This window comes from Sphingobacterium sp. Ag1 (genome assembly GCF_000988325.1).
GTDB lineage: Bacteria > Bacteroidota > Bacteroidia > Sphingobacteriales > Sphingobacteriaceae > Sphingobacterium.
Genome location: NZ_LBGU01000030.1, coordinates 1 through 115,343 on the forward strand (window position 1 = coordinate 1; position 115,343 = coordinate 115,343).

Annotated in this window: 100 protein-coding genes, 1 tRNA gene and 1 pseudogene (1 of these 102 running past the window's edge); 55 read left to right on the forward strand and 47 right to left on the reverse strand. The window is 39.9% G+C overall.

From position 1 onward, the window contains the following. Window positions 1-56 precede the first annotated feature (56 nt). On the reverse strand, window positions 57-1,397 hold the full coding sequence (locus tag AAW12_RS06595; protein ID WP_046672822.1) for a M60 family metallopeptidase: 1,341 nt from the start codon (window positions 1,395-1,397) through the stop codon (window positions 57-59). 924 nt (window positions 1,398-2,321) lie between these two features. On the opposite strand from AAW12_RS06595, the gene AAW12_RS06600 reads away from it, so the two are divergent. Next, window positions 2,322-2,723, forward strand: coding sequence for a helix-turn-helix domain-containing protein (locus tag AAW12_RS06600; protein WP_046672823.1), 402 nt, complete (start codon window positions 2,322-2,324; stop codon window positions 2,721-2,723). Window positions 2,724-2,875: 152 nt separating this feature from the next. Here the strand turns inward: AAW12_RS06600 and AAW12_RS06605 are convergent, their stop codons facing one another. The 3 genes from AAW12_RS06605 to AAW12_RS06615 form a co-directional block, all read right to left on the reverse strand. Next, window positions 2,876-4,174: a hypothetical protein gene (locus AAW12_RS06605; protein WP_046672824.1), complete on the reverse strand. Its 1,299-nt coding sequence runs from the start codon at window positions 4,172-4,174 to the stop codon at window positions 2,876-2,878. A 211-nt stretch (window positions 4,175-4,385) separates the two neighbouring features. Next, on the reverse strand, window positions 4,386-4,901 hold the full coding sequence (locus AAW12_RS06610; protein WP_046672825.1) for an N-acetyltransferase: 516 nt from the start codon (window positions 4,899-4,901) through the stop codon (window positions 4,386-4,388). A gap of 85 nt (window positions 4,902-4,986) precedes the next feature. Next, window positions 4,987-6,402, reverse strand: a complete 1,416-nt coding sequence (locus AAW12_RS06615; RefSeq protein ID WP_046672826.1) for a PLP-dependent aminotransferase family protein — start codon at window positions 6,400-6,402, stop codon at window positions 4,987-4,989. 73 nt (window positions 6,403-6,475) lie between these two features. Here AAW12_RS06615 and dxs point away from each other — a divergent pair, with 73 nt between their 5' ends. The 3 genes and pseudogenes from dxs (at window position 6,476) to msrB (ending at window position 9,827) form a co-directional block, all read left to right on the forward strand. Continuing rightward, complete coding sequence (gene dxs / locus AAW12_RS06620; protein ID WP_046672827.1) at window positions 6,476-8,422, forward strand: 1-deoxy-D-xylulose-5-phosphate synthase; 1,947 nt, start codon at window positions 6,476-6,478, stop codon at window positions 8,420-8,422. A gap of 409 nt (window positions 8,423-8,831) precedes the next feature. Beyond that, window positions 8,832-9,299 (forward strand): annotated as a pseudogene (msrA, locus tag AAW12_RS26810) (peptide-methionine (S)-S-oxide reductase MsrA); the annotation flags it as partial. Window positions 9,300-9,407: 108 nt separating this feature from the next. Continuing rightward, window positions 9,408-9,827: a peptide-methionine (R)-S-oxide reductase MsrB gene (msrB, locus tag AAW12_RS26815; RefSeq protein ID WP_410528169.1), complete on the forward strand. Its 420-nt coding sequence runs from the start codon at window positions 9,408-9,410 to the stop codon at window positions 9,825-9,827. Between the two features lie 59 nt (window positions 9,828-9,886). Here msrB and AAW12_RS06630 read toward each other — a convergent pair whose 3' ends face one another. Then, entirely contained in the window at window positions 9,887-10,642 is a 756-nt protein-coding gene (locus AAW12_RS06630) for a response regulator transcription factor (protein ID WP_046672829.1), read from the reverse strand. A gap of 150 nt (window positions 10,643-10,792) precedes the next feature. On the opposite strand from AAW12_RS06630, the gene AAW12_RS06635 reads away from it, so the two are divergent. Both AAW12_RS06635 and AAW12_RS06640 read left to right on the forward strand, forming a co-directional pair. After that, window positions 10,793-11,599: a DUF5694 domain-containing protein gene (locus AAW12_RS06635; protein WP_053003559.1), complete on the forward strand. Its 807-nt coding sequence runs from the start codon at window positions 10,793-10,795 to the stop codon at window positions 11,597-11,599. An 86-nt stretch (window positions 11,600-11,685) separates the two neighbouring features. After that, the gene (locus AAW12_RS06640) at window positions 11,686-12,417 is read left to right on the forward strand and encodes a DUF3667 domain-containing protein (protein ID WP_053003552.1); all 732 of its coding nucleotides are present in this window, start codon (window positions 11,686-11,688) and stop codon (window positions 12,415-12,417) included. Window positions 12,418-12,461: 44 nt separating this feature from the next. Here the strand turns inward: AAW12_RS06640 and AAW12_RS06645 are convergent, their stop codons facing one another. From AAW12_RS06645 to AAW12_RS06655, 3 genes are all read right to left on the reverse strand, one after another. Further along, window positions 12,462-14,177, reverse strand: a complete 1,716-nt coding sequence (locus AAW12_RS06645) for a hypothetical protein (protein ID WP_046672830.1) — start codon at window positions 14,175-14,177, stop codon at window positions 12,462-12,464. A gap of 140 nt (window positions 14,178-14,317) precedes the next feature. Then, window positions 14,318-15,262 carry an aldo/keto reductase gene (locus tag AAW12_RS06650; protein WP_046672831.1) on the reverse strand — a complete coding sequence of 315 codons (945 nt, stop codon included), beginning with the start codon at window positions 15,260-15,262 and terminating at the stop codon, window positions 14,318-14,320. 189 nt (window positions 15,263-15,451) lie between these two features. Then, window positions 15,452-16,507, reverse strand: coding sequence for an NAD(P)-dependent alcohol dehydrogenase (locus AAW12_RS06655; protein WP_046672832.1), 1,056 nt, complete (start codon window positions 16,505-16,507; stop codon window positions 15,452-15,454). Window positions 16,508-16,704: 197 nt separating this feature from the next. Here AAW12_RS06655 and AAW12_RS06660 point away from each other — a divergent pair, with 197 nt between their 5' ends. Both AAW12_RS06660 and AAW12_RS06665 read left to right on the forward strand, forming a co-directional pair. Further along, window positions 16,705-17,271 carry a YceI family protein gene (locus AAW12_RS06660; protein ID WP_046672833.1) on the forward strand — a complete coding sequence of 189 codons (567 nt, stop codon included), beginning with the start codon at window positions 16,705-16,707 and terminating at the stop codon, window positions 17,269-17,271. Between the two features lie 425 nt (window positions 17,272-17,696). Continuing rightward, complete coding sequence (locus AAW12_RS06665) at window positions 17,697-18,281, forward strand: hypothetical protein (protein ID WP_046672834.1); 585 nt, start codon at window positions 17,697-17,699, stop codon at window positions 18,279-18,281. 32 nt (window positions 18,282-18,313) lie between these two features. Here the strand turns inward: AAW12_RS06665 and arr are convergent, their stop codons facing one another. Continuing rightward, entirely contained in the window at window positions 18,314-19,057 is a 744-nt protein-coding gene (gene arr, locus AAW12_RS06670) for an NAD(+)--rifampin ADP-ribosyltransferase (RefSeq protein ID WP_046672835.1), read from the reverse strand. Window positions 19,058-19,325: 268 nt separating this feature from the next. Further along, window positions 19,326-20,537: an amidohydrolase gene (locus tag AAW12_RS06675; protein WP_046672923.1), complete on the reverse strand. Its 1,212-nt coding sequence runs from the start codon at window positions 20,535-20,537 to the stop codon at window positions 19,326-19,328. 376 nt (window positions 20,538-20,913) lie between these two features. Between AAW12_RS06675 and AAW12_RS06680 the strand changes: the two genes are divergently transcribed. Further along, window positions 20,914-21,588: an ankyrin repeat domain-containing protein gene (locus AAW12_RS06680; protein ID WP_231585219.1), complete on the forward strand. Its 675-nt coding sequence runs from the start codon at window positions 20,914-20,916 to the stop codon at window positions 21,586-21,588. Window positions 21,589-21,757: 169 nt separating this feature from the next. Here the strand turns inward: AAW12_RS06680 and AAW12_RS26625 are convergent, their stop codons facing one another. Further along, on the reverse strand, window positions 21,758-22,252 hold the full coding sequence (locus tag AAW12_RS26625) for a metallophosphoesterase (RefSeq protein WP_231585220.1): 495 nt from the start codon (window positions 22,250-22,252) through the stop codon (window positions 21,758-21,760). Then, window positions 22,234-22,941 carry a metallophosphoesterase gene (locus AAW12_RS26630; RefSeq protein ID WP_231585221.1) on the reverse strand — a complete coding sequence of 236 codons (708 nt, stop codon included), beginning with the start codon at window positions 22,939-22,941 and terminating at the stop codon, window positions 22,234-22,236. Before AAW12_RS26630 ends, AAW12_RS26625 begins: the two co-directional genes overlap by 19 nt. 314 nt (window positions 22,942-23,255) lie before the next feature. Between AAW12_RS26630 and AAW12_RS06690 the strand changes: the two genes are divergently transcribed. From AAW12_RS06690 to AAW12_RS06705, 4 genes are all read left to right on the forward strand, one after another. Next, on the forward strand, window positions 23,256-23,774 hold the full coding sequence (locus AAW12_RS06690; RefSeq protein WP_197083990.1) for a DUF2975 domain-containing protein: 519 nt from the start codon (window positions 23,256-23,258) through the stop codon (window positions 23,772-23,774). Between the two features lie 3 nt (window positions 23,775-23,777). Continuing rightward, a complete protein-coding gene (locus AAW12_RS06695; protein WP_046672837.1) occupies window positions 23,778-23,984 on the forward strand; it encodes a helix-turn-helix domain-containing protein in 207 nt (68 codons plus the stop codon). 69 nt (window positions 23,985-24,053) lie between these two features. After that, the gene (locus AAW12_RS06700; RefSeq protein ID WP_046672838.1) at window positions 24,054-24,926 is read left to right on the forward strand and encodes an ABC transporter ATP-binding protein; all 873 of its coding nucleotides are present in this window, start codon (window positions 24,054-24,056) and stop codon (window positions 24,924-24,926) included. 2 nt (window positions 24,927-24,928) lie between these two features. Then, window positions 24,929-28,135, forward strand: a complete 3,207-nt coding sequence (locus AAW12_RS06705) for a M1 family aminopeptidase (protein WP_053003554.1) — start codon at window positions 24,929-24,931, stop codon at window positions 28,133-28,135. A 72-nt stretch (window positions 28,136-28,207) separates the two neighbouring features. On the opposite strand, the gene AAW12_RS06710 is transcribed toward AAW12_RS06705, so the two are convergent. Further along, window positions 28,208-29,413, reverse strand: a complete 1,206-nt coding sequence (locus AAW12_RS06710; RefSeq protein ID WP_046672839.1) for an aminotransferase class I/II-fold pyridoxal phosphate-dependent enzyme — start codon at window positions 29,411-29,413, stop codon at window positions 28,208-28,210. Window positions 29,414-29,557: 144 nt separating this feature from the next. Here AAW12_RS06710 and AAW12_RS06715 point away from each other — a divergent pair, with 144 nt between their 5' ends. Next, on the forward strand, window positions 29,558-30,016 hold the full coding sequence (locus AAW12_RS06715; RefSeq protein WP_046672840.1) for an Lrp/AsnC family transcriptional regulator: 459 nt from the start codon (window positions 29,558-29,560) through the stop codon (window positions 30,014-30,016). Window positions 30,017-30,022: 6 nt separating this feature from the next. On the opposite strand, the gene AAW12_RS06720 is transcribed toward AAW12_RS06715, so the two are convergent. Beyond that, window positions 30,023-31,045 carry a bestrophin family protein gene (locus tag AAW12_RS06720; protein ID WP_046672841.1) on the reverse strand — a complete coding sequence of 341 codons (1,023 nt, stop codon included), beginning with the start codon at window positions 31,043-31,045 and terminating at the stop codon, window positions 30,023-30,025. A gap of 267 nt (window positions 31,046-31,312) precedes the next feature. Here AAW12_RS06720 and AAW12_RS06725 point away from each other — a divergent pair, with 267 nt between their 5' ends. After that, window positions 31,313-31,849, forward strand: a complete 537-nt coding sequence (locus AAW12_RS06725; protein WP_156167570.1) for a hypothetical protein — start codon at window positions 31,313-31,315, stop codon at window positions 31,847-31,849. Window positions 31,850-31,887: 38 nt separating this feature from the next. Here the strand turns inward: AAW12_RS06725 and AAW12_RS06730 are convergent, their stop codons facing one another. Both AAW12_RS06730 and AAW12_RS06735 read right to left on the reverse strand, forming a co-directional pair. Continuing rightward, complete coding sequence (locus AAW12_RS06730; RefSeq protein ID WP_046672843.1) at window positions 31,888-32,457, reverse strand: gluconate 2-dehydrogenase subunit 3 family protein; 570 nt, start codon at window positions 32,455-32,457, stop codon at window positions 31,888-31,890. A gap of 21 nt (window positions 32,458-32,478) precedes the next feature. Next, window positions 32,479-34,167 (reverse strand): GMC oxidoreductase, encoded by a 1,689-nt coding sequence (locus AAW12_RS06735; protein WP_046672844.1) that lies wholly within the window; start codon window positions 34,165-34,167, stop codon window positions 32,479-32,481. A 322-nt stretch (window positions 34,168-34,489) separates the two neighbouring features. On the opposite strand from AAW12_RS06735, the gene AAW12_RS06740 reads away from it, so the two are divergent. Continuing rightward, a complete protein-coding gene (locus AAW12_RS06740) occupies window positions 34,490-35,542 on the forward strand; it encodes a sugar phosphate isomerase/epimerase family protein (protein ID WP_046672845.1) in 1,053 nt (350 codons plus the stop codon). Between the two features lie 34 nt (window positions 35,543-35,576). Next, window positions 35,577-36,734, forward strand: a complete 1,158-nt coding sequence (locus AAW12_RS06745) for a Gfo/Idh/MocA family protein (protein WP_046672846.1) — start codon at window positions 35,577-35,579, stop codon at window positions 36,732-36,734. Window positions 36,735-36,799: 65 nt separating this feature from the next. Here AAW12_RS06745 and AAW12_RS06750 read toward each other — a convergent pair whose 3' ends face one another. From AAW12_RS06750 to AAW12_RS06775, 6 genes are all read right to left on the reverse strand, one after another. After that, entirely contained in the window at window positions 36,800-38,023 is a 1,224-nt protein-coding gene (locus AAW12_RS06750; RefSeq protein ID WP_053003555.1) for a retropepsin-like aspartic protease, read from the reverse strand. A gap of 107 nt (window positions 38,024-38,130) precedes the next feature. After that, window positions 38,131-38,670 (reverse strand): helix-turn-helix domain-containing protein, encoded by a 540-nt coding sequence (locus AAW12_RS06755; protein ID WP_046672847.1) that lies wholly within the window; start codon window positions 38,668-38,670, stop codon window positions 38,131-38,133. A gap of 67 nt (window positions 38,671-38,737) precedes the next feature. After that, the gene (locus tag AAW12_RS06760) at window positions 38,738-39,742 is read right to left on the reverse strand and encodes a YihY/virulence factor BrkB family protein (RefSeq protein WP_046672848.1); all 1,005 of its coding nucleotides are present in this window, start codon (window positions 39,740-39,742) and stop codon (window positions 38,738-38,740) included. 65 nt (window positions 39,743-39,807) lie between these two features. Further along, entirely contained in the window at window positions 39,808-41,088 is a 1,281-nt protein-coding gene (locus AAW12_RS06765) for a hypothetical protein (protein ID WP_046672849.1), read from the reverse strand. 311 nt (window positions 41,089-41,399) lie between these two features. Continuing rightward, the gene (locus AAW12_RS06770) at window positions 41,400-42,032 is read right to left on the reverse strand and encodes a response regulator (protein ID WP_046672850.1); all 633 of its coding nucleotides are present in this window, start codon (window positions 42,030-42,032) and stop codon (window positions 41,400-41,402) included. 12 nt (window positions 42,033-42,044) lie between these two features. Continuing rightward, on the reverse strand, window positions 42,045-44,291 hold the full coding sequence (locus tag AAW12_RS06775; RefSeq protein ID WP_046672851.1) for a sensor histidine kinase: 2,247 nt from the start codon (window positions 44,289-44,291) through the stop codon (window positions 42,045-42,047). 151 nt (window positions 44,292-44,442) lie between these two features. Between AAW12_RS06775 and AAW12_RS06780 the strand changes: the two genes are divergently transcribed. Together AAW12_RS06780 and AAW12_RS06785 are read left to right on the forward strand one after the other, a co-directional pair. Further along, complete coding sequence (locus AAW12_RS06780) at window positions 44,443-44,772, forward strand: DMT family transporter (protein WP_046672852.1); 330 nt, start codon at window positions 44,443-44,445, stop codon at window positions 44,770-44,772. Between the two features lie 53 nt (window positions 44,773-44,825). Further along, window positions 44,826-46,124, forward strand: a complete 1,299-nt coding sequence (locus AAW12_RS06785) for a DEAD/DEAH box helicase (RefSeq protein WP_046672853.1) — start codon at window positions 44,826-44,828, stop codon at window positions 46,122-46,124. Between the two features lie 140 nt (window positions 46,125-46,264). On the opposite strand, the gene AAW12_RS06790 is transcribed toward AAW12_RS06785, so the two are convergent. The 3 genes from AAW12_RS06790 to recQ form a co-directional block, all read right to left on the reverse strand. Continuing rightward, window positions 46,265-47,359: an SGNH/GDSL hydrolase family protein gene (locus AAW12_RS06790; RefSeq protein ID WP_046672854.1), complete on the reverse strand. Its 1,095-nt coding sequence runs from the start codon at window positions 47,357-47,359 to the stop codon at window positions 46,265-46,267. A gap of 84 nt (window positions 47,360-47,443) precedes the next feature. Next, window positions 47,444-48,259, reverse strand: coding sequence for a 3-deoxy-8-phosphooctulonate synthase (gene kdsA / locus AAW12_RS06795; protein WP_046672855.1), 816 nt, complete (start codon window positions 48,257-48,259; stop codon window positions 47,444-47,446). Between the two features lie 15 nt (window positions 48,260-48,274). Further along, on the reverse strand, window positions 48,275-50,464 hold the full coding sequence (gene recQ, locus AAW12_RS06800) for a DNA helicase RecQ (RefSeq protein ID WP_046672856.1): 2,190 nt from the start codon (window positions 50,462-50,464) through the stop codon (window positions 48,275-48,277). A gap of 101 nt (window positions 50,465-50,565) precedes the next feature. Here recQ and AAW12_RS06805 point away from each other — a divergent pair, with 101 nt between their 5' ends. From AAW12_RS06805 to AAW12_RS06820, 4 genes are all read left to right on the forward strand, one after another. Next, window positions 50,566-51,531, forward strand: coding sequence for an SIS domain-containing protein (locus tag AAW12_RS06805; RefSeq protein ID WP_046672857.1), 966 nt, complete (start codon window positions 50,566-50,568; stop codon window positions 51,529-51,531). A 98-nt stretch (window positions 51,532-51,629) separates the two neighbouring features. Beyond that, window positions 51,630-52,004, forward strand: a complete 375-nt coding sequence (locus tag AAW12_RS06810) for a DUF1573 domain-containing protein (RefSeq protein WP_046672858.1) — start codon at window positions 51,630-51,632, stop codon at window positions 52,002-52,004. A 97-nt stretch (window positions 52,005-52,101) separates the two neighbouring features. Next, complete coding sequence (locus AAW12_RS06815) at window positions 52,102-53,301, forward strand: pyridoxal phosphate-dependent aminotransferase (RefSeq protein ID WP_046672859.1); 1,200 nt, start codon at window positions 52,102-52,104, stop codon at window positions 53,299-53,301. A gap of 163 nt (window positions 53,302-53,464) precedes the next feature. Further along, a complete protein-coding gene (locus tag AAW12_RS06820) occupies window positions 53,465-53,758 on the forward strand; it encodes a hypothetical protein (RefSeq protein WP_046672860.1) in 294 nt (97 codons plus the stop codon). A 52-nt stretch (window positions 53,759-53,810) separates the two neighbouring features. Here AAW12_RS06820 and cmk read toward each other — a convergent pair whose 3' ends face one another. From cmk to topA, 3 genes are read right to left on the reverse strand one after another with little or no spacing between them, the layout of a single operon-like run. Further along, the gene (cmk, locus tag AAW12_RS06825; RefSeq protein ID WP_046672861.1) at window positions 53,811-54,506 is read right to left on the reverse strand and encodes a (d)CMP kinase; all 696 of its coding nucleotides are present in this window, start codon (window positions 54,504-54,506) and stop codon (window positions 53,811-53,813) included. Further along, on the reverse strand, window positions 54,506-54,919 hold the full coding sequence (locus tag AAW12_RS06830) for a hypothetical protein (protein WP_046672862.1): 414 nt from the start codon (window positions 54,917-54,919) through the stop codon (window positions 54,506-54,508). Before AAW12_RS06830 ends, cmk begins: the two co-directional genes overlap by 1 nt. Before the next feature lie 2 nt (window positions 54,920-54,921). Further along, window positions 54,922-57,321 carry a type I DNA topoisomerase gene (topA, locus tag AAW12_RS06835; RefSeq protein ID WP_046672863.1) on the reverse strand — a complete coding sequence of 800 codons (2,400 nt, stop codon included), beginning with the start codon at window positions 57,319-57,321 and terminating at the stop codon, window positions 54,922-54,924. A 378-nt stretch (window positions 57,322-57,699) separates the two neighbouring features. On the opposite strand from topA, the gene AAW12_RS06840 reads away from it, so the two are divergent. After that, window positions 57,700-58,614: a glycerophosphodiester phosphodiesterase family protein gene (locus AAW12_RS06840; protein WP_046672864.1), complete on the forward strand. Its 915-nt coding sequence runs from the start codon at window positions 57,700-57,702 to the stop codon at window positions 58,612-58,614. Window positions 58,615-58,722: 108 nt separating this feature from the next. Here the strand turns inward: AAW12_RS06840 and AAW12_RS06845 are convergent, their stop codons facing one another. Next, entirely contained in the window at window positions 58,723-59,538 is an 816-nt protein-coding gene (locus AAW12_RS06845) for a patatin-like phospholipase family protein (RefSeq protein ID WP_046672865.1), read from the reverse strand. Window positions 59,539-59,648: 110 nt separating this feature from the next. On the opposite strand from AAW12_RS06845, the gene AAW12_RS06850 reads away from it, so the two are divergent. From AAW12_RS06850 to ppk2, 3 genes are all read left to right on the forward strand, one after another. Then, on the forward strand, window positions 59,649-60,353 hold the full coding sequence (locus AAW12_RS06850; protein ID WP_046672866.1) for a DsbA family oxidoreductase: 705 nt from the start codon (window positions 59,649-59,651) through the stop codon (window positions 60,351-60,353). Between the two features lie 69 nt (window positions 60,354-60,422). Further along, window positions 60,423-63,965 carry a chromosome segregation protein SMC gene (gene smc, locus AAW12_RS06855; protein ID WP_046672867.1) on the forward strand — a complete coding sequence of 1,181 codons (3,543 nt, stop codon included), beginning with the start codon at window positions 60,423-60,425 and terminating at the stop codon, window positions 63,963-63,965. A gap of 874 nt (window positions 63,966-64,839) precedes the next feature. Further along, window positions 64,840-65,649, forward strand: a complete 810-nt coding sequence (gene ppk2, locus AAW12_RS06865) for a polyphosphate kinase 2 (RefSeq protein ID WP_046672869.1) — start codon at window positions 64,840-64,842, stop codon at window positions 65,647-65,649. 84 nt (window positions 65,650-65,733) lie between these two features. Here ppk2 and pckA read toward each other — a convergent pair whose 3' ends face one another. Beyond that, entirely contained in the window at window positions 65,734-67,353 is a 1,620-nt protein-coding gene (gene pckA / locus AAW12_RS06870; RefSeq protein ID WP_046672927.1) for a phosphoenolpyruvate carboxykinase (ATP), read from the reverse strand. A 281-nt stretch (window positions 67,354-67,634) separates the two neighbouring features. Between pckA and AAW12_RS06875 the strand changes: the two genes are divergently transcribed. Next, complete coding sequence (locus AAW12_RS06875; RefSeq protein ID WP_046672870.1) at window positions 67,635-68,471, forward strand: MBL fold metallo-hydrolase; 837 nt, start codon at window positions 67,635-67,637, stop codon at window positions 68,469-68,471. A gap of 90 nt (window positions 68,472-68,561) precedes the next feature. On the opposite strand, the gene AAW12_RS06880 is transcribed toward AAW12_RS06875, so the two are convergent. The 4 genes from AAW12_RS06880 to rpe all read right to left on the reverse strand — a co-directional run bounded on the left by AAW12_RS06880 (window position 68,562) and on the right by rpe (window position 75,720). After that, window positions 68,562-69,434, reverse strand: a complete 873-nt coding sequence (locus AAW12_RS06880; protein WP_046672928.1) for a hypothetical protein — start codon at window positions 69,432-69,434, stop codon at window positions 68,562-68,564. A gap of 170 nt (window positions 69,435-69,604) precedes the next feature. Further along, window positions 69,605-71,869 carry an aconitate hydratase gene (locus AAW12_RS06885; RefSeq protein WP_046672871.1) on the reverse strand — a complete coding sequence of 755 codons (2,265 nt, stop codon included), beginning with the start codon at window positions 71,867-71,869 and terminating at the stop codon, window positions 69,605-69,607. A 49-nt stretch (window positions 71,870-71,918) separates the two neighbouring features. Continuing rightward, complete coding sequence (locus AAW12_RS06890; RefSeq protein WP_046672872.1) at window positions 71,919-74,681, reverse strand: bifunctional aconitate hydratase 2/2-methylisocitrate dehydratase; 2,763 nt, start codon at window positions 74,679-74,681, stop codon at window positions 71,919-71,921. Window positions 74,682-75,039: 358 nt separating this feature from the next. Beyond that, window positions 75,040-75,720: a ribulose-phosphate 3-epimerase gene (rpe, locus tag AAW12_RS06895; RefSeq protein WP_046672873.1), complete on the reverse strand. Its 681-nt coding sequence runs from the start codon at window positions 75,718-75,720 to the stop codon at window positions 75,040-75,042. Window positions 75,721-75,871: 151 nt separating this feature from the next. Between rpe and AAW12_RS06900 the strand changes: the two genes are divergently transcribed. From AAW12_RS06900 to AAW12_RS06910, 3 genes are all read left to right on the forward strand, one after another. Further along, window positions 75,872-77,989, forward strand: a complete 2,118-nt coding sequence (locus tag AAW12_RS06900; protein ID WP_046672874.1) for an HD family phosphohydrolase — start codon at window positions 75,872-75,874, stop codon at window positions 77,987-77,989. 127 nt (window positions 77,990-78,116) lie between these two features. Beyond that, window positions 78,117-78,203: transfer RNA gene (locus AAW12_RS06905), tRNA-Ser, on the forward strand. A 550-nt stretch (window positions 78,204-78,753) separates the two neighbouring features. Then, window positions 78,754-79,641, forward strand: coding sequence for an MBL fold metallo-hydrolase (locus tag AAW12_RS06910; protein WP_053003557.1), 888 nt, complete (start codon window positions 78,754-78,756; stop codon window positions 79,639-79,641). A 49-nt stretch (window positions 79,642-79,690) separates the two neighbouring features. Here AAW12_RS06910 and AAW12_RS06915 read toward each other — a convergent pair whose 3' ends face one another. After that, window positions 79,691-80,560, reverse strand: coding sequence for a helix-turn-helix domain-containing protein (locus AAW12_RS06915; protein ID WP_084823098.1), 870 nt, complete (start codon window positions 80,558-80,560; stop codon window positions 79,691-79,693). Between the two features lie 469 nt (window positions 80,561-81,029). Between AAW12_RS06915 and AAW12_RS06925 the strand changes: the two genes are divergently transcribed. From AAW12_RS06925 to AAW12_RS06970, 9 genes are all read left to right on the forward strand, one after another. Further along, entirely contained in the window at window positions 81,030-81,902 is an 873-nt protein-coding gene (locus AAW12_RS06925; RefSeq protein WP_046672878.1) for an SH3 domain-containing protein, read from the forward strand. A 47-nt stretch (window positions 81,903-81,949) separates the two neighbouring features. After that, window positions 81,950-84,328: a hypothetical protein gene (locus tag AAW12_RS06930; protein ID WP_046672879.1), complete on the forward strand. Its 2,379-nt coding sequence runs from the start codon at window positions 81,950-81,952 to the stop codon at window positions 84,326-84,328. A gap of 598 nt (window positions 84,329-84,926) precedes the next feature. Continuing rightward, window positions 84,927-85,763 carry a DUF3347 domain-containing protein gene (locus AAW12_RS06940; protein WP_046672881.1) on the forward strand — a complete coding sequence of 279 codons (837 nt, stop codon included), beginning with the start codon at window positions 84,927-84,929 and terminating at the stop codon, window positions 85,761-85,763. A 177-nt stretch (window positions 85,764-85,940) separates the two neighbouring features. Then, entirely contained in the window at window positions 85,941-86,873 is a 933-nt protein-coding gene (locus AAW12_RS06945; RefSeq protein WP_046672882.1) for a TIGR01777 family oxidoreductase, read from the forward strand. A 58-nt stretch (window positions 86,874-86,931) separates the two neighbouring features. Continuing rightward, window positions 86,932-87,792, forward strand: coding sequence for a fumarylacetoacetate hydrolase family protein (locus AAW12_RS06950; protein ID WP_046672883.1), 861 nt, complete (start codon window positions 86,932-86,934; stop codon window positions 87,790-87,792). 149 nt (window positions 87,793-87,941) lie between these two features. Then, a complete protein-coding gene (locus AAW12_RS06955; protein WP_046672884.1) occupies window positions 87,942-88,961 on the forward strand; it encodes a methionine ABC transporter ATP-binding protein in 1,020 nt (339 codons plus the stop codon). After that, window positions 88,954-89,607 carry a methionine ABC transporter permease MetI gene (gene metI / locus AAW12_RS06960; RefSeq protein ID WP_046672885.1) on the forward strand — a complete coding sequence of 218 codons (654 nt, stop codon included), beginning with the start codon at window positions 88,954-88,956 and terminating at the stop codon, window positions 89,605-89,607. Before AAW12_RS06955 ends, metI begins: the two co-directional genes overlap by 8 nt. 15 nt (window positions 89,608-89,622) lie before the next feature. Beyond that, window positions 89,623-90,435, forward strand: a complete 813-nt coding sequence (gene metQ, locus AAW12_RS06965) for a methionine ABC transporter substrate-binding lipoprotein MetQ (protein ID WP_046672886.1) — start codon at window positions 89,623-89,625, stop codon at window positions 90,433-90,435. After that, window positions 90,413-90,832: a YchJ family protein gene (locus tag AAW12_RS06970; protein WP_046672887.1), complete on the forward strand. Its 420-nt coding sequence runs from the start codon at window positions 90,413-90,415 to the stop codon at window positions 90,830-90,832. The genes metQ and AAW12_RS06970 overlap by 23 nt, the downstream gene beginning before the upstream one ends. 202 nt (window positions 90,833-91,034) lie before the next feature. Here AAW12_RS06970 and AAW12_RS06975 read toward each other — a convergent pair whose 3' ends face one another. Then, complete coding sequence (locus AAW12_RS06975; protein WP_046672888.1) at window positions 91,035-92,471, reverse strand: dicarboxylate/amino acid:cation symporter; 1,437 nt, start codon at window positions 92,469-92,471, stop codon at window positions 91,035-91,037. Between the two features lie 175 nt (window positions 92,472-92,646). Then, window positions 92,647-92,997: a 4Fe-4S dicluster domain-containing protein gene (locus AAW12_RS06980; protein WP_046672889.1), complete on the reverse strand. Its 351-nt coding sequence runs from the start codon at window positions 92,995-92,997 to the stop codon at window positions 92,647-92,649. A gap of 156 nt (window positions 92,998-93,153) precedes the next feature. On the opposite strand from AAW12_RS06980, the gene AAW12_RS06985 reads away from it, so the two are divergent. The 6 genes from AAW12_RS06985 (at window position 93,154) to AAW12_RS07010 (ending at window position 97,883) form a co-directional block, all read left to right on the forward strand. Next, on the forward strand, window positions 93,154-94,167 hold the full coding sequence (locus AAW12_RS06985; RefSeq protein ID WP_046672890.1) for an acyl-CoA reductase: 1,014 nt from the start codon (window positions 93,154-93,156) through the stop codon (window positions 94,165-94,167). A 55-nt stretch (window positions 94,168-94,222) separates the two neighbouring features. Next, window positions 94,223-94,426: a hypothetical protein gene (locus tag AAW12_RS06990; protein ID WP_046672891.1), complete on the forward strand. Its 204-nt coding sequence runs from the start codon at window positions 94,223-94,225 to the stop codon at window positions 94,424-94,426. Between the two features lie 5 nt (window positions 94,427-94,431). Beyond that, window positions 94,432-95,112, forward strand: a complete 681-nt coding sequence (locus AAW12_RS06995) for a cell division ATP-binding protein FtsE (protein ID WP_046672892.1) — start codon at window positions 94,432-94,434, stop codon at window positions 95,110-95,112. 152 nt (window positions 95,113-95,264) lie between these two features. Further along, window positions 95,265-95,816, forward strand: coding sequence for a nucleotide exchange factor GrpE (locus AAW12_RS07000; RefSeq protein WP_046672893.1), 552 nt, complete (start codon window positions 95,265-95,267; stop codon window positions 95,814-95,816). Between the two features lie 10 nt (window positions 95,817-95,826). Then, on the forward strand, window positions 95,827-96,981 hold the full coding sequence (dnaJ, locus tag AAW12_RS07005) for a molecular chaperone DnaJ (RefSeq protein ID WP_046672894.1): 1,155 nt from the start codon (window positions 95,827-95,829) through the stop codon (window positions 96,979-96,981). A gap of 314 nt (window positions 96,982-97,295) precedes the next feature. Beyond that, a complete protein-coding gene (locus AAW12_RS07010; protein WP_046672895.1) occupies window positions 97,296-97,883 on the forward strand; it encodes a porin family protein in 588 nt (195 codons plus the stop codon). A 68-nt stretch (window positions 97,884-97,951) separates the two neighbouring features. Here the strand turns inward: AAW12_RS07010 and AAW12_RS07015 are convergent, their stop codons facing one another. Next, entirely contained in the window at window positions 97,952-98,725 is a 774-nt protein-coding gene (locus AAW12_RS07015; RefSeq protein ID WP_046672896.1) for a C40 family peptidase, read from the reverse strand. Window positions 98,726-98,798: 73 nt separating this feature from the next. Here AAW12_RS07015 and AAW12_RS07020 point away from each other — a divergent pair, with 73 nt between their 5' ends. After that, window positions 98,799-99,272 (forward strand): universal stress protein, encoded by a 474-nt coding sequence (locus tag AAW12_RS07020; RefSeq protein ID WP_046672897.1) that lies wholly within the window; start codon window positions 98,799-98,801, stop codon window positions 99,270-99,272. Between the two features lie 77 nt (window positions 99,273-99,349). Here AAW12_RS07020 and AAW12_RS07025 read toward each other — a convergent pair whose 3' ends face one another. The 6 genes from AAW12_RS07025 to AAW12_RS07050 are packed head-to-tail and all read right to left on the reverse strand — an operon-like array spanning window position 99,350 to window position 105,578. Next, window positions 99,350-100,525 carry an RsmB/NOP family class I SAM-dependent RNA methyltransferase gene (locus AAW12_RS07025; RefSeq protein ID WP_046672898.1) on the reverse strand — a complete coding sequence of 392 codons (1,176 nt, stop codon included), beginning with the start codon at window positions 100,523-100,525 and terminating at the stop codon, window positions 99,350-99,352. Window positions 100,526-100,532: 7 nt separating this feature from the next. Next, complete coding sequence (locus tag AAW12_RS07030; protein WP_053003558.1) at window positions 100,533-101,816, reverse strand: ABC transporter substrate-binding protein; 1,284 nt, start codon at window positions 101,814-101,816, stop codon at window positions 100,533-100,535. After that, complete coding sequence (gene guaA / locus AAW12_RS07035; protein ID WP_046672899.1) at window positions 101,773-103,323, reverse strand: glutamine-hydrolyzing GMP synthase; 1,551 nt, start codon at window positions 103,321-103,323, stop codon at window positions 101,773-101,775. The genes AAW12_RS07030 and guaA overlap by 44 nt, the downstream gene beginning before the upstream one ends. Window positions 103,324-103,365: 42 nt before the next feature. Next, complete coding sequence (gene pyrF, locus AAW12_RS07040) at window positions 103,366-104,202, reverse strand: orotidine-5'-phosphate decarboxylase (RefSeq protein ID WP_046672900.1); 837 nt, start codon at window positions 104,200-104,202, stop codon at window positions 103,366-103,368. Window positions 104,203-104,225: 23 nt separating this feature from the next. After that, window positions 104,226-104,819 carry a TlpA family protein disulfide reductase gene (locus AAW12_RS07045; RefSeq protein WP_046672901.1) on the reverse strand — a complete coding sequence of 198 codons (594 nt, stop codon included), beginning with the start codon at window positions 104,817-104,819 and terminating at the stop codon, window positions 104,226-104,228. Window positions 104,820-104,834: 15 nt separating this feature from the next. Then, entirely contained in the window at window positions 104,835-105,578 is a 744-nt protein-coding gene (locus tag AAW12_RS07050) for an RluA family pseudouridine synthase (protein ID WP_046672902.1), read from the reverse strand. An 83-nt stretch (window positions 105,579-105,661) separates the two neighbouring features. Here AAW12_RS07050 and panB point away from each other — a divergent pair, with 83 nt between their 5' ends. From panB to AAW12_RS26640, 7 genes are all read left to right on the forward strand, one after another. Next, the gene (gene panB, locus AAW12_RS07055; RefSeq protein ID WP_046672903.1) at window positions 105,662-106,477 is read left to right on the forward strand and encodes a 3-methyl-2-oxobutanoate hydroxymethyltransferase; all 816 of its coding nucleotides are present in this window, start codon (window positions 105,662-105,664) and stop codon (window positions 106,475-106,477) included. A 6-nt stretch (window positions 106,478-106,483) separates the two neighbouring features. Continuing rightward, entirely contained in the window at window positions 106,484-107,086 is a 603-nt protein-coding gene (locus AAW12_RS07060; RefSeq protein WP_156167572.1) for a hypothetical protein, read from the forward strand. Window positions 107,087-107,169: 83 nt separating this feature from the next. Next, entirely contained in the window at window positions 107,170-107,322 is a 153-nt protein-coding gene (locus AAW12_RS26035) for a 30S ribosomal protein THX (protein WP_070561129.1), read from the forward strand. 183 nt (window positions 107,323-107,505) lie between these two features. Continuing rightward, window positions 107,506-108,567 carry an efflux RND transporter periplasmic adaptor subunit gene (locus AAW12_RS07070; RefSeq protein WP_046672906.1) on the forward strand — a complete coding sequence of 354 codons (1,062 nt, stop codon included), beginning with the start codon at window positions 107,506-107,508 and terminating at the stop codon, window positions 108,565-108,567. A 6-nt stretch (window positions 108,568-108,573) separates the two neighbouring features. Next, the gene (locus AAW12_RS07075) at window positions 108,574-111,657 is read left to right on the forward strand and encodes an efflux RND transporter permease subunit (RefSeq protein ID WP_046672907.1); all 3,084 of its coding nucleotides are present in this window, start codon (window positions 108,574-108,576) and stop codon (window positions 111,655-111,657) included. Window positions 111,658-111,664: 7 nt separating this feature from the next. Next, on the forward strand, window positions 111,665-112,207 hold the full coding sequence (locus AAW12_RS26635; protein ID WP_231585222.1) for a TolC family protein: 543 nt from the start codon (window positions 111,665-111,667) through the stop codon (window positions 112,205-112,207). 114 nt (window positions 112,208-112,321) lie between these two features. Then, window positions 112,322-112,966: a TolC family protein gene (locus tag AAW12_RS26640; protein WP_231585223.1), complete on the forward strand. Its 645-nt coding sequence runs from the start codon at window positions 112,322-112,324 to the stop codon at window positions 112,964-112,966. Between the two features lie 123 nt (window positions 112,967-113,089). Here AAW12_RS26640 and AAW12_RS07085 read toward each other — a convergent pair whose 3' ends face one another. Continuing rightward, complete coding sequence (locus AAW12_RS07085) at window positions 113,090-113,356, reverse strand: hypothetical protein (RefSeq protein WP_172462508.1); 267 nt, start codon at window positions 113,354-113,356, stop codon at window positions 113,090-113,092. Window positions 113,357-113,679: 323 nt separating this feature from the next. On the opposite strand from AAW12_RS07085, the gene AAW12_RS07090 reads away from it, so the two are divergent. Continuing rightward, on the forward strand, window positions 113,680-114,405 hold the full coding sequence (locus tag AAW12_RS07090; RefSeq protein WP_046672909.1) for an acyl-[acyl-carrier-protein] thioesterase: 726 nt from the start codon (window positions 113,680-113,682) through the stop codon (window positions 114,403-114,405). Between the two features lie 99 nt (window positions 114,406-114,504). Here AAW12_RS07090 and AAW12_RS07095 read toward each other — a convergent pair whose 3' ends face one another. Continuing rightward, entirely contained in the window at window positions 114,505-115,134 is a 630-nt protein-coding gene (locus AAW12_RS07095) for a gluconate 2-dehydrogenase subunit 3 family protein (protein WP_046672910.1), read from the reverse strand. A 19-nt stretch (window positions 115,135-115,153) separates the two neighbouring features. Next, window positions 115,154-115,343: the final stretch of a Gfo/Idh/MocA family protein gene (locus tag AAW12_RS07100; protein WP_046672911.1), read on the reverse strand. It continues 1,244 nt past the right edge of the window; only the last 190 of its 1,434 coding nucleotides appear in the window; its start codon lies off the right edge, out of view; the stop codon is at window positions 115,154-115,156.

The window sequence follows — 115,343 nt, forward strand, 5'->3', positions numbered from 1 at the left end:
CTGTCTGTCTGTCTGTCTGTCCGTCCTGTCCGGTTCAGCAGAGTAAGCAAGAGTGTTTAATCTCTTAAAGCAGTTAGATCCTGCATTGGAGCTGGCAAATTCAGATTACCTATCGCTGTATAGACAGATTCATCGACTTTAAACCCCCATTTTCTAAAAAAATCAGAAAGATCTTTTTGAGCAATCTGACATACAGACAGCATAAAATAGCGCATTTTCTCTGCATCTGTCGAAACTGTGGGTCTGTTCTCGCGCGTAGCTTTGCTAAGTTTGATGTAAAAATCGTCACCAAACCCCAACCAAAGTTGATGAAACATAATCATTTTCAAATCATTATCTCCCAAATTAAAGTTGCGATCAGCAATATTTTTTTGAAAGTAAGTCGTCAATTTAGGCCAGGAATTATTGGCTGTCACCCGACTTACCGGCAACCCAAATCCCCTTTCGCTGGCTAGCGAATAGACGTTCACGGTTGTTTCTGTCAGATTGCCCCAGGTCCAAGCTTTTTGTTGATAGGTGTGGCCGACCTCATGCCATATTCCCCATCCATTTGTATTGGACAGATATTTTGGCTGCAGCATACGATAAGATAAAGCATCGGTAAAATAAATAGAAATACCGGCAGCCATATAGCCTCCAGCACTCGAATCCCTCACGGTAATCAGATGCTTATTGTAAGGTATCGCATGGACTCCATTGGTACCGTTCAAGCCACTGATCCGATTGGAAAAGTCAATAATTGAATCCAGTCTATTAACAATCAGCTGTTGATCTTCGTTCTTATACAACAAGGCATCGGCAATTTTGGCTACCATGATGGTGTGATCTGACGAGAAGACGACATCCGGCACGGTACCTTTCAACGAATCCAATGTAGCTACCCATTGCTCATGGGAGGTTATCCCCTTTTGAAAGTAAGGAACCGGAATAAAGCCATTGCCAAAAGAAAGCTCGATTTCTCCAGTTGTTGTATAATTATCAGCTGTATAAATCACATAAACCAATCCCCCGTATTGATCCACTGTGAAAGTCTGCGTCCCTGCCTGGAGATTGAAATACTGCCGCACTGGTCGAATATTGTCTCTAAAAGGCGTCCCAATCGCTAATCGTGCTGCTGTAGTACCTGCGTTGATTTTTACATTTATGGTTATGGTACTGTTTGGCGCCACATAAAATCCGGTCATTTGCATCTCATTGTGATTCGCTCGAAACTGAAGTCTATCAGCTTCCGTTGCGGCCGAAGGACTTACGTTAAATAGTTGCACCGAATCCGCTATAGCTAAGGATTCTGCGCCAGTATCGTTCGGTAAGGTGTACATTAAGCTGCCGTCCTTCCGACAGGAAATGGCCATAGCGAGCATTAAAATCGTGATTAAGGAAAACACGGTCTTTTTCATAATTTTTAAATAAAGTTTATAAATTGTATTAATTGTCCGCACTTCTTCCGATCATCCTAAAAAGCCTCAGCGGCCGTTTCGAAGTTTTTTATTTCTTTGATCAATTTAGGATCCCACGAAACTTGAAACAAGATGATCCATCCAAAAAATTCATTTCACCTTCGGTAAAGTATTAGTTCATAATCTAAAAGCAAGATAAAATATATTGTACAGAAAAATAATCAACTGCTACAGATCAAACGTTTGCACAATCAACGAAAACCTTTTCGCTTATACAAACATCAAATAACCTAAAAGAAAGTCTGTTTTATAAAAAATGAAAAGAATCGAGTAATAGCCTTATTCTGTACCGCGATAGAAGCTAGATGTTATTCAAACTAATCACACAGACCCAATGCTATTCCCGCGAACATTCCATCATCAAGCACTAGCGGAGCTGTACATGATCATCACCCTAACCATGAATAAAATTATAGATGAAGATGACTTGAAGTGGATTAATCATGACGTGAACCCCAAAAAAACAAAAAAAGACTTATAACCAAAGGTTATAGGCAACCTATTTCATTATTTTACTTTTAATACAGATAACATACGTAAATACCTATATTACAAAGAATAATACAAAATAAAACAAGAGAAAAATGAAATCAGAAAATAGAACAAAAAAACGATTTCTCTCTTATCGGAACCGGTTTTAATTTATCCGCCTATTTTTCAAAGGATAATCTGCTGCGCTTCAGTATTACCAGAATCAATTATAAAAAATTATAATTTTAAAAAGCGAATCGTTAATTTCGAAAAGTACACTATGAAATTAATACCCTAATTTTGCTTGTATTCAAAAAGTTTGATGAAACATTTAACCTAAACTATAGCCTCAGAACACTATAGCGAAGCAATAACAAGCGATTATCTTAAAACATGAAAAATAACATAAAGGAACAAAAAGAAACATTAAATCAATTGGATCAAAATTCAGCACCGCTCGCGGAACACCCCATTATAGTAGAATTTAAAAAACTCATTCACCAATATCCTCAGAATCACTGGGACCTCCAATTCTACTTGAAAAAGCTCAATGTTTCAAGAATGGTCTTACATCGATTGACACTTTCAAGCAGTGAAACTTCACCCAGCACGATCGTCAAGGAAATTGTCGCAAGTGAGATTGCCAAAAAACTTGCGACCACTGAAATTCCGATTAAAGAGTTGACTTCATATTATGGTTTTAGTTCTTCAGCATCATTAACACGGTTTATAAAAAAGCATACAGGTCTGAGTCCCCGAAAATTTAGGGCATTAAATGCGCTGGACTATATCTAAAAAATAGCTCGAAGCTATCTCCCGATCGATAGCTAAAAATTGAATATCACAGGGGAAGCTCTTTATGATATTTTGGTGATATTCCTATATTTTACCAGTATTTAATGTTGATTCGGTAAAGCTGCATCGTACAAAAAATCAAGATCGTGTATTTACTGCTTTTTGATAAGTCTGTAGTTATTCAGCGATTCGTCCTTTTGCACGGCATACTGTTCTTTGAGTTGCATCACCCAGCCCTCACCCTCTACGCGTTGTCCTTCGATTTTTGTAGGCCTACTAACGGTTATTTTATCCCAATTGGGGCTCATAAGCGCTCCACTTTTAACTTCAAGAATCCCCCAGTTATCAGTAATCCTTGTGGTTGGATAAACAGTTCCCAAATCTGCGATTGGAAGGATATTTCTCGGATCAAAAGACACATTCATTTTCTCGAATTTTATAGTCATATGAGGCTGGTCTGCAAACAAGGAACGATAAAATGCGATTTGCTTTCTTATTTTTTCCGCACGTAGCCGCTCTTCTCTGAATACCTGGTCCCCGTTATACTTCGCTGCTATGACTTTCACCGTTGCCGCAAGATCTTTCGGAACTTCAATGTTCAATTCGCGCATAACAAATGCGGTTAAATCCGTATTTACTGAAATCTTTTGGTTCCAAAGCGGATCCTTTAAACTCATTATATAACCATAGATCGGCGTGGTATTATAGGCAAAAGACCTTACATAAGTGGGATTCGAGAAAAATCTGTCTACAACATCAGTAAAATGTTTTTTTGTTTTTTCTTTGTTTCTACCACTGATCATTACTCCGGTATACTCTGCGATTCCTTCATTAAGCTCCAATTGGTTTTCAATGTGGGCAGAACCTGGAAAAAGTAAATTTCGATACTTCCGAAAAATCAAAGCATCCTTCAAATGCATTCGTTGTTCATCTTCCGCGTCTGAACAAACCGCCTTTTTAAGTGCTTCCAATTCTAAACGTAAATATATTCGTCCATTCTCTTGGTCGAGATGGATACTTTCGCTGTTATTTTGAACAAATCCCAAAACAGATTGTGCGGAATGAAACAATTCATGAGCCAACAAATTGATCCGTGTATAATAATCTTTAGATAAAGGCAGCATAATCATCGCCCAAGTACGCCCATTCCACGTCAAAGATGTATTGGCAATATTTACACTATCGGGTAATTTACCGATATAGCTATTTTTGTATTGCACAAACGAACTATCGGCACCAGAGTTATTACTAAATAGCTGCCGCGTATCAGGGTTTACCAAAATAATATTACCATATAGATCCCTATTCCACAACGAATAACCAATTTTAGCCGCAGTTTTAATTTCACTAAAGTACTGAACGATACTGTCTGGCCTTATGTCCTTAAATTCTTGCCCAAATACGAATACACAGAACCAAAGATATAGAAACGTTATAACTATTTTCTTCATTAAACACTTATGAAAAGGGATTATAAACGATATTTTTTAGTTTAAAGATATTATTAAAGTTTGACAAACACCTTCTTTTTAAAAACTAAAAACACACATTATAAAACTAAAATATCTATCATTAAACAAAAAAAAGCGCACTAATCTGTGCACTTTTTTTGCTAAACATTGATTATGCTTTGTTTAAACTTCACTATAAAGTTCCTTTGAACTATGAGGTCGCCTTAAGATATATTGCTGATTCCAAGGCCAACCCCTCGAATCTGCTAATCCCCGGCTGTTTTATAAATCCATTCTGCTCAAAAAATCCTATCGACGAACTTTTTATGGGTTCATTGACCCATATCACGTCATAGGGGTTGCAGACGGCAAGACATTTGTCCATTAAAGATGTCTCCATTTGCTGCCGAGCTGCATGTTGGCAGACTCCAAAGTCCGCGATTCGAATCGCACGTGTACCTGCCAGGCCATCCGGCTTCTGCCCTTTCGAGGTTATTCTTGCATAACCCATTGGTTGATCGTCGACATACACCACCAGCCATTGGTTTGACATGCTGTTTATTTCGTTGACAAGTGTTCTGGAATTAAAATTGTCAACGATGTAATGTTCCAGTTCAGCTGGCTCCACTAAGCTGGCGAATTTTTCTAGGGCCAGTGTTTTGGTGAGCATCGACAACGCTTCAATTCCCTGCTCTGTTGCCACCGTAAATTTTGTAACTATATTCATATATGCATCTCCTATTAAAAAAACAAATGTACATGCTATCACTTGCTATTATTCGATACACATTATTTATTTAGCATCAGTACAGCTACAGCTTCCCACATAAATACCGACCTATTTGCTGGATCGCTTCAATTCGTTTATCAGAAAATTTATCCGCGATGACCAACCTAAAATAATGTCCAAAAGTATTCGCAAAAGAGAACGTATAGCCCGGTGTGAATCTCGCACCAATTTTTTCACACTGCGCATAAAAATCCGACATATCTGTACTTTCGGGCATTTTAACCCAAAGATTATATCCACCTGCCGGGGTAATCACTTTGGTTTGTTCGGGAAAACTGGAAGCGATTAGGTTGGTGGCTAGATAGGCATTTTTTGCCAGTTGCATCTTCAGAGAACGAATATGCCGATCGTAACTACTGCTGCCGATTAAACGGCTTACAGTCTCCTGATTCAAAGGGGAAACTGTACTGCCCAACGCAAACTTGATCTGTTCGGCATCTTTCAGAAATAGCCCTGTGCTTAACCAGCCCAGTCGAATTCCAGGTGCCAGGGTTTTTGAATAAGATGAATAAGTCATCACCAATCCACTTTCATCAAATTGTTTTAAAGTAGATGGTCTACTCCCGTGAAAGTTTAGGTCGCCATATATATCGTTCTCGATAACAGCAACATGATATTGATGAGCAATCGCCAATAGAGCAATTTTCTGTTCATCTGCAAGCAAAATACCTGTTGGATTATGAAAATTCGGTGTTAGCACAACGGCTCTTACAACACTTCTTTGACATGCTCGTCTAAAAAAATCAATATCGAATCCTTCTTTAGTCAGAACAGGAACTTCAATGACACGCAGTTTGAGCACCCGAATGACCTCCAATACAGAAAATACACATGGACTTTCCACAGCAACAATATCTCCGGCTTCGCATACGGCTGCCAAGGCGATATACAAGGCCTGTAAGGCGCCATCTGTGATCAGCAATTCATCTGCATGCAGTAAGGTCTGATGAGAGGCCGCACGGCTGACAATGTTATCCTTCAATTGTACAGAGCCATTCGACGGATAATAACGTAGCAAGCCTGCCCCTAGTTCCCGAATGACCTGTTGCATCGTCCGAAGTAAAAGTTTTTGCGGAACAAGGAGATCCCCTGGAGCCGCAACATTAAATTCGGAAAAACCCCGCCCCAAAGGTGACGCTGTTGTCAGGCCCAGCCTTTGTTCAAAGACAGCATCCCTTACTATTGGTGGACGACCATGCCCTCCTGGTTCTGCCAGCATTTCATTTTTCGCACTGACATAGTAGCCAGATTTCGGAACGCTTTCCACTAGGCCACGAATCATAAGATATTCGTATCCAGCTTGAACAGTACTCATACTTAAACCATAATAATCTTTAAAATCACGTACTGAAGGTAGCTTTTGTCCGGGTTTATAGACCCCTGATTTTATATTTTTCTCGATTGCCCGTGTAAAGATTTCAAATTTATAGCTCTTCATCTGTATTGATCACTTTTACCTATACTGTACCTGTATCGCAAATCTAATCAATCTAAATTTGTCTAAAAAAGAAATGACAGGTAATTATCAAATCAACAGCCCCAATGAATTACGAGCTCTTCCACAGGAGGTATTACCCGAATTAGGTCAGGAATTAAGGAACCTCCTCATTGACCATATTGCTACACATGGCGGTCATTTTAGTTCAAGCCTTGGTGTTGTAGAACTTACCATAGCAATACATTATGTGTTTAACACCCCTGAGGATAAATTGATATGGGACGTTGGTCATCAGGCTTATGTCCATAAATTAATCACGGGTAGAGCGGCTCGCTTTCATTCGAACAGGCTTCTACATGGCATCAGCGGATTTCCTGTTATGGAAGAAAATAACTTTGACGCGTTTGGTACCGGTCATTCATCCACATCCTTATCAGCAATTCTGGGTATGGCCTGCGCAGCCAGGTATAAGGGTGATCATAGCCGTCAACACATCGCTGTTATCGGTGACGGCGCCATGACTGCCGGTCTAGCATTCGAAGCTTTAAATAATATTGGTTTCGAACAGCCCGACCTGTTGATTATATTAAATGACAACAATATGTCTATTGATGCCGGTACGGGAGCGCTACAAAATTATCTGACCGACCTGACCTCGGGGCAAGCCTATAATCAGTTCAAATCACAGATCAAAAAGCTGCTGTCGCGTAATAAGGATCGGGCACAATGGTCAATTGCTGCAATTAGAAAAGTAGAGAAACTGATAAAAACGGGACTACTTGCTTCAAGCAATATTTTTGAGGCCTTAGGTATACGTTATTTTGGACCAGTGGATGGTCATAATCTCCATAAGCTTATCAAAATATTCGAGCAGTTGAAGCATATACCCGGGCCCAAAATAGTACATTGTGTGACGCAGAAAGGAAAAGGTTTTGCGCCGGCCATGTTAAATAAGGCAGAATGGCATGCCACCGGGAAATTCGACAAACTGACAGGTAAACGGTTAGAAAGCCAGGTACCGCAACTCCACAACGAGACTTTTCAGCAGGTGCTGGGCGAAACGCTGACACAGCTGGCCCGAAAGAATAGTCGTATTATGGCTATTAGCCCAGCGATGGTTTCCGGCAGCAGACTAACGGCAATGAAACAGCTGATGCCCAAGCGTGTTTTTGATGTTGGTATCTGCGAACAGCATGCCGTTACTTTTTCTGCCGGCCTTGCTGCCGATGGGCTACTTCCTTTCTGTATTATTTATTCGACATTCTTACAACGCGCCTATGATCAGCTTATCCACGACGTCGCTTTACAGAAATTACCAGTCGTATTCTGTATCGACAGGGCCGGTGTTGTCGGTCCCGATGGCCCCACCCATCAGGGGGCATTCGACATTGCTTTTCTCCGTTGCATACCCAACATTACGGGCGCCTCTCCCATGACGCTTACAGACTTTAAAAATTTGTTGTTCACGGCTCAGGACATCGCTCTCGATGGACCTTTTGCAATCCGCTACCCAAAAGGTCGGGGTAACCAAGAAAAACAATCCGACAAATACACAAGACTTGAAATTGGAAAAGGAAGAAGACTTTGTTCAGGCAAAGACATTGCCCTACTCTCTCTTGGACCCGTTGGTCAATATGCACAGGACGCCTGCTGCGAGCTGCTCCAAGAGGACATCCACGTCGGGCACTATGATCTCCGGTTTTTTAAACCGCTCGACGAAGCGTTATTACATGAGGTATTCCAATCATATTCGTCTATCATCACCATCGAAGATGGATGTGTAGCAGGTGGAGTGGGCACCGCAGTGCTTGAATTTATGGTGGAACATGGTTACTCAGCCACGTTGAAGCGTCTTGGTTTGCCCGACTCGTTCGCAGTACAGGGTACACAGCAACAGCTTCACCAACTTTATTACTACGACAAACAGGCTATTATAGCCACAGTGAGACAGCTACACAAGGGCCTGATCAAACCGACAGATTCATGCTGTAGCCTTAAGCCGAAAGGAGTCTTTCCCTGACAGTTAACTTAGTCACAAGAGCAGTACTTAAAACAATATGGATTAAACGATCACTTGCGCAGGTCGTAGGATATAACCTGCATAGGAGCTCTCCTGTCAGAGATGCAGCTGGCGAAGTTTAGCTAAAAAGACTTTTTGTCAGGACATACCTTTCATCGACTTATTTCGTCTTTCAATTGTAAAAAGAATCTATTAGAGTCGAAACTGCCTGAATCTTCTAAGACAAACGTCCAGAAGGGTACGGTGTTTGTAGTTTACATGAAAGAAACAATGTTGTTTCTTTCATGTAGCAATCCATACCATGAAACACTTATTCGTCCTCCTTGCTATAGCGACCGGCTTATTTCTGATCAGCAAAGTTTGCTTTTCACAAAAAGGGAAAGACTTAAAACCGTCAACACAAAATACTATGAATACTACAAATCAAAAAGATCATGTTGTCTATTTTGCAGGAGGATGCTTCTGGGGAACTGAGCATTTCTTTAAACAAGTGCGCGGGGTCACCGCAACGGAAGTTGGCTATGCCAATGGAAACCTTCAGCACCCTACTTATGCACAAGTTTCGACAGGAACGTCCGGGTTTGCCGAAACCGTAAAGGTAAACTTCGACCCAGCGGTTGTCGATCTAAAGCTGCTCGTAGATCTTTTCTTCAAAACAATTGACCCGACTTCACTGAATAAACAAGGCAACGATATCGGTACACAATACCGTACAGGCATTTATTATACCAATGCGGACGATGCCGCTGTTATCAAAGAGCAAATAGCTGCTTTAGCAAGTCAATACAAGAGCAAAATAGTGGTGGAAATAGAACCTTTACAGAATTACTATAATGCTGAAGCTTATCATCAAAAATACCTGGACAAAAACCCCGGTGGTTATTGCCATATAAGCCCTGATTTATTTGAACTTGCGCGAAATGCCAACCCCGAAAAAGCGAAAGTGAACATTGAAAACAGGTATAAAAAGGCTGACAAGGAGACCTTGAAGAAGGAGTTAACTCCATTGCAATACGATGTTACACAAAACAGCGCAACAGAGCGCGCATTTGACAATGCCTATAATGACGAATTTAGGGAAGGCATTTATGTCGATATCACAACCGGAGAACCCTTATTTGTCTCAACAGATAAATTTGAATCGGGCTGTGGATGGCCCAGTTTTTCCAAACCAATTAGCGATAGCTTGATTCAAGAACACTCCGACACTTCGTACGGGATGCGCAGAACGGAAGTACGCAGCAAAACTGGTGATGCACACCTCGGCCACGTTTTTAACGATGGACCGGCAGATAAAGGTGGTCTACGTTATTGTATAAACAGTGCTTCACTTCGATTTATTCCAAAAGACAAGATGAAAGCACAGGGCTACGAGAAGTACTTACCCTTATTGGTAAAAAAATAATCTGCAGCGCCTCGGTTGAGGCGCTTGCCCTGAACATTTCAACATCCGTCAAGCCGTCGTTACAATAACCTATTATTCAATGCATAAACCAATGCTTCATTCATGTTACTTACCCTCAGTTTTTCAAATAATTTTCGCCGATGAAATTTCACCGTGTCAATGGAAACGAAAATTTTTTCGGAAGTTTCATGAATGGTCAGACCGCGATGATAAAAGCGTAAAATTTCTATTTCACGTTCGGTAAGGTTAATCTTTTTTTGGGAGTTCCATTTCCCGGTCAACAGATCCAACTCCCAGACTAAGTTGGAGTGCAACTTTTCGATCGTCACGTTACCCGAAGACACATTCGTAGATAAAGATACGATACAAATTGCCTTCCATATTTTTCCCTCTTCTGTCAAAAAAACCGGCGTCAGTTTATGATTAATTAAAATAAACTTGTTATGCGCATTTTGTATCTGAAAATCATACGATATAACATAAAGCTTCCGTTCCTCGATGGGTATTTTTTCGTAAAAGCTGAACCCCGCTTCGTTAATCGTAATGAGCATCCGGAAATCATCGGATGGAACATATTTTTGATAAAAGCCATAGCCCATTTCCATCACCTCTGTGGCTGTTAAACCTGCGAGAAACAGCGGGTTGTCTGAAACAAACTCAAAGCTTTTGGCCTGATAATCGATTAGGTAGATACTCTGGTAAGTAATTCGTGAGAAAGCTTTCACAAGCTCAATATAGCTATGCGTCTGCAGGATGTCCTTTTCTGAAAGACGATCAACAGTATTTTTTTGTGAAAATAGCGCGTTAAAATCCATAACGAAATTCTAAGTTTCGAAGTTAAATAAAACTACACTCAAGTGTAGCTTTTATTTGGACAAACTGTAATACTTTTGGACAAAACAGCTAGAAAAATACAGCTAACTAAACGAAAAGCCGGAAAAAACATAAAACCATTTCTTACACAGATGCTTATTAAAACTATACAGATTCGAAATATTGGAATCGCCCTTGGGGTCTTATTTTTTGGGAACAGCTACGCACAGCAGAAAATTGAAGTTTTAAATTTTGGGACATTTCACATGAGCTATACCCCTGATGCCCATAAAGTGGAATTTGATGAAAAAGATCAAAAAAACAGGAAAGAAACCTATCAAGTAGCCAAACTGTTGGCTGATTTTAAACCAACCATCATTTGCGTAGAAGTCATTCCTGAAAAAAACAGAGAATTGAACAGTGACTACAGGTCTTTTATCGACGACAAAGGCCATAAAGCTAAGTTTGGTGGTGAAATAGCGTTAATCGCTTATGAAGTTGGCAAACTTGCAGGGGTAAAAACAATTTATGGAATTGATGAACAACAAACTGCAGCATATAATTACAACATTGCCAATGAACTGGAGAACCAGGTGGATACTGTAACGTATAAAAACTACATGGGAAAAATCATGAAGGAATTCACCCATATTGACCAACTCTCCATTTTAGATAAATTAAAGGTATTTAATCACAAAGAGACCCTGCAAAAATTTATCAATGTAAACGCTGATATCTTAACCTACAGTAGTACAAAAGGTAATTTTGAAGGAGCAGACGAAGCCACTAAATTTTACGGAAGAAATCTACGGATACTCTCCAATTTAAATCAGATCCCTGTCACGGCGCAAGATCGTATTTTGCTGATCACCGGTGCTACTCACGCAGCTTTTCTTGGTGAGTTTTTGCAACGGAGCCCCAAATACAAGCTTATGGAAGTTGCTGAATACCTCCAATAAAATGGTCCGTAAAGAAAGTTTGCCTTTATAGGCTTTAAAAATGATATAGAGTACCTAACCTTAATTACCTAAAGAAAAACTTCAACATGATAACTTGCAAAAACTGCGGTACAGACATTACGTCAAAATTTTGTCCCGATTGTGGCCAACCTGCAACGCTGAAAAGAATAGATGCGCATTATATCACCCATGAAATAGAACATGTGCTTCACTTTGAACGCGGTATTCTCTATACCATTAGCGGATTGGTAACAGCGCCGGGGAAGAATGTGCAAAACTACATTTCTGAGAATCGTAGCCGGCTGGTCAAACCTATTATTTTTGTTATTGTAACCTCTTTAGTGTACTCGATTATTGCCCACTTTTTCCATACTGAAGAACAGTATATGCAGTCAATCGACAGCCATGGTATTGAAAGTAAACTCATCATCACGACCCACATCTTCCGATGGCTACAAGATCATTATGGTTATGCTAACATTATCATGGGATTCTTTATCGCCCTTTGGACTAAATTATTCTTTAAAAAATACGGCTATAATCTTTTTGAAATCATCATCTTATTATGTTTTATTATGGGGATGGCGATGTTAATTTATGCTTTTTTTGCAATAATTGATGGTATAACCCACCAGCGTTTTATCTTATACGCAACATTGGTGACCTTTGCATATTACTCCTGGGCCATGGGACAGTTTTTTGATAAGACTAAAAAGATCAGCTATTTCAAAGCATTTGCCGCTTTAATAATAGGCTTTATCTCCTATTTGATCGTCATAATGTTCATTGGTATTACCCTGGATATACTTATAAGATAGCCATATTGTAACGAACGCTGCCCTGCGTCTCAAAAATCACCATGTTAATTGATGCGATAAATAGGATAAAGAAGATGTGAATCTTCATAGTAAGGTGAATGTTTGTATATCCAATCCAGCTGCGCACTACTACTCGCAGCAAGTTTAGGGTTATTCATCTTCTCGCGTTCAAAGGCAGCTCTTAAATCTTTATTCTCTTTTAGAAGCTTGGCTGCTGTATCTTCAAAAACATACGCTGAATAATATTCTTTCTGTCCTAAGATCGCATCAAAGAAATTCCAATTAAAATAAGAGTCTATTGCTTCAGGTTCTAAAGTTTCCAGCAAGAACTTTACACCGTCCTGATTCAAGGGGACTAAATAATCACCGGCACGAAAGTTTACCTTATTGGATTCCCGGAGGAGGCTGGTGTCAAAATGTAAATAGTGGCCTTCGTAAGGACTTGAAGTTGTCTTGAAATCCTTAATTCGATACTGTTCCACCGCTATTACTGTATCTTGTTTAAGCGGAATCATTTTGATCTGATTGAGTGTTAGCAAGTTAATAATTTTCCATTCAGACTGCGGAATGACATAATACGATGGAATAGTTACTTCTTTTGTCGGAACATAGGTATTATATAACTTAACTTGTTTTGAAAACTTCGCGTTTCTATCATACCACAATCTATCTTTCGAGGAGACATCGCTTGGCTTATATTTTGCCTCGAAGCCCTTAAAGTCCAGTGATTCATATTTCGATGAATCAAGCTTCCATGCTAGGGCATATTTATCCCCTATTTGATATTGCTTGAGGTTTTCAGTTCTTTTTTGTTTGATCTCTTTATAATGCTGTTCCATAAAATCCAGATTACAACGCATATAATCATAAGTTGCTTTGACACGTTCTTGATAAGGTTTCAACATGTGTGTTTCTACCACGGTTCCGATGACATTAAATAGACTGGTGTAACCTGTTGCATATCTTGGCGAATCCATAAAAGTTGGAAAACCACCATCAGGTACATCGTTGTGGATGTTAACATAGGGAACAGACATAAACCCTTTCTCCTGGAGGTCTTTGAGTAAGGTTTTTTGCATGTTGTTATTAAAATAATTACCTAAAAGGTTTCCCAGACGTTCTTTGTTTGTTGAGATATAAGTAAAGGTGTACTGATAATCGGCCCCATTGCTCACATGATTATCGATAAAAACATCCGGCTTGACCCAGTGGAAAATCTGCTGAAAACTGCGCGAGTTTTTAGTGTCTGTCTTAATAAAATCCCTATTTAAGTCATAATGCCTTGCATTTCCACGAAAGCCATACTCTTCAGGGCCATTTTGGTTAGCTCGGGAAAAGCTCCCACGATTTAACATCCCACTGACATTGTAACTCGCGAGCGCAACAACGATAACATTTTGAGGTGCCTTTACCTTTCCTGTCGCCAAATCCCGCATGAGCATCATAGTGGCATCAATACCATCGGGTTCTCCGGGATGAATACCGTTGTTGACCAATAAAATACATTTCCCTTTCCTAGCGACTTCCAGTGTCTTTCCAAACGGATTAAATACGACCACATCTATTGGTTTATTGTTATCGTCTTCTCCCTTTGTTTCATAATGAATTGATGTATATTTCTCCGCCAATTCCTGATAGTAGGCCCGCATTTCTTCAAATGTTGTGGATTGATTACCATTGCCCCGTTCATAAGGTGTAGGCATTTGCGCATAACTTCTGCCCAAAAGCATAAAAGAAAATAATATCAGGAACCGTTTCATAAGATCAATTTAGCGTCCAATTTACGATAAACTTGTTAAAATACATAAGCAATCTCCACCGTCTATTAAGAACGACTTCTCAATAAAAACAAAATCCCTAAGAAATAAAGGGATTTTGTCATTACTCTTTTACCGGTATTTTAATTGCTGACCTCGTTTAATAATTCGATATCTTCTGTATCTAATTTAAGAGCCGGTGCCGCACATAGCGTATCCAATTGACGCTCACTCGTGGCACTCACAACGGGAGCGGTAATCAGCGGTTTAGCCAACAACCATGCTAATGCTACAGTGGCCTGTGTTGTACCATGCTTCTCGGAGATAGCATCGAGCGCTTTCAGGACAGCTTTACCTTTAGCATCAAAATATTTTTTGATTCCACCGCCCCTTGCCGTTTTATCAAAGTCAGCTTCAGTACGGTATTTACCGGTCAAGAAACCTGCTGCAAGCGACCAATATGGAAATACACTCAACCCATACTTCTCGACCAATCCCGCATAATCTGTTTCAAAACCTGCGCGCTCTACCAAATTGTAATGCGGTTGCAAAGCAACATATTTTGGAAGGCCGTTTTTCTCTGCTACATCAAAGCTTTCCGTTAAACGCGCTGGCGATACATTAGAAGCGGCGACATAACGTACCTTGCCTGCCTCTATTAAGTCCGCATAAGCCGACAATGTCTCTTCCACAGGGGTTATGTTATCATCAAAGTGGGTATAGTATAGATCTATATGATCTACTCCCAACCGTCGCAGTGAATCATCGGCAGACTTCAAAATATGTTTCCTTGAGATATCATACCCATGTTCCTTAGTCTCGGATCCAACTTTTGTTGCGATCACTATATTATCACGGTTACCGCGCCTTTTTAACCATTTTCCAATAATTTCTTCAGACTGCCCTCCAGTTCCATTTACCCACCACGAATAGGTATCTGCCGTATCAATAAAATTAAACCCTGCTCCTACAAATTTATCTAGCATTTCAAACGATCTCTGTTCATCTAATGTCCAACCGAAAACATTCCCACCAAAATTAATTGGCGCTATCTGCAAGTCTGTGTGTTGTATTTCTATCTTTTTCATTGAAATCATCTATTAATTGTTCCTTTAAATAAAAAAATAGCTATGCCTTTCCAGCTGAAAAGCTCAAGCTAAAGTTACGGTATTCATCTTGAGCCATATCAGTATTCTTCACATCTAATTGTCAAAACGCATAAAGATTTTATTGCGATTAAAAAAACAGGTCGGTTCTTTAACCGACCTTTTACAACGTTACTTTTCAATAGACGACATGTCGATTACGAAACGATATTTTACATCACTGTCCAATACCCTTTGATAAGCCTCATTTACATAGTCGATATCAATCATTTCTGTTTCGGGTAGAATATTATGTTCAGCACAAAAATCAAGCATATCTTGAGTTTCCTGTATTCCCCCAATGCTGGAAGCCGTTAGGATCTTATTTCCACCCATGATTGAACGTCCATTGATCTCCATGGGGGCAGCCGGGATTCCCACGCAGATATAAACTCCTTTTGTTTTCAATAATGCAAGATAGAGGTTATAATCATGCGGTGCCGATACGGTATCAATAATAAAATCAAAATACGATGAGAATTCTTTTATTTCATCTGCCTCATGCGTGTTTAAGAACTTGTGTGCTCCAAGTAGAGCAGCATCCTCCTTCTTACGTGGAGAATGGCTTATCATTGTGACTTCTGCTCCCATTGCTACTGCAATTTTAACAGCCATATGTCCCAATCCACCTAAGCCCAACACACCAACTTTATGCCCTTTGCTAATATTCCATCTTTTTAATGGCGAATAGGTGGTGATTCCAGCACAGAGTAGCGGTGCCACCTTTTTAATATCCAACGATTCCGGCACATGCAGCACAAAGTCCGCATCCGCAACAATATTATTGCTGTAACCACCAAAAGTATAGCTGTGATCATGCATCACATCCTTGCTGTTGTAAGTCCAGACGGTCTTCTTTTCTGAACAGAACTGTTGTTGGTCTGACTTGCAGTTATCGCATTCGCCACAGGAAGCCACCATACAACCGACACCTGCCAGGTCTCCTTTTTTGAACTTAGTCACTCCACTACCAACGGCACTTATCCGACCGACAATTTCGTGCCCGGGAACAATCGGGTATTGTGTACCACCCCACTCGTCATGTACTTGATGAATATCGGAGTGACAGATCCCGCTGTACAGGATATCGATTAAAACATCGTTTGCACCAAGCTCTCTCCTTTCAAACTCCCAGTACTCAAGTGGAGAATTACTATCTTTCGCCGCATAACCTTTCGACTTAATCATATTATTTTTTTTATAGACCACAATTTGGATGCGAAGATATCTCCGATCCCCTATTTACATTGTACTAAGTTAGCGGGTATTGATGACGAATAGAGCAAGACAAATAGAATATTGACACTCCGCAAACAAAAAACAAGTTTAAACATAGAAATATCCGCACAAGACCATGTATATTTGAGTTCATATAAATCATTTCAATGAAAAGAACCAGTCTAACACTAGCAATTATTTGCTTAACATCAATGGCCTTCGCCCAAAAGATAAGCTACAGAGTGAACACCCAAAACTCGACGATCAAATGGAATGCTAAAAAGGTTGTTGGTGGTCATGTGGGAACAATCAATATACAAGAAGGCACGGTACAGACAGAAAAAGGGAAAATTACCGGCGGTGGTTTTACCATAGATATGAATTCCATGGCTTGTACAGATGCACCTAAATTGACCGGACATCTAAAAAATGAAGATTTCTTCAATGTGCCTACCTATCCCAACAGTAAATTTGTCATCAGTAAGGTTGATAATAGCAAAGGCAACCCAATCATAACAGGCAATCTGACAATCAAGAATAAAACAAAATCGATCTCCTTTCCAGCAAAAGTCACCACAACTGCAGATGGGCTTTCTGCTGAAGCTATCGGAGTCAAAGTAAATCGACTGGACTTTGATATACAGTATCGTTCAGCAAGCTTTTTCTCCGACTTAGGCAATCGCGCTATCGATGATGAATTCACCTTAGATATCCTACTTAAGGCTGTAAAATAAAAACTACTGGAGCCATTTGTTAATACAAATGGCTCTTCCTTCATTGCCTCATCGTACCGAGAATCGATATGATTTAATCGAAATGGTTTGAATAGAAAACTCCCCTGTGGGGACTGTTGACTTCGGTCATCGTTTTGCTTTTCCCAACTATTGCCGGTCATCCGGATTGATTATGACGTGATCCCAACACGGCCTATTATCAATCCGTCTCGCTGGTTTAATGTACGCATGCCTATATAGAGAACCTTAGGTGCAGGTATTTATCCCTACTCAAAATAGCGCGTCTGCACATTTCTACAGCAGCAAACAAAGACTCTGTTAAATTAGATTTGATTCAAATTGCACTTAGCAACCGATAAGATTGACGAAAGTAAAGTTTTAAAATTATCTTTAAACTCCCAAAAGTAAGGTTAGACAAATTATATATGGAGAAAATAAAAACTTTTCAACAGCACGAGCTTAATAGAATTAGAAAAAATTGGAGTGACAGTGGCCTCGCATTTGAAAAGTTGGGAAGATCTTCTAACATAGCAGATTATTCGGATCGCGAGATCAATGAAATGCTTCTCGGCGTATATAAAGACAGTAAACATCTTATGGTCGATGAAGGCTACTTTATCGATCTCACCCAAGCCCGTAAAGCCAGCTGTATTTTGGTTGATGTATCCTATTCAAGACGTATCAAACCTGCTCCAAACAGCGTCCTTAGTCTTCAGGATATCCGTAATTTTTATATTGAAGACTATTTCATAGAAACGGAAGAAGCATTTTCCAATAGATACAAACATAAGATAACCGGTTATTTAAAAAAGATCGGCGGCATCAGTTTGGGCAAAGGGCAATACAATGACCTGTATTCTATTCCGAACGATTTTAAAACTTTTTTCGGCGATACGCCAGCCGATCTGTTCTATCCGATCCAACGTTATATCAATGGTTTATTTTTTGATGACGATTATCGAATTTCAGCCTTCGAAGTTATCAGCAAGATTGTTATCAGTAAGACATAACTCCGATTGCCGGAGCAGGCGCTCGTGATTTCTTAATTGATAATGTCGCCGCCACTCTCGTCTAGTTTATCACGAAATTTTTCAAGTTCCTGAGTGCCGGGTTTTGCCCAATCAGCAACTTCACCAATAATTTTTAATGGAAATTCAGATCGATAGGAACGTGTCGGATTTCCGGGGAATTTCTGATCCGTCAGGTTGGGATCATGCTCATAATCACCGGTAGGTTCAACAATAAATACGCGCTCGCTACGCTCACCTTTTGCGAGTGCCGCTGCAAGTCCAGCCCCATTCATCAAGGCTGTAAAGTAAATGTGGTTCATTTTTAAGTCGGCTTGATAGTTGGAATTGAAGCCTGGAACCAATAAATCGCCGATTTGTGCATCTGCTTTTGTCCCATGATAAAAAGGTCCCTTATCAAAGGGAATATTTTTATAAGAAGAGGCCAGCCGAGCATACTCACTTGCCATTGCTTCTTCTCCTAACCCTGTGTAACAGGCGCAAATCTTCAAATACAATCCGGGCAATGCACTAGTCGTCCGGTCATCGTTGATTACCAATGCATGCTCTAAGGCTATGTGTAGCCATTTCAGACTATCCGACAGCGATTTCTGTTGCCGCGATACAAAATAAGCCGCAAAAAACTTTTCGTGGTCATCACTTGCCTCCCGATAACCTTGCATAAAAAATGACAGTGATTCCTCCGCTCTACCGCTTTCTTCCAGTTGTATTCCTTTTAGACAAAGTTTGACAACTTCATTAAATGGTGAAAATTCCATCGTATAAATTATTTTTTATCCAACATACATTATTCTCGCCTCAATTACAAATGACCACTCCTTAAAAACATCTGTTCTACAGCAAGGCCTTGGACGTGAAAAGCCAGTTATGAGGATAACCGGCTCTTCAACAAAATTGTTCTCTTAATTTCAACATTTCTCCACGCAACAACGTACAATTGGTTGGGCATTTAGGAAACGACACATTGCTGGAATCCCGAAGGCAGTTAGCGTTCGGAACGCAATTATTATCCGATAGTGGCGTCCTTTAGAACACAATATTGCCTTTGTGGATCAATGAAGTCACCGGTGAAATCCGAGAAACTGCTTCAGCAGAACAACTTGCCTCAACAAAAACCATGCTTGCTTCATCGCCTACTTTCGGCCATTGTTGATTTCCATTATTATCCAAAGGCAATTTGTAACGTGTGGCGAAAGCGAGTGTTCTGGATAAGCCGAATTCTGTTCCATAGCCATACAGCTCAGCAATTAGATTCGCTTTCTGGAGCATGTTTCCCGAACCAAAGGTATTCCAGTGATCCTGAATATTGTCATTTCCAATCAAAACTTCCACACCATATTTTCGAAGTGTCGGAATAGGCATAATCATATTGCCAAAAGGCACGGAGGAGACGATTCCCACGCCCGCCTCGGCAAGACGCGCCGCAATTTTTTCGACTTCGACATTTGCGAGTCGGCTAAGTGCAAAAGCGTGGCTAACAAAAGCTTTTCCTTTTAATTGGGGGTTTTCCAATGTTCGGTCGATCAAAAAGTCGATTGTCTTTAGACCACTTTCTCCCATTTCATGGAGATGTATGTCAACTCCCTTATCGTTATCAAGCGCCAACCGGGTAATCTGCTCCATACTTTTTTCAATACTTCCGTCCAAAGAGTACGGATCCACTCCACCGATGAAACTAACAGCATCCAGTTTTGCAACATCCTTCAAAATGGGTAAGGTATCCGTATAATAAAGACCATGCTGTGGAAAAGCAACCAGCTCCGCGTCTACCGTGTCTTTTTTTGATGCAAGCGCCTTTTCTAAATTTGTTAGCGATCTTAGTCCAGATGTTGGATCAACATTGAAATGCGAACGAATAAAATCAGTTCCGTATGCCTGCAGAAAATTCAGCATTTTGCCCGTTCTTTCGACCGATGTGCTTAACCATTCAGGAATCATCTTTTGCTCATACGCGATCATATCTTTTACGGTATGCCGCGTGGGAGATACTGCTTCCCATGGCAAACCAAACAACATTTTATCCAAATGGGCATGCATATCCTTAAAGGCCGGCAACATCAAATGTCCTTTTGCATCGATTCCATTGGCATTTGGGGTATTTGGTTTGATTCCTTTGATCTTACCCGCTTCAACTTCTACACAGCATAAAGCGGTATTTGTGCTTATTACTTCCTCTCCATCAAACTCGAATCCTGTCTCAAGCCGTACGTTTTTTAAAATATATGTTTTAGCTTTCATATTTCTTTTGATCATATTCTTTTTTTCTAAAATTTACTAGACAATAGAAACGGTATTATTTTTTCCGCTTTTATGACTTAGTATGACCAAAACAAAGGTCGCGATGATTTTTCAGGGTGTTTTGCAGAATACATCTCGATGCTTGAACAATTTATCACAACGCAAACTTTGACTTAACATTGTGTGTGAGCAGGAGCTACACGAGTACACTTTCAGCCAGTGTTTGACCAATAATAGCGACATTTAAGATCCACGCTTGTAATAAATTGTCCAACAGATGGAATGAAAACCACATTGTAAAAACAGCCCTATCTCCTATTTTTGTACTAGACGTCAGGCATATTCGACAATTTATTGAAAATTACAGCATAATAAAATGATGAAAACAACTTTAATACTCCTGATCATGATGAGCATAACAAGTTCGTGCCGATCGGCATTAACAGAAAACTCCTATACTGAAAATTCGTCCCAGGAGGATATTATTCAATTGGTCGTCAACAATGACCTGCAGGGTGTAAGAAAAGCACTAGAAAATAAGACCAACGTAAACAGCAAAGATACGAACAAACGTACGCTTCTACTTATCGCTACAAACAATGGAGCTCTTGAAATGGCCAAATTATTGGTAGAATATGGCGCCGATGTCAACATTCAGGCTGATAATATGGATAGCCCATTTTTATACGCGGGAGCAAGTGGGCAAGTTGAACTCGTCAAGCTTTTCTTAGATCACGGCGCGCGTTTTGATTTATTTAATCGATATAATGGCACAGCTTTAATACCGGCATGTGAACGTGGACATGTAGAAACGGTAAGATTATTGGCCAATACTAAAAATTTCCCATTAGATCATGTCAATCGCTTAGGATGGACCGCTTTGATGGAAGGAGTTATACTCGGTGACGGAAGCAAAAAATATCAGGAAATCGTTCAGATTCTAAAAGATGCCGGAGCAAAATTAGATATTCCGGACTTCGATGGTAAAAGCCCGTTGCAACACGCACAACAAAGAGGCTTCAATGAAATTGTTAAGATACTAACATTATAAATATCAAGGTTCATCTTCCATTAAATGGTCAAATTTAAATAAAATTTCAGTAAGGATCTCACCATGCTGCAGATCAGTGTATGTTTCACCAATTAAAGGAAATGAACCTTATCGACTAGAAATGAACCTTATCGATTTATAGCTTAGCGTTGTATCTCATACCAAAATATCAGGTAACGCTTTTCCGTAATGTAATAACTGTAATTTCGGGCCAAACACCTATCCGCCCTTTTAGGCCGTGAAAACCAAAACCACGGTTGACATAAAGATATTTTCCCTGTTTTTGATAAAGTCCAGCCCACTGTTTATAAAAATATTGAATTGGACTCCATTTTAACCCAAATAGTTCTATCCCAAACTGCATACCATGTGTATGACCAGCCAGCGTTAAATGCACATGTTGATCATAGTCCAAAGTAACATGATCCCAATGTGAAGGATCATGAGACATTAAAATTTTAAACGTATCTTTGTCTAATCCAAGAGTTGCCTTAGCCAAATCGCCATATTGATGAAACCCTCCTTTTCCCCAATTTTCAACACCAATTAACGAGATACGCTCACCTTGCTTTTCTATAGCTATCGATTCGTTTAGCAACAATTTAAACCCCATTTCATGATGAATTTCCTTGAGCCTATTCAAATTTAAGGCTTTTGATTCCATACTTCCCATTGCACATAGTCCCCATAGTCGTGATTCCCAAGGACAGAAAACTTTCCCGAAGGAGCTTCTAATCGGTTGAAGTCTGAAACCCAGGGTTCCATTTCGGAAGCCTTATTATTGACTAGATCGCCCGTAAACAGTAACAGATCACTGTTTTGTGCATTGACCAATTCGATACCTTTGCGTACTCTTTTGATATCAGATAAACTCCCTGAATGAATATCCGACAGCTGTGTAATTTTAAAACCGTCAAACGCCGCAGGTAGATCAGGAAAACTCAAGACTTCCTCACGCACTTTATAAAAATAACGACCTTTCGTTAAACCGAAAAAAATAACCAACAGCATGGCTCCCGCCAAAAACAATACAATTTCACTCAAAAATAGACTTCGTGGAGGAAAGGAACTAAAAATACGCATAAGATCTTCAACAAATAAAAAGGGCACTGCAAGCAATTTTGGGATGAATACAATTAAAAATGCTGTGATCAGACTTGTGGCGGTCTGCTGGACATCATAACCCGTTCTCCGTAAAAAAATTAAAGTAAAAACACCCAAAAACAGCAGAATATCAATCCCCCAATACATGTTGTGCCAAATTGAACCATGAATAACCGTACTAAACGCCTGAAAAAAATAGATATCCCCCAAAACGAATAGGAATATTATCAGTAAGAGTCTCTTTGCCATAGTGATTAAAGTATTGATTTTAAATCACTAATGATATGCCAAAAGATATTTTTTAACTTTTACAGCCCTTATCCTCTTAAATAGTGATGTCTATGTGACAATCGCATCGCTGTTGGCAGGGATCGATATAAGGGTTGTACGATCGGTCTAAATTCCTGTCAATATGTCGCACTAGCCTACACATTCTCGGAGGCGCCAAAGTGAATGTAAGTGTTTGAGCATCCTATCATTTCTCCAGAAATACTTTATTTTAACAAATAATTACCGTGAAACGGTAATTATTTATATATTTACAGTATCAAACCAAATTTTACATGATGAACCGGACAAAAATAATCGGCAGAGTCTTATTCTATATAACTTCACTTTTAGGGAGCTTATATTTAATCATAACCCTGTATGCGTTGATATGCCTGCTGACAGGCTGGAACACAGCATCCTATGGCAATGGAATGTTTCTTCATATCAACTATCCGTTTACCATAACGCCCTTGATGAATGTGGATAATAACGTATCGTACAAAGTATTTTCATTCATACTACCCCTGTCATTCTATACCATCTTTTTTCTCTTGTCTGCGCAAATATTTAAATTGTTTACCCGAAGGAAGCTATTTACCAAATTTCACCTGCTTATACTCAAACGGTATTACAGGTTAAATCTGTTACTGCCAATCGTCTGCACGGCTATTGCCGCAGTATTTGTTACAGTCGAAGGGGGAATTGCCATACTCATTGCTGTACATTTCATTTTGGGCATTTTTGTTTTTTTCCTCGCGGAAATCTTCCGGCAAGGCCTCCATTTACAGGATGAACAAGATTTATATATCTAGTATATGGCTATTGTTGTAAATATAGATGTAATGCTGGCCAAACGAAAAATGCAAAGCAAAGAACTTGCAGAACAAATCGGCATTACACAAGGTAATCTTTCGGTATTAAAAACGGGAAAGGCAAAAGGAATACGTTTCGAAACGCTACAAGCGATATGCACTGTATTGGAGTGTCAACCAGGTGATATATTGGAATTCGTACCTGATTAGCGCATAAAACCATGATATCAAACATTAAAAGGACCCAGATTGTGATGTGGGCGTAAAGACAAGTCAGTTATGAACCAGTTAAAAATACAGAATCTTTCGAAAACGTATCCTAACGGGGTGAAAGCAATTACGGAGCTTTCATTACATATCGGTCAGGGCATGTTTGGGCTGCTTGGTCCGAATGGAGCTGGAAAATCGACATTAATGAAAATCATTGCTGGCTTAGAACAGGCAGATACCGGTTCCGTTGTATTGAATGATGTCAATATTTTAAATGAGCCCTCTTTTATAAAGAAACAGCTCGGTTACCTACCCCAAGATTTTGGAGTATATCCGCACCTATCGGCTTATCAACTCATGCATCACCTTGCCGTACTTAAAGGAATTAAAAAAGAAGGACGAAAAGAACATATATTAGATTTGCTCGCACGTGTAAATCTTTACGAATTTCGTGACAAAGAAGTTCACAATTTTTCGGGAGGAATGCGGCAACGTTTTGGTATTGCGCAGGCGATGTTGGGTTCGCCACAAATTATCATTGTAGACGAACCCACAGCGGGCCTCGATCCGCAAGAGCGCAATCGTTTCAACAATCTACTTAGTGAAATCGGGGAACAGATGATAGTGATCCTTTCAACACATCTAGTGGAAGATGTGCGAAGCCTCTGTGCTCAAATGGCTATTATCAACAACGGAAGTTTGATGGTCAATGGCGCACCCAACGACTTTTTAAAATCGTTGGAAGGCCGTATTTGGGCAAAAACGATTGACAAAAATGAATTACGTTATTTTAACGAAAATTTTCACACCTTATCAGCCCAATTACACGGGGGGCGTCTAGACGTCCATATTTATGCCACAAAAAGCCCAGGGAATGGTTTTGAGCAAATTAAACCTGATCTTGAAGATGTCTATTTCACACATTTATCTCAAATTGTATAGCCATGTTTATCGACTACTTTCTACTGGAAGTCAGCTTTTACTTTCCAAAAAAATGGTTCCTGGCATTATTATTCTGTTTTTTAGCATTTGGTTATTGGGTTAGCGTCATAGCTTCTTTTTCATTTGCCGGTGTTTACGCCAATTCTCCCTTTGTGTTAACTTACACCATAGGATTAGTATCGCTATTGAATATCTTTACCATCGTTATTTGTTCATCACAAATATTTTTACGTGAAATAGATGCACGATTTTCATCGCTCCTGTATACAACCCCGGTCAATAAAAATATTTTTCAACTGAGTCGTTTTGTGCTGGTGTTTCTGATCACGGCCCTTACATTTCTATTCTTTATCCTTGGGCTGATGCTCGGTCATGCTTCACAAGGAGATGAACATGAGAAATTTATGTCATTCCGTATGCTCAACTACCTACAGCCCTATATACTACTCGTCCTTCCAAATATTTTTTTCTGCACCGCAACTGTTAGTGCAATTGCTTGGACCAGCCGTAGTAAAATGCTTGTTTTTCTTTCGGGAGTTTTCATTTATATCCTATACTTCGCTGTCTCTTTATTTTCGAATTCGCCATTATTTGCCAACGCATCCCCCGTTTCCTCCGAGACCATGAGCCGGATGGCCATAGTCGACCCTTTTGGTCTGGCTGCTTTCTTTGAACAATGTCAGTCATGGTGCCCAGCTTTGAAAAACTCGACATTGCTCCAGCTCAAAGGAAATTTTTTGATAAACCGGATTGGTCTACTTGTATTTTCATCTGCATTGACGTTACTTGCGATCCGTCGAGCACGTTTTCATTGCACGACAAAAAAGAATATAAAACCGCCGCTGCAAAAGGCTGGAAACCAGCCAATCCTTCCTAGGGGACAAATAAGCATATCAGAAAAAGGTTGGCTTTATGATTGGCATACGCTTTATAGCTTCCTAAAGATTCACCTTCGAGCCCTACTAAAAGGTTTACCCTTTGTCGTTGTCATTGCGCTATGGTTGTTTTTTCTAGGTATGGAAATATACAGTAACATCGATGCAGGAATGCGCCTACCACAACGCTATGCCAGCACGGGATTAATGGTTCGGAACATCATCAATAGCTTTCCTCTTTTTTTACTTTCCGTCCTATCTTTTTATGGCATGGAAACAGTCTGGAGATCTCGAAGTACGCGGATATATGTACTCGAAGACAGCACTCCAGTACAAGTAACAGTTGTCATGCTGGCCAAGTGGATCTCGTTGTGCTGTATTGCATTATTACTTATTACAATAAGCATTCTGCAATGCATTGTTCTTCAACTTATATTCCAGTATCCAAAAATTGAATGGAATCTATATCTAAGTCTTTTTTATATCCTTGGCGTCCCATCTCTACTGTATGCTTCAGTTATTATCAGTATACAGACTATTGTGGGACTAAAATATCCAGCATTACTTTTGACAGTCTTGTTTTTTGCATTGACCAATTCCTTTATTGGTACCATGCTTGGTATAGAGCATCCACTTTTCCGTTTTGCAAAATCACCCTTAAACTATAGCGGCGACATGAATGGGTTTGGCGCCTATCTGCATGCATTTGGCTTTAAAATGATCTACTGGACTTCCTTTTCGGCCCTTATCGCTATTGGCACAACGCTCACCCGGCAAAAGGCAAGATCTTTTTCAGTAAACTTAAAATCGCATTCAAGGTTAAAGGTCTTCGCTGTGTTAATGGTTGCAGTCTTGTTGATTTCAGGCCATTTCATCTATCAGCGAACTCAAGTCGGCAATTCAGCAGCGAAAATCGATTGGATGCAACATTATGAACAGAAATACAGGCACTATCAGCATATTCCCCAGCCAACGATCGTTTCGGTCAAAACCGAAATAGATCTTTATCCGACGTCAAATGAATATATCATTAGTGGCCTATATAAGCTAGTCAATAAATCAGCCGCTCCGCTGGATAGCCTATTACTTTACACGGATCCTGCTATGGAATTAGCACATGTCAACATAGACCGCGCTGTACAAAAAGCTAACGACAGCACCTATGGTCACCACCGGTTTAAACTAACAAGCCCCTTCATGCCTGGAGATTCTATTACAATGGAATTTACGATAAAATACAAATGGACACCGTTCAACCGTCACGATCCCATGAATGCCATCTTAGCTAATGGTTCTTTTATGCGTATCAGTCGCTATTACCCCATATTTGGTTATCAGCACCAAAATGAAATAGAAGACCCACTTGAGCGTAAAAAACGAGCGCTGGGAAAAGCAAGCGCTTTAAAAAAGTTAGAACAGCCTGATGCTCTTCCCTACGACTATGGATATGTAGACCTTGAAACAATTATTTCGAGTGACAGTGACCAAACCTGTATCGCGACTGGAGAATTTATCAGAAAATGGCAAAAAGGAAATCGAAACTTTTTTCACTATAAATCAACAGGACCAATTCCCTTCCGCTTCGCAATATCATCAGCTGTATATATGGTTGAAAAATCCTCTTACGACAACATATCCATCGAGGTATATTATGACAGCAAACACGCGGAGAATGTTAAACAACTTATAAACGACGCAAAGCGAACTTTAGCCTATTGTCAAAACAACTTTGGAAAATATCCATTTAAAAGCATACGTTTCGTCGAAATATCTGGATTTGTTAGTGGATTTAACGCGACGGCTTATCCCGGTATGATTTTTATGAATGAGAACATGACCTTTCATTCAGATCTACGTCGCGAAAAAACAAGAGACGTCATTAATGAACTTGCCGGCCATGAGTTATCGCACCAATGGTGGGGTAACAGTCAAATTGACCCCGATGACCGGAGAGAAGGCGCTACAATGCTAACAGAAACGCTCGCTATGTATACTGAATTAATGTGTTATAAACACAAACATGGTCCCGAAGGAGTAAAGAAAATGGTCAAAATGTATCAAGATCTTTATGACATTGGAAAAGCAAACAGTGCAGACGAAGCTTTAATGAGAGTATCCCCTGGAAATACAAATGTTGCCTATTATAAAGGCCTTTTAGCCATGTATCAATTACATGAATTGATAGGTGAACAAAAAATAAATACTGCTTTGAGGACTTTTTTACAGCACTATGCCTTTCCACATCGACCGCCCACAAGTGAGGACCTAATTCATGAATTTATCAGGATCAGCGAACCAGCATTGCACAAGAACATCCGTAAACTATTTTTGTAGAAAATGTCGAAACAGTTTACGGATCCTTTCTGTTGTGTGAACTTTTTATTCAACTAATGGCGATTATCCGCATTATTGTAGAATCCCAATCTTTTGCATGCATGCTCTCATTTTTTGATAAGTGCGCTCAATGTCTTGATCTAGGCCAATGGAAAACCTGATCAATCCATCGGAAATACCCATCTTTAAGCGCTCTTCTTCAGGAATTTCTGATGACGTAGAACTACCTGAACAGGAGAATAGTGTCTTATAGAATCCTAGGCTGACGGCTAAATACCCTAAATTTTCAGCCTGCATCAGTTCCATTAATTCATTGGCTTTTTCAGTGGTTTCCACATCAACAGTCATTAAGCCTCCAAAACCATAGGTCTTATGCATCATGCTTTTCATTAATTCATGATCTCGATGCGAATGTAAGCCCGGATAAGATACCTTTAGTCCATCTTTCTCAAACCGTTCGGCAAGATACATCGCATTATAGCTATGTTGTCTCATCCGTATATGAAGTGTTCTTAAATTCTTCAATATACTCGCCGAACGTAAGCTGTCCATCGTTGGTCCCAATAACATACAGGACCCAGTGTTCACATTTTTCGTTTCATTAATAAACTCCTGACTTCCGCAATAAACCCCACCTACTGTATCGCTACTGCCATTAATAAATTTCGTTAGACTATGGATGACAAGGTCTGCTCCCAAAAGTATTGGCGATATAGACAACGGAGAAAACGTATTGTCGACAATCAGTTTTAGCTTGTATTTTTTACAGATGGCTGAAAGTTTTCTTAAGTCCGCCACATGCAATAAAGGGTTGCTCACGCTTTCACAATACAACACCTTTGTGCTAGGTCTTATCGATCTTTCGATTTCGTCGGCATCATTAATATCCAAAAATGTTGTCTCAATCTGGAAAGGTGGGAGAAAATTTTTGAGAAAGGCATAAGTTCCACCGTAGATCGTCCTACTGGAAATGATATGGTCGCCACTTTTACATAACTGTAAAAGAACTGTTGTGATCGCTCCCATACCCGAAGATGTTACATTGGCCGCAGCGGTATTCTCCATTTTTGCTAAAGCTTGCGCCAAATACAAATTCATTGGCGACGAATGTCTTGAATAGAGATAACAACCCTCTGCGTTCCCTTCAAATGTGTCGAACATTTTTTTAGCGGAAAGAAAGGTATAGGTAGAACTGTCTGAAATTGATGGATTCACACCTCCAAACTCACCAAAGTATTGCAAATCTTGAATTTCATTTGCAGCGTTAAAATTATCCATATTTTTATCTTTAAAATTGAGATATTTTAGATTATATTACAAGTGATTTTACTTATATTAGAATATAAATCTATTATATCAACGATAATTAGTTAAAACATCTGAAAACTTTAAAAACTGATAACAAATACAAAAAAATAATCTATGCACTTCGACGAAATTGACCTTAAGTTATTGCGTTTTCTCCAAGAAGATGCGAAACAAACGACCAAAGAACTGTCCTACAAGCTAAGCTTGTCGGTGACAGCAGTCTATGAGAGAGTCCGCAAGCTCGAAAATACGGGAATTATCGCAGGCTATGTCGCCATACTTGATAAAAAGAAGATAGCAAAAGATTTCCTCGTATTATGCCACGTAAAATTAACACAGCACAAAAAGGAGTATATCTTACAGTTTGAAAAAGAGGTCATGAACCTTCAAGAGGTAACCGAGTGTTTTCACGTGAGTGGCGACTACGACTATATCCTCAAGATTTGTGTCAAGGACATGGCAGACTATCGCAGCTTTATGTTAACAAAACTAACTAGCTTACAGCATATTGCAAGCACCCATAGTTCCTTTATGATCGCTGAGGTAAAAAATACATTGGTAATAGATCTGTAAGAAGTTCTAAACCAACACACCGTTTTTCGATGCAATAGCTTCCGGAAGATCCTCATCTCCCACCATCTGCAATAAATCAATTTCAATGGTCCTACAAATGGAAAGCATCGGTACATCAAACATCAGACCTCCAAAAGGATTTTCGGTATAATCGCCGACCAATTCCATTACAATATAAATCCATCCTATGACAACGCAAAAAGGAATACTGGTCCAGATACCCCAGTCCCCTAATTTCGCAAATTCATTCACGAGGCCCAAAGGAAGTAGAATGATTAAAATAACATTGAAGACAAAGGCTGTACTGGCAAACTGCCTAGGTGATGGAAATTTTTTGATCCTTTCTGCCTGTCCTTGATAATCGTAAAATTGATTCAGGCAATTCTGCAGTTGCGTTTGGTTAAAATCCGAAATAATCTGATCATTTTTCAACGCATTCACTTCTTTTGCTTGTTTAGAAATCAAATAAGTCGCAAAATTTTTATATTCGCTCTGCAACTTAAACTCCTCCGCAGAAAGATATTTACGCAAAAAAATCGAAGTTCTACTATAATCTGGAAAGCCAGCCTTTATCAACCTGTTCCGTTTCACATTCATTGAACCAAAATGTTTTTTCATGCTGATATGCTCCCACTCTGTCGGGACCAACAACTGCTCACGAAAAGTATAGAGCCAGGCAATGTGACGATAAGCGATTCTTTTCCTCCGTTCCTCCAAATCGGTATGATCACCGTCTTGGGTATCAAAAGCATATAACATAGCCGTGAACGAACGACTTGAATTGACAATTCCACCCCAGATTTTTCGGGCTTCCCAAAGTCTGTCATAGGCTTGATTATTTTTAAAACCAACGTAAAAAGATTCGGCCGTTCCGATTAATGCCAATGGCACCCACGGAATTATCATCCACTGCCAATTGAAAAAATAATAAATGACCGCCACCAAAGAACACCAAAGCGTCAGCCATATTAAATGTGCGCCCGCTAAATTAAATATTTGTCGATAGTTGAAATACTTGGTTGTGATCATAAAAAGTAAATATCTTCCTTTATTAAAAATGCTATGAAAGTACAATTTAAATTGTAACTGTCCAATACTTCAAATTGTTTTCGGCATAACGACATTTTATCAACTAATTTCATCGCGATAGATAGGTCCAACAACTACAACAATCTTACGTTCATCATGCAGTACTGATTAATAAACACGTATAAGGCACTATTGTATAATTTTATGCATTTGATTAATTTTAATCTTACGGATAAAAACAATTGCCAAACATATAACAAGGATACGATGAAGATAAAAGCACTTACATTAAATATAGGTCTTTTCCTTTTTGCTGCAACGACTTTCGCGCAGAATAAAGCCGACTTAAAATCATTGTTAAATAAAAACAGTGAATTTGTATTTCCACAGACAGTGGATAAAATTGCCGCTACATTGAATGTGAAAACAGAATTCTATGAAGATGCCAACGAAGAAAAGTATGCAAAATGGATCACAAAATCCGGTTTAGAACTTTATAGCAATTATGGGGCTGATAAATCCGTCAATGAACTATTTTTTGATATACCAGAAGACAAGTTTTTGATTGTCGAAGGATTGCCTTTTGATCTGGCAATCAATAAAACAACAGTCAAAGAGGCTCTTTCAAAATTCAGCCAACACGATGTCAAAAAGCAAAAACTTGATGCGGGAAGCTCGTTTCCGGGCGGTACCAGACTGACGATGAAAACAGGAACGCATTTTACCACCCTACTTTTCGATAGCAAAAATCTGTTAAAGTTCATAGGCTTGACCACCTCTTTAATTGACCCCGCTGCCAATTAAGGGTAAGGGGTCAATATCAAATTTATACGATTTATTAGCTAGATTGCCCAGGCATGATCACCCTTTTGATAAGGGAAATCGCCATCATATTTCCCAGGGATTTTCACATAACGGAATACTTCCGTCGCTCCCAATTTTGAGCTAAAAAATGTAAGGAGAGTAAGCTGTTTAAACAGGGTGAAAAAATGAGGCAGATCGTTAGCGGATTTCTTTTCATCATAATCCTGCGCTTCCTTGTCCAAAATATCGACAAAGGCCGTTTGGTCTTTCTTTTCAAGTTGCTGAAAATTACGTCCAAATTCTTTCTTGGCACGTTCGTCAATTCCAGCTGTTCCGGTCAGAAAGACCTGCTGTTCTTCAGGTTTATAGCAGTCTCGCACCAGAACGGGAATCTCAGAACCTACACCAGCTTCTTTCGCTCCCGGAGTAGTGGTCTTAGGAAGAATGGCCTCAGCGAGATCGCCAAAAAAATCGATTGATTTTGGATCAAAAAGCATTTCTATATCTTTCGAAGCAGACCTTTGGCATCCTTCCAAAAATAAGGGAGCGCCAATAACTGTTCCGCCCATGAGCATGGCTACACGTTGTATTGCTTCTCGTCTATTCATAACTATTACATCATAAAATAATTAAAGATTTCCTTTTTTTAATTCATTTACAGCAAAATCTACTGCCCTTGCAGTAAATGCCATATAGGTAAGCGATGGATTCACACAGGAAGAAGAAGTCATAAAGGCCCCGTCTGTCACAAAAACATTTTTAGCATCCCATACTTGGTTAAACTTGTTTAATACCGAGGTTTTCGGATCATTCCCCATGCGCGCTGTTCCCATTTCATGAATTCCCTGTCCCATACTAAACCCGTTGTCGTAGGTTGTTACATCTTTGACACCGATAGATTCTAACATTTCCTTCATTTCATTGCTTGCATCAACCCTTATTTTCCGCTCGTTATCCTTAATCTCTGCGTCTATTGCCAATACGGGAAGTCCCCATTTATCTTTTACCGATGAATCCAATAGGACTTTATTTTCGTGATATGGGAGTATTTCACCAAACGCGCTGAAACCCACTCCCCAGCTGCCCGGCTCGGCGATAGCATCTTTCCAAGCGCCGCCCACGCTCTTATTATCGACCTTACCCGACCATTGTCCCCTCGAAGCCCCGCCTTGATACCCAAAACCACGTACGTAATCTCTCTTCTTGGTATCGCCGGCAATATTGGCAAATCGGGGCACATATAATCCATTGGCCCGTCGACCAAAAATATATTTATCCTCAAATCCGTCTACTCTTCCCCCAGCCCCACTATTTAACATGTGATCCATCAGGTTATGTCCCAGTTCGCCACTACTGCTTCCAAGACCACCCTCCCATACATCAGTAGCGGAATTCATTAAGACCCAGGTGGAATTTAACGTTGAAGCACATACAAAGACGATTTTAGCAAAATACTCGTAGGTTTGATTCGTCTCCGCATCAACAATTTCTACTCCTTTAGCTTTCTGGGTATCACGATCGTAAATAATACTCTTTACAATTGAAAATGGCCGTAAGGTAAGGTTTCCTGTCTTCACTGCTGCGGGCAATGTTGCAGATTGTGTGCTAAAGTAAGCGCCGAAATTGCAACCCAACCAACATTTATTTTGGTATTGGCAGTTAACACGGCCATGGTGGGGCACTGTTATGTTGGCTACCCGGCCAATTATAAAATGTCGTTTTCCCTGATAATGCGATTTTAAGCGCGCGGCAAGGTCTTTCTCCACAATATTCATGTCCATGGGTGGCATAAATTCGCCATCAGGCAGCACGGCTATACCATCTTTATTACCCGAAATACCGGCAAATTTTTCAACGTGACTATACCAAGGTGCAATATCTTTATAACGTACGGGCCAGTCAATGCCATGTCCGTCTCTGCTATTTGCTTCAAAATCAACATCCGACCAACGATAACTCTGCCGCCCCCACATAAGCGAACGCCCGCCAACGTGATAGCCCCGGAACCAATTAAAGGGTTTAATCTCCTTATACGGACTTTCTGTCTCATTAGTCCAAAAGTCGATGTTCCCTTCATTCATCCATTGATTTTTAATTCCAAAAGGTAGGTAGTGCTGGGCGCGATCCAATGGCACCCGGCCCCGATGCGGAAAATCCCATGGATCTTTATTTGGTGATGGGTAATCTTTGATATGCTCAATATTGCGTCCTCTTTCTAACATAATGGTTTTAAGCCCACGCTCTGTTAGCTCCTTGGCTGCCCAGCCACCTGTGATCCCAGACCCGATGACAATTGCATCATAAACATTATTTGCCATTTATTTATAATTGGTTTATTGGGTTATTAAGTCTACTTCACAATCAAGCGCCACACAGGTGCCTGACAGCTTTACCTTGTTTAGACGAGGCATTCTTATATTATTTGGAAAGCGTAAGAATGGATCGTCTAGACAAGTTTAAGGTTTTTTTTTGATTTTATTGCAACCGGTTGCAAATTTTTGTAATATTGTATTAAACAAGCAGGTAGCTTGGATAACCAAATTATAATAGTATAAACGACAGACGCAGCCATTTCTTTAAACGTATTGGAATATGGATCTGTTTTGTACATAACGTAGTCTTTTTCTAAACGCAATACATATGATAACAATTAAAGGCCCTGCCATCTTCCTCGCGCAGTTTATCGGCGATGAAGCGCCATTTAACTCCTTGGACTCTATCTGCCAGTGGGCTGCAGCACTTGGCTATAAGGGTATACAACTGCCCACCTTGGATGCCCGTTTTATCGATCTAGAAAAAGCAGCGCTCGATAAAAGCTATGCACTTGATCTAAAAGCGAAAGTACAGTCTTTCGGATTGGAAATTACCGAACTTTCAACCCATCTCCAAGGGCAATTAGTGGCTGTAAATCCAAGTTTCGATGATCTATTTGATGCCTTTGCACCACAGCATTTACATGGTAATCCTCAAGCACGACAACAGTGGGCGATCCAGCAATTAAAATATGCCGTACGAGCTTCCCACAATCTCGGGCTTAAAGCGCTGGCTACCTTTAGTGGAGCCTTTCTATGGCCATTTATATACCCTTGGCCACAAAGACCCGCTAAATTGATCGAAACAGGTTTTGCTGAGCTTGCAAAATTATGGTTACCCATTCTTGATGAATGTGACCTGTATGATGTCGACCTATGCTATGAATTACACCCTGGAGAAGATCTCCATGACGGTGCTACTTTTGACTTATTTCTCGAAAATGTAAATTATCACAAGCGGGCAAACATTCTCTATGATCCCTCCCATTTTGTCCTTCAATGTCTTGACTATCTTCAATTCATCGACATTTACCATGAACGAATTAAAATGTTCCATGTTAAAGATGCTGAATTCAATCCTTCTGGTCGTCAGGGCGTCTATGGTGGCTTCCAGAGCTGGCAGTCAAGAGCCGGTCGTTTTAGATCAATCGGTGATGGACAAGTGGATTTCAAATCCATATTTACCAAACTCACACAATATGATTATCAAGGCTGGGCAGTACTGGAATGGGAATGTGCATTCAAAAATGCTGAAGATGGTGCACGGGAGGGCGCGCTGCATATTAAAGACTATATTATCCGTGTTACTGATAAGGCATTCGATAATTTTGCTGCCGTCGAAACCAATGATAGCCTTAACCGCAAACTATTGGGTTTGTAATTACGAAAGATATCCTCATTAAAAAATCAACTTTATGCGCAATACAAAACTAAAAATGGGCATGATCGGCGGTGGAAAAAATGCATTTATAGGGGCTGTACATCGCATGGCTGCTGGAATTGACGGTCAGATTGAATTATGTTGCGGAGCATTGAGTGCTGATCCACTTGTCGCAAAAGAATCCGCTGCACTTTTAGGGCTTCCAGTGGAAAGGAGCTATGGAAGTTATCGGGAAATGATTGTCGAGGAAAGTAAACGTCCGACGGATGATCGCATGAACTTTGTGAGTATAGTCACGCCCAATTTTGCTCATTTCGAACCAGCAATGATGGCACTGGAACATGGCTTCCATGTCGTGCTTGAAAAGCCGATGACTCTGACAACAGAACAGGCCGAATTGCTCCAACAAAAAGTAGCGGAAACTGGGCTAATACTCTGTGTCACATACACCTATTCTGCCTATCCGATGGTGAAGCAAGCCCGTCATCTCGTTAAAGAGGGCCAATTAGGTTCGATTAGAAAAATTATGGTCGAATATCCGCAGGGATGGCTAAGTAAGATGATCGAAAATAGTCCTTCTCTGGCCTTCTGGCGCACAGATCCCGAAAAGAGCGGAAAAAGTGGTTGTATGGGCGATATTGGGACACATGCTGCCCACCTAGCGGAATATATCTCCGGTTTAAAAATCACTAAAATGTGTGCCGATCTTCAAACATTTGTGACCGGAAGAAAACTTGAAGATGACGGCAACATATTACTTGGATTTGAAAATGGAGCCACCGGCGTACTATCGGCATCCCAAGTTGCTGCAGGAGAAGAAAATGCGTTAAAAATTAGAGTATATGGTGAACTTGGGGGATTGGAATGGAACCAGCAGGATGCAAATACACTCATCTTTAAACAGCTCGATGCGCCAATCCAGCTATTTCGTGCAGGTCAGCAGTACCTTTCACCAATCGCCAAACATAACATTCGTCTACCGGCCGGTCACCCCGAAGGATATATCGAAGCATTTGCCAATATTTATAGAAATTTTGCAGCCACACTATTGGCATCAATGCAAGGTATAAAGCCGCGAGAAGAAGATACTGATTTTCCAACTGTAGCTGATGGTCTGCGTGGCATGAAGTTTCTAGAAACTGTAATTGCCTCGGGAAAATCCGAACAGAAATGGACCGATTTTATTCGTTAGATACATACTTGCCATAAGTAGCCAATGTCATTTGCTCCCTGAACAAACGGCATTGGCTGCTCACTTTAATTTTTCTGCATTGACTGAGACATCTGTTTTAAATACCCCTCATAGTTTGAATAAGGTTCCTTGATCCTGCTGTTTGGTTTCAGGTAAAGAAATCCTTCCTGATTATCCAAAATGACATTAAAATGGTTCAGAATCTGGTTTCCGAACAGGCTTGGTCTGCCATTCGGTTTGAGTGGATCAGCGGCATTCGTCACAATATCTTTAAACTCCACGCCAGCTATTGAAGCATCCAAACGAATAATTTTTCGATTACTGATCGTAGTAAGCGGCGATAGATCATTCCAATTATGGCCTATACCGGTAAAATCTTCCCCTAACAGCATCGTACCATCACGACCTGTATCAAAAAGGAACCAAAAATCGTAGTCTCGTTGGTTATGTCTAAAAGCAGCTTTAAACTTGGGTCGGTTTTGCTCATAGTATACAGGAAGCTTTGTATACTTCTTTGCTTTAGTGGGGAGATCGCGATGAATTACCAATTCCATTTTGTCATAATCGATTTCAATAATGTGATTTCGAAAGAAACTGTTACCAATAATAAGATCTTCAAAAGGCTTCATATTACCGACCTCTGTCATTGACACGTTTTTCCAAACAATCGGCCCAATACGCAATTGATTGCCCAGGCTTGTCCGCTCGCTCTTGACCCCATCGGTATTCGCAACCGTCGTAAACGATGAAAATGATAAATCCAACCGCTTTGGGCTATTTTTGTTGACAACACCAGTTCCGGCTCCTAAATCAAACTGTATCGTAATGTCTTTTTTGTTAATTGTACCATTCAGGAAAATCCGTGAGCCAATAAGACGAAACGGTATCCGCATCGGAAATAAATTACTATTATCCATTGTGGGTAGATCCGGCGGTAATTGAGCGCTTATACGAACGTGACAAGAATCCGTTCCATTCAATAGTACTATGAAATCATACATCGCGCCGGGTTTAGTCATCACAGTCAATTCTTCCTGATCTGTTTTAAAAACAACTGTACTTTCTTTTGTTGGAATATTTACGAAATAGACGTCGGGATCTGCCTTGGGATCTAATTTCCAGTCAACACGGCAATAGGCGCCATCTGTAATACCGACTTTCTCAGATGAAGCTTTGATCAAAGGAATCTTAGCTTGCGGAAAGACGTTCGTCATCGTACAAAAAGAAAGAATAATAGCAAAGGCAGCCAAAGCAATGTGGCTTTTGTTCTTTTGATAATCTGTTTTCATAATTTTGCATTTTTTTTCAAGATCAAAGAAAAAAAATACCAACAGAAGAATATCCTTTTACAGCCCGACAATGCCCCGACAGCTACCCGACAATTGTATAAAAGTACCTATAAAATACTTATATCGGGCAAAATGCGTGCGTGCCCACCTTTATTTAACCCGATTGCATTTCGCAGAATAACGATTATATTTATAAGTATCCAACATAACGGAATAAGCAATTTCACATTGCTTTTAACACCCAGCCAATCGTTGAGTATGAAAATAATAAGCATCAGTAAAACGGCAACTAAAGTCGATACGATTTGAATTGAGATTAACTGACGGACCTTATATGAATGCTGTTTTTTGAACAGCATAATTGCGATAGGCACCAAAACATTTAATGGCGGCAATATAGAAAAGGGTAAGGAAGACAGGTTGATAATCTTGATCCATCTCAAGTTTTCTGACTCAAGCGGTATATCATACGCAGAAAACTCCGATTCCTCCACATTCAATGCCTGTGCAAGTGCGCGAAGGGTGTAGCCCTTTGGCGACTGCCCCGCTTCAATCCGCTGAATTGTTCGTACTGAAATATTTGATTTTTGCGCTAGTTCCTCTTGTGTTAAATTGAGTTTCTCACGTAATGATTGTAATTTGTTCATAAACAATAGATCGATCTTACCATCAAATTTACAGAATTTGGTGGTAAGAATTCAGTAAATCTAATGTTTATGCTTTCTTGGGGGGGGGTGTATCCTCTTCGGTAATCGTCTGCTCCTCTTGTGTTAACGGGGCGGGAGGTATTTCGGTTACATTACGCTCAATTTCCTGCGTTTCAACATGCACGGCATATTGCGAGGGCTCAATAGGGATTCCCATTACCGTGGCATACTCCCTTGTGTATATTGCACCAAAATATAAAATAGCTGCTGTGTAGTAGACCCAAAGTAAGATCAACACAAATGAACCTGCCGCACCATAGGTATCTTGCGTTGCAGAATGCTCCAGATAGACTCCAATTAAATAACGTCCCAATACAAATAAAATTGACGTAAATAGGGCCCCCGCCCGTACGGTCCGCCAATGTATATTCACATCCGGAAGTGTTTTAAATATGACACTAAATAACAAGAATATAATTCCAAAAGACAGTGCAAAGTTAATCCCATCCATTAACATTACGGTCACGTCCGGAAAATAATGCTGTAGCTGATCTGTCAACGCCAATATCACACCATTTACGATGAGTGTAACGACTAATAAAAAGCCCAATCCAATCACCAAAGATGAAGACAACAATCTATCCTGAATCAATTTTAACCAGCCTTTTTTCGGCTTTGCCCTTACATGCCAAATTTTGTTAATCGAATTCTGTATATCGCCAAAAACGGTCGTTGCTCCTAAAACCAATGTAATAGTACTAATAAGCAAGGCCAGATTTGACTTTCCCGAAAGTTGTAAATTCTGAATAACTTCTTGAATCTGTTTTGCAGCGTTGCTTCCGACCAAACCGCGGAGTTCCAGGAATACTCTCCCTTCAATCGCATCCTCACCATAAAAAATTCCCGCTAAGGCAATGATTAAAACCAATATGGGACCAATGGAGAAGACAGTATAATAGGATAATGAAGCACTATACTTCATCGAATCCTCATTCAAAAATCCGGCGACCGTACTCTTTAAAATTCGCCAATAGGTTTTCACCTTACTTCTACTTTTAGTTCGTTTATCCATGTTTTTGTACTTTGTACTCCAAAACAAACCATTTAAAAGCGAATAAAGTTTGTAATTAGGGCGTTTTAATGCGAGTAGTCTGCTATGGTTCCCTGGAGAACCAAGCGATTGCGGTCTACAACTTTCAGACTCAGCGTAATGTCTGAAGCGATCGTTTTCAATAATAGAATCGGTGATATTTTAGCCTCATTTGGCCAATCCGCCAAATGTACTGCCACATGCGATAGCTCAACTGTCTTATTGTAAGCCACCTTAAGTTTATCAATATCCGTTGAGGTGGACAGTACACTAAATCCCTTATCTTGTTTTTGAAACCAGTGATAAAATAATTTACTGGGGAGGAATCTGCTTATGTTGTTATCGCCACGCATGGCTAATCTTACCTCAGGGACTTTCGTTTCGTAGGGTGTTTTCTCTTCGATCGTTTCGAAATTTTCGTCCACCGCATAATTAATAATGGTGTCTGTTTGAATGATTTTGTTTTTCAAAATTTCAATATCGACGTAATTTCCATCCAAATGTGCTATAATAGAATCAGCGGCAATAGGGAGTTCGCTAAAGAGTTGTTTTACCTGATTTTTAAGTCCATTATTGGGGATATTGATCCAAGCTTTACCAATGTAGTTTGTGGAAACCAGCTCTCTAACAACATATTCCTTCGGAAAGTTCCAATCTGTTGAGAAAAATTCGCCAGATACCTCGACATGGTCTCCTTTCAAGTCAAGTTCAATAAAATTATCTGTTGAAATATCACTATAACGCAGTGATTTACCGGTCAATGTGCTTGGACGGTTAATAAATTGTTCTATGGTAACCCAATCTTGTTTTGATTGAATTAGCTGAAGCATTTCGTTCTTTTTTGTGTCAAGATCAAAGCCTAGACTTATCAGCAGATCATCCCCTTTCCAAATAAAGGCGATTTTACCCGGTTGATGATAGGCATAGCTCACATCAGGAGCTAGATTAGTTTCTACCGCATCAACCTGTATCACATCCTTCATAAAGGTCAAAAATTGTTGTTTATCCTTTAGCTTGAAAAAAGCATAAAAGTTTTTTGAGTGGGGCTCCAAAGCAAAAAGAAATACATTCGCTTTGATATCAATTCCATTATCTCTCAGTTTACTTAGTTTTTTACCAAAATCCTGTCCCTCTTTCGGCGCTGACTGCCATTTATTAAAAAACTGATTCAACAGGATATCATCCAACGATACGGTCAACAGAGCTTTACTTTTTTTATGGACCAATGATTTATAGGATTCTTGCTGTCGCAGTATGTACCCACCCCAGGCGACAATCGCCAACAGTACGAGGACAGCTATCGTCCAAAGCATTATTTTTTTAATCATAACAATTGAATCAGTAATTTTTGGTAGTTTATCCTGTAAAGACCTATCTGACAGACCCCTCAACTAAAAAATCAGATTCCGCAGTATTGAGCTCCCGAAGAAAAACCTAGATTTGAAATTTTGTTCTGAAACCTATTCGATTTAAAATAGAGCAATGAATCAAAGGCTGAAACAATACCCTCTCTTAAAAGAGCGTAAACACCAGATTTCAGCAATGCACTTGATACCTCCCATTTTAAATCAATAATAGCAAAAGTATCAAATGCATAGGGATCTTTTCATCCCTGAAATCAGGGAATTGGGGAATCTAATTAGGTCTCCCGGATTAATCCGTATTCTATAGCGGATTTTACTGCAGCAGTAACACTTTTGGTTTGAAATTTTTCCATTAGATTTTTGCGATGGCTCTCTACCGTATGTGAACTGATGAACAATGAATCGGCAATTTGGTTTGTTGTCATTCCTTGCGCCACGAAAGTAAGCACTTCTCTCTCACGACGTGTCAATTTTGGCACCTGCTTAAGCCCCATTTCCACTTTCTTGTTCAGGATCGCCTGCGTTTTCTCACAGAGATACCTTTTGCCGACAAGAACAGCGGAAATGGCCGCAAGTATTTCATCACCGTTTGCATTTTTCTGTAAGTAGGCATTGGCACCTTCATTTAAAATACTGTTGATTACAGCAAATTCATTGTGAACGCTAAAGGCAATAATTTTTAAATCCTTGTTGCTTTCCTTCAAGCCTTTAACCAGATCAATACCGTTAGCATCCGGCAGGTTGATATCGAGCAGCAATACCAATGGCATATCAGCAGGAATACGATGGAACAGTTCAGTCGCACTGGAATACATGCCCACGACTTCAAAATCTTCATGTGCATTTATAATGTTTTTCAATCCCTCAAGTAGCAAAGGGTGATCGTCTGTAATCGCTATTTTAATCATTTTTCCAAAAAGTTAAATCATGGGTAATTCCAATTCTATGGTTGTACCCCCTCCTTTCTCCGACACAACCTTCATTTCCCCATGTAGAAACGAAAGTCTTGATCGCACATTATGCATTCCCGCAGAATGCTGCAAATCGACACTTTCCATATCAAAACCCTTGCCATCATCTTCAATAGTAATATGTAAACGTTTATTATGTGAAGAAAGCTGTATTAAAATGTTGGCCGCATTAGCATGTTTCAACGCGTTATTCACCAATTCTTGAATAATTCTGTACAAAGAAATTTCCTGTTCCGTGCTTAAGGTTGATTCAAATTGTAAAAATTCACATTCTACTTGACATGTCGATTGACTCATTCGGTTTGCATAGTCTCTTAAAGTTTCTTTCAAACCATATTTTACAATTAAATCTGGCATAAGATTATGTGCAAGTCGGCGAAGTTCATCTACAGCCCCATCCAGCAACTCAATACTTCGATCGATACCTTCTTTCATGGATTCCTGCTCCAATACATTTTTATTGATGGCTGATAATCCCATTTTGGTACTTGACAGCAAACCTCCTAATCCATCATGCAGGTCGCGAGCAAGACGGGTACGCTCTTTCTCTTCCCCCGCCAACATTGCAGTCAGGTTTTTAATGGCATGTTGTTGATTATTCTTTTCCATCTCCAGCTCATGCAAATACTCCTTCTGTTTCAAGGCCTTTGAACGTTGCCAATATGCATAAAACAGCAAAACAATAACAACCAAACAACTGACAAACAACCAGATATAAATTGAATTCATTCGTGATTTAAAGGCAATTTGCTTTTTTGACACATCAAGTTCTTGCAAGCGCTGTTCATTTTCTAGTTGGCTTAATTGCAAATCCTGTTCCTTTTTATCCCGTTCAAGTTGGAGTACCTTGAGCTGTTGTGTTCGATTGAGTTCATTTAATTTCAAATTCTCCACCAGTTGATGTTGTCTATCGTTCAAAGCTTTCATCAACTTTATTTGTTGTTCCTTTTTTTCTCCCTCCAGTCGAAGCCGCATTAATTTCTGGTTTTGTAATTCTCGCTCAAACTTCAGCTCCAGTTGTTTGGTCTTGTCCAGTTTATCCGAATTAAATGCTTTTTCAAATACATCTATATAGCTTTTTTGATAATTGAAAGCCTCTTCATATTTACCTTCTTCAACGCTTACTTCAGCCAGTCTGCTAAATAGGCTTAACCCGACTTGATAATCGTAATGGGGCTCTCTTTGAAGATTGTACAGTGCCTGTTGCAGATATTTTTTTCCTTCCTCTCGATGCCCCGCTTTGAAAGATTCATCAGCGAGGATACCGTAGGCAGGTATAGTAATAGCATATTGCCCCGTTTCTGCTGCAATATTTAAGGCCTGTTTCGCATATGATATTGCTTTTTTACCGCTATTGTCCGGATAAAACTCATGGTACAGATTCGCTAAATTAACAGAAACATACGCTAGATCAGTCGGATTAACCAAATTCTTCTCATTATCTTTAACCAAATGATAGGCCTCAAGGTAATGATGCTCGGCTTTATTCAATAAATTGCGATCGGTATTATTTGATCTATACTCCTCCTCAAATAAATAACCGGCTTGCATATAGGCATCAAATAAACTATTGATATTTTTTCCTTCCTTAGCCGTTTCCAGCAAAAGTGTTGTATACTTCTCCTGGAAATCATAGTTACGCTGATTTGCATAGATCGCTGTAAGCTCCTTATAAACAGCCAATTTTCGGGCGATATTTGCCTCAGTCTGTGGCGCCTTCTCCAAAAATGAAATTGCTTTATGGAATTGGGAAACAGCCTCATCCTCTTTATTCTGTCGTGTCATAACCCACCCATCACAATAATGAACATACCCCTTTATTCCATTATCGTTAACTATGGGGAGTACAGATTTAGCATGTTCTAAATAATAACGTGATTTTTCAAATGCATGATCGTTAAAACTGTTCATGGCAGCAATACAATTCAAATAGGCATAATATTGCTTGTCAGGATAATTTCTGGCCAACTGAATATTATCATTAAGCAATTGACTAGCCAGCGCTTTCTCATTATTAAAATATAAAGCCTGTGCATATTTTCCAGTTAGTACAAAACGCTCCCTGCTCCCTAATGGAAGACTGTAATACGATTTTTTTAACTCCTGCAGTTGTTCTTGGGCAAAAACAGTACAACAGGCGCTTAAAAAGATAAAAAATATCAGTACCGATCTCCAAAAATTTTGAATATGCCCCATAAAAAATAAATGCTCTAGCTATGTGAATTGGCCAAACTTAGATAAATTTACCCTTATACGCAATTCATTATCTCTAAGATAACGTAACTTCTCGCTGTTATTGACCTCATTAACCAAAACTTATCAAATTAAAAATTGTACCTTTGTAACAATGAAGTACATCTATCTTTTTCTTGCCATAGCCGCTGAGATATTTGCAACCACTTTCCTAAAGAAATCTGCAGGTTTTACGCTTATAAAGCCTACCCTGATCTGTATTGTCGGTTATATCATTGCCTTCTATTTTTTAAGTATCACACTTAAATACCTGCCGGTAGGAATATCCTATGCAATTTGGTCTGGCGTTGGTATTGTAGCCATTACGCTGATTGGTATGTTCTTATTCAAACAGGTTCCCGATACAGCAGCTATTATCGGCATGGTTTTGATTGTCGTTGGCGTCATTATTATTAATCTCTTTTCAAAAATGGGCGCACATTAGCTGATCTAAGATCTAAATTTGTATTTTTGTAACTTACATAAATAAAAGGATACGTGTCGTTAGAGAAACTAAAACTTAGCAAAAGATTGACTGCTACGATGACCGAACTCGGTTATCTGGCTCCAAAGGAAATTCAAAGTAGATGCATTTCCAGAATTCTTGGTGGACAGGATGTGATTGCCATCGCTCCGGAAGGTGCTGGTAAAACCACAACTTATGTGTTATCTACCTTGATGAAGTTGAAATTCACAACAGATGAAGCTCCGAAGTTTTTGATCTTGGCGCCAAATGAAGAACGTATCGACGAAATTGTTGAGAAATTCTACCAATTAAGCAAAAATAAAGGTCTTCGTATCATCGGATTGCGGGCTTCAGGCAGCATGGAAGAGGAAATCGAAGAACTAGTTGACGGCAAGGACATTGTTGTGGCAACGCCAAATCGCGCGAGAGCCATTTACCTTAAGTTGGCATTGAATCTCAATCGTATTCAGACATTAATTATCGACGACGCCGAAGAGATTATCAAACAGGGTATGCAAAATCCTGTACGCGAACTGGCAGAAAGCTGTGGCAAAGTACAACATTTAATATTTAGTACTGTCGAACATCAAAAACTTTACGACATGGTCGACAATTACATGAATGAAGATTATGCCGTTATCGAGGTTGATGAACTTGAGAATGACCACGTGGACACCCTAGATCTATTATTATATCATGTACCTAATTTCACCACAAAGATCAATCTATTGAATCTTCTACTTCAAGATAAGGAGGTATTTCAAAAAGTAGTCGTCTTTGTAAACTCAAAACTTACAGCCCAAAAACTCGCCGGCAGTCTATTTGCTACTAATAAAGAAGAAATTGCTATCCTCAATCCATTGTTCTACGATGATTTTGGCTATGAGACGATGGAAGATTTCAAGGATAATATCCAATCTCGGGTCTTAATAATTGCACGGGAAAATACAAACGATGTTGACCTTTCCGCTGTTCCATTCATTTTTCAATTTGAGTTACCGAATGAAAAGGAAGAATTCTTAAATCATCTTGTTAAAAATGAGGAAAATGAAGAAACTGTCGTCCTTACTTTCACAACAGATCTGGAATTACCCATGGTTAAAAAAATAGAACAGGCCGTCGGTAAAAGAATGGATGTTTTGGAACTGCCTGAGGATCTTGTAATCTATAATCCCATCACCGACAAAAAGAAAAAGTCGAGCAAGGAGGAAGATAAAGAAGATCTTTCCCGAGGTGGCGCATTCCACCAAAAGAAAGAAAGCAATGCCAAAACCTTTAATTATGGCGGTGGCGAAAAGGCAAAAATGACCATGAAAATGAAAAAGAAATAAAAAAGGGAAGTTTAAAACTTCCCTTTTTTAAATAACAGCATGCTGTTATCATTTTATCAACAAATCCCTTTCATACACAATTTCCCTTCGATGAGGTAAATTCGAAATACTGCTATGGTGAAGTCCTTGTTGACTGTAGTTTATTTGAGAATTTTCTTCAACAATCTAATATACGCATTTGCGATTCTTTCCATACCTTGATCATTTGGATGAGCGTAGTCAACGGTCGAATTCAGATCCAGATTAAGGTCTTGACTCGACAATAAGAAAAGCCGACGGATTCCTTTTGATTGTAATTTTTCAAAAGTCGCCTTCAGCACACGGCTACTTTGCTGGTATTCCGCATTTTTATCTTCATTAAAGACTTCGGCTATGCTCCCCGAACTATGCTGTGTCAAAATAATGGGTGTCGTCGGATGTTCTTTTCTTAAAAATGTCACCGCATTGACCAACAGTGAATCCAATTGCTTTTCTGTTAGCGACTTTGAAATAGCAAGATTAGGAATACAATCCAACACATAACAGGCAGCATCTACACTATTCATCACATTCAAAATCGGTTGTTCCAATCGACCGTTACCAGAAAAGCATAAGTTGATCATTTCATGGTCGAACGCACGTCCCACTTGGTTGGTCCAAGCTAAGCCTGGGCGACTGGTGCAGGCCCCCTGTCCAATCGAGGTTCCATACACAACAATAGGTTTGGCTGCTGTGGTATGGGTATACGTTAATTTAGCGGTATTTGGCACCCCAATCTTTAACCACTTAACCGTATTGTATAGCGGAAGATATAAGCGGTAATTAAATTTTCCATTGCGCCCTATATTCTTCCATGTATAAGAAATGGTATCCGAAAAATCATAATTGCCATAAGCCCATTTCCATTCCTTGTTTACAGTATCATAAGCATAAAGATCCAGCCCACTGACACCTGTTGTAGGCATATGGGGCATATTTAAACCGCCAGCAACCTGGTATTGAACCTTAATCTCAGACGAAGTAGTTTGAAAGTCAATATAGAATCCCGCACTATTCTTCCCCAGTTCCCACACAGGTTTACGTACTTGACTTTCCAGTTCATCCGGAAGCCTGTTGAAGGCTGAAAGCTTCTGATTCTCCAGCCTACCTTCCACATGCTTATCTTCTAGTGGAGAAAACCAACTATAATTCTCCTGCGCTTTGATGGCAGAAAAAGACAACAGCAAAAACGCTGTCAACGCAACTTTTGAGAACATACAATAATTTAGCTTTAAGTTTGATCGAATTGATTATAAAAAAGGAGCCTATTGGCTCCTTTCTATTGCGATTTATTTATTATACTATAAAATAGCTTGTCTAACTCGGACCAGTTTTTCCATCAAGCCTTCAAGTAAATCCAAATGTAACATATTGGCGCCATCAGATTTCGCATTTGCCGGATCAGGATGTGTTTCTATAAACAGGCCGTCGGCTCCCACCGCGATTGCAGCTTTGGCTATTGTTTCAATTAATGCTGGTTTCCCTCCTGTTACGCCGGAAGTTTGATTCGGTTGTTGCAGGGAATGTGTGCAGTCCATCACAGTGGGCACGTTAAAAGAACGCATTTCGGGGATCCCGCGATAATCTACAATGAGATCCTGATAGCCGAACGTATTGCCACGATCAGTTAAAAAAACCTTCTCATTTCCAGATTCCACGATCTTATCCACTGCAAATTTCATAGATCCGGCGCTCAAAAACTGACCTTTCTTTACATTGACCACCTTGTTTGTTTTTGCCGCCGCAACCAATAAGTCAGTCTGTCTGCACAAAAATGCCGGAATTTGAAGAACGTCAACGTATGCGGCTGCCATTTCCGCCTCATGGCTCTCATGGATATCCGTCACCGTAGGTACACCAAAAGTTTTCCCAACTTTCTCTAAAATCTTCAGCGCCTTCTCATCACCTATTCCCATAAATGAATCTAGGCGGGATCTATTGGCCTTACGGTAGGATCCCTTGAAAATGTAAGGAATATTTAGTTTATCTGTAATTGTAACAATCTTTTCAGCAATACGCAAAGCGATTTCCTCTCCCTCAATTGCACATGGCCCCGCCATTAAAAAGAAATTCTGCGATGTCCCATTCTTTATTTCGGGAATGTATTTATTAATCATATAATTATAAAAAAATTAATTACCAAGCTCTGATAAAAATTTGATTCGCATCAATTGAAGATCTTCGTAACTATAATCATCTCCTCCAAGTTCTTTAAGCGCATCATTAATTGAATCAGTCTCAGCTGTCTTAAAATAGTCATATACTTCATCCTGACGATCTTCATCAATAATCTCGTCAATAAAATAATTGATATTGATTTTTGTACCTGCGTTTACAATCGTCTCGATTTCCTTCAATATTTCCTCATAAGTTATCCCCTTAGCGGAAGCAATATCATCCAAGGCAATTTTACGATCAATATTTTGAATAATAGATACCTTTAATGCCGATTTATTAGCTGTACTTTTAATGACAAGATCTACAGGTCTGTCGATTTCGTTTTCCTCAACGTAGTCTTTAATCAAGGCAATAAACGGTGCGCCAAATTTAATCGCTTTCCCATTCCCTACTCCCTGAATCTGTTTTAATTCATCGATGGCAATTGGATAATGTGTACACATTTCCTCCAGCGAAGGATCTTGAAAAATGACGAACGGTGGCAACGACTTGCTTTTTGCAATTTTCTTGCGTAGATCTTTAAGCATACCCAACAACACGGTATCTAAGGCTCCTGTGCCGTGGCCAGTATCTTCCGAATTTGCGGTATCTCCCCCTTCAATTGGACGGTTCAGCACAAATTTTAGCTGATAAGGATTATCCAAATAATGGCGGCCAATAGCTGTCAATTTTAAAAGGCCATAATGATCAATATCTTTTTCGATAAAGTTATCAAGCACTGCCTGCCTCAGCAAGGATTTCCAATAGATAACACCTTTATCTTTGCCCTTTCCGAAAAGACGATGTTCGTCATGTTTATAAGCGGATACAGGTTGGTTATTCTGACCGATCATAACATTCATCACGTGGTGGTCATCAAATTTTTCACCCTGCTCCTGAATAAAGCCCAATACATCTTTTAATGCATCTTCGGCCTCAAAATATTCTTTTTCCGAACGGCAGTTATCGCACATATTATTACAGCCCTGCTCGTCAAAATTTTCTCCAAAATAATGAAGGATCTGTTTACGACGACATACTGCAGACTCCGAATAATCAATAACTTCTTTTAAAATCTGTGTACCAATCTCACGTTCGGCCACAGGTTTATCTTTCATGAACTTGGTCAGCTTTTCGACATCTTTTTCCGAATAAAAAGCCAAGCAATAACCATCGCCCCCATCACGTCCCGCACGTCCAGTTTCCTGATAGTATCCCTCCATGGATTTAGGAATATCATGGTGAATCACGTAGCGAACATCAGGTTTGTCTATTCCCATACCAAAAGCAATTGTAGCCACAATTACTTCGACATCCTCCATCAAAAATTTATCCTGTGTATCAGCTCTTGTTTTGGCGTCTAAACCCGCGTGGTAAGGTAAAGCTTTGATGCCATTTAGGTTCAATACCTCACTGATTTCTTCTACCTTTTTACGGCTCAAACAATACACAATGCCCGTCTTACCCGATTTGGTTTTGATAAAACGTACAATTTCTTTTACGACATCCTTTTTAGGTCTTACCTCGTAATATAAGTTGCTACGATTAAATGAAGACTTAAATAAAACAGCATCAGTCATCTGCAAATTTTTACGAATGTCGGACTGAACTTTAGGCGTTGCTGTCGCAGTAAGCGCAATAATGGGAATATCAGCCCCTATTTCATTAATGACCTGGCGTATTTTACGATATTCTGGTCTAAAATCGTGTCCCCATTCGGAAATACAGTGTGCTTCGTCAACCGCCACAAACGACACGGTGATTTGGTGTAAGAATTCCAAATTATCTTGCTTCGCCAGAGATTCTGGAGCGACATACAGCAATTTGGTCTTCCCGGCGATTACATCATCCTTAACCTTCGTAATTTCGCTCTTATTCAATGACGAATTTAAAAAATGAGCGATACTATCTTCGCCACCGAATGCACGAAGCTGATCTACTTGGTTTTTCATTAAAGCAATCAACGGCGAAATAACAATTGCAGTCCCCTCACTCATGAGTGCAGGAAGTTGATAGCAAATTGATTTCCCCCCTCCGGTCGGCATAATTACAAACGTGTCTCTCCGTTGAAGAATACTGGTTATAATTGCCTCTTGATCCCCCTTAAAAGTATCAAAACCAAAAAAATCTTGTAAATTGTCGAAAAGTGATTTTTCTATTTCCATTGCGCCTTGGGCAAAAATAAGATAGATAAATGAAGAAATAATCTTGAAAAATAATCTATTTTTGCAATCTATTCTAATACATAAAAGTAAGAGTATTTTTTGTGAAAAACAACTACGAAATAAAAAATATAGCTATTCAAGCTATTCAAGAAGAAGCCAAGGCAGTAGCTGCTTTAGCTCAATATATTGATGATGATTTTGTTACCGTTGTCGATCGTATTCTTAATCTGCAGGGCCGAGTTATTGTAACCGGGATTGGTAAAAGTGCTATTATCGCTCAAAAAATAGTTGCAACACTAAATTCGACAGGCACACCATCGATCTTTATGCATGCAGCTGATGCCATTCATGGCGATCTTGGTATCATCCAACAAAATGATTTAATTATTGCCATCTCCAAAAGTGGAAATACACCTGAGATTAAAGTACTTGTTCCCTTTTTAAAACAGACAAAGAATACGTTGGTTGCTTTGGTTGGAAATACAGATTCCTACCTCGCTAAAAATGCAGACTATATTTTAAATACTACTGTTGAGAAAGAAGCTTGTCCTAACAACCTTGCACCAACTTCAAGTACAACTGCTCAGTTAGCAATGGGTGATGCCCTTGCCGTCGTATTACAAGAGTGCCGCGATTTTACGGATCAAGATTTTGCAAAATACCATCCAGGGGGAGCATTAGGCAAAAAACTCTACTTAAGAGTCGGCGATCTATCCGATCAGAACGGCAAACCCAGTGTCAAACAACAAGCTACTGTAAGTGATATTATCATCACCATAACACAGTTCAGACTGGGCGCTGTCGCCGTGTTGGATGATAACCATATACTCGGTATCATTACAGATGGTGATATCCGTCGTATGTTGGAGAAACACACCGATTTGGCGAAAATTACTGCCGCCGATATCATGGGAAAATCTCCGAAAATTATCGATAAAAATGAATTGGCCGCCAATGCGCTCCATATTATGCGTGAAAATAACATTACGCAACTATTGGTTTCCGACAAAGGGAATTACGCGGGTGTCATCCACATACAGGACCTATTGAAAGAAGGCATAATATAACTGTAATAAAGTTGTTAGATCTACAATAAATCGGGAATAAATATTAAATTTGGCATATCAGTTGTACTATTTTAATCGTAAAGTAATATTTTAGAAGCATGAAAAAGTATATAACAATCTTAGCAGTGATCATTTCCTTTATTGGTTTTTCTTCGATGCAAACAGGACAAGGGGAATTTAAATTCGAAAAAGAGACACATGATTTTGGCAAAATTCCGGCCGGTACACCCGTTTCGTATAATTTTAAGTTTTCAAACACAGGCAGTGAGCCAATTATCATTTCCAATGTTGTACCAACCTGCGGATGTTCTGTAGCGGAATTTACGAAAACGCCAATTAAACCAGGCGACAGTGGTACGATTAAAGTGACTTACAATGCCGCAGCAAAAGCGCCCTTCACAAAGAGCTTCACGGTGCAGTCCAATACTAAGACTCCTGTAAAAACGCTATACATTAAGGGTATTGTAGAATAACAATTCCCGTAGATAAAACGAAAAAAGCCACATGATGATGTGGCTTTTTTCGTTTTATTTTGGTTAGCTTTGCACTACTAATTTTAAAAAAACTATAATGCCAGTAATATCAGAAAAAGGGCTGAATATGCCTGCGTCGCCTATTAGAAAGTTGACGCCATATGCTGATCAAGCAAAAAAAGAAGGTAAAAAGATATATCACCTCAATATCGGACAACCTGATATCCAAACACCTGAAGTGATGCTTAATGCGTTGAAAAATATACAGTTCAAAGTGTGGGCCTACACACCTTCTGAAGGTACAGCCTCTTACCGAAACAAGTTAGCAGAATATTATAATAAGCTAAATTATAATATCGAGCCGACAGATATATTAGTAACAAATGGTGGTTCGGAAGCGATTATGATCGCTATGCAAGCCTGTTTGAATGAAGGCGAAGAGATCATCATTCCAGAGCCATTTTATGCAAATTACAATGGTTTTGCTTGTTCCTCCGATGTGGTAATCAAACCAATCATGTCCTATATTGAAAGTGGATTTGCATTACCTTCTATCGCCGAATTTGAAAAGGTAATTACCGCTAAAACCAAAGCAATCTGCATCTGTAATCCAAATAACCCTACGGGTTATCTTTATTCCAAAGAAGAACTCGAAGCTCTTCGTGAACTTTGTCTAAAATATGATCTTTACCTTTTCTCAGATGAGGCCTATCGTGAGTTTTGTTACGATGGCAGAGCGTTTATCTCACCAATGCATTTAGCAGGTCTCGAAAATAATGTCGTTATTTTTGATACAGTATCAAAACGTTACTCCGCTTGTGGTGCGCGTATTGGATGTATCATTACCAAAAATAAAGAACTATATCAGACAGCACTGAAATTTGCACAAGCGCGCTTAAGCCCATCCTTAGAAGGACAAATAGCGGGTGAAGCTGCTGTTGATACACCAGACAGTTACTTCGAGGCGGTATCCAAAGAATATACAGCAAGAAGAGATACCCTTGTAAAAGGACTCAATGCCATTGAAGGAGTTTACTCTCCTAACCCGGGTGGCGCATTTTACGTCGTAGCCAAATTACCCATTGACAATGCAGATAAATTCTGTCAATGGATGTTGGAAGAGTTCTCTTACAATAACGAAACAGTTATGATGGCTCCAGCTACGGGCTTTTATAGTACGGAGGGTGCTGGAGTAAATGAAGTTCGCCTGGCCTATGTACTGAATCAGGATGATCTTAAAAGCGCTTTAGTTTGCTTAGAGAAAGCACTCCAAGTGTATCCGGGACGCACAAATTAGCAATAAAATAACAGCACTTATGAAAGGCGGGACATGCGTGTTCCGCCTTTTTCTTTTCCATCGTTGCTTATCATACCCCCTATTCTATTACCCTTTATTAAAAAAAAACAAAACAAAGTTTTGAAGCATCTTGTTCTTATAATAGTAACAAAAGCGATTTCATATGGATAAATTGAAGAAATTCCAATTAATGGAAAAAATAGCAAGAGAATTAGAAGATGTCAGAAATAGCCAACAAGCTGTGTTGGAAAAAATAGGCAAAATCGAGGTTGATAACATTGAACTCGGCGATAAAAATATCGAAAAAACAATTCCCGATATCTATCAGCGTACAGCAGATAATTCAGATGCTATTAAAGCTCTTCTAGAATCTTTTCAAGATGAGACAGCAGAGTTTGGAGAAAAAAACAATATTGGAAAATTACTGGAACAACAACAAATTAACAGTATAAAATAATGATATTGCAAACACAAAGAAGGCCGATTAAATAATCGGCCTTCTTTGTGTTTTATGATTGGGCTTTTGCAGCCTTAGCTTTTAAATACTCTTCTTCAACAAAATGGAGCTGTTGTTCTGGTGTCAGATTAGAATTATCCAAAACAATCGCATCTTCCGCTTGTCGTAATGGACTCTCAGCACGGGTACTGTCGATACGGTCACGGGTTGCAAGATTTTCCACGACTTCTTCCAGCGTCACATCCTCCCCTTTTTCCGTCAACTCCAGATAACGTCGCGCAGCACGAACTTTAGGATCTGCCGTCATAAAAATCTTCAGATCAGCATCTGGAAAAACAGTAGTACCGATATCACGGCCATCCATAATAATATTTCGTCTACTACCCAATTTTTGCTGCTGGGCAACCATAGCAACCCGGACAGCTTTAATTGCACTCACATCACTGACTTTATCAGAAATATACATCTGACGGATCTCTTCCGAAATATCCTCATCATTTAGATGGATCTCCGTCTTTATTGCATTTGGGATAAAATCAATATGGATATCTTTTAGTGCGCTTTCGATCGCTTCTTGATCATCCAGCGCTATTTTATGCCGGATAAAATAGAGTGTGACGGCCCTATACATGGCTCCACTATCAATAAAGGCAAACTTCAGTTTTTTAGCCAAAGCCTTTGCCAGTGTACTTTTACCGCAGGAGGAAAAACCATCTATGGCGATAATAAAGTTGTGACGTCCACTCATTATTCGTTTCCTCCTATGATTACACCTGGACGATTGACCAAAGGGACCTTAGTAAGATTACCATCCACAATGCTTTCAGGTAAAAAGATATATTTTTTATCGTAAATAATGTTATCAATATAAAAGCTCAGCCAATATTCATTTGTGAGCCCGAATACCTGTTCATCAATCGCTTCAACACGATCAAAAGATTTAGCTTCTATATTACCAATAAAATGACGCAAAGTCGTTGTTGTTACTTGTCGGCCATCCTTTTCGCCATAACCTTTTGAGCTGATCAGTACATTCTGAATAGCAATGTTCTTGTCGTTGATAACATAGACAGTCCAGTTTTTTGTCTCCACCGTCTCACCTTCCAAAACAACGGCGATCATAATGTCTTTGACAATATTTTCAGGCAAATCTGCTTTCATCCTTATTTAGACTTTGTAGTTTTTTTAGCTGGAGCCTTCTTTGCAGTCGCTTTTTTTGCTACAGTTTTCTTTTCTGTTGTTTTTGCTTTAGTTGCTTTTCCTTTTGGCGCATCCGCCTCAGCCCATTTCAGCACATCCGCATATGTGATTTTTTCAATCTCGGTTCCTTTAGGGATTTTCAGATTTTGCTTGCCAAAACGAATAAACGGTCCCCAGCGTCCCTGTTCAATCTGAGCATCCGGATTTTCATCAAAAACCCGAATAACTTTTTCGATATCTTTCTGACGTTTGTCTTTGATAATCTGTACAGCCTCTTCTTCTGTCACATCCAATGGGTCAACACCTTTTGGTAGTGAATAGAAGGCCGAATTGTGACGGATATAAGGTCCAAATCGTCCCACTGCAACCGTCATTTCCTTATCTTCAAATAAACCTACTTTTTTCGGTAATTTGAACAATTCCATGGCATCCTCAAAAGTAATGGTTTCAATCATCTGTCCCTTACGCAAGGAAGCAAAACGAGGCTTTTCTTCATCATCAGGAGAGCCAATCTGTACCAATGGACCGAATTTACCAATGCGAACCGAAACGGGCTTACCAGATACTGGATCGACACCGAGCTCACGCTCATTATTCGCACGATCTGCATTGACTAAAGTATCTTCTACCTCAGAATGAAAAGGCCCATAGAAATCATGCAACATTTTCGTCCATTCGGTCAGTCCATGCGCGATATCGTCAAACTCTTTTTCTACGTTGGCAGTAAAATGAAAATCCACAATACCGTTGAAGTGTTCAACCAAAAAATCATTCACCACAACACCAATATCTGTAGGGAACATTTTTCCTTTTTCGGCACCAGTGATTTCGGTTTTTGTTACTGCTGTTATTTCAGTATCCTTTAATGTTAGTACACGGTAATCGCGCGATTTACCTTCACGCTCTTCCTTGATGACATACCCGCGGTTTTGAATGGTTGAAATCGTAGGTGCGTAGGTTGAAGGACGGCCAATACCCAATTCCTCTAATTTTTTCACCAAGGCAGCTTCCGTATAACGTGCTGGAGGTCGGGTAAAACGCTCTGTCGCCGACATGTTTTTCAACGTTAATGGCATACCAACGGCTAATGGTGGAAGAATAGCATTGTCACTATCCTCGTCCATCGCGTTGTCTTGATCGTCATCCAAGGATTCCATGTAAACTTTCAAGAATCCATCAAATTTCATCACCTCTCCCGAAGCATTCAGATCTTCAGTACGGGTTGAGATGTCGATCTTTGCCAATGTACGTTCAAACTCCGCTTCACTCATTTGAGAAGCAATTGCTCTTTTCCAAATAAGCTCGTATAATCTTTTTTCGGATGCATCGCCATCGATAGTGTGCTCAGAGAAATAAGTAGGACGAATAGCTTCGTGCGCCTCTTGTGCACCCGATGTTTTTGTTTTATATTTTCTGACCTTATGATACTGGTTACCATAAGCCGATTTGATTTCCTTTTCAGCAGCCTCAATCGCCGTATCACTCAAATTAACAGAATCGGTACGCATATAGGTAATTCGTCCTGATTCATACAGCCTTTGAGCCACCTGCATGGTGCGGGCAACCGAAAATCCAAGTTTCCGGCTTGCTTCCTGCTGTAATGTTGATGTTGTAAATGGCGCTGCCGGTGAACGCTTCGCAGGTTTTGTTTCGAGATTCTTTACAGAAAAAAGCGCTGCTTTACAATCCTCCAAAAATTTGGTTGCCTCTGCCTCTGTTGCAAAACGTTGCGGAAGCTCGGCTTTAAAACTATCTTTAACTTTTCCCGTATGAAAAAAAGCAACGATCTTAAAAGCCGCTTCGGGTTCAAATTTATTGATTTCACGTTCACGATCTACAATCAGACGAACCGCAACAGACTGCACGCGCCCAGCAGATAAAGAAGGTTTCACCTTTTTCCATAGAACCGGAGACAATTCAAATCCGACTAATCGATCTAACACCCTTCGCGCTTGTTGTGCATTTACAAGGTTATAATCTATTTTACGCGGGTTATCAATAGCCTTCAAAATAGCTGGCTTTGTAATCTCATGAAACACAATTCTTTTTGTGCTTTCATCTTTTAATCCCAAAGTCTCAAATAAATGCCATGAAATAGCCTCTCCTTCGCGGTCCTCATCGGACGCTAACCAAACGGTTTCTGCAGCTTTAGCCAATTTCTTTAGTTCACTTACAACCGCCTTTTTGTCGGATGGAACTTCATACTTTTGTTCAAAATTCTTTTCGGTATCAATTGCATCATCGGTTTTCACCAAGTCGCGAATATGTCCATAACTTGACTTAACCAAAAAATCCTTTCCTAAATACCCTTCTATCGTTTTCGCTTTCGCCGGAGACTCAACTATCAATAAATTTTTCGCCATCTAATTTGAGATTTGTGCAAATAAAGGGAATTCTGAAAGGAATGACAATAATTTCTTGCAAAAAAGACAAAAAAAATAGATTTCATGTCGACAATTAAGAAATTTATCCCATGACAAAGAAGCACGTAACGGGCTCCTGGTCGGCACAGAAACGCTGTCACATCAAAGTAATTTGCCCATTAAATTACTTTGTATCCCTCAATTTCAGACCAAAACAAATTCATTTAACTTTATTCGGTTTCGAATTCACCTTCATAAAGTTGCAAAATCAGGTATTCGAAACAGTTAAAATACGTAAAAGCAAAATATATATGTATATTCGCTTATTCAAAAGGGCAATATATAACAACTCCGCTATTTTGTTTAAATATTTTAATAATGAAAAGAAGTCTTCTCAGAATTGCCTTTTGGGGCACGTTATTACCATTTGCATCTTGTTCAGTTATGAAAGATTCAGCAAAATCAACTTCAGACAATTTCCCTAAACTTAGCCTGGAAGCACATCGCGGTGGCCGCGGGCTATACCCTGAAGAGTCTATCGCAGCCATGAAAAATGCAATAGATTTTGCAAAGGTGACCACACTGGAAATGGATTGTCATATTACCAAAGACCGTAAGGTTGTTGTCTTTCACGACGATTACCTTAACCCGAAGTTTGTATTGAAACCCAATGGCACCGAAATTTCTGACAAGGACAAACCGTTGAGAATTTACGATATGCTTTATAAAGATCTGGTTAAGTACGATATCGGATCGAAATTTTACAAAGAGTTTCCTGAACAAAAAAAACAGGTTACACGTATAGCAAAACTAGCAGACCTTATTGATAGTACTGAAGCCTACGCAAATCTAAAAAGGAAAGCGCCGATGTTTTACAATATCGAAGTGAAAAGTAAGGAAGATAAAGATGGCATTTTCCATCCAAGGGTTGAAGAATTTGTGGATCTTATGGTACAGGTAATCACCGATAAAAAAATTGCTGCGCGAACCGTTATTCAATCGTTTGATAGCAGAGCTATTAACTATCTGCACAAAGCGTATCCTCAAATCAAAGTTTCTTATCTTATTGATGCAAACCATACAAAAAGTGTTGAGCAAACAATTGCAGCTTTGGGTTTCACGCCTTTTATTATAAGTCCGCATTATAAAATAGTAACAAGCGATTATGTCAAGCAGTGTCACAAAGCTGGTATCAAGGTCATTCCTTGGACAGTCAATACGAAAGAAGAAATCGAGCAACTAAAAGCCGTGAAAGTTGATGGCATTATTAGCGATTACCCCAATTTGTTTTAACAAATACTTCGCATGGTTCGCTTAGAATAAAAATATCAGTTTCAGTGTAACTCAATGCCAGAGAAACCAAGTACAGCCAAAGCAAAGTAGTCCCTTGATCGTCCTAAACTACTTTGCTTTGGCTTTGTTTTTTAATGCTTTGTCAATATATTCCCGCCCCTTCTGGACCAAAAATTCAGACCGATGATAATCCCAAAGGTTACAGATATTATAGGGAATGTCCACCACCACATCGGGCCGGTATAAATCAACAATCATACGGCTCATTTTCCTGCGCATCACATAGTATGACGCTTGGAGTATATCCAACGAATTCGAAGTCCTTGTATCCAGTTTTTTGATAACAGAATATTGTTTATCGGGTTTAGATTCCAGATTAACCGCTATGATTAGGTTCTCTTTCTTGGTGACATGATTTATAGGCAATGGATTGAGTACCCCGCCATCAACATAGACATGGTTGTCGTCTTCTACAGCTGTAAACACCGCGGGAATGGCAATCGAGGCCCGAATGGCATCATACATACTTCCAAAGTCCAGCACAACCTCCTTTTCGTAGTTTAGATCTGTCGCAACGGCTTTAAACAAAATAGGGAAAGTCTCAATATTAGCATCCGGAATCACAGATTTCAAGGCGTTAAACACCTTGATCCCCTTCATCATCCCCAGTCCCTTCCAGCTAAAATCCATCATATTAAAGACCGATTTCTTCGTCAGGCGCTGCATCCATTCTTCCAGAACATCCATCTTCCCCTGTGCATAGATACCACCGACAAGCGCTCCTATTGAACAACCTACCACCTCATCGATTTCGTAGCCCAGCTCTTCAAGACGTCGAATAATACCAATATGCACCAGGCCTCTTGCACCACCCCCGCCCAGAACAAGGGTAACTTTACGATTCAAAAAAGCATTCTCCACCATAGTTTTACAAGTACTTGAAACACTTGTTTACATCCAAGCAACAATGTAAACAGATAATCATCGTTATTATATGTATTTTTGATTACAATATACGCAGTAAAAAAAGAAATATGAAAATAGAAATTTGGTCGGACATCATTTGTCCTTTTTGTTATATTGGCCTGACAAAGCTTGAACTAGCTCTTCAGGAGTCCACAAGTAAGCCATCCGCTGAAATCATCTGGAAATCGTATCAGCTTAACCCCGATTATCCCCAAGATGCTCCGGCAATGCCAACCTACGATTACCTCGTTCAAACGAAAGGCATGAGTATGGACGATGTCGTTGCGATGACCTCACAGCTCAGTGCACAAGGAAAAGAGCTGGGTATTGATCTGAACTTTGAAAAAGCAATCGTTGTAAATACAAAAAAAGCACATCGTCTGATCCATTTTGCCCAAGCGCAACAAAAAGGCACTCAGATCAAGAAAGCCTTATTTAAAGCTCATTTTACGGATGGTCTTGATGTAAATAACAACGAGGTGCTCAGCACGATTGCTGCGCAAGAGCATCTTTCCGCTCAGGAGGTAAAAAACTTATTGGAATCTGATGAATATGCTTATGATGTTGCACAGGATATTCAAGAAGGTGTCAGCTTAGGACTCCGAGGTGTCCCTTTCTTTGTATTTGACAGAAAATATGCTATCCCCGGAGCACAGCCCATGGAAGTCTTTCACAACACCATAAATGAATGCTTGGCCAGTCAGCCAACACCGCTTGAACGCAGAGGCGAAGAAGGCCCTTCATGTGATCCTGAAACAGGAAAATGTGAATAAAGAAAGGAAAAATTATTGTTTAATTTTACTATTTTCGCAAGCTTATAACGACAAACAAATTTGGTATAAATGCAGTTAACCAAACTAGAAATTAAAGGATTTAAAAGTTTCGGAGACAAGATCACGATCAACTTCAATGATGGTGTCACAGCGATTGTTGGCCCCAATGGATGTGGGAAGTCCAATGTTGTCGACGCCATACGCTGGGTGCTGGGAGAGCAGAGCACAAAGATGCTTCGCTCCGATAAGATGGAAAATATTATCTTCAATGGAACGAAAAATAGAAAACCGGCAAACCTTGCAGAGGTCTCGCTGACCTTCAACAACAACAATAATATTTTGCCAACGGAATTCTCGACAGTGACCGTCACGCGGAAGCTGTTTCGCAACGGCGATAGTGAATATCGATTGAATGATGTCAAATGTCGTTTAAAAGATATCACAGATCTGTTCCTGGATACCGGTGTAGGGGCCGACAGCTATTCGATTATCGAATTGAAAATGATCGATGAAATTATCAACAACAAAGATAATTCACGTCGCAACCTCTTCGAAGAAGCATCTGGAATCTCTAAGTATAAAGTTCGTAAAAAACAGACTTTAGCAAAGCTGAGAGATACTGAGGCCGATCTTAGCCGTGTGGATGACTTGCTTTACGAAATCACAAAGAACCTCAAATCATTAGAAAATCAAGCTAAAAAAGCTGAAAAATATACCTCACTTAAAGCAGAATACCGCCAGAGCAGTATAGATTTGGCTTATTATAAAATAGCAGATTTCTCGACTGAATTGGAAAGACTTCAGACACAAGAATCCAAGGTTCAGAAAGATGCTGCCAATGCACATCAAAATATCCTGAATGCGGAAACTGAACTCCAATCACTCCGCCAGACAAATTTGGAACAGGAAAAAAACCTTTCGGTACAGCAAAAAACAACGCAGGAATTTGTCAATAAAATCCGAGGTTATGAATCGGAAAAGAAGATCAAAAACGAAAAAGTCAAAAATCTTCAAGATAAAGAGAACCGGTTGAACCTCGATATCAACAGCGATAAACAACAGCTTAATCACGTACTCTACACCATCAAACGACTGAATGAGGAATTGTTTGATGAACAAAATAAACTCGATTCGTTAAAAACGAATCTTGAATCGGATAAATCCGAAGTCGACGAACTGAGAGGACAGCAACAATCGGCAAAAGGAAAGCTTGATATTTTTAATAAGAGTAATGCTGAATTACAGGCAAAAATCTACAAATTAGAAAAAGATCTTGCCGTATTTACCATTCAGAAAGAAGCCCTCCTCCAAGAATCTGTTCGCAATAGTGTAGATACAGAAGCAAAAGAAGCCGAATTGCAGCAGTTTAATTCTGCTGTTACTGAACTGGAAGGCCGTGTGGAAGCACAGCAGCTACAGTATGACTCTGCAAACCAGCTGGAAGAAGAGCTCCAAGGACAGATCAGTCAGTGCCAGGCAAACCTAGAAGAACTTAAGGCCCAGCTTGCCAAAGATCTCCGTCTGGTAGATGCCAAACAAAACGAATACAACCTCACAAAATCTCTTGTTGATAATTTAGAAGGTTTCCCCGATTCCATTCGGTTCCTCAAGAAAAATGCAGGATGGAAAAAGCAACCTCCGCTCCTATCAGATGTCCTTTTCTGTCAGGAAGATTATCGCGTGGCTATTGAGAACTATCTAGAGCCTATTATGAACCACTATGTTGTCGAAACACAACAAGATGCTGTTCAAGCAATTCAGCTATTGAGCGATGCCGCAAAAGGAAGAGCTAATTTCTTTGTTTTAGATGCCATAGCACATTCGCCAAGCGCTACCCCTGCACCAAATGACAATTTGATGTCTGCGTTGGATGTGATTACCGTAGACGAAAAGTACAAGGCTTTATGTACGATGCTCCTGCAGCAGGTCTTTATCCTTAAACATGACAATGAAAAAGAACTGGATGAAAAGCTACCTGCTCTGGGGCAGGTGATTCTCCAAAAAAATGGACGTTATTCGAAACATCATTTGGGTCTTTCTGGTGGTTCCGTGGGATTATTTGAGGGCAAACGTATCGGAAGAGCGAAAAACCTCGAAGTGTTATCCCAAGAGATCAAAACCTTAAATCAGGAAATAGCAAAACTTGAAGATAAAATAACGGCCGAAACAGCTCGCTTGGATGTACTACGCGGCAATTCGCAGAAAGAGTTAATTGATGAGCTTCGTTTTCAGCTCAATAGACTGAATAATGAATTAATTACTGTCAAAACAAAGCAAGAGCAATATCAAGCCTTCATCAATAACTCCCAGGCCCGTAAAAAAGATATTCAGGAGAAAATTGAAAGTATAGAATCAGATTTAAGGATTGCCGAGCCACAGCTTCAGGAGCTGCGCCAGGAAAAAGAACAGAGTATCGCCGAATTATCGACTTTACAGGATCAATTCCATGAAATAGCTGAAATACTTAACGAAAAATCGACCGCATACAACCAAGAGAATATCGCTTACCACCAACAGTTAAACAAAGTTTCCAATATCACAAAAGATCTCGAATTTAGAGAGACGCAGAAAGATGACCACGAACTCCGTCTGGAGCGAAACAGTGCAGAATTAGTTGAAGTGCAAGAAGCGTTAAGAACAACCATTCCATTTGAAGATGAAGAAGATCAGGATCTTATTGCCATGTATGAGCAGAAGATTGCTTTAGAAGATGGTCTTAAAGAATTGGAAGACAAGTACTATGCAGATAAGCAGAAAATCAATAATCTCGAAGATGCCCTGACACAGCAGCGTCGCTCAAAAGAGCAGAGTGACTTTCTTATTTCAGAGATCAAAGATAAAAAAACAGGTCTGCAGATCGACCTCAATGCCTTAAAAGAACGCCTTTCCGTTGAATTCAACATCGAATTGAAAGACTTAATTGACCGTGAAGATGCGCCTGAGATCACAGAAGATCAAGCGACATTGGCAACCAAATGCAGCAAACTCAAGAAACAGCTTGATGAATTTGGAACGATCAATCTGATGGCAAAAGAGGCTTTTGACGAGATGAACGAACGCTATGATTTCATTAATAAAGAGAAAGCTGATTTAATTGAAGCAAAAGGATCCTTGATGGCAACAATAAAAGAAATTGACGATACCGCTCAGGTTCAGTTTATGTTTACATTTGATGCTGTGAGGAATAACTTCGTTAAAGTATTCCGTTCCCTATTTAACGAAGAAGACAGCTGCGACCTGGTACTCACAGACCCGAACAATCCGCTGGATTCAGATATCGACATTATTGCAAGGCCCAAAGGGAAAAGGCCGCTGTCTATCAATCAGCTTTCGGGTGGTGAAAAGACCTTGACTTCAACAGCTTTGTTATTTTCACTCTATCTTTCTAAACCGGCACCATTTTGTATCTTCGATGAGGTGGACGCTCCTTTAGATGATACAAATATTGATAAGTTCAACAATATTATCCGGGATTTTTCGAAAAATTCACAATTTATCGTGGTCTCACACAATAAGAAAACGATTGCAAGTACAGACATCATCTATGGAGTAACCATGGTGGAACAAGGTGTATCCCGTGTAGTAGCAGTAGATCTAAGAGAAGTTGCCTAGAGCGTAACAAAATACACAATAAATAAGACGGACCGGATGTACATCTGGTCCGTCTTATTTTATATATATCAATTTAAATTCCGCCCCACTTTAATGAGACTGTTTACTGCAACAAACAGTGAATTCCTCTGAGCTTATTTCATGTCGCAGATCAATATAAGGATGGAGAGCAGGCAGCTGATTCCCCCAATAAATAAACCGACTGATAACCAAACGGGCCCGCTACTAATCCCGCCAATGCCCCTGCCATTCGTAGAGGCAAATCCACCAATGCAACACAAGCTCCAAGTGCTGTACCACGCATCTGTAATGCAACTTTTTTAACAGCCAGCACACCCCCACAACTATATTTCGAGTACAAATATGCCACGGATCAAAAAGCGAAACATTGACTCAAGTCAAAAAAAGCCTTTAAGTCGAAAATGGGACCTGAAAAATAAAAAGCCCAGAGTGGGGAACTCTGAGCTTTCGTTAGCCATATATTAACCTATTTTATGAAAAGTATTTGTAATGAAAACGTCGCATTTTTGAATTCATTATAAGAATAGTTGCCATTTAACATTTTTTAACATTTATAATACACTAGGATGTACTTAATTAAACGGGAGCAGAATCGTATTTTTCCGTACTCTTGAAGCGATCCCCCATTCAACAAAAAAGCTCGAAGTGGGGAACTCCGAGCTAACCTAACCAATTATTAACCTAAATTTATGAAAAGTCTTATTTATGCAAACAGCCTCTTTTGCTGTTTAGAATTCTAAACGTAAGTGAAGAGCTTATTATTACACATCCCATGTGGAATTATATGAAATTTGACGTTTTTTAACAATTCAATAAGTAACTTTAGGAAAACGAACGTATAAATCAATAGCATATGGCAGAATACGATTTAAATGAACTTCAGAAGATCTACGAAAACAAAGATGTTTTAAACTATCTGGAACAGCATGGCATTCTGGAGATAAAAAAATTCAATGATGTTTACGATTATGAAAAGGAGCTTTACGAGCTCCAAGTCAAGCTCTTAAAACTTCAATATGAAATCATTGAAAAAGGAAAACGGGTCCTGATTATTTTTGAAGGCAGGGACGCTGCGGGTAAAGGCGGTACAATTGGCCGTGTAACCCAATACCTGAATCCAAAAAAGGTGCGCGTTGTTGCATTGCCTAAGCCAACCGAAGAGGAAGCCGGACAATGGTATTTTCAACGATATATCAAACAGCTCCCCAATGCTGGGGAAATTGTGATTTTCGACCGCAGCTGGTATAACAGAGCTGTTGTTGAACCAGTATTTGGATTTTGCACCAAGGAACAGCACGAGCTGTTTATGAACCAAGTTCCTGAATTTGAGAAGCAGTTAATCGACGATGGCATCATCCTTATCAAATTATTCCTGAATATCAGCAAAGAAGAGCAGGCCGAAAGATTAAAAGAGCGAAAAGAAGATATCCTAAAACAATGGAAAATCGGTGTGCTGGACGAGCAGGCGCAGGAGAAATGGGATGTTTATACGGGTTATATCGAAGATTTATTTAAAAAGACAAGCACCAAAAAATCGCCTTGGTTAGAAATTACAAAAGATAACAAGAAAAAGGCCCGCTTAGCGTCCTTCAAACTGATTATCAATGCGCTTGTTGGAAGTGAGCAGGAAAAAATAGATTCTTTCGTTACAAAACACGACTAAATGACTGTCGGTCTAGAAAGGTATCATTATAAAAAAACAGGAGGAAAAGTATTTCCTCCTGTTTTTTTATGATATTAAAACGAATTAAGATACAAGTACCGTAGTTTCTATTTTAGGTCCTGCGGCCAGCACCGAGTCCGGCATTTCATTATTGAATTTTTCAAAATTCGAAATAAACAGCTTCGCCAAGCGTTTTGCTTGCATGTCATAAGCCTCATCATTGTTCCATAAGCCGCGTGCATCTAAAATTTGTGCAGGAACATGCTCTCCACAGCTCGTTGGATATTCCAATCCAAAAATATCATGCTTATTAAACTGAGATTCCAGTAGCGAACCGTCCATGGCCGCGCGAATTAGCGATCGTGTATAACTAAGCTTAATACGTCTACCTATTCCGTAAGGACCAGCAATCCAGCCTGTATTCACTAGCCAAACTTTGATGTTACGATTTTGCTCTAGTTTCGAACGCAGCAAGGCCGCATATTTTGAAGGATGGAGCGGTAAAAATGCCTGTCCAAAACAGGTTGAAAATGCTGCTGTAGGCTCCTTTATCCCGACCTCTGTACCGGCAACCTTTGCTGTATAACCACTGACAAAATGATATACCGCCTGATCGATGGTCAACAATGAAATGGGAGGAAGTACTCCAAAAGCATCAGCTGTCAGGAAAAAAATATTTTCGGGTTCATTGCCAATTCCATTTATTTCGGCATTTTCCATAAAATCAATGGGATAGGATACCCTCGTATTCTCTGTCTTGCTAATATCGTTATAGTCAGGTCGATCAAATTCATCCAACACAACATTTTCAAGGAGAGCCCCAAAACGAATTGCGTGAAAGATCTCAGGTTCTTTGTCTTCTGACAGCCCTACACATTTGGCATAGCAGCCGCCTTCGAAATTGAATATTCCCCTTTCGCTCCATCCATGCTCGTCATCACCAATCAACTTTCTGTTTCTATCAGCCGACAGCGTCGTTTTCCCTGTACCTGAAAGTCCGAAAAATAATGCTGTCTCCCCCGCTTTCGACGTGTTCGCCGAGCAGTGCATAGAAAGCACATTATGCTGGAATGGCAAAATAAAGTTCAATATTGAAAAAATGCTCTTTTTAATCTCCCCTGTATAACCAGTCCCTGCAATCAATACTATCTTTTTTGTAAAGTCAATCGCGACAAAATTTTCGTTGATAATGCCATATTGATGCGGCTCATCGATAAGCAGCGTCGGGGCGGCTAAAATCGACCAGGCTGGCTGGGCATCTGGATTTGGCTCCGGCCGTAGAAACAGGTTATTGGCAAATATACTTTGATAGGCTGTCTCCGTAACAACACGTAAATCTATTTGATAAGCTGGATCAGCCCCCGCAGCACAATCTCTTACATAGATGATTTTATCACTTAAGTGAGCCGCTACTTTCGAAAATAGTGCTTCAAAATTAGCCGGAGACATTCGTTGATTGATCTCTCCCCACCAAACGCTATCTTTAGTTAAAGAATCTTCGACCAGAAACCGATCTTTTGGCGATCTTCCAGTAAATTTCCCTGTATCAGCAGCAAGCGCTCCCGTATCAGAAAGTCGACCTTCGTGATTTGCTAAGGCATGTTCGACCAATTCAGAAACAGGCAATTGATAAAATACATTTTTTGTACTATCAATTTTTAAATATTTCAAATCAGGCGCGTTTCCAATGTTACCCTTTTTCATATTTTTTGTTTGTTTTAAAATGTGCCCAAATTTAACGGCATTTTTCGCTAAAAACAAAACTTAATTATCTAAAAATCAAGCTTATTGTACAAAAAACACAAAAACAAAACACTCATTAACAACAACTTATAGAGATAAAAAAAATTAAACTTTTTAGCATATTTTTTTAGCACATCAATTTATCACCATCAAAAAATATCACATATTTTTCGTAAATTGTTCCAAGCTTTACAAATATTAATAAGGTAAAAACAGATCATTAAAAGACATATCATCTGCGAATGAAATTACATGCCATAGAAACGGGATTTTTCAAACTTGATGGCGGTGCAATGTTTGGCGTTGTCCCCAAGAGTATCTGGAACAAAACAAACCCAGCCGACTCAAACAATATGTGTACCTGGGGAAACCGCCTGCTCCTCATCGAGGACAGTAATCGATTAATGCTGGTCGATACAGGATTGGGAGACAAACAAAATGAAAAATTCTTCAGCTATTATTATCTTCACGGCGATGCAACGCTGGATAAATCATTAAAAAATAGTGGGTTTGACAGAAGTGATATCACCGATGTCATCCTTACACACCTGCATTTCGACCATTGTGGTGGCGCTATCGCCCGCGAAGGTGAACAACTCGTTCCGGCTTTTAAAAATGCTCATTTTTGGAGCAATAGCGACCATTGGTCTTGGGCTACCGATCCTAATCCACGCGAAAAAGCTTCTTTCTTAAAAGAGAACATTTTACCAATACAAGAGAGTGGGCAATTAAAATTTGTCGAAGATCACCAAAATCCTTTCGGAAGCAATATTGCTATCCGTTATGCACACGGTCATACAGAAGCGATGATGCTGCCTCAGATACTGTATAAAGGCAAAACGATCCTCTATATGGCGGATCTATTGCCATCGGTGGGACATATTCCTATTCCTTATGTTATGAGCTATGATGTTAGACCTCTCGTGACCATGGAGGAACGCAACAGCTATTGGAATGAGATCGTCGATAATGAATACATCTTATTTTTCGAACACGATCCGATACATGAATGCTGTACACTTCAGCGTACTGAAAAAGGTATTCGGGTAAAGGATATTTTCAAACTGAGCGACATTTAGCTGAGACGTTTATAGAAGATGAAATAGGATATAAAAAGAATATACAAAAAAAGCTACTTTAAAAGTAGCTTTTTTTGTAACGAATATATTTTAAAATCTAAAGCCCAAAGCCCAGTAATTTTCAAAAAACCATATTTGTTGAGAGGCTTTATCTACCCCTCTTCTTCCAGTTGTACGAATGTTTGTTAAATCAGTCCAGCCCGTTTTGAAATTCCCCTGAAGGTAGAGTCCCTTATAAAAACGGTAGTGCAACCCAACTTTTGCCGAAGCGCCATACCCTGCAATGTTCCAAAAATGGTTGGCTCCTTCACCAAAAAGATGTACGTCGGAACGAGGAATCAATAAGCCTACATCCACACCCGATTCCATCGTCAATACCTGTTGACCCTTGCGGTTATTGATGATGTCGTCATAACGTTCCAGGCCTACTGAGGCAAAGTTATAGCCGTCGGTGTGTTCAAATGTCAGCATGGCCGAGTCTACAGTAATCAATTCACCGTTATATTGACCAGCGCGATTTCCTGTCGGAATACCAGGGTTAGAAATCTCTTCACCGATAAAACCCGAAATTTTCACCTGTTGTGGAATATCGACCACATATTTCATATGGTCCCATCCCAATGAAATGGAATAATTATCCTTGATATAATAACCAAAGTGCAGATTAAATTGCGGAATAGTCAGCCTGCTTGGGTCAAAATACGTTGAACCAAATTTAGTTGGCCTGTCACCCGCTTTTACATCATGCAGAATAAAGTCATAATTAGGTCCCGTAAAATGAATATCTGATTTCGCGTAAGAAGAGAAGTTGTACCCCCAAAAGAAGAAGAATTTGCCCTTGTTACTTTCTGTTCTCAAATTTTTCGGTTTGAAAATGCTTTTTCCTATCTCAGGATTTTCTTGGGCAAATAAGGCAGAAACACTTAGTGCAAGTGCTCCAATTGTTAAAAATATTTTTCTCATATCGGTGCTAAAAACGTTGGGCAAAAGTACCGGCATTCTATTTTATAAGCAAATAAAAACAATGGAAATTGGTAAAATATGACGAAGATCACAGAAATGTCATTCCGCTCAGGAAATAAAAAAAGCTGCTTTCCGGGAAAGCAGCTTTTCATTTTATTTCTAAAAAATTATTATCCTTGATTTTTGCGGATGATATTCAAAGCTCCACCGGCTTTAAACCACTCGATTTGTTGCGCATTGTAGGTATGATTCGCCAAAATCTCTTCCGAAGTACCATCAGCATGATGTAACACAAGCGTTAATGGTTTACCTGGAGCAAATTCTGTCAGACCGATAATATCAATGGTATCATTCTCCTGAATCTTGTTATAATCGTCTTTGTTTGCAAACGTTAATCCCAACATCCCTTGTTTTTTCAGGTTTGTTTCGTGAATACGGGCAAAAGACTTCACTAAAACAGCACGAACACCTAAATGACGAGGTTCCATCGCAGCATGCTCGCGGGAAGAACCTTCACCGTAGTTTTCATCGCCGACTACAATTGAACCAATACCGTGTGCTTTATAGTCCCGCTGTGTTGCAGGAACAGGACCATACTCGCCTGTAAGTTGATTTTTAACGCTATCAGTCTTCTCATTGAAGAAATTCAAAGCGCCAATCAACATGTTATTTGAGATATTATCCAAGTGACCACGGTATTTCAACCAAGGACCAGCCATAGAAATATGGTCAGTAGTACATTTACCTTTCGCCTTAATCAATAGTTTCAACCCTTTCAGATCCGTACCTTCCCATGGAGCAAAAGGCTCCAACAATTGAAGACGATCTGAAGTAGGCGCTACATCAACCACCACCGAACTACCATCAGCAGCTGGCGCTTGGTACCCTGGGTCATCTACCGCAAATCCCTTTGTTGGCAACTCATCCCCCACAGGTGGATCCAGCTTCACTTGTTCACCCTTGTTGTTTGTCAAGGTATCAGTTACCGGATTGAAACCCAAATCACCAGAAATTGCAATCGCAGCTACCAATTCTGGCGATGCAACAAATGCATAGGTATTTGGATTACCATCTGCACGTTTTGCAAAGTTACGATTGAAAGAGTGAACGATTGTATTTTTCTCTTGTTTATCGGCCCCTACACGATCCCACATACCGATACATGGACCACATGCATTTGTAAAAATTGTCGCATTGAGATCTTCAAAAGTTTTCAGCAAACCATCGCGATCAGCCGTAAAACGCACTTGCTCTGACCCTGGATTAATACCGAATTCAGCTTTTGTGATAAGCCCTTTATCAACAGCCTGTCTTGCAATAGAAGCCGCACGTGACAAGTCTTCATAGGAAGAGTTTGTACATGAACCGATCAATCCCCATTCAACTTGCAGAGGCCAACCATTTTTCGTTGCTTCTTCACGCATGCGTGAAACTGGTGTATACAAATCTGGTGTAAAAGGACCGTTTAGAGAAGGCTCTAATTCAGACAGATTGATTTCAATTAACTGATCAAAATATTGTTCTGGGTCAGCATAGACCTCAGCATCCGCAGTCAAATGCTGTTTTATAGCATTGGCCGCATCAGCTACTTCGGCACGCCCCGTAGCACGCAGATAACGTTCCATCGATTCGTCATAACCGAAAGTTGAGGTTGTTGCACCAATTTCAGCACCCATGTTACAGATGGTTCCCTTACCTGTACACGATAGAGACTCCGCACCTTCGCCAAAATACTCAACAATGGCACCAGTTCCACCCTTTACAGTCAAAATACCCGCGACTTTGAGGATCACATCTTTTGCTGCCGCCCATCCACTCAACTTACCCGTTAATTTTACACCGATCAGTTTCGGGAATTTAAGTTCCCAAGGTAGACCTGCCATCACATCACACGCATCAGCACCACCCACACCGATTGCAACCATACCTAAACCACCGGCATTCACCGTATGCGAGTCTGTACCGATCATCATACCGCCTGGAAACGCATAGTTTTCCAAAACGACTTGGTGAATAATACCAGCTCCGGGTTTCCAAAAACCGATACCATATTTATTGGATACAGAACTCAAAAAGTTGAATACTTCAGAACTTTCGCTTTTAGCACGAGCCAAATCTTTATCCGCACCCTCTTTAGCCTGAATCAGGTGATCACAGTGTACAGTAGAAGGAACCGCTACCTTTGGACGCCCAGCTTGCATAAATTGCAATAATGCCATCTGTGCAGTTGCATCCTGCATAGCAACGCGATCTGGGGCAAAGTCAACGTAAGAAACGCCACGTTTGTAATCCTCAGTAGCATTGCCATCCCAAAGGTGGGCATACAAAATTTTCTCAGATAAAGTCAAAGGTTTGTTAACCACCTGACGAGCAGCAGAAATGCGCTCATCATATTGGCTATAGACCTTTTTAATCATATCTATATCAAAAGCCATATCTCTCTAATTTATGTTGTTTAATTAAGTTACTAAACCCTATCACTAATTATTTTGTTGGAATAGGCGCAAACTTCGTTAAGTTAATGCCTTCCACAGCAGCTTTATATTCTTCAATATTCGGAATCCGGCCCAAAATCGCTGAAAGAACAACAACCGGAGTTGATGCTAATAAAGACTCCCCTTTTTTACCATCTCTGTCTTCAACAACACGTCCTTGGAATAAACGGGTTGACGTAGCCATTACCGTGTCACCTTTAGCTGCTTTCTCCTGGTTACCCATACAAAGGTTACAACCAGGACGCTCCAAATACATAATATTCTCGTATTCAGTACGCGCAGTACTTTTTGGTAAAGCATCGCTAAATTCAAATCCAGAGTACTTTTGTAAGAATTCCCAATCGCCTTCCGCTTTTAGCTCATCAATGATATTGTATGTTGGCGCTGCAACGACCAGAGGCGCTTCAAACGTAACAACACCTTTTTGCTGTTCAATGTTTTTCAACATCTTCGATACGATCTTCAAATCGTCTTTGTGAACCATACAAGAACCGACGAAACCTAAGTCCACCTTTTTGTTTCCACCGTAGTAAGAAAGATCGCGAATTGTATCGTGTGTATAACGTTTCGAAACATCTGCATTATTCACATCCGGGTCGGCGATCATCGGTTCTTCGATAATATCCAGATCAATAACAACTTCAGCGTAATACTTCGCATTGGTGTCTGGAGTTAAAGCAGGCTTAGCACCAGATTTAATTTCCTCTATACGTTTGTTCGCTTTGTCAATTAAGCCCTGCAAAACATTGTTTTTGTTTTCCATGCCTTTATCGATCATAATCTGGATACGGTTTTTAGCGATTTCCAATGATTCGATCAGCGTATTATCCTGGGAAATACAAATAGAAGCTTTCGCTTTCATTTCTGCAGTCCAGTCTGTAAAAGTAAATGCCTGATCCGCTAAAAGCGTACCGATATGAACCTCTATAATCCGACCTTGGAACACATTTTCACCAGCAAATTGCTGCAACATCTGCGCTTGTGTCGCATGAACCACATCACGGAAATCCATGTGTTCTTTCATACTGCCTTTAAACGTAACTTTGACCGATTCAGGGATTGGCATAGAAGCTTCACCTGTCGCTAAAGCTAGCGCCACCGTACCGGAGTCAGCACCAAAAGCAACACCTTTAGACATACGGGTATGTGAATCACCTCCGATAATGATTGCCCACTCATCAATGGTAATATCATTTAATACCTTATGAATAACGTCTGTCATCGAATGGTACACCCCTTGAGGGTCGCGTGCAGTGATCAATCCAAAATCATTCATAAATTTCATCAATTTAGGAATATTGGCTTGTGCTTTTTTATCCCATACCGATGCAGTATGACAACCTGATTGATAAGCCCCATCTACTGTAGGCGAAATTACTGTAGCAGCCATTGCTTCTAACTCCTGCGCAGTCATCAAACCTGTCGTATCTTGCGAGCCAACGATATTCACCTTCACACGAACGTCAGAACCCGCATGTAATACCTTACCTGGCGTTACACCTACCGCATTTTTATTGAAGATTTTCTCCACTGCTGTTAGACCCTGGCCTTCGATTGTGATTTCTTTTGAAGGGGCAAATACTGCTGGCGCTTGAATCCCTAAAGTTTCCGCTGCAAAAGTTTGGATCTTTTTACCAAAGACAATAGCATAAGAACCACCTGCTTTAATAAATTCCATTTTTTGAGGAGTCAAAGCTTTCGAAATATCGATTAGCTCCTGCTCGCCGTTATATAATTTTTTAGTCTTGGTATTAATTGTTAAGACAGTACCTGTAGCAACAGAATAAGCTTCTTCTAGAATTGGCTCGTTTTTCTCATTACGGATTACGTTACCATTTTCATCCACTTTCTTCACCCAGTTTTTAAGGTCTATACCGATACCTCCGGTCACGTCCACTGTTGTCAAGAAAATCGGTGAGATACCATTCGTACCACCAACAATTGGCGCAATGTTGACAAAAGGAACGTAAGGGCTCGCTTGTTTACCGGTCCATAGTGCAACGTTGTTTACACCCGACATACGAGATGACCCCACACCCATTGTTCCTTTTTCAGCAATTAACATAACGCTTTTACCAGGGTGTTGCGCCTGTAATTCAACGATTTGTTGCTGTGCTTCAGGTGTGATCATACATTTTCCATGTAATTCACGATCTGAACGCGAGTGTGCCTGGTTACCTGGCGATAATAAATCTGTCGAGATATCACCTTCACCAGCGATAAAAGTAACCACTTGAATTTCCTCAGCAACCTCAGGCAGTTTCGTGAAAAACTCTGCTTTTGCATAGCTTTCTAAAATATCTTTCGCTACCTCATTGCCTTGCTCAAAAGCTTCTTTCAAACGAGCGGTATCTGCGTCGTATAAGAAAACTTGTGTTTTAAGAACCTCAGCCGCCTGTTTTGCAATAGCTAGATCTGTACCCAAAGCCAGGTCCAATAAGACCTTGATTGAAGGACCACCCTTCATATGTGACAACAATTCAAAAGCAAAATCAGGTGTAATTTCAGCAACGACTGATTTACCCAAAATAATTTCCTTCAGAAATTGCGCTTTAACACCCGCTGCAGGCGTAGTACCCGGCAACGTGTTGTAAATAAACAATCTTAAAGATTCAGCTCTATTTTCATTGTTTAAATCTTTAATCTGAGCAATTACCTCACTTAGTAATTCTGCTCCGTCAAAAGGCTTAGGATGTAATCCTTGGCCTTCTCGTTCTACAACCTCTTGTACGTAATCGTTGTAAATACTCATAGATATCTATCTTTCTATTTTATGGGCAGCCTAAAAACACATTGTCTTTCTATGCTACCATGTCTGTAATATAATTAAGCTAATACGCCATCTATCGGGTCCCCCTAACAAATCACAAATTAACCCTTCCACTTCATGTTTTGAAGTTGATTCATTTGTCGTAAATCAACTTGTATGACTAATTACAAAAATAGTGAAAATCCAACTTTAAACGCATGCATTCCATTTATTTAAATCAATTTGGAATTGTTCTAAACAGAACTTATGCAATCCCGCCATCTTTCTTTGCAATCCACTATTTTGCATTTATTTCTTTCAAAAAAAAAGGTGATTTATATTATCAAATCACCTTTTCCTTTTATATACTTTCTACAGTTATATCAATGTCTTTTAATGCTTTCACAGTTTCCAAAGGATCTGTCGCGTTGAAGACAAATGAACCTGCCACCAGCACATCTGCTCCCGCTTTCAATAATTGTGCTGCATTCGCAGTCGTTACTCCCCCATCGATTTCAATCAGCAGTCCATCATTCACGCCTTGTGCCATCGCCCTTAGTTCCTGCACCTTGGCATAGGTATTTGGAATAAATTTTTGACCACCGAATCCCGGATTAACAGACATGATACACACCAAGTCTAAATCTGCAAGAACATCTTTTAATAGAGCAACCGGTGTATGTGGATTCAATGCGACACCAGCTTTACATCCCAATTCTTTTATAGCAGCTATTGTACGATGCAAATGTGTACATGCTTCGTAGTGCACGGTAATGATCTCAGCCCCCGAATCTTTACATACCTGCAGATAACGATCGGGATCAACAATCATCAAATGTACATCCAAAGGTTTAGCAGCATGTTTTGCAATAGCCTGCATAACTGGAAATCCAAAAGAGATATTTGGAACGAAAACACCGTCCATAATATCAATATGAAACCAATCTGCCTCACTGTTGTTTACCATGATGATATCATCGTATAATTTTGCAAAGTCTGCAGCAAGAACGGATGGTGCAATTAGATGTGATTTTGTTGACATGTTGTATTTTTTTTGCAAAGATAACAAGTATTTTTTGTTCATCACAGCATTTACCCGATTTAATACCTACAAACGACAATTGGCAGAAGCTGCAGAAAATAAATTATAACTACATTTGTATATTAACATTATATTAAAAATATAGCTCACAGTGGGAAGACTAAAAATAAAGTACAAAAGAGAATTAAATACAACGGAGAACCTCGTCCGAAAAATTGGATTAATACTTATCACTATTATTCTGATCTGTATATTCCTTCCCAAACAGCCTCGTTTTCGCTATGAATTCCAAAAAGGAAAAGTATGGAATCATGAGAATCTGATATCACCCTATAATTTCGCCATATTAAAAACGCAGGAAGAATTGAATGCGGACAAGAAAAGTATCTTGAACACGATTCAACCGATTTATAATGCCAATACGACGACAAGCAAAGAGCAAATTGATCAGTTCAATACCGATCTGGCCGAAAAATGGCAAAGCAGCAAGCTGGATACAACACATGAGAATATTGCGGATTATAGAAATGCCGGCAATGCCATCTTAAGCCATCTCTATGGCAAAGGCATCCTTTCATTGAACAATCGGTTTCAGAACCGCAGCAATGACAAATCTCCAGCTTCCAAGCATTACAACTTCACACTGATCCAGGACAAAGTTGCCAGTCAAAAAAACACGGCCGACTGTTACACCATCGAAAGCTCCTATGGTTACATGGATGAGATCATGCCCAAATTGACCAAAATAAAACAAAAGAGCTGGCTCGAGGAGACTTTAAAAAACTATATTACCATTAACTATATTTATAACGACCAGCAGACGGAGGCCTTGGAACAGAATGCCATTGCTAATATTTCAGCGACACGGGGTGTAGTCCAAAAAGGCGAACTGATCGCCGAAAAAGAAAAAATAATTTCCAATGAGACTTACCAGAAACTCGAGTCGCTTCGTAAGGTATACGAAGATGAAGGCAAGATCAGCGGAAATCAAAACTATGTGACCCTGGGGCAATTTCTGATTATCTCGCTCGCCCTTTCAATTCTAATGGTATTCCTTTTTCTTTTCCGCAAGGACATCTATTTCAACAATAGATTGCTGGTCATTATCATGATTGTCATTATAGGTATGCTCGGCGTCCTATCCTGGGCCATTAAAATCAAGATACCGAATCTTTACTATATGCCGTTTTGTGCTGTCCCTATTATAATCCGTATTCTTTTTGATACGCGTGTGGCGCTCAATATCCATCTGTTGATGGTGCTGCTGGCGGGGCTTTTTGTACCAAATAGTTTTGAGTTTGTCTTCCTGCAATTTATGGCGGGCATCGTTGCGATCTATAGTATTAAAACATTGGTCAAACGGGAGCAGCTGTTCATTTCCTCGGCTATCATCCTCGGCACCTATTGGATTGCTTATATCGGCCTGGTCGTCACAAGAAACGGATCAATAGACACCATTTACTGGTCTGACCTTCTTCCCTTTTTCGTAAGTGTCATGATTACTTTATTGGCTTACCCGATGATCTATGCATTCGAAAAGTTGTTTGGCATTGTCTCTGATCTCACACTCATGGAACTTACCAATAGTAATTCCAAATTATTGCGGGAACTTTCTTTTAAAGCTCCGGGAACCTTTCAGCACTCCCTACAGGTGGCTAATCTAGCGGAAGCCGCTATCTACAAAATCGGCGGAAATCCGCTGCTGGTTCGCGCCGGAGCCCTTTACCACGATATCGGAAAATTGACAAACCCCCAATTTTTTATCGAGAACCAGAAGACAGAAAAAAATCCGCATGATGAGCTTTCACCGGAACAAAGTGCGCAGATTATTATATCACATGTCATCAAAGGGGTCGATATTGCCAAAAAACATCAATTGCCTGACGTGATCCTTGATTTTATCCGCACACACCACGGAACGACACGTGTTGACTACTTTTATAACGTTTTTGTCAAGAACAACCCCGACAAACTGGTGGACGAGTCTTTATTTACCTACCCCGGCCCTATTCCTTTTTCAAAGGAAACAGCCGTACTCATGATGGCAGATTCGGTCGAAGCCGCATCCCGTGCGTTAAAAGAACCATCGGAAGAGTCTATCAATAATCTTGTCGATAAGATTATTGAACATAAATTGATGCGGGGGCAGTTCAATAATAGTAACATTACGCTAAAAGATATCACCGAATCGGCAGTTATTTTTAAGGCAATGCTCAAAAGTATCTACCATGTTCGGGTAGACTACGATTTAAGCAAAAAAACAATGTAATTTTAATTGTCAAACAACAAATTGAATTTCAAACGCTTATTGCAACGTTACATTTTTTTTGCATTTTTTTTATTATTTAGACTTTGCAGAATCAAATAATTGCCTTATGTTTGCAATGTCAAAACGAGGAAGGGTGCCTGAGTGGCCGAAAGGAACAGTTTGCTAAACTGTCGTACTGGAAACGGTACCGCGGGTTCGAATCCCGCCTCTTCCGCAGACAACAGCGCTTTCAGAGAAATCAGAAAGCGCTTTTTTTTGTTTCTGGTGAAAAAACAGCACCTCGTTTAAAATCCAGCAGAAAGCGATTCATGAGGACAAGACAGTTCAAGAACACCTATAAAATTTAGCTATCGAATCCTACTCTTCACACGGTCCATCGCAATCCGTACAATTTTAAAACAATTGAAAAAAATGTTTTAAAAATTGTCAAGCCAATTAGGGCTGACGTCCTCGGGTTGTGTTCGTATTGTGTTCGTACCACCTTCGGAGATGAACAATCTGGCGACCATTAGTGACCTGATTCCGACCAGATAATTCCTGTGCAGGGTCTGGTCGGAATCAGGTCAGCATCTGTACAATATCTGTATCGCATCCGAATAAGGTACGAAGCAGGTACGAACAAAAGGCAAGTTACATTCCTGAACATCGTTGTACAGTCTTTAGGCCCCAATAAGTATTGTAAATATTTTATCAATTTATTACATTGTGTTTGATTTTCATAACGCTATTAGATTGTTAAAAGCAATTTGTTCAACTTTGGCAATATGAAACAGCTTAAAAGAACAGGTCATCTACAAATTCCCTTCGGTACGCTCGAGCTTGTACTCCTGACAGATGGTTATTTTACACTCGAAACATTACAGCCTACCCTTGCCCCAAAAATACCGTCTCAACTAGTCGAAACGGAACTGCAAAGGCTTTCACTTTCAACAAAGATCTACCAAGCGCCCATCATCATCATGCTGATTAAACAACGGAATCGATACATACTCATTGATACTGGTGAGGGACATTATGACACTGACAATGCCGGAAATTTAACGGAAAGTCTGCTTTTAGCGAATATTGACCGTAATAAAATAACAGATATTCTCATTACGCACGCACATCGCGACCATATCGGTGGCATATTAGATGCCGATGGTTTACCCAATTATCCAAACGCAACTTACTACATGGCTAAACCCGAATTTGAGTTCTGGATGTCAGATCGTCCTGATTTTTCCAAGAGCGAAAATCCAGAAATTGCTCAAACTAGCGTCGATTTAATACGAAAAACACTCGTTGCTATTGAGGTCAAATTACAGCTATTTGAACCGGGCGATCAACTATTTTCCTGCATTCATACAGAATCAGCAGCTGGGCATACCCCAGGCCATATCATCTATACAATAAAATCCGACAACAGAGCAATTACAAATCTTGTCGATCTGATACATTCACCGATCCTAGTTTCCCAGCCTCATTGGGGAACTCAATGGGATATTGACTTCCATCGTGCTGTCGATACACGGATAAAAATACTTGATCGCTGTTATCGAGAACAGACACTTGTGGTCGCATCCCATATGCCTTGGCCAGGGATAGGCTTCATTGGTAGAAAAAACAACGGTAAAGAATTGGAGTGGATTCCTAAAAACAGCATTAACTAAAATGTCTTTTCAAAAAAACACACAGCAGATAGCTATTTTGCTTGAACCGCTATTCTTCAACCTCCTGCATTCCTGAATGCTCCAAAAACTGACGTGGAGATACCCCATTATGCCTTTTAAAATAATTGGAAAAACCCGCTAGATCATTGAAATTAAGATCTACTGCAACTTGTTTGATCGATTTCCCTGCACATAGCAATTCAGACGTAATAACATTAACAACTTCTTTCGCGATAAAAGAATTGGCATTCATATCGAGGTGCTTCCTGCAGAACACATTCAGGTAATTTGCAGAGACACCTAATTTATCCGCATAATATTTGACCGAACGATGCTCCCGACCAAATGCCAAAAGTAACAACGAAAAACGTGTGAGAAGAGGTTCAAGTTTACCTTTTTTCCTATGTTTTAATTTCCCCACAACTTCTCGGTTGAACATTAATGCTATAATCCTGAATTTTGAAAAAATAATCTCCTTCATCCCCCGTTTGAATACTAACTCCCGATCGATCCCCTTAAACTCATTCAACATTTCCCGAAAAACCCTAGCCGAAAGTTTCATCACAGGATTATTTTTATAATAATCAATCGGATAAATAAAAAAGTTTTCAAATGTCTTAAAAAGCCGCCCGGAAACAAATACGGTATGTGATTTCGTACCTGTCCAAATATCCCAGTTATGAATCTGGCCAGGAAAGACCATGTGTAACTGCTTACAATTTATTTCATAAGCAACCCCATCGATAATATGCGTGCCACCACCTCTTTCAAACAACAAAAACGAAAAAAAATCAAGTCCGACAGGCTCATTTCTAAACATCTGCCGCTCAGTCTTGAAATATAGAATCTCTTCTTTTGTCCCCTTCAATTCTTGAAAATATGCAAAATGCTCTATTTCATAATTTTTGTTTTTCATCATATCCAATCATTTGTAGCAAATGACATTTTCAACATCTTTCACAATGATCAAAACGCCATCCCTATAATTCTAGGAAACCTGTCATATCTGGTGAAGAAATTCATCAATCTCCCTCATAGTATCGAATTAAAATAACATTGAATTTATCGATTCTCAAAACATGGGCAGCGAAATGAATGATTTGATAAAGCATATTGATGAATTTTATAAACGATTTTTCCATTTCACCTACTATCAACAAGAAATAATTAGAATAAAACAGGCCTCTATTCGCAAAAAATAGAACTAGTAATACAAGCGTTCTTTCAACTGATATACTTACTGAACAAATAGCTCTTTTGATCCCTAATAAGAGCAACATATCTACGGTTAAAAATATCATTTCTGGCACTTTACAAAAAAATACCTGAAACCAGTGATAAGGGGTATGGACCAATTCAGCTATTTTTGCTGGAAAGAAGAGTGAAAAATGAAAAAGTTAATTGGATGCTATTTAGTCATTTTAAGTATCGGACCACTTTGCTTAAAAGCGCAGGAAAATCTAAAGTTTGACGATAATTTCAACGTATGGAACATACAGAAAGGCCAGTCAGCAACTGTTTTTGCAGCCAAAGCTTATGTCCGTGCTCAACCCAGTCTAAAGGCAGCAATCGTAGATTCTTTATCCGTCGGAAATGTCGTTACGATCAATAGTAATCCCATCAAAGGAAATACACTAAAAAATTTTTATGCTCCTTGGTATGAGATAAGTTATTCCGACGGTAACAGCAAAAAGAATGGATTTATTTGGCTTGGACTATTAGCGCTCGGAAAACAGACCGCTTCAGACGGCTCGCAATATATTTACGGTTTTGAACGTTTTACCAAAGGTATCAAGGAAGAGGAACAGGATCATTTTTCAACCGGTGTAAAACTTATCGACGCAAATGGAAATTTTCTAGCTGAACACACCTTCCCTTTCGCCTATTCAGAACAAAGCTTCTCCCAAAGTAAATTGCTGCCTGCAATGGGGCTGCAAAATGTCAAACACATCATCCGCATTGAATTTCTGGGCGAAGCCTGTGGCATACCCTCTGAATATAGCTATGTGGCCTGGACGGGACGGCAGCTGGTTGATCTTCCTAGCCGATATTCGGTTAGTGATGCTGGTGTGTTCTATTACGATGAAAAGATTCTTTTCCCTTCCGAACACGGAAAAAATAATCAGATTATCTATAAATACATTGAAGAGGGAGAAGTTATCGACGATAATGCGGAAAATCCAAATTTTAGGGTCACAAAAAAGAGTGAAGAATTTCTATGGAACGGTATTGGATTTGAAAAGCTTTCGAAAGCTAAATAGTATTTTCCACAGATTTCAATATACTGAATACATACAAGAATTAATAAATGGAAGAAAAGAATATATATGATTTGTTCTATAGCGGACAATTAGACCTCTTTATTATTGAAGGAGAAAATCAACTACGACAAAACGATCAAGATGTGACGCTTTGGACACACCTCGCCATCGCCTACCACGATCAGGTATTTTATGAGGGCCACGAAGCTATTTTCGATGTGATTCAGGAAAAAATGATTCCCTATTTTCAAAAAGCATTGGCCATCGAACCTGATCATGAAACGACCCTATATCATATACTGAATTATGTTTTAGACAATCAAGCAACACTGGCGCAAATTGGTCGACCAAAATCCCATATTACCGAAAACAACAAAGGTTTATTTGTCGAATATGCAAAAAAATTAATCGCTTCCCCAAATATGTCCGGATATGGGCACAACTATTTAACCAATATCTACGAGGGGCTCCAGGATGACACAGCATTGCTCCCAGCTTTGGAGGCGAGTATTGATTTCGTTAAAGAAACATTCAAGGATGAGCGAGAAACCTCTGATCATAATTTTTCCCTCTTTTGGATAAAGAAAATATATCTGCTCGACCGTACAAAACAGATCAATGCATCCAATATTTTAGCTTTAATGGAAGCAGATTTCAAGCATTTCATCAGCAGCAATGAAATGAATTATGTGGATCTTGCTGAAATTGCTTACGAAAACAAAGCAATCGACCTAGCATTGCAGATTTTACTTAAGCTCATCAAAGGGGAAAACTCAGCCGTGCATATCCATCAGGAGCTGGTTAAATGGCATACTCGATTTGAAGAATTGATTGCCGAGGGGTACGAGCACCCTGAAGTCTTCTACTATCAGCTTATCATTGAGCGTAATTACTCGGAAGAAATCGGAATCCCGCTTGACTATTATTATCTCCATGCACTCAAATTGATCGACGCCTATCCTGACTCTTACGTCGGTTACCATTTTGCGGCAGCCTATCTCTATGACGAGGGACAGTATGCTGCTGCTATTCCATATCTGACTATGGTGGGTGAACGGAAATGGAATGCAACATCCTGGCGACGTCTAGTTGAATGCACTTTTAAAGCCAATGGAACAGTTTACGATCAGGTCCCTACTTTCAATGACCTTCCCCGTGAATGTTACAATGAAGCTGTTACGCTGTCTGATTTCATTCACTCCCTGGACAACTTAACAACAGTCGATCAGTCTGCACTACAATTGCTCCTCCTCGGACTTTACCGTCAAGCCTACGACGCCTTCAAGGACTATTTTGAACAAAATAAATACGAAAGTGACTATTTTGGAGGCAGTCACAATAGGGCCATGAATTGCAATAATCTAGCTTTAGCTTATAAAGAAGCCGGTGAATTGGAAACCTGTTACGCTATCGCAACCGAAGGATTAAGCTATTCCGACTTTGAAGAACTTCATTTCACCCGAGCCGATACCTTGTCAGCCTTGGAAGATTACGTACGTCTCGAGCAAGTACTTCAACAGTACTTTGACACCTATCAGATCTCGTTGGAAGCCACTCTTGCGCAGCAAGAATTTACTTCGGAAGAAGACGAAGAGGACGAAGAAACGGAGTCTGCCATATTTCCTCCTTGTTACCGCATGCTTATGCATCAAATCGACGTCGAATATCAACTGGGTCGTACAGCGGACATTCAATCCCGGGCTCAACAGCTTCTCGAGTTTATTTACAAATTCTATATTGATCATCCCAATTTAGACGAATATCACTACCGTGACTTTGAAGCGTCAAAGAATGGGATCGAGCATATCATTTATCAGATAACTGAACAGGATAATTTAGCGCAACGCATCTCTTATTACGAACAAATGGCTAAACAATATCCACACGAGGCCCAGCCTCACTATGTGTTGATGCAGCTATATAATGAAAAGAGCAACTACAAATCCATGAACATCGCTGCGCAGAAATACCTTAAAAATAAACCGGAATTTATTATCGACAATTTCGACAAGGCAAAGACACTCTATCTCATCATTAAAAGCCATTATTACCTTAAGGAATTTAGTGAAGGTAAGGAAACATTCCAAAAGCATGATAACTGGGTCCAATCGATCATGGAGCCTAATGACTATGTTCTTTGGTTAAAATTCGGAATTGAACTTTTGGCCGAAAGCGGAGCTATAAATGAAGTAGATAAATACGTCAAAGTTTTCAACAGTATTTATGCCCAAAACGATTGGGGTTATGACGATGATGTCGAATCGGTTAAATTGGCAGAAGCACATGTGAACTATAAAACTGGGAATCTGAAAAAAGCACACAGCTTACTGGATGAAGTGCTTTCCTATTCGGATCACTCTCCTTTGGCTGATGAATATAAACGTACCTGGAAAAAGCCAGGCTTCTTCTCTGGCTTTAAATTTTAAGTACTTCTTTGCTTTAAAAAAAAAAGAATTTCAAACGTCACTCCATGTTATTCGGCCCTCTCGCCCCAAATAACATGGAGCGAATAAAAAAGTCCTTAATGTCAAAAAACGTTAAAAGAGGAAGCAGATTCTACCCAAAACAACTATATTTGAACTGACATGGCAATTAAGCGACTTATACTACTTTTTTTAACCTTAGGTTTCCTGTTGAGTGCACCCGGCGCTTTTGCCTGCCATAAAATGAATGCACACAGCAGTCATACCCAAGATGATGCTACCACTGACAAAAAGGGCCATTGTTGCGCAAAATTTAAATCTTCCAAAAAAAAGGCTTTCTGTAAACATCATAAAGCCTGTAAAAATTGTAATTGTCAATGTGCTTATAGTTGTACGATTTTGGCAATTTCCAACCCTCTTGAAAAAGGTCATGAGCTTTGCGGTATAGCCATCAAAAAAAATTATAAACCCATAGCGCCAACATTTATTTCTGAAGGATATTTCTGTCCCTGGGTTCCGCCAAAAATAAGTTAATTCTCGTATTGATCATTTATCAATCATTTTTGATTACTTATTTTTATATATTCTTTTATCCAATCATATGAAAATCCAACACTATATCATAACAGGGGCTTTAGTGCTATCCTCTTTGACAAACTATGCACAAGACAACAACACCGTGAACAACAATGTTAAAATTGCCGGGAACTGCGGTATGTGTAAAAAAACAATAGAAAATGCAGGAGCCGCCGCTCAGGCGAAAGTTGAATGGAATGAAGACAACCAAACAGCGACAATAGCCTATGACGCAAAGAAAACGTCCTTAGATGCTGTATTGAAAAGTATCGCCGGAGCAGGCTACGACAATGAAAAATACCTTGCTGCCGAAGATACCTATGCTAAGCTTCACACTTGCTGTCAATACGAAAGGAATTTAGCTCCTCCAGCTTCAGACGCCCCCCAAGACGCAACCATTGCAGCGGTAGCTTCAGTAGATAACATCAGCAACGCAAGCAACTTTCAAAAGATCTATGACCAATACTTTCTGCTTAAAGATGCGCTTATAGCAGCGGATAGTAAACAAGCTGCAGGCCTCGCAAACGATCTTGCCGATGCCATTGCTAAAATCAAAACTGCTGATCTAACGCAAGCGGAACAGGACGTCTGGAAAACCAAAACAGCATCACTCAAAGCCATTGTAAAGGGCCTACAACAGGCCAAGGATATCAGCAAACAACGAGAAGCCTTTGCAATTTTGTCAGAAGATATCTATAGTTTGTCCAAAACCTCAAAACCATCTTCTGCTGTTTATTATCAAAAGTGCCCGATGTTTAACAAAGGTAAAGGTGCCACTTGGTTAAGCCGTCATAAAGAAATCAAAAACCCTTACTATGGCGCACAGATGCTGACCTGTGGTAGCACAGTTCAAACGCTTTAACAAATAACGTCACTTAATCGACTCTTAAAAGGTTTATCTCGTCGGGAGATAAACCTTTTTTTGTAATTGCTGCCGCAATGATTGATTTTTTATAAACCAAAATAGTATATTTAATATCAGCAGAAATAGGTTCGCTTAAATGACAACATGCGTATATTATAAAACAAGGTTCAATTCATGGAAAAAGTAATTATTACAGGTGGTGCCGGAGCTATAGGTCTTCATTTAACAAAACTATTGGTTGCCAATTTCTATGAAGTTATTATTTTTACTAGAAATCCGAAATCCCATCCCGCGCAGCCGAATGTCAGATACGTACACTGGGATCCCTATAAGCGAGAGATAGACGCCAAATCAATTCAGGAGGCCGATTATATCATCAACCTGGCAGGCGCAAACCTCAATGCCAAACGCTGGACAAAAGCATATCAGCAAGAAATTATTGCCAGCCGGGTAGAAAGTGGAAAACTGCTCTACCAAAGTCTTAAACAACTGCCTAATCAGGTAAAAGCAGTTATATCTGCCTCCGCTATAGGCTGGTATGGAACGGACGATCCCTACCAAAAAAGACCTTTTACAGAAGGAGACCCTCAAGGGGGCAATTTTCTATCCTGGGTTTGCAACCTCTGGGAAGGAAGCGTAAAACCTATTGAAACATTGGGAAAAAGACTCGTTGTCTTCCGTTTTGGAGTCGTTATCAGTAAGGATCAGGGAATGCTAAAAGAAATCGGACGCTTCCTACCCTTCCGTTCAGTTCCGATATTGGGTTCTGGCAAACAGATGCTCAGTTGGATCCATATGGATGATCTCTGCCGCATGCTGTTATTTGGTATACAAAATAATACCATAGCCGGGATTTATAATGCCTGCTCGTCCGAACCGCTTCCGCTTGCCGAGTTTACCAAAAGAATAGCGAAACGTCAATACGGTCCAATCTACATACCTCTCCCAGTCCCATCACTAATGATTAAGCTGATGCTCGGAAAAAAAGGAGAGGAAATGGTACTCAATGGGACATGGGTGAGCAACAAAAAGATTGTTCAGGAGAAATTCCCTTTTAAATATCCCCTTTTGGACAATAATTGTATAGATAACTTACATATTGATTAATTGTTAATTCGCGTTAATTTCCGCCCTTTTTGGGACAAAATCCGTATATTTGCGGCTTATGAAGATTTTCAGATATGGCGCAAAGGGCTCCGAAAAAGCGGGAGTCATTTTAAACGAAAAGAAATATGATGTTTCGGAAGGAAATTTTCAATATAACCGCGATTTCTTTGCGGATATTGCAAATTTGGAAAGACTTCAAGCATATATAATTGAAAAAGGCGACAAGCTTAAAGAGATAGCCGACCACGAACGTATTGGTACACCATTGGAAGCTCCTTCCAAAATACTTTGTGTAGGACTTAATTTCGATGATCACGTCAAAGAAACCAAATTACAACAAGCTTCCGAGCCTATTGTATTTATGAAATCTGTATCTGCATTCAACGGTCCTTTTGATGGAATTACCCTTCCGAAGTTCTCTGTAAAATCTGATTGGGAAACCGAATTTGCCATTGTAATTGGAAAAAAAGCTTCTTATGTTACTGAAGAAGAAGCTTTGGACCATGTGTTTGGCTACGTGCTACACAACGATGTGACAGAGCGTGAATTTCAAATCGAGCGTGGCGGAACCTGGGACAAAGGTAAAGGATGCGACACTTTCGCCCCTATTGGTCCGTTTATAGCAACCAAAGATGAAATCACAGATATCGATAACTTAAGAATATGGCTCAAACTCAATGGTGAAATCATGCAAGACGGCAATACAAGTGATTTTATCTACCGTGTGCCCAAATTGATCTCTTATTTAAGTCATTTTATGAGCTTACTTCCAGGCGATATCATTTCCACAGGATCGCCTGCCGGATCTGGCATGGGCAAATCTCCACAAAGATTCCTGAAAGATGGTGATGTCATCGAATATGGTATTGATGGACTTGGATCGGCAAAACAAGTGATTTCAGCTTATCAAGGTTTATAAAAAATAGATATCTGGGTTCTTTCATTCTTTTTCAGTCTGAAAGAGCCCATTTTCTTTCACTTGATTTTATTTTATCCCCGGCATTTGTGTACATTTATATCAACATCATCCATTTGTCCAACTAAAATTGCTAAATCCCTACAGGGTCAATGATTCAACTAAACAACATATCCAAATCTTTTGCGGTAAAAGCGACACGTATTGATGCTTTAAAAGACGTCTCACTGTCTATTGCAAAAGGTGAAATTTTTGGTGTAATAGGCGCTTCCGGAGCGGGTAAAAGTACTTTGATCCGTTGCGTCAACCTTTTGGAAAGGCCAGACAGTGGTCAGGTAATTATAGAAAATAACGACTTGATGTCGCTGCCTGCCAGTGATCTTATGTTAAAAAGACGGAAAATTGGTATGATTTTCCAACACTTCAACTTGCTGTCATCACGAACAGTTTATGGAAACATATCCTTCCCGCTCGAACTTGAGGGCAAATCGAAAGAATTTATCAGCGGAAAGGTGTTGGATCTATTACGTTTGGTTGGGTTGGAAGACAAAGCCGACGTGTACCCTGCAAATCTTTCCGGAGGCCAAAAACAACGCGTTGCCATCGCGCGTGCATTAGCCAATGATCCTTACATTCTACTTTGCGATGAGGCTACAAGTGCCTTAGACCCAGCAACCACAAAATCTATCCTCAAACTGCTAAAAAAAATCAATAAGCAGCTTGACCTTACGATATTATTGATTACGCACGAGATGGATGTTATAAAAAGTATTTGCGATCAGGTTGCCGTATTAGACCACGGAAAATTGATTGAAACTGGTCCGGTAGAATCAATATTCGCCAATCCTCAGGAAACAACAACCAAAAACTTTATTCAGTCTTCACTTGAAGTTGAAATTCCACTAAGTTTTCAGGAACGCTTGAAAAGCGCTGGAAACCCGCTCGTAGAAATCTATCTAACTTCAAATGAAGAATCCATCCCATTTATACAACATTTGGAACAACAATTTCAAGTCAAGACAAATATCATTACCGCTCAAATAGATTATATTGGCGAAATGAAATTTGGTGTTATATTAGCCGAACTATCGGGTGAAAAAGAAAATGTTATGCATAGTCTATCTTTCTTAAAAGAAAAGCATTCACAAACTAAAATCTTAGGCTATGTCTGATCAGGTATTTAATCTTCTGCTATCGGGTACTTTAGAAACCCTAACCATGACTTTCTTATCAGGTTTCTTTGGTTTTGTGCTGGGTCTTCCACTCGGGATTTACCTGTTCTTGACCCGCAAACATCAACTGCTCGAAAACAAAGCCATGCACCAACTTGTTTCATTGCTGGTGAATGTGTTTAGGTCTATTCCCTTTATTATACTTATCGTATGGATGATTCCGTTTACACGCAACCTTGTCGGAACATCTATTGGTATGGCCGCAGCATTGGTTCCCTTGAGTATAGGTGCAGCTCCTTTTATTGCAAGACTTGTGGAAAATAGTCTTCTAGAAATTCCAAATGGCCTGATTGAGGCCTCAAGAGCAATGGGAGCAAATGCCCAACAGGTAATTTTCAAAGTTTTACTTCCTGAGGCTCTCCCCTCGCTGGTAAACAATGCAACAATTACGTTGATCACACTTGTTGGATACTCCGCGATGGGTGGCGCTGTAGGTGCCGGTGGACTTGGACAGATTGGTTATCAGTATGGTTATGTCGGATATGATACTTTTATCATGAATTCTGTTCTAATTTTATTAATTTTGATCGTATTCCTGTTACAGTATACAGGAGATTACATTTCAAAAAAAGTAAACCATCGTTAACATAAATTATATCATATGAAAAAATTGAACTATGCATTTGCAATCTTAGCCTTCAGTCTCGTATCGATTGTGGCATGCAACAACAGCGAAAAGAAAGAGAATATCCTTAAAGTCGGTGTGGTATCCGGACCAGAAAAGGAGCTTGCGGAAACGGCTAAGAAAGTTGCAAAAGAAAAGTTCAATCTTGATGTGGAGTTGGTAGCTTTCAACGACTATGTTGTGCCCAATGAAGCCCTAAATCAAGGAGATATCGATGTAAATGTATTTCAGCATCAGCCTTATTTACAGGAACAATCCAAACAACGCGGTTTTACAAAGTTAACCATCGTCGGAAACACATTTGTATTTCCGATCGTTGCCTATTCCAAAAAAATAAAAACCATCACCGAGTTACAGCCTGGCGCCAGTATTGCCATCCCCAATGATCCTACCAATGGTGGCCGCTCACTTTTACTTCTGCAACGCGAGGGCATTATCGGCTTAAAAGAAAATGTAGGTATCCAACCTAAAGTAACAGATATAGTAAGCAACCCTAAGCAGGTCAAAATCATAGAGATGGAGGCACCACAGTTGCCTCGCGTTCTGGATGATCCTCAGGTTACAATTGCCATCATCAACAATAGTTTCGCCGCTCAGGCGGGGTTGGATCCCGAAAAACAAGGCTTATTCACAGAAGACAAAGAATCACCATACGTTAATCTAATTGTTGCCCGCTCAGATAACAAAAACGATGAAAAGGTGCAGCAGTTTATTCAAGCGTATCAGTCGCCTGAAGTGGAAGCTACCGCAAAAAAAGTCTTCAAGAATGGCGCCATTAAGGGCTGGTAAAATTTTTAAAATACAAGTGATAGCATCAGATCAATTATGCCCCTGTGGCTCTGGCAATACCTATGGGGAATGCTGCCAACAAATTCATCGTTTCCATGCCAAAGCAACCACAGCAGAGGCATTGATGCGCGCACGTTATAGTGCTTTTGTGACACAACAGATCGATTTCCTATACGATACATTTCACCCCTCAACACGACGGTTCCAAAATAAACAGGCTATTGGGCAATGGGCGCGGGACAATAAATGGATGCAACTCACGGTCCTGAAATCTACACTCCACACGGTCGAGTTTGAAGCACATTATCTGGATCCACAGATGGAAGTTCATATTCACCATGAAAAGTCTACCTTCAAAAAACAAGGTGACTTATGGTACTACGTTGACGGGCGCTGATATAAAACAGTTTGCTTGCAAGCCATTGGAAAGGACGCCAGACTATCAACAACAGCTTGCAAGCAGCTTTTCGTTCTATAAAAGTTCTCTTCTATGAAATAAAATGTGGTTTCAACTAAGTCCTTATTTTTGCTCATAAAAAAGCAGTCTCAACGGGGATGTCAAGACTGCTTTTCTGCAACGAATATTCGTCAGTTATCTATTAGATTGCTTCTTCAGTATCTTCCCGATAAGGAGCTTCTTCATCAAACTCACCCTCCCATTTAGCAACAACAACGGTTGCCAAACAATTTCCGATTACATTGACAGAGGTACGCGCCATATCCATGAGTTCATCGATACCTAAAATGGCTGCAATGACAAATGTTGGTAAACCAAACTGATCCGCCGTCGCAATCAAAATAATCAATGAAGCCCTTGGGACAGCAGCAACACCTTTGGAGGTGATCATCAATGTAAATGCAATCATTAATTGATGTCCAAACGACAAATGGATACCAGCCGCCTGAGCGACAAAGATCGCAGCCAATGATAAATAGAGTGAAGTGCCATCCAAGTTAAAACTATATCCTGTCGGAATGACAAACGAAACAATCTTACGTGGCACACCAAATTTCTCCATTGCGCTCATTGCCTTCGGCAATGCAGCATCTGAACTTGTAGTAGCAAATGCAATGGAAACGGGTTCCTTAATCGCATTTATAAAACGTTTTACAGGTATCTTTAGATACAGGGCTACAGGAAGCAATACGAGACATAAAAAGCAGATCAATGCAAAGTACAGCGTCGCTAAAAGCATGAAAAGATTCTTTAGGATATCGACACCGAGATGCCCCACAGTATAGGCCATGGCGGCACCGACCCCAATAGGCGCAAAGTACATAATCATGTTCGTAAACTTAAACATCGTTTCAGACATACTTTCGGTAAAATCAACCAAGGGTTTACGCTTTTTCTCATCGACCATTGCCAATCCAATCCCGAACAAAATTGAAAATACAACAATCTGTAAAACTTGGTTATCCGCTACAGATTTGACAATATTTTCAGGAAACAAGTCGCGTATAAAAGAAGTGAACTTGTATACAGGATGCACATGGTCCGGAAGTGTTTTGAGGATATGCTCATCCATACTTTCCTTCGGCGCAGGGAGCTCTTCATGTGGCATATGTGCAACATCAACACCCACTCCTGCCCGAGTCAGGTTTATAGCACCTAAACCAATAAAAATAGCACATGTCGTTGCACAAAAGAAATAAAGCATCGATTTCCATGCCATACGTCCCACCTGTTTCAAATCAGAATGCCCTGCAATTCCATATACAAGCGTAGCAAAGAGAATCGGTCCCACAATCGTCTTGACTAACTTGATAAAACCTTTACTCAAAGGTTGCAGGGAAATCGCTAGATTTGGAAAATCCAACCCGACAAATATCCCCATAATCATACAGGTCAAAATCCAAGTGGTCAAATTTTTCTTAAAGAGCGCATTTACAACCAAAACGGTAGCAACTATCCAACGGACAGCCATTAGAAATTCATGCGAAAAGCCTACAACATCAAATTCGTATAATACAGCAATGATACAAGCTAATGTAACTGTGATTAGGGTTATCAACCCTATTTTGGTTTTTAACATTTAAAAGATTTTAATGGTCAAAAGAACAAAAATAAAAAAATACTATGCTTTTGCAAATATTATTATTCCAAATAGCCAAGATTCGCAACAAAATATCGATTTCGCCAAAATAGAAAGGCACAAAAAAGGCAGGAAAATTTCTTATCCTGCCTTATATTTTAACGGAACACTAAATTTATTCCGCGTGTAACCAAGCTTTTTTCGCTAATAGCTCATCGTTTGATTCACGTACATCTTCGTCATCCACACAACAATCTACAGGGCAAACCGCTGCACATTGAGGCTCATCGTGGAAACCTACACATTCTGTACATTTATCTGAAACAATATAATAGACTTCATTAGAGATCGCTTCTTGAGACTCGTTGGCATCTAGTGTAACACCATCGCCAAAATCAATAACCCCATCCAAAGCCGTCCCATCTGAGAATTTCCAAGTTACACCAGCATCGTATATTGCATTATTTGGGCATTCCGGTTCGCAAGCACCACAGTTAATGCATTCGTCTGTAATTTTAATCGCCATTTATAACCTCACAATTATGATAAATAAACTATTTTTGCATTATCAATATGAAACAAAGTCTGATTGAACAATAAGGCTAGTTGATTCACGTTGATTAATGTTAACAGCACAAATATAATACAAATTTGTGTATTCATCTTTTAAAATTTTAATATTTTGACAAAGCAACAACGAATAAATGCATTTGTAAAATTAGGCGAGCGGCTGCAAGAGCGACCTGATGATTTGATTCAAATCATTCAATTCGCCCAACATAAAAACCCCTGGTATACGCCTCAAAATGTTGAACGTGCCATTCAAGCCATTGCTGCCAATTTGACAATAGAAAAGCTGAATCACTGGTTGGCTCCTTATCCAGATCTAAATTCAACGAAAATTGTAGGATTAATTCTGGCCGGCAATATCCCCTTGGTTGGCTTCCATGATATGCTATCGGTACTGATCAGTGGCTTTAGAGCCAAAATCAAAGTCTCATCGGACGACGCAGGATTGACCAGCTATGTGCTCCGTCTCCTTAAACAAATTGAACCGTCCTTTACCGATGCCTTTGAAATTGTTGACAAACTAAAAGATTTCGATCTGGTTATTGCAACAGGCTCCAACAATAGCTCGCGTTATTTTGACTATTATTTTGGAACCAAACCACATATTATTCGTCGCAATAGAAATAGTGTTGCCATCATCGGTGGACAAGAATCTCCTGACCAGCTTGAATCACTGGGACATGACATCTTTGATTATTTTGGGTTAGGCTGTCGCTCTGTATCAAAGTTATTCATTCCAAAAGATTATCCGATAGCACACTTCTTCGAAGGTATTGCTGCGTTTAACAACGTGACCGAACATTTTAAATATAATAACAATTACGATTACAACAAATCCATCTATCTGATCAACGGCGACAAGCATTTTGATAATGGATTTTTATTGCTAAAGGAAGATGAGCGCACAGCTTCTCCCCTTGCTGTAGTTTATTATGAAACATACGAAACACTGGCTGAAGTTGAAAATAAACTCCAATTAGCGCAAGAAAATATCCAATGTGTTGTATCAGAAATAGCGTTAAGTGTGCCCTCGCCAGTATTTCGTTTTGGAGAAAGCCAATGCCCTGCTTTGGATGATTTTGCTGACGGCGTGAATACATTGGATTTTTTATTCGCAAACCAATAAGCTTCCTTTAAATTCATAGTAAATAAATTGCATTAAAAATACTAACTTTGAAATCATGTATATCATTAAAGTAAAAGGTGTCGCCAAAATCCCTGATTATGTTCAATTAAGAGATGATGCCTTCACCTTGCTGGCATATTTTAGAGTCGACCGCCCAGATAAGTCGCTTGATAAGATTGGATTGGGAGAAAAGGCAGAATATATCATGCAACTGGTTAGAGAAATGCCTTTTGGGCAAATTAAAAAATTAGAATTTTAGCTTCCATGATTGAAAATAAAGTCATTACATTAAAAAACGTTGATATCTTCCAACAAAAACATTTGGTATTGTCCAATGTCAATTTAAACATTGGCAAAGGAGAGTTTATATATCTTATCGGCCAGTCCGGCAGTGGAAAAAGTAGTTTACTAAAAATCATTTACGGCGATTTATACATCGGCAATGGTGAAGGTATGATTGCGGGCTTTGATCTTAAAAAGCTGCACGAAAATGATGTTCCTTACCTGCGTAGAAAATTGGGTATTGTATTCCAGGACTTTCATCTTTTATCCGATAGAAGCATCGAGAAAAACCTCGAATTTGCACTGAAAGCAACAGGCTGGAAAGATAAGAAAATGATCGATAGCCGGATATTGGATGTATTGGAAAAAGTTGGGCTTCGTTCCAAACTTAAGAAAATGCCACATGAGCTTTCTGGTGGTGAGCAACAGCGTATTGTAATTGCCCGCGCTTTACTAAATAACCCCGAAATTATTTTGGCAGATGAGCCTACCGGTAACTTAGATCCTGCGACATCAGAAGAGATCGTTTTATTATTGCGTGACATTGCCAATTCGGGAACGGCTATTTTAATGGCAACACACGATTATACCATTATCCGTAATATGCCATCCCGCATCATCAAAACTGCCGATGGCGTATTGCAGGACAATGTCAGCATCTAGACAGAAAACTGACATATAAAAAATGAGATTCCGACAAATTGTTAGGCTTTTTTAATAAAATCTGACAAGCTGTCGGAATTTTATTGTTTGGCAAAAACTTTGACAAACGAAGCATAGAGTAAATTTTTGAATCTAATTTTAGCATTGAAGATATGAATGAGCAAGATAATTATTACGATGAAGGTCAAGATCCAGTAGAAACAAATTCTTCTGAACAACAGGAACAGCCTGCTGATAATATAGCAGAAGAACTGTCTACTGAAGAAAAATTGGCTGCAGAATTGGCAGAGGCAAAGGATAAATACATTCGTCTTTCTGCTGAATTTGACAATTATAGAAAACGTACAAGCAAAGAACGTGTTGAATTGATTCAATCAGCAGGAAAAGATGTCATCAGTAAGCTATTACCTACACTAGATGATTTTGACAGAGCGTTAACTGCCATGGAAACAGCGACAGATGTTGAATCTGTAAAAACAGGAATGGATATTGTTAACAACAAATTCAGACAAACATTGTCACAATTGGGGTTAAAGGAAATGGAAGCTACAGGCCAAGCCTTCGATCCTGAATTACAAGAAGCTATCACAGCAATTCCTGCACCCACAGCAGAATTAAAGAATAAAGTAGTGGACGTGATCGAAAAGGGGTACTACTTAGGTGACAAAGTGATCCGTCACGCAAAGGTAGTTATAGGTCAATAATATTAAGACGATGTCAAAAAGAGATTATTACGATATACTTGGTGTCTCGCGGTCAGCGGACGAGAAGGAGATTAAATCAGCATATCGCAAATTAGCGATAAAATACCATCCGGATAAAAATCCTGGTGATCATGAAGCTGAAGAACAGTTTAAGGAAGCTGCTGAGGCATACGATATCTTGAGCAATCCACAAAAACGTCAACGTTATGACCAATTTGGCCATGCCGGTAATTCTGCGAGTGGTGGTTTTGGCGGTGGCGGCGGTATGAATATGGAAGACATATTCAGCCAATTTGGTGATATCTTTGGTGGAGGACATCCATTTGAAAGTTTCTTTGGCGGTGGCGGTGGCCAACGTGGCGGCCGTCGGGTAGCTCGTGGAAGCAACTTACGCATAAAAGTTAAATTAACACTCGAAGAAATTGCCAAAGGCGTCGAGAAAAAGGTAAAGGTCAACAAACAAGTGGTCTGTCATTCTTGTGACGGATCTGGTGCTAAAGATAAATCTTCGTTCCATACCTGTAAAACCTGTGGCGGATCAGGATCAGTTCGAAGAGTAACAAATACCATCTTAGGACAAATGCAAACAACAAGCACTTGCCCTACGTGTAATGGTGAAGGTGTTGAAATCACAGCAAAATGTACAACTTGTAGAGGTGAAGGACTCGAACGCGGTGAGGAAACAATTGCGATCAATATTCCTGCGGGTGTAAGTGAAGGCATGCAACTTTCCATGAGTGGAAAAGGAAATGCTGCTCCGCGTGGCGGCGTCCCAGGAGATTTAATTATCCTGATCGAAGAAGTACCACACGAAAGTCTAAAACGCGACGGACTAAATGTAATCTATGATCTATACATTAATTTCGTAGATGCGACCTTAGGTACTAGCGTGGAAGTTCCTACAATAGATGGAAAAGCGAAGATCAAAATTGAGCCCGGTACACAAGGCGGTAAAATTTTACGGTTAAAAGGAAAAGGTATTCCCGAAGTCAACTCTTATCACAAAGGGGACCAACTTGTATACGTTAATATCTGGACACCAAAAGCTGTGTCTAACGAAGAAAAAGAATTATTGAACAAACTGAAAGAATCACCAAACTTTAAACCTCAGCCAGGTAAAAGTGAAAAATCATTCTTCGAGCGAATCAAAGAATATTTCGATTAAAATCGGTCTTTCAAATACAAAAAAAAGCCATTTGTCCGCTGTTGACAAATGGCTTTTTTTTATCTTCTTACTTGAAATTGACAATTAAAAACAAAAAGTCAGGACAATATCATTATCGTTAAATAGAAACGATAAAAATAAAAATACACTAAATTTTAATTCATTGAACCACTATCAATTACCATAATGGCAAAACATCTAGACAATCTAGTGACAAAAAATTAAAATAAGATTTCGATATTTGACTAACAAATTTAAAAAGTCAGGAAGTATTTACTGGCTTATTAGAACAAACTATTTTAAATAAAAAAGACATGAAAAAAGTTTTACTAACATTGACTGCCATTGCAGGTTTAACAATAGCAGCACAAGCTCAAACTGAACAAGGAAAAATTATGGTTGGTGGTCAACTTGGCTTCGAAACATCAAAAGTAAAAGATACTGATCATAAAAATAATTCATTCTCAATCAACCCAACAGTTGGTTACTTTGTAAGCGACAACTTGGCAATTGGTACTGGAATTGGTTACAACTGGGGAAAAACTGAAACAAGTAAAGATAATAGCGTTAAAAACGATGCTTTTCAGGTATCACCTTTCGCTAGAAAGTATTCTGCAAACGGACCTGTAAGATTCTTTGCTCAGTTGTCAGTTCCAATGGCGTGGGGTACAACCACAACTGAAGTAAATAACGTAGAGACAAAAAATAAATTCGAATCATATGGTGTGGAACTAGCTCCAGGTTTAGCTTACTTCCCAACAAGCAAAATTGGTATCGAACTAAAAGTCAGAGGTTTATATTACAACTACAATAAAGATAAAACGAATGACGTTGCAGTAAATACATTTGGTCTGAACGTTAACTCGTTAGCGCCAACTTTAGGTGTACAATTCCATTTCTAGTCAGTACGGAATTTAACAATAGGAAAGGCTATAATTACTTATAGCCTTTTTTTTTCTGTCAATTGTTATCAATAATACCGTTTAACAATCCGGAGTTTGTGTGTGTAACGGTTCTGTTCAGCATTAAAAATACCTTCCGTATCCATCCGATCGACACGCACTTTCGCTGAAGCGTGGATAATCGTATCGCGATCCAGCATAATCCCTACATGGGTAATCCTTCCTTCGGCGTTATCGAAAAAAGCCAAATCCCCTACCCGTATTTCCGAAACAAAATCCACTGTCTGCCCCATCTCCGCCTGCTGGTAAGCGTCGCGAGGTAAGGGAAGGTCAAAGCAACTATAAATCAATTGGGAGAAACCGGAGCAATCAATCCCCCATTGTGAACGCCCACCCCATAGATAAGGAACGTCCTTATAGCTTAAGGCCAATCGCACCACCTCAGTTTCAAATTGCTCTCTGGTAAAGGTATTGATACTACCTTGATAGGTTAATGTCAATGGCGATAAATTGACGGTATTCTCTGTATTTAGATAAAGCTTGGTACCATGGCAGAGCTGAAATTGTGTCGTATCGGTAAAAAGAACTCCACCCTCCCGTCCAACGATAGTAGGTTTTCCACTCAGATAATGTTGCCTATCCAAGTCGTTTAGTTCCTGAAACTGTCCGTTTTGAATCCAACCCAAATAGCCGGTTTTCAATAGACGTATTGATGTCCAATCGGCCTGTTCATCAAGGATCTCAAAAAGTTCCCCAAACAATACCTGAGAAACCATTTCACTGCGGTGTGCCTGTTCTGAACGTAACGGAACGAGAGCTAGTGTACAAATACCATATTTCATGTGCTAAACAAAACAAAATCGTCAAAAATGTGATTATATATTATATGACGAAGATAAATTAATTATAGTAGAAATGGACAATACAAACTCAAAATTCAAAAGGATACTCGTCGCTGTCGACGACGAACCATGCTCAGAGAAGGCGATACTATATGCCAAAGAAATGGCCGCAGTATTTGGAGCCTCTATAGCGCTTGTCACTGTTGTTCCCCCTACTTCTCCGGCCAACTTTGGCGCGGATCCGCTATTAGGTCAGCAACCTATCATTGTTCCGGAAGTATCGGAAATGGAACAGGATAATGCACAAAAATATCTTGAGAAAATAAGCCGCGAGTTTACAGGTGCAGGCGAAGTTTATCTTTTTAATCGAATTGGATCCATTAAAGAAGAAATTCTGGCGGCATCCCATGAGTGGTCCGCCGATCTTATTATTATGGGGACCAATGGACGGACTGGCTTTGACCATTTCATTTCTGGTTCCGTATCCGAGTCAGTCATTCGCAAATCAACTTGCCCTGTGCTCGTTATTCCCAGTAAATGTGACTGATATTAATTGATCCCTAAATATAAAAGGCTATTTTTTCATTGGAAAAAATAGCCTTTTGCTTTTATTGCTTCTGAAAATTACCTTTTAATCAATCGCGCCACAAACATACTATCCGCTTTCTCTTCATAACCTTTCAAATAGTCCATGCGTTCGATTTCAAAACCAAAATTATCCACAATGTAATTGACAACATCTTCATTTTCCGCTTTAAAAATGGAGCAGGTTATATAAATCAAAGGCTTGCCCACTTTAACATGTCCTACTACATTACTTGTAATATTTTTTTGTAGTGCATTGAATTCGCCAATCTTAGCAGCCCGAAACTGTCTAATCATTTCTGGTGTACGCCCCCAAGTCCCCGATCCTGTACAAGGCGCATCCAATAACACCCCATCGAATCTTTCGCTCCCAAGAAGCGCAAAGGTATCCTTAGTAAGATCGAGTATTTTTTTTCGGTAATGCTTGATTCCGGCACGGTCAAAACGTTCATCGAGATTTCGGAGAATACTCATACGAACATCGGATACCAAAAGATTGACAGTCGGACAAGCGTCCATCAATAAGAGAGATTTTCCACCTGAAGCTGCGCACGCATCCCACCAGGATTCCTTTTCAGCTGGATCCATATAATCCAACGTGCGCTGTGAAGAAAGATCCTGCACTTCTATCATTCCATCCAGCGTATCAAATCGCTGCAAGGATGTTCCATTATTCAAGGCAATAGTCTGATCGCCAATCATGGAATAAGGAATCTGATTGTTATCCAAAATAGCACACACGACTTTTGTCTTTCCGCGTTTCACCCGAATATATAAATAAGGCTGTATCAACTGGCTCTCTAAAAATTGTACCATGTCGATCTCATCAGAAATATGATCCGCAAATGGAAAGAGGTCTTCCCGCTTAAAAACACCTTCTGACTCCAGAAATGCAATTTTGTCTTTCAGTGGTTGCTGGATCTTATCGCTATACGAAGGCTCAAGAAGAGCTACCAAAGGGCTTTCTTGTTCACATAGAAATTCTGCAAGTACCAATCTACGCTGTTGTGACAGCTGTGAAGCTGCCGTTCCCAGACGAAAATAATTATAACATAAACGGGAAGTAGCCTTGCGATCGGATGATCCCATTTGCTTATTCAGCTTAAAAAAAGTAGTCAAATAACGCGAAAAGGGTTGATCCGCTTCAAAACCATCCATTGCCCGCTCAAAATTACGTATTTGCTGATGAACACGTCTTTCACTGAATTCAGCCATTCAAAGATTATTTTCTTTCAAATTTTTTGTTGTGATAAACCATCATACCCAAAGCTCTATTGGCATAGCCCCATTTTGGATAAAACTCAAATTTATAATCGCTATTCAATCCCGAAAACTTATCCTGCGTCATCCGGCTAACATAATCTACGCCATATTTGTGGATCAATCGACCGAAATACAACGCCGCATCATATCCTTTATAGGAAAACTCAGATGGGTCCACTTTATAAGCCGATTTATAATTTCCAATAAATTTACGGGTATCACTATCGCTCTCATTCACCAAGTTGGAAGACGTAACAGTAAGTCCATAAAAATCCATATTTTCGAAATTCTCAAACGAAAGCTTAGCCATATTCGGATGTCCATACAACTTAAATTGATTACCTGGATTCAAAAAGCGTTCGTCCATCTTATCCAATAAAGCTTTCACAAGATTCTTATTGGCTGTACCACTTACAATATGATTTGAACCGGTCAAGACAAGACTATTATCCAGTTCCGCAAGATTATAAACCGTTTTCACTTTTGCCTGTGCATTGGCTTTTGAAATTTCGCTAACAAAATTGACTAGGAACTGTTTGCTTTCATCGTCACCGGCATCGTATACTAATATTTGATCACCGGTATAGTATTGATCAGCAACATATTTCGCCAATGTTTCGGAATGTGTTCGAATAGAGGGTGTGATGGAAACCAAATTAGGTAAGCTAAATTCAGAAGCCATAGTGGCCGCCAAAGGGGAAACCTGCAGCACATTCTTATTTGCAAATGTTTGCCCAAAGCTTTTTATCTCACGTGGATACACCGGGCCGACCACAAGTACGGCATCTTTGACATTGACCGAAGTCCCTAAAGTCGCATTATACGCAACATTGTCTCGAGAATCAATTACTTGTAAATCAAATAAAGCACCCTCTTTGGCAATTTTGTCAAGACCCAACTGAAACCCCTGATAAAAATCAAGTGCCAAGGAAGAACGCTCCACATCTTCTTTCGTAATCGTCCCTGCAATACCACTTAACTCGAACGGAAGTAGTAGGGCTATTCGATTATTTTTCACGGCGTGCCCATTGACATTTTGCACATCGCCCACTTTGACAATGGTCTTTTCTTTGTCAACAGCTGGTTTAGTCACAGCAGTTTGCTGTTCGCCTTGACCGGAGGAAGGCGAACGCAATACTGTGCTTCTTTTGGTTGTACAACTCGCAAGGCATAACGCCACAAGTGCCGCAACCCATATTTTATTCCCACTCAATTGTAGCGGGCGGTTTTGAACTGATATCATATACAACTCTGTTTATTCCTTTCACATGGTTGATAATTTCATTTGAAATTTTTGCCAACAGGTCATATGGTAAATGTATCCAATCCGCAGTCATTCCATCAAGAGAACCAACTGCACGTAAGCTAACAACATGTTCGTAAGTACGCTCGTCACCCATTACGCCTACGGAACGCACTGGCAAGAAAATTGTACCAGCTTGCCATACTTTATCGTACCAGCCAGCTTCCTTCAGGTTATTGATAAAGATCGCATCAGCCTCTTGTACAATACGTACACGCTCAGGCGTAATATCACCTAAAATACGAATTGCCAAACCTGGTCCAGGGAAGGGATGTCTGCCTAGAATTGCCTGATCCACTTCTAATGCTTTTCCTACTCTTCTTACTTCATCTTTAAACAACGTCTTAAGTGGTTCTACAACTTTCAATTTCATGAAATCCGGCAAACCACCAACGTTATGGTGCGATTTGATTGTTGCTGAAGGTCCTTTCACTGAAACCGACTCGATAATATCTGGGTAAATTGTGCCTTGTCCCAACCATTTCGCTTCAATTCCTTCAGGTAATTCCTTTTGGATTTCTTTTGCAGCTTCATCAAAAACATCAATAAATGAATTACCAATGATTTTGCGTTTCTCTTCTGGTTCAGAGATCCCAGCTAATCTACCATAAAATAAATCCTTGGCATTTATTCCTTTAATATTTAACCCCATATTTTTGTAAGAATCCAATACCTGCTCGTATTCATCTTTACGAAGCAGACCATGATCTACGAAAATACAATGTAAATTTTTTCCAATTGCTTGGTGCAACAATACCGCTGCTACTGTCGAATCTACGCCCCCTGACAAAGCCATAATAACGTGATCGTCACCCAATTGTTCTTTCAAAGCGGATACTGTTGTTTCAACAAATGCGTCTGGTGTCCAATCCTGTGCACAACCACAAATGTTTACAACGAAGTTTTTTAATAAGATAGCACCATCTGTACTGTGTGTTACTTCCGGATGGAATTGTATACCATAGGTACGGGTGCCTTTTACTTGATAAGCTGCAACGCGCACTTTATCCGTACTTGCAATAATATCAAAATTTGCAGGAACTTCTTTGATGGTGTCTCCATGTGACATCCATACCTGCGATTGAATGGGTACTCCTGCCAATAATTCATTCTCGCTATTGACAAACTGCAGATTTGCACGACCATATTCACGAATTTCAGATGGCAACACTTCACCTCCTGATTTTTGAGCAATGTATTGCGCTCCGTAACAAACTCCTAAAAGTGGGAAACGATCCTGAATAGCGACAAAATCAATTTGCGGTGCATCTTCTTGTCTAACAGAATAAGGACTTCCCGAAAAGATAACACCTTTTACGGTATCGTCAAAATCTGGCAATTTATTGAACGGGTGTATCTCACAATACACATTTAGTTCTCTGACACGTCTAGCGATTAACTGTGTGTATTGAGACCCGAAGTCTAGAATTATAATTTTTTCTGGCATGCTGCAAAGGTAAGTATTACGAATGAATTATTAAATGTCAAATCAGGAAATAATGCCTGCTTTTAACAGTTCTACTTCCATTTCTTTCTGTAGAATCAGCGCTTCCTCCCGTGCCCTTTCAGCGAAATCACGTCCGTTTGAGGCATAGATGATTCCCCTTGTGCTGTTTACTAAAAGCCCGCAATCTTTGTTCATACCAAATTTACAAACATCTTCAAGCGAGCCACCTTGTGCCCCCACGCCTGGAACCAATAAAAAATGTTCTGGTGCATGTTCTCTAATTTTAATAAAGCCCTCCCCACGTGTTGCTCCGACCACATACATCAAATTGTCAGGTGTACCCCAAGTATTGACTTTATCGATCACCTGTTCGAACAATTGCAATCCTTCTTTGTTTTCAAAATTTTGAAAGTCCAGGCTACCTTCATTCGATGTTAACGCAAGTACGATAGCCCATTTATCGTTAAAATCCAAAAATGGTGTCACCGAATCCTTCCCCATATAAGGTGCGATAGTAATACTATCAAATCCAAGACCAGACGTCTTTTCATCAAAAAATGCCATCGCATAACGTCCCGACGTATTACCGATATCGCCCCTTTTTGCATCAGCAATACTGAAACAATCCTTCGGTAAAGCTGCCCAGGTTTTTTGAAGCGACTGCCAGCCTTTCATGCCATAACATTCATAAAACGCAATATTAGGCTTATAGGCAACACATAAATCAGCTGTTGCATCTATGATAGCCTTATTAAAGCTATAGATCGGATCCTCATCATCTAAAAGATGCTCCGGGATTTTGGTGAGGTCTGTATCGAGTCCGACACATAGAAATGAGCGTTTCGCTTTTATTTGATGAATAAGTTCTGCTCTTGTCATACTATATTTAGAGATCTTAAAAATTATTTATTGATTAAATCTTGCATAAATTTGCCTACATCCGGACTTGAATAATCCGCCATACCTTCATGCCGTGTCGCGATCTTACCCGCTTTGTCCAATATCACCGTTGATGGAATCGGTCCCGAGAGCCATTCTTTTGGAATATCGCTATTTGGAAAACTAATTGGCAGGGTCAACTGCTGTTCTTTCATGAAAGCCTCAGCCTTAGCCCTGTCGCCTTCAATCTCCACAATTAAAAACACCATATTTGGGTCATCTTTATACCGCTCATAGAGTACATTGATCGAAGGCATTTCGGCACGACAGGGAGCACACCAGGTTGCCCAAAAGTTAATAAAGACAACTTTTCCCTTCAGATCCGCCACGTTGATTGTTTCTCCCCGCGAATTGACAAAGGAGACATGATTGAATGAAGCCTCTGGAGCCCGCCTGTCGGATTCTTTAGTAGCTGAAACAAGCTCCAGTTTAGGGTTGAAAAAACCCAATTTCATTAAAAATTGCTGAAAATAACTTCTACTTGTTGGCCAGATCAACAAACCGATGAGCAGTACAAATACACCGTTTCCGATGATGTTTCTTGTCTTTGGACTCATTAGGCTATCCAGGTATTAAGCATCGAACTTATCCAACAGCTTCAATAAGGTCGCAAAATCCTTTGGATATGGTGCCTCAAAAGCCATCTTAACTCCATTCAACTCAAATTCAACCTGTTTTGAATGGAGTGCAAAACGCTTCATAATAGGCTGCTCCTCTTCATCTTTGGACAATGTATATCCCCTTTTCTTAATTTGGGACAAATACACAGGTTTACCGCGATACATGTCATCCCCTACGATAGCAGCATGTTGTGTGGCGAGGTGAATACGAATTTGGTGCATACGTCCTGTAATAGGTTTACATTCCACCAAAGTATAATTCTTATAGTATTTGATCGAATTGAAGATGGTCTCGGCCGGTTTACCGTTTGCACGGTCAATAGATACGTTTTTATTGCCCTGATTCAAGATAGGTAAATCGACAAGCAAGTCCTGAAAAGTATGTGTACCTCCTATGACCGCATGATAAATCTTATTCACTTTTCTTTTTTCAAATGCTATGGAGATTGTACGGTATGTTTCTGGATTTTTTGCAATTAGTAAAATACCCGAGGTCTCTTTATCCAGGCGGTGGCACACCTGTGCATCAGGATGATATTTCTTCGCCAAACGAAGAATATTGACCTCCCCTCCCTCACGTTCATCTAACGAAGCGACAAACGGTGGTTTATTGATAACGATCAAATTTTCATCCTCATGGATGATTAATTCTGAAAATTTGGGGAATTTAAATAGACGAGTCTCATTTTGTATCATTCTGCAAAAATACAAAACACAAGGCAGAATATTGCTCAATGTATGATAAAAAGCTTACTTTTGAACACACAATATAAGTTAAGATGTCTGTAAACAAAGAAATGAAACGAGTAAGCACAGCAATGCTGCAAGCCATGAAAGAACGTCAGGAAAAGATTTCTATGCTTACAAGCTATGATTACTCCATGGCCAAAATGGTCGATCAAGCCGGTGTTGACGTTATTTTAATTGGAGATTCTGCTGCTAACGTATTCGCTGGCTACGAAACTACCTTGCCTATCACCCTAGATAATATGATCTACCATGCCGCTGCCGTCGCTAGAGGTACCCAACGCGCCATGGTGTTGGCAGATTTGCCATTTGGATCCTATCAGGGTTCCGCCAATGAGGCTTACAATGCCGCCGTACGCATGATGAAAGAATCAGGTGCGCACGCACTGAAACTGGAAGGTGGTTTAGAAATCATCGAAAATATCAAAAAAATCATTGCCGGAGGCATCCCCGTATGTGGACACCTGGGCTTGACTCCCCAATCCATCAATAAATTTGGAAATTTTGGTGTGCGGGCAAAAGAAGAACAAGAAGCCGCAAAATTAATAGAAGATGCACTCGCTTTACAAGAGGCGGGCTGCTTCGCCATTGTTTTGGAAAAGATACCTGCAAAATTAGCCAAAACAGTTACCGAAAAACTGGTGATTCCAACAGTTGGTATTGGGGCTGGACCGGATTGCGATGGACAAGTTCTTGTAATTAACGATATGCTGGGTATGAATGCTGATTTCAAACCAAAATTTATGCGTCATTTCGCTAATTTGCACGAACAGATCACAACTGCAGTAGCTCATTATGTGGCCGAAGTAAAAGCGGTACAGTACCCGAACGAAGACGAACAATACTAAAAAAATATGCGGTTTTTGATCATTGGACTTATTATTCTTATTGCTTATCTGATGATACGCAAAAAATTCAGTCTATTTGGGTTTACCGAGGATATGTCCAGAAATTTAAAATCAGGTTTTCAGTTGATTGAAGCTTCATCTCCGGTCATCCAGGCAAATCTAAAGAAGAGCGTTTCCAATGCCATGATGGGGGTTGTCCTCATTTTGATCACCGTCCTGCTGTTCATGAAGATAAAAATTGTCCTGTTCCTGCTTCCGATAGCCTTTTTCCTGCTAGGTTATCTTTTTCTGTTCAACAACCACTTTAGCAAGCTCAAAAGCCAGCAAATCTGGTACAATGCCAAAACCAATGAAGTTTTTATTGAACAGCTCAAAGGAGAAAACTATACTTTTAACATGTTTAAGGACATAGAAGCCGTTCAGAAAATCGAATCTATTCAAACGACCAAAGGTTTATTATACGGCTACTACCGTATCAAGTTAAAAAATAAAATATTGGAAATTCCCTATTTAGTCGCGGAAAACAAGCCTGCCAACAATTTGTTTTTCGACACCATCGCCCAAAATTTCAATATAGTTACTCAAAAACGTATTTTTCCAATCATTTAAAAATGAACAAATTGAATATCCAAAAAGAATGTGGTATATTTAGGTAATTAATAAAATTTGTTAAAACCAAAATATTTCACACTATGGGAAAAGGTGACATCAAGACCAGAAGAGGAAAAATATCGAATGGTTCTTTTGGAAAAAGAAGACCACATGTATCGAAAACTGCAATCAAGGCGGAAGTAAAACAAGAGGCTCCAAAAGAAGTCCAACCAAAAGCAAAATCAAAGAAATAGTAAACAGGAAGCTAGAAAGTTATTTCTAGCTTTTTTTATTTCCAACCATTCGCGCTCGCCCATTTCGCTGTCCATTGGTAAAGTTTTCATGTATTGTAAAATCCTTTTGACAACTGATATCAGCATAATAATAAACCTATATTTACCCGTTAAATGTAAAAAGTACATAAGAGACTATATCGTATGAATAAAAAATCGATCATTTACCTCCTTTTGGCTTGTGCTGTATTTGGAGGTGGATACTTTCTGATAACTGCTAAAAAAGACAAAAAAGAAGCTGATAAGCCCAATGGAAAAAAAGATATGCCCGTCCCGGCACAGGCTATCATTGCCAAATCTTCAGTCGCCGATAGATCCATTAATCTCTCGGGAAGCATTGACGCAGAAGAGCAGGTTGAAATCAGAAGTGAAGTAAGTGGTCGAATCACCAAAATCTATTTCTCCGAAGGACAGCGCATCAAAAAGGGCGAGCCCTTGATCAAGATCGATGATATTGAACTTCAGGCACAATTAAGACAAGCGCAAACAACAAATCAGCTGAATGCCGAAAATGAACGCCGGGCCAAACTGCTGTTGCAGAAAGGAGCAATCAGTCAGGAAGAGTTTGATATTGCCAGTGCAGCTTTAAAAACTTCCTTAGCACAGATCCAGTTGATTCAGGCGCAGATATCCAAAACAACCATCCGTGCTCCTTTTAGCGGTATGATTGGACTTCGGAATATTTCCGTAGGTGCCATTGTCTCATCCAGCACCCTGATTACAAATTTAGTGAAGGACAATCTTGTCAAAGTTACTTTTGCAGTACCCGAAAAATACAGCAATATTGTTAAGATAAATATGCCCATTGAGTTCAGTGTAGCCAATGAGCCAACCGTCATTAAAGCGAACGTTTACGCTATCGAACCGCAAGTATCACTTAACACCAGAACCCTCACCGTCCGCGCCAGAGCAGCAAACGATCAGGGTAAATTGAAAGTCGGATCTTTTGTCAATGTTATCGTGCCGATCGAAGTGGAAAACGATGCGATATCCATTCCTACAGAAGCTATTGTTCCCGTACAGGACGGTAAAAAGGTTTTCGTACTACAGCATGGCCTTGCCAAGGAAGTGAAGGTCGAAACAGGTGCACGTACCGACAAAGACATCGTCATCCTATCTGGAATCAGTGCCGGTGACACCGTTTTAACCACGGGCGTTCTGTCTTTAAAAGATGGAGTAAAAGTTAAGGTATCATTAGCTAACTAGTTGTACATGAATTTATCTGCAGTTTTTATTAAACGCCCTGTTTTAACTATTGTCGTCAATATTACCATCATCTTGTTTGGCTATATTGGTTTTAGTTTTCTGGGTGTACGCGAATACCCCTCTATTGACCCCGCTATTGTTTCTGTCAGAACAAATTATGCCGGTGCCAATCCTGATATCATTGAATCACAGATTACCGAGCCACTAGAAAAGGCCATAAACTCGATCGATGGTATTCGTAACATCTCTTCTTCAAGTAATCAGGGATCCAGCAATATTACCATCGAGTTTGATTTAAAAAAGAACCTGGAGGAAGCCGCAAATGATGTCCGGGATAAAGTATCTCAAGCCGTCCGAAGCCTACCTCAGGATATTGATGCTCCACCGGTGGTATCCAAAGCCGATGCGGACTCCGATCCCATTATTACGTTGACATTGCAAAGTGAGACACGCGACAAACTTTCGCTGAGCGACTACGCCGAAAATGTGATTTCTGAAAGGTTACAAACCATCCCCGGCGTCAGCAGCACACAGATCTATGGCCAAAAACGTTACGCCATGCGGCTATGGCTCAATCCCGACCGTATGGCTGCCTATGGTATCACTGCTTCGGATATTCGTACGGCATTAAATAGCCAGAATGTTGAATTACCTTCGGGGAAAATTGTCGGAAACACAACCGAACTCACCGTAAAAACCGTCGGCAACCTCTCTACCCCCGAGCAATTCAACAACATCATTCTAAAAGCCGATAGCAGCCGTATTGTCAAGTTTATCGATATTGGCCGGGCCGAAATAGACGCTGAGAATCTCGAAACAAAAATGGTGAGTAATGGTAAACAGCTGGTCGGTATTGCCATTATTCCGCAACCGGGAACAAATTACCTCGATATTGCCAACAATTTTTATAAAATGCTCGATCAGATCAAAGAAGATCTGCCGCAGGATATTATACTCAACATCGCTTCTGATAATACGACATTCATCAAAAAATCTGTTGAAGAAGTCGCCGAGACACTCCTGATTTCGATCATACTGGTCACCCTGATTATTTATTTTTTCTTTCGCGACTGGGGCATAGCTTTACGTCCGTTGTTGGATATTCCGGTGTCCTTGATTGCGACATTCTTTATTATGTATATTTTTGGTTTTTCCATCAATGTACTGACGCTGCTCGCTATTGTACTCGCGACAGGGCTTGTCGTCGACGACGGTATCGTTGTTACCGAAAATATCTTCAAGAAAGTTGAAGAAGGAATGTCTCCAATTGAAGCCGCGCTAAAAGGGTCTAAGGAAATATTCTTCGCTGTTATTTCCATTTCAATTACACTTGCAGCGGTATTTTTACCGGTGATATTTCTTCAGGGCTTTGTGGGAAGGCTGTTCCGGGAATTTGGTGTCGTCATCGCCTCGGCCGTATTGGTTTCGGCATTTGTTTCCCTCACCCTTACACCGATGCTCAATGCCTATCTGATCAAAGGTGGTGGTCACAAAAAGACGAAGTTTTACGATTGGACAGAACCCATGTTTGTCAAAATGAATAAAGGTTATGCCAAGGCACTGGAAAAATTCATGAAATTCAAATGGATCAGCTTTCCAATTCTGATCCTATGTTTTATCATTATTGGTATCCTTTTCTCCTCCATTAAAAAGGAAACAGCGCCTTATGATGACAGAAGTAACATCTCCGTCAATGTAACAGGTCCTGAAGGTGCCACCTATGAATACATGGATCGCTACATGCAGGAATTGGACAAATTGGTCTACGACTCCATTCCCGAAAATAAAATCAGTTTAAACATTACCTCTCCGGGTTTCGGCGCGAGCTCAGTCAACTCCGGACGTATACGGATGACTTTGGTTGATCCTGGTGAGCGCAAAAAATCACAGGATGATATTGCCAAAGAGCTCACTAAATGGACAAAACAATACGATGCCGTACGCGTAAATGTTTCGCAAACGCCAACGATATCCATGAATCGAAGAGGTGGACTACCAGTTCAGTACATTATCCAAGCACAGAATTTTGAAAAACTTCAGGAAAAGATTCCCGAATTTATGAATGAGGTCAACAGCGATCCAGCATTCTCGACAACGGATATCAACCTGAAGTTTAACAAACCCGAACTGCATGTCGAAATTGATCGTCTGAAAGCACTTAGTCTGGGTGTTTCGGTACTTGACGTTTCACAGTCACTCCAATTGTTGTTAAGCGGCCAACGTTTCGCCTATTTTATGCGTGATGGCAAACAATATCAGGTCATAGGCCAAGTTGAAAATGACCGTAGAGCTACACCGACAGACCTCGCTTCAATTTACGTGCGTAATAACCTCGGACAGCTTATCCAGTTAGATAACGTCGTAAGCGTCAGGGAAGAAAGCAGTCCCCCCCAACTCTACCACAATAACCGGTATATGTCGGCTACAGTTTCAGCTGGCTTGGCACCAGGCATGAGCATGAGCGACGGAATTGCAGCAATGGATCGCATAAGAGAAAAGGTGCTCGACCAGAGCTTCACCACCGACCTTAGTGGTGAATCACGTGACTTCGTTGAAAGTAGCTCCAATACCTTATTTGCTTTTGGCCTTGCTTTATTGCTTATTTACCTGATCTTGGCGGCCCAATTTGAAAGCTTCCTCGACCCATTTATCATTATCCTTACGGTGCCTATGGCCGTTGCCGGTGCACTAATAAGTCTATGGCTATTTGATCAAACCTGGAATATATTCAGTCAAATTGGAACAATTATGCTTATCGGTCTAGTGACCAAAAATGGTATCCTGATTGTTGAGTTTGCCAATCAAATGCGTGAAGAAGGCATGGAAAAATTTGAGGCAATCATGCACTCTGCCGAATCACGCCTCAGACCGATCTTAATGACAAGTTTGGCCATTGCCTTGGGCGCATTACCGATTGCCATGTCACTTGGAGCTGCCTCAACGAGCAGAATTGGTATGGGAGTTGTGATCGTTGGTGGTACAATATTCTCCCTTATCTTAACCTTGTTCATTATCCCGGCGATCTATTACATGTGGTCAAGACAAAAAAAGCATAGACCTGAATTTGATAACATTAAAAGCTACGAATAATAAAGACATGAAGAGAAATTTCATCCTACTAGTATTACTTTACTCCATCATGTTTCAAACACGTGCGCAAGAAGTACTGACTTTGGAAGATGCACTGAAAACTACGCTGAGCAATAACTTCAACATTCTCCTGGCTAGAAATGACAATAACATTGATGTGGAGAATACCAGTTTAGGAAGCGCGGGTATGCTCCCAGCAGTAACTGGAACGTTCAATAGAAGCAACTCCATCCAGAATTCCAGACAGGTCAGAGCAGATGGTCAAATACAGCAGATCTCCAATGCAAAAAACGACAACATGTCTTACGGGGTCAACCTAAACTGGACGATATTCGATGGATTGGGTATGTTTGCCCGTCGCGATCGCTTCAAAGAAATACAACGCCAAGGGGAAGCGGAGATCAAATATCAAGTGATCACCCAGCTCAGCGAAGTCATGGCAACCTACTACAATCTGGTGCAGCAAAAGCGCCTGATAAATGCGCTGGATACCACCATCGCCCTATCGAGATACCGCGTCACGCTGGCCGAAAATCGCCTGGAGATCTGAAAAGGCTCCAAGCTGGATCTCCTGAATGCGAAAGTCGATTTAAATACCGATCAGACAAACTTACTCAGACAGCAGGAAAGCTTCAAAAATACCAAGACTTACCTCAATCAGCTGATGACACGCGACTTGAGCCTGGATTTTCAGGTTGAAGATGAGATGAAACTTGATACGGATCTTAAACTTGGTAATCTGATCGAAATTGCCGATCGACAAAATCCACAAATTCAGCTTGCCATCATCAACAATCGGGTGGCCGAACTCAACTTAAAAGCAGTTAAGGCCGAACGTTATCCCAAAATTGGATTAAACAGTGGTTACAACTGGAACGAATCCCACTCCTCCCTCGGTTTCTCGACAGAAAACAAAAATAGAGGTCTTACCTACGGTGTATCGGCTTCCCTTAATATTTTCAATGGATTTCTGCAAAATAGAAACGAACGGATTGCCAAATTTCAGATTAAGGGTTCTGAGCTACAGATACAGCAACAGAAACAAGATATTCAGGCACAGGTCAGAACGCTGTTCCAAACCTACATCACCAATATGGAACTGGCTCATGTAGAACGGAAAAATGAGGAGCTGGCAAAAGAAAATTTAAATATCACCATGGATAAATTCCGTATCGGTACCATCACAACCTTGGAAGTAAGAACAGCGCAGCTAAACTACATCAATGTAATGACTCGGAGCTATACTGCACAATATGACGCGAAGGTATCCGAAATACGCCTAAAAGAATTAACAGGCGAAACATATTAGAATTTTCTTTCAGCATGAGGTCCTCTTCATGAAGGAACAGGATTTTGAAGCGCTTTTCATCAGCATCTATTCTTAAAAAGCGAAAGGCTCCTTAACTAAATGAGGAGCCTTTCGTTTGTCTATTTAATAGTCAATTGCTATAATAGATTTCAGCGGTATTAAAACGCCACTTTTAATCTGAATATATCTATCGGTTAGCGACCACACAGTGGTCTCGATACGCTTTGGTCCGGAATCAGTCTCAAAGGCGATTTCAGTTTTGGATTTAAACTCATTTCCCAACCGAAGTGCCCCCTTCAATTTATCCATAAAAGTCGCTGTCTTATCTTCACTCGCCGGGATAAATTTAAATTGAGGAATTTCCTCTTTAGCTATTAGTTCTCCAACCATAATACTAGCATTTAATGTGTAAATTATTGTTTTGCGCTATGCTACTCTTATAACGCTTTAAAGCCAATCTTATTTTATTTCTTTCTGCCATTGGCTTATTTAAATCTACCGATTCCCATGATAAAAATCAATTAAATCCTTGAAAACTATCATTTATTTTACAATAAAAAAACGATTGTACTTTAGACACACTGCTCCGCTTAGAGACCGTCTGCGAGCCAAACAGGCATTTATAACGAGATATCTGAATATAGTGTCATTTCATTTTGAATTTATAACCCAAATCATTCATATTGCCTATTTTTGCTCAAAACAATATGTAAATGGAAAAATCTATTTTTGAAAAAGAGTGGGAAATCTATTTCACGCAATGCTATTCTAACGGCCGCATTCGTTTCTCTGATTTATCCAATATCCTGCAGCTTACCGCGGGAGAACATGCCAATATTGCTGGTTTCGGTTTTAAAGAAATGGCCAAACATAATCAAACTTGGGTACTTAGCCGCATACGCATAGAGATTGCACGACTGCCCAAATGGATGGATCTTGTCAAGGTTAAAACTTGGGTTCAGGAATTGGAAGGCGCGCGCTCAACGCGGAATTTCGAAATTACAGTCAATGGACAAATGTATGTTACGGCAACCAGTTATTGGGCTGTGATCAATACCGTGAAGCGGAGCTCTGAAACACTCGCAATTTCCACCAAGGATTTTACCACCTATCCCGATCGCCCGGCAACACAACAGCCCTTTTCAAAACTGGATATTTCCCAGACTGTCAAAAACAGCGATGAATATAGCGTTAAGCTTTCTGACTTGGATATTGTCAATCACGCCAACAATGTAAAATACCTGGACTGGTGTATGGACAGGTTGCCCATTGAACTCGTCTTGACCAATCAGATCAAATCCCTAGAGATGAATTACCTGCGTGAATTACGCTATAATGATACCGTAGAAATTAATGGCGATGCAACTGATCAGGGTTACTTTATGACAGTGACCAAACAGCAGCGTATTCATTTTGCGCTAGCCATAGAAACAAAATAAAAAGGGGAAACAAGATAAGAACGCAAAACAAGATAAAACGCGAAACAATAAAAAAAGGGAGGCTACGGGCCTCCCTTTTTATTTTACATAGTGCATCGTTTATGCAAATGCTTTATCGCCTTTTTTGTAAGGAAGGTTACCATCAAATTTTCCGGGGATCTTTACAAAACGTAGCGCTTTTGTACAGCCCAGCTCGGAGTTGAAGAAACCAGTCAATGTTAACTGTTTGAACATCGTGAACCAGTGTGGTGGATCGTTCTCAACGTAATTGTACAATTGATTTTGTTTCTCCTTATTCTTCTCAATGATATCTTTTTGATCTTCAGCCTGTTTTTTATTAAACTCGTTGGCTTCTTTGTCCAAAGCAGCCGCAACAGCTGTTCTGTCTGCCGCAGAAAGCTCCAGGAATGGCTTGCCTTTCACCTCTTTTGCCTTATCATCTAAGCTCGCAAAACCAGTTAAAAATGCTTTTTGTTGCTTTTCTGTATAACAGTCACGAACCATGACCGGAATAAAACTTCCTACCCCTGCTTCTTTCGCACCCGGAGTTGCGGTAGCTGGTAAGATTGCCTCAGCCAAGTCACCTAATAAGTCAGTTGTCTTCGCTTCAAATAATGCTTGCACATCTTTTGTTGCTGAGCGCGTACAACCCTCCAAAAATAAATTAGCGCCGATAACGGTACCTCCTAAAATTAAGGCAACCCGTTGTAATGCTTCTCTTCTATTCATACTACTAAATATCTTAATTTTAGAAATTATATTTCATTTCCCAACCTTGTCTGTAATTACGTTTTACGTATTGATTGACGTTGTCAAAATTGGTAACACGCATATTATCGTTATCCCACAACAATTTCAGGTTACGTCCAGGGTATTTACCATCAATACGTAAATCAGCACCTCTGATCGCTAGGTTGGCCATTAATAAAGCTTCTGTC

Coding starts and splice junctions, on each gene's coding strand:
- AAW12_RS06595 (WP_046672822.1), bottom strand. CDS start 1,397: ATGAAAAAGACCGTGTTTTCCTTAATCACGATTTTAATGCTCGCTATG.
- AAW12_RS06600 (WP_046672823.1), top strand. CDS start 2,322: ATGAAAAATAACATAAAGGAACAAAAAGAAACATTAAATCAATTGGAT.
- AAW12_RS06605 (WP_046672824.1), bottom strand. CDS start 4,174: ATGAAGAAAATAGTTATAACGTTTCTATATCTTTGGTTCTGTGTATTC.
- AAW12_RS06610 (WP_046672825.1), bottom strand. CDS start 4,901: ATGAATATAGTTACAAAATTTACGGTGGCAACAGAGCAGGGAATTGAA.
- AAW12_RS06615 (WP_046672826.1), bottom strand. CDS start 6,402: ATGAAGAGCTATAAATTTGAAATCTTTACACGGGCAATCGAGAAAAAT.
- dxs (WP_046672827.1), top strand. CDS start 6,476: ATGACAGGTAATTATCAAATCAACAGCCCCAATGAATTACGAGCTCTT.
- AAW12_RS06630 (WP_046672829.1), bottom strand. CDS start 10,642: ATGGATTTTAACGCGCTATTTTCACAAAAAAATACTGTTGATCGTCTT.
- AAW12_RS06635 (WP_053003559.1), top strand. CDS start 10,793: ATGCTTATTAAAACTATACAGATTCGAAATATTGGAATCGCCCTTGGG.
- AAW12_RS06640 (WP_053003552.1), top strand. CDS start 11,686: ATGATAACTTGCAAAAACTGCGGTACAGACATTACGTCAAAATTTTGT.
- AAW12_RS06645 (WP_046672830.1), bottom strand. CDS start 14,177: ATGAAACGGTTCCTGATATTATTTTCTTTTATGCTTTTGGGCAGAAGT.
- AAW12_RS06650 (WP_046672831.1), bottom strand. CDS start 15,262: ATGAAAAAGATAGAAATACAACACACAGACTTGCAGATAGCGCCAATT.
- AAW12_RS06655 (WP_046672832.1), bottom strand. CDS start 16,507: ATGATTAAGTCGAAAGGTTATGCGGCGAAAGATAGTAATTCTCCACTT.
- AAW12_RS06660 (WP_046672833.1), top strand. CDS start 16,705: ATGAAAAGAACCAGTCTAACACTAGCAATTATTTGCTTAACATCAATG.
- AAW12_RS06665 (WP_046672834.1), top strand. CDS start 17,697: ATGGAGAAAATAAAAACTTTTCAACAGCACGAGCTTAATAGAATTAGA.
- arr (WP_046672835.1), bottom strand. CDS start 19,057: ATGGAATTTTCACCATTTAATGAAGTTGTCAAACTTTGTCTAAAAGGA.
- AAW12_RS06675 (WP_046672923.1), bottom strand. CDS start 20,537: ATGAAAGCTAAAACATATATTTTAAAAAACGTACGGCTTGAGACAGGA.
- AAW12_RS06680 (WP_231585219.1), top strand. CDS start 20,914: ATGATGAAAACAACTTTAATACTCCTGATCATGATGAGCATAACAAGT.
- AAW12_RS26625 (WP_231585220.1), bottom strand. CDS start 22,252: ATGGAATCAAAAGCCTTAAATTTGAATAGGCTCAAGGAAATTCATCAT.
- AAW12_RS26630 (WP_231585221.1), bottom strand. CDS start 22,941: ATGGCAAAGAGACTCTTACTGATAATATTCCTATTCGTTTTGGGGGAT.
- AAW12_RS06690 (WP_197083990.1), top strand. CDS start 23,256: ATGATGAACCGGACAAAAATAATCGGCAGAGTCTTATTCTATATAACT.
- AAW12_RS06695 (WP_046672837.1), top strand. CDS start 23,778: ATGGCTATTGTTGTAAATATAGATGTAATGCTGGCCAAACGAAAAATG.
- AAW12_RS06700 (WP_046672838.1), top strand. CDS start 24,054: ATGAACCAGTTAAAAATACAGAATCTTTCGAAAACGTATCCTAACGGG.
- AAW12_RS06705 (WP_053003554.1), top strand. CDS start 24,929: ATGTTTATCGACTACTTTCTACTGGAAGTCAGCTTTTACTTTCCAAAA.
- AAW12_RS06710 (WP_046672839.1), bottom strand. CDS start 29,413: ATGGATAATTTTAACGCTGCAAATGAAATTCAAGATTTGCAATACTTT.
- AAW12_RS06715 (WP_046672840.1), top strand. CDS start 29,558: ATGCACTTCGACGAAATTGACCTTAAGTTATTGCGTTTTCTCCAAGAA.
- AAW12_RS06720 (WP_046672841.1), bottom strand. CDS start 31,045: ATGATCACAACCAAGTATTTCAACTATCGACAAATATTTAATTTAGCG.
- AAW12_RS06725 (WP_156167570.1), top strand. CDS start 31,313: ATGAAGATAAAAGCACTTACATTAAATATAGGTCTTTTCCTTTTTGCT.
- AAW12_RS06730 (WP_046672843.1), bottom strand. CDS start 32,457: ATGAATAGACGAGAAGCAATACAACGTGTAGCCATGCTCATGGGCGGA.
- AAW12_RS06735 (WP_046672844.1), bottom strand. CDS start 34,167: ATGGCAAATAATGTTTATGATGCAATTGTCATCGGGTCTGGGATCACA.
- AAW12_RS06740 (WP_046672845.1), top strand. CDS start 34,490: ATGATAACAATTAAAGGCCCTGCCATCTTCCTCGCGCAGTTTATCGGC.
- AAW12_RS06745 (WP_046672846.1), top strand. CDS start 35,577: ATGCGCAATACAAAACTAAAAATGGGCATGATCGGCGGTGGAAAAAAT.
- AAW12_RS06750 (WP_053003555.1), bottom strand. CDS start 38,023: ATGAAAACAGATTATCAAAAGAACAAAAGCCACATTGCTTTGGCTGCC.
- AAW12_RS06755 (WP_046672847.1), bottom strand. CDS start 38,670: ATGAACAAATTACAATCATTACGTGAGAAACTCAATTTAACACAAGAG.
- AAW12_RS06760 (WP_046672848.1), bottom strand. CDS start 39,742: ATGGATAAACGAACTAAAAGTAGAAGTAAGGTGAAAACCTATTGGCGA.
- AAW12_RS06765 (WP_046672849.1), bottom strand. CDS start 41,088: ATGATTAAAAAAATAATGCTTTGGACGATAGCTGTCCTCGTACTGTTG.
- AAW12_RS06770 (WP_046672850.1), bottom strand. CDS start 42,032: ATGATTAAAATAGCGATTACAGACGATCACCCTTTGCTACTTGAGGGA.
- AAW12_RS06775 (WP_046672851.1), bottom strand. CDS start 44,291: ATGGGGCATATTCAAAATTTTTGGAGATCGGTACTGATATTTTTTATC.
- AAW12_RS06780 (WP_046672852.1), top strand. CDS start 44,443: ATGAAGTACATCTATCTTTTTCTTGCCATAGCCGCTGAGATATTTGCA.
- AAW12_RS06790 (WP_046672854.1), bottom strand. CDS start 47,359: ATGTTCTCAAAAGTTGCGTTGACAGCGTTTTTGCTGTTGTCTTTTTCT.
- kdsA (WP_046672855.1), bottom strand. CDS start 48,259: ATGATTAATAAATACATTCCCGAAATAAAGAATGGGACATCGCAGAAT.
- recQ (WP_046672856.1), bottom strand. CDS start 50,464: ATGGAAATAGAAAAATCACTTTTCGACAATTTACAAGATTTTTTTGGT.
- AAW12_RS06810 (WP_046672858.1), top strand. CDS start 51,630: ATGAAAAAGTATATAACAATCTTAGCAGTGATCATTTCCTTTATTGGT.
- AAW12_RS06815 (WP_046672859.1), top strand. CDS start 52,102: ATGCCAGTAATATCAGAAAAAGGGCTGAATATGCCTGCGTCGCCTATT.
- AAW12_RS06820 (WP_046672860.1), top strand. CDS start 53,465: ATGGATAAATTGAAGAAATTCCAATTAATGGAAAAAATAGCAAGAGAA.
- cmk (WP_046672861.1), bottom strand. CDS start 54,506: ATGAGTGGACGTCACAACTTTATTATCGCCATAGATGGTTTTTCCTCC.
- AAW12_RS06830 (WP_046672862.1), bottom strand. CDS start 54,919: ATGAAAGCAGATTTGCCTGAAAATATTGTCAAAGACATTATGATCGCC.
- topA (WP_046672863.1), bottom strand. CDS start 57,321: ATGGCGAAAAATTTATTGATAGTTGAGTCTCCGGCGAAAGCGAAAACG.
- AAW12_RS06840 (WP_046672864.1), top strand. CDS start 57,700: ATGAAAAGAAGTCTTCTCAGAATTGCCTTTTGGGGCACGTTATTACCA.
- AAW12_RS06845 (WP_046672865.1), bottom strand. CDS start 59,538: ATGGTGGAGAATGCTTTTTTGAATCGTAAAGTTACCCTTGTTCTGGGC.
- AAW12_RS06850 (WP_046672866.1), top strand. CDS start 59,649: ATGAAAATAGAAATTTGGTCGGACATCATTTGTCCTTTTTGTTATATT.
- smc (WP_046672867.1), top strand. CDS start 60,423: ATGCAGTTAACCAAACTAGAAATTAAAGGATTTAAAAGTTTCGGAGAC.
- ppk2 (WP_046672869.1), top strand. CDS start 64,840: ATGGCAGAATACGATTTAAATGAACTTCAGAAGATCTACGAAAACAAA.
- pckA (WP_046672927.1), bottom strand. CDS start 67,353: ATGAAAAAGGGTAACATTGGAAACGCGCCTGATTTGAAATATTTAAAA.
- AAW12_RS06875 (WP_046672870.1), top strand. CDS start 67,635: ATGAAATTACATGCCATAGAAACGGGATTTTTCAAACTTGATGGCGGT.
- AAW12_RS06880 (WP_046672928.1), bottom strand. CDS start 69,434: ATGAGAAAAATATTTTTAACAATTGGAGCACTTGCACTAAGTGTTTCT.
- AAW12_RS06885 (WP_046672871.1), bottom strand. CDS start 71,869: ATGGCTTTTGATATAGATATGATTAAAAAGGTCTATAGCCAATATGAT.
- AAW12_RS06890 (WP_046672872.1), bottom strand. CDS start 74,681: ATGAGTATTTACAACGATTACGTACAAGAGGTTGTAGAACGAGAAGGC.
- rpe (WP_046672873.1), bottom strand. CDS start 75,720: ATGTCAACAAAATCACATCTAATTGCACCATCCGTTCTTGCTGCAGAC.
- AAW12_RS06910 (WP_053003557.1), top strand. CDS start 78,754: ATGAAACAGCTTAAAAGAACAGGTCATCTACAAATTCCCTTCGGTACG.
- AAW12_RS06915 (WP_084823098.1), bottom strand. CDS start 80,560: ATGATGAAAAACAAAAATTATGAAATAGAGCATTTTGCATATTTTCAA.
- AAW12_RS06925 (WP_046672878.1), top strand. CDS start 81,030: ATGAAAAAGTTAATTGGATGCTATTTAGTCATTTTAAGTATCGGACCA.
- AAW12_RS06930 (WP_046672879.1), top strand. CDS start 81,950: ATGGAAGAAAAGAATATATATGATTTGTTCTATAGCGGACAATTAGAC.
- AAW12_RS06940 (WP_046672881.1), top strand. CDS start 84,927: ATGAAAATCCAACACTATATCATAACAGGGGCTTTAGTGCTATCCTCT.
- AAW12_RS06945 (WP_046672882.1), top strand. CDS start 85,941: ATGGAAAAAGTAATTATTACAGGTGGTGCCGGAGCTATAGGTCTTCAT.
- AAW12_RS06950 (WP_046672883.1), top strand. CDS start 86,932: ATGAAGATTTTCAGATATGGCGCAAAGGGCTCCGAAAAAGCGGGAGTC.
- AAW12_RS06955 (WP_046672884.1), top strand. CDS start 87,942: ATGATTCAACTAAACAACATATCCAAATCTTTTGCGGTAAAAGCGACA.
- metI (WP_046672885.1), top strand. CDS start 88,954: ATGTCTGATCAGGTATTTAATCTTCTGCTATCGGGTACTTTAGAAACC.
- metQ (WP_046672886.1), top strand. CDS start 89,623: ATGAAAAAATTGAACTATGCATTTGCAATCTTAGCCTTCAGTCTCGTA.
- AAW12_RS06970 (WP_046672887.1), top strand. CDS start 90,413: ATGGCGCCATTAAGGGCTGGTAAAATTTTTAAAATACAAGTGATAGCA.
- AAW12_RS06975 (WP_046672888.1), bottom strand. CDS start 92,471: ATGTTAAAAACCAAAATAGGGTTGATAACCCTAATCACAGTTACATTA.
- AAW12_RS06980 (WP_046672889.1), bottom strand. CDS start 92,997: ATGGCGATTAAAATTACAGACGAATGCATTAACTGTGGTGCTTGCGAA.
- AAW12_RS06990 (WP_046672891.1), top strand. CDS start 94,223: ATGTATATCATTAAAGTAAAAGGTGTCGCCAAAATCCCTGATTATGTT.
- AAW12_RS06995 (WP_046672892.1), top strand. CDS start 94,432: ATGATTGAAAATAAAGTCATTACATTAAAAAACGTTGATATCTTCCAA.
- AAW12_RS07000 (WP_046672893.1), top strand. CDS start 95,265: ATGAATGAGCAAGATAATTATTACGATGAAGGTCAAGATCCAGTAGAA.
- dnaJ (WP_046672894.1), top strand. CDS start 95,827: ATGTCAAAAAGAGATTATTACGATATACTTGGTGTCTCGCGGTCAGCG.
- AAW12_RS07010 (WP_046672895.1), top strand. CDS start 97,296: ATGAAAAAAGTTTTACTAACATTGACTGCCATTGCAGGTTTAACAATA.
- AAW12_RS07015 (WP_046672896.1), bottom strand. CDS start 98,725: ATGAAATATGGTATTTGTACACTAGCTCTCGTTCCGTTACGTTCAGAA.
- AAW12_RS07020 (WP_046672897.1), top strand. CDS start 98,799: ATGGACAATACAAACTCAAAATTCAAAAGGATACTCGTCGCTGTCGAC.
- AAW12_RS07025 (WP_046672898.1), bottom strand. CDS start 100,525: ATGGCTGAATTCAGTGAAAGACGTGTTCATCAGCAAATACGTAATTTT.
- AAW12_RS07030 (WP_053003558.1), bottom strand. CDS start 101,816: ATGATATCAGTTCAAAACCGCCCGCTACAATTGAGTGGGAATAAAATA.
- guaA (WP_046672899.1), bottom strand. CDS start 103,323: ATGCCAGAAAAAATTATAATTCTAGACTTCGGGTCTCAATACACACAG.
- pyrF (WP_046672900.1), bottom strand. CDS start 104,202: ATGACAAGAGCAGAACTTATTCATCAAATAAAAGCGAAACGCTCATTT.
- AAW12_RS07045 (WP_046672901.1), bottom strand. CDS start 104,819: ATGAGTCCAAAGACAAGAAACATCATCGGAAACGGTGTATTTGTACTG.
- AAW12_RS07050 (WP_046672902.1), bottom strand. CDS start 105,578: ATGATACAAAATGAGACTCGTCTATTTAAATTCCCCAAATTTTCAGAA.
- panB (WP_046672903.1), top strand. CDS start 105,662: ATGTCTGTAAACAAAGAAATGAAACGAGTAAGCACAGCAATGCTGCAA.
- AAW12_RS07060 (WP_156167572.1), top strand. CDS start 106,484: ATGCGGTTTTTGATCATTGGACTTATTATTCTTATTGCTTATCTGATG.
- AAW12_RS26035 (WP_070561129.1), top strand. CDS start 107,170: ATGGGAAAAGGTGACATCAAGACCAGAAGAGGAAAAATATCGAATGGT.
- AAW12_RS07070 (WP_046672906.1), top strand. CDS start 107,506: ATGAATAAAAAATCGATCATTTACCTCCTTTTGGCTTGTGCTGTATTT.
- AAW12_RS07075 (WP_046672907.1), top strand. CDS start 108,574: ATGAATTTATCTGCAGTTTTTATTAAACGCCCTGTTTTAACTATTGTC.
- AAW12_RS26635 (WP_231585222.1), top strand. CDS start 111,665: ATGAAGAGAAATTTCATCCTACTAGTATTACTTTACTCCATCATGTTT.
- AAW12_RS26640 (WP_231585223.1), top strand. CDS start 112,322: ATGACACGCGACTTGAGCCTGGATTTTCAGGTTGAAGATGAGATGAAA.
- AAW12_RS07085 (WP_172462508.1), bottom strand. CDS start 113,356: ATGGTTGGAGAACTAATAGCTAAAGAGGAAATTCCTCAATTTAAATTT.
- AAW12_RS07090 (WP_046672909.1), top strand. CDS start 113,680: ATGGAAAAATCTATTTTTGAAAAAGAGTGGGAAATCTATTTCACGCAA.
- AAW12_RS07095 (WP_046672910.1), bottom strand. CDS start 115,134: ATGAATAGAAGAGAAGCATTACAACGGGTTGCCTTAATTTTAGGAGGT.